This window comes from Belnapia sp. F-4-1, assembly GCF_000802185.1.
Classification (GTDB): domain Bacteria; phylum Pseudomonadota; class Alphaproteobacteria; order Acetobacterales; family Acetobacteraceae; genus Belnapia.
The window spans coordinates 1,679,637-1,789,312 of the sequence record NZ_KN676113.1 but is presented as its reverse complement, the minus strand read 5'-3'; the positions used below and the strand labels follow the sequence as shown (position 1 = coordinate 1,789,312).

The window sequence follows — 109,676 nt, the reverse complement described above, 5'->3', positions numbered from 1 at the left end:
CCACCTGCCAGCCCGAGGGCTACGCGGCCGAGAAGCGCAAGGGCCATGTCCGCCTGCTGGCCCCAGGCGAGGAAGCGCGCTTCGCCGTCCGCACCGGCTATCTCGACCGCGCCGCGACGGCGCGGATGGACAGCCTCATCGCATCCCTTTCGCAGGACCCACGGCCATGAACACCCGCATCGGCGTGGTCGGCAGCAACATGGTCGACTTGGTGACCTACACGGCGCGGATGCCGGCAGCCGGCGAGACGCTGGAAGCGCAGTCCTTCGCCATGGGCCATGGCGGCAAGGGCGCCAACCAAGCCGTCGCCGCGGCCAAGCTCGGTGCCGATGTGCTGCTGGTCAGCCGCGTCGGCGACGACCTCTTCGGCGGCAACACCATCCGCAATTTCGAGGCCCTCGGCATCGACACCCGCCATGTCCGCGCCGTGCCAGGCACGCCGAGCGGCGTCGCGCCGATCTTCGTCGATCCCTCGGGCGAGAACCGCATCCTCATCGTCAAGGGCGCCAACGACCACCTGCTCCCCGCCGATGTCGATGCCGCCGCCGAGGACCTCCGCCGCTGCGGCCTGATCCTGCTCCAGCTCGAGATTCCACTGGAGACGATCTACCACACCATCGACTGGGCCGCGCGCGAGGGCATCGAGGTGCTGCTCAACCCCGCCCCCGCGACGCCCGGCCTCGCCCTCGATCGCATCCTCCCCGCCACTTTCCTTGTCCCCAACCAGACCGAGCTCGCCATCCTCACCGGCCAGCCGACCGGCGCCCGCGCCGAGGCCGAGGCCGCCGCGCGTGGCCTCGTCGAGCGCGGGCTGAAGGCGGTGATCGTCACCCTCGGCGGCGACGGCGCGCTGCTGGTCCGCCGCGAGGGCACGGTGCATGTGCCCGCCACGCCGGTGACGCCGCTCGACACCACCGGCGCCGGCGACGCCTTCATCGGCGCCTTCGCCCAGGCCTATGCCACCAGCCGCGACATCGAGGCGGCGATGCGCCAGGGCGCCCGCTACGCCGCCGATTCCATCACCCGCCCCGGCACGCAGAAAGCCTTCGCCGATGCCGCCGGCTTCGCCGAATTCTGCCGGGGGCTGGAGGCCTAAGCCGCATCCAGCCAAGCCAGCAACGCCTCGCGGTACACGGGCAGGCTTTTGTACCGCCCCATTTCCTCCGGCAGCGCTCGCACCGCTCCGGCCAGCCGCTTGGCGACGCCCGGCAGCGCCGCCACCCGCGTCAGCGGATAGCTATGGACGCGGATGGTGAAAAGCACTGCCCCACTCTCCGGCAGCCGCCGGAAGGTCTGCCGCTCCGTCCGCAGGTGCAGCCGCTCCCCGGCATTTTCCGCAGTGAAGCTCGGGTCCCGCTCGCCCCGGTGCTTGCCTTCGAGCTGGAACAGCGCCGGGCTGTCCACCACCGACCAGTTAACGCGCATGGCAACGCGTCCCGGCTTGATCTGTTCCATGAACCGATCCACCGGCGCCCCCAGCCGCTCGCCATAAAAGGGCACGGCGGCATGCACCGCCATCAGCGGCCGGCCGACCTTCTCGGTGATGCGCCAGCGCGTCGGCGCGCAGAGCAGCCCCGCCTCCAGCACCGGCCCGCCCTCTGCGGGACGGATGATGCAGAGATCCTCCTGCACCAGCCGCGCCGCCAGCTCCAGCGGGTCGAGCCCCGGAGCCTTGAGGTCCCAGTCCTCCCCGGTCAGCTGGTTCCGCAGCCGGTGGCCGTCACGCTGGAACCAGTCCGGGAAGCGCGCCGGCAGATGCGCGGCGAGCAGCGCCAGCACCTCAGCCCGTGCTTCTTCGGAGCCGGCACAGGCGGCAAAGACATCCGCCCGCCGCGTCGCCAGCAACTCGCGCCGCTCCGCCATCTCGGCCGGGTAGCGCTCGTCGATCTCGATCCACTCGGCCTCTGAGCAGGCGACCAGCCCCATCGCCATGCGGAAGGGCCCGTCCTCGAAGGGCAGGTAGATCACTTCCCTCGGCAGTTCCGCTCCCTCCATGCCTCAACCTCCGGCGAGCACGCACCCGCCCCAACTATCGCGCTCCCTCCGCCCCCGGTATAGCCGCCGCAACCTGCCCGGAGCGCCACCCGCCCATGGACCTTGCCGCGATCCTCTCCGCCCTCGCCATGGGCGTGCTGGAGGGGCTGACTGAATTCCTGCCCATCTCCTCCACCGGCCACCTGATCCTGCTCGGCTCGCTGATCGGCTTCGAGGGCCCGCCCGGCAAGGTCTTCGAGGTCGGCATCCAGCTCGGCGCCATCTGCGCGGTGATCTGGATCTACCGCGACCTGCTGCTGCGCCTCGTCTCGGGCTTCTGGCGCCCGGGGCGTGAGCGCTACTATGCGGTCAACCTGATCCTTGCCTTCGTCCCCGCCGCCATCATCGGCGCGACGCTGCACAAGACGATCACCGAGAGCCTGTTCAACCCGTGGGTCGTCTCCGTTGCGCTGATCGTCGGCGGCATCGCCATCATCCTGATCGAGCGTGCCCGGCCCACGCCCAGCATCCATTCCGTGCCGGAGATCGGTCCCGTTTCCGCCCTGCTGGTGGGCTTCGGCCAGGCGCTGGCGATGATCCCCGGCACCTCCCGATCGGGGGCCACCATCATCACCGCGCTGCTGCTGGGCGTCGACCGCAAGGTGGCGGCGGAGTTCAGCTTCGTCCTCGCCATCCCGACCATGCTGGCGGCCAGCGCCTACAGCCTGCTGAAAGTCCGCCACGAGATCTCGGCCGATGGACTCGGCCAAGTCGGCATCGGCTTCGTGACGGCCTTCGTCGTGGCGCTGCTGACGGTGCGCTGGGTGCTCGCCGTCATCGGCCGCATCGGCTTCACGCCCTTCGGCTGGTACCGCATTGCCATCGGCACGCTGATGCTTGCCTGGCTGGCGCTACACTAGCGGCCGCTGCCCGAGGCAGGTTGCGCCGGCGCCGAGGCGCCGGTGCCGCCTGCCGCCTGCATCACCTGCTGCCGCAGCCCGGCGATGATCTGCACCGCCTTTTCCGCCGCCTGCATGCTGCCCTCGCCGCCCCCACGCTGCGCGGTGACGATGCTGGAGAGCGCTTCCCGCAGCTCGCGGTCGGCGTTCCGGTAGGCCTCGTTCCCGGCGAAGCTCGTCGGCACGCGCTGCACGCTGTCCTGCGCCGACCGCATCACCTGCATCAGCTCGATCCGGGACCCTGAGATGGCGCCGCCCTGGTGCTGGGCCGGCGCCCGGGACGCCGCCTGCTCCGCCTGCCGCAGCTTGGTCTCGGCATCCTCGAGGACGCGCGCATAGGAGGGAAGGTCCGGCGCCGCCGCCGCTCCGGGCGCCGCGGTCTGGCCCGCGGGCTGCGCCCAGGCGCCGGGCGCCGTCCCGGCCAGCATCGCCGCCACCAGCAAGATCCTCATCCGCATGCCTGCCTCCTCGCTCTTGCCGGGGCGAACGCGAGGCGCGGCGACGGGGTTGCCCCGGCACGCAAGTCCACCCGGACTTCCGGCCCCGGCGGTGACGGAGCGCCGTCCCGGCCCTACTCAGCCCGCACATTCGCGGCCCGCACCGCCTCGCCCCAGGCTTGCCGGTCGCGCGCGATGGTCCGGGAGAAGGAGGCGGCATCCTCGAAATGCGGGGTGAGGCCATTGTCGAGCAGGCGCCGGCGCAGTGCCGGATCCTCGAGGGCCTGGCGGATCGCCTCGGCCCATTTGCCGATCGCCGCCTCCGGCATGCCGCGCGGCCCGCAGATGCCGAACCAACCCGCGACCTCCAGCCCGGGCACCAGCTGCGGCAGGCGGGGCGCATCCGGGAAGTCGGGCCATCCCTCGGCATCGGCCAGGGCCAGCAGCCGCAGCTCGTCGCCCTGGATCTGGCGGATGACATCGCCCAGGTTGGTGATCAGCAGGTCGGTCCGGCCGGCGATCACATCGAGCGCGGCCGGCGCCGCGCCACGGTAGGACACGTGTAGCAGGTCGACCCCCGCCATGCGCTTCAGCCGTTCGGCCGAAAGGTGCTGGGCCGTGCCGATGCCGGCACTGCCATAGGTCAGCGCCCCCGGCCTGGCTCGCGCCGCCGCCAGGACATCCGCCATGCTGCGATACGGGCTTCGTGCGCCAACCACCACGGCATAGCTCGAGCGGGCGACATTGGCGACCGGCACGAGGTCCCGCGCGACATCGACCGGGAGGTGCATGCCGGGGATTTCCGGGCTGATGGTCATGTTGCCCATCGGGCATTGCAGCACGGCCGAGCCGTCGGCCGGGCCACGCGCCACCGTCTCCGCAGCGATGAAGCCATTGGCGCCGGTCCGGTTCTCGACCACCACCGGCTGGCCCAGCCTGGCTGACACATTCTCCGCGACAAGGCGGGCCACGATGTCGGAGGTTCCTCCCGGGGCATAGCCTGCGACGATGCGAAGGGGCCGGTCGGCGGGTTGCGCCATGGCCGGTCCGGCCAGCAGGGCGGCGCCCAGCAGCGCCGTCCCGATGAATGCCTTCATTGCTTATTCCTCCCCATGGCCGCGGCGACCGCAGCAACCGACTGACCCTCGGCCGGGGCCTCCAGGGTGCCTGGGGCGGCCTCGCCAATACAGCCGGCCAACCCAGCTCCGGAGGACGACCGCCCCGGCAACGGCAGCTAGGCGAGCACGCTTCCCGGCTCGCAATTCCCGCCGCAGACCAGGACGCCGACGCGTGCTCCCGCCGGCGCCACCCAGGCCCCGCTGAGCAGCGCGGCCAGCGCCGTCGCCCCGCCCGGCTCCGCCACCACCCGTGCCGCCTCCCACAGCAGGCGCTGCGCCTGGCGAATCGCGCCATCCGGCACCAGCACCGCCGCCACTGCTGCACGCTGCGCCAGCGGGAACATCAGCGCCCCCACCTGCCTCGCGCCGAGGCTGTCCGCCGCCACCCCGCCAACCGGCGCCGGCACCGGCCGTCCCTCGCGCAGCGCCGTCGCCAGCGTCGGGCATCCCTCCGGCTCCACGCTGACCAGCCGCGTCCCGCCGGTGCCGTACCAGCCGGCCATGCCGCCGATCAGCCCGCCGCCGCCGGTGGCGACCAGCACATGGCTGAGCCCCGGCGCATCCTCCTCGAATTCCAGGGCGACGGTCCCCTGGCCCTCCAGCACCTCCCGCTGGTCATAGGCATGGACGAGCAGCGCGCCCGTCGCCGCCGCGCCGGCCTCGCTCGCCTGGCGGGCCGCGTGATAGTCCGCGCCGCCGACCACGAGGCGGGCGCCATAGGATTCGATCAGCGCCCGCTTCGCCGCCCCGGTGATCTCGGGGACGAAAATCTCCGCCGGAACGCCGAGCGCCCGTGCCGCATAGGCTACGGCCGCCCCATGGTTGCCGCCCGAGGCCGCCACCACCCCCGCCGCCGGCACTCCGGCCGAGATCAGCGCGTTGAAGGCTCCGCGTGGCTTGAAGCTGCCGCTCGCCTGCTGCAGCTCCAGCTTCAGAATCACGTCATGCGGCAGGCCGAGGTCAGGCCCGGCCAGCCGCAGCACAGGCGTCCGGCGCAGGTATGGCGCGATGCGCCGCGCCGCCGCACGGATCGCGTCCCGGTCGATGGAAGGAGTCTCGTTCATGATGCGTTATCGGTGGCACGACCCGCTCTACGGTGCAACCGATGGTGCCCTTGGAACGATCTCGGCTTTCTGCCAATGTGGACGTTATGTTGGGTGGCGGCCATGATGCTGCTCCATGCCAGTTCCGTCGCCCGGGGAGAGGATGCCGTCCTCTTCCTCGGTCCATCGGGGTCAGGGAAGTCCGATCTGGTGCTGCGCCTGATGCAATCGGGATGGTCCCTGGTCGCCGATGACCAGGTCGCGCTCCGGGCGGAGGCGGGCGAGCTGCGTCCGGACGCCCCCGCGCCCCTCGCCGGGCTGCTGGAAGTGCGTGGCCTCGGCCTGTTCGGCCCCTTCCCCCGCGCCGCTGCCCCGGTGCTCCGCCTGGTGGCTCGGCTGCTGCCGCGTGCCGGGGTCACCCGCCTGCCGGAGCCGGAAGCCTGGTCGGCCGAGGGCGTGACCCTGCCCGCCATCCGCCTCCATGCCTTCGACGCCTCGGCTCCGGCCAAGCTAGCGCTGGCGCTGGATGCCGCCCTTGGCCGCATTGCCCAGCCGGCCGGCGCCTTCGCCAAGGGCATGAAATGATGGCCGCGCGCCCGGTTGTCCTCGTCACGGGACTGTCGGGCGCGGGCCGCGCTTCCATCCTCCGGCATTTGGAAGACCTCGGCTTCGAGACGGTGGACAACCCGCCCCTCGACCTGCTGGAGGAGCTGGTGGGCGACGGCGACCAGCCGCTGGCGGCCGGCGTCGACACCAGGAGCCGCGGCTTCGACCCGGAGGGGGTGCTCCGCACCCTCTCCCGCCTCCGCCTGCGCCCGGACATCGCCGTCACCCTGGTCTATGCCACGGCTGAGGATGCCGTGCTGCTCCGCCGCTACAGCGAAACCCGGCGGCGCCACCCGCTGGCCCCTGGCGGCTCGCTCGGCAGCCGCGTCGCCGACGGCATCGCCCGCGAGCAGGCGCTGATGGCCCCGTTGCGCGATGCCGCCGACATGGTGGTCGATACCTCGGACCTGCCCCTGCCCTCGCTGCGCCAGACGATCGAGCGCCGCTTCCGTCGCGAGGGTGCGCCCGGCCTGCTCATTCACGTCCAGTCTTTCGCCTTCCCCCGCGGCCTGCCGCGCGAGGCGGACCTCGTCTTCGACGTGCGCTTCCTGCGCAATCCGCATTACGTGCCGGCGCTGAAGCCGCAGACCGGGCGGGACGCCGCCGTCGCCGCCTATGTCGAGGCGGACCCGGACTTCGCCGGCTTCTGGAGCCGGCTCGTTGGCTTTGTCGATCCGCTCTTGCCGCGCTACGTGGCTGAGGGCAAGAAGTACCTCACGGTCGCGCTGGGCTGCACCGGGGGCCGGCATCGCTCGGTCCTTGTCGCGGAGCGCCTGGCTGACCATCTCCGCATACTGGGCTGGCGCGCGGACGTGACGCATCGAGAACTCGATGAGGCAGCACGTAATCCCGCCGCATCTGAAGCCCGCTTAGGGGGTCGGGAGGCCCTTTTACCGTCCCCATGATCGGATTGGTCCTGGTTACCCATGGCCGGCTGGCCGACGAGCTCCGCCTCGCCATGGAACATGTGGTCGGGCCGCAGCGTGCGGTCGCGACCGTCTGCATCGGCCCCGACGACGACATGGAGCGCCGCCGGCAGGATATCCGCGAGAGCATCGCGGCGGTGGAGCAGGGCGACGGCGTGGTGGTGCTGACCGACATCATGGGCGGCACCCCCTGCAACCTCGCTGTCTCGCTCGCCGATCACAGCCATGTCGAGGTCATCGCCGGGGTGAACCTTCCCCTGCTGGTGAAGCTCGCCAAGATCCGCTCGTCGGAACCCCTGGCCGAGGCGGTGGACCATGCCGCCGCCGCAGGCCGCAAATACATCGCCGCCGCCGGCGACATCCCGAACGGGATCGCGCGGGTCAATGGCAGCGCCAACGGGAATGGTGGAAACAAGCCATGAGCCAGACCAGCAGCGAAGCCGCCACCCACAGCGCGTCCGGTGGCGAGGACTTGGTGCTGCGCCAATGTCTCACCATCCGCAACAGCCGCGGCCTGCATGCCCGCGCCGCGGCGAAGCTGGTGACGCTCGCCGAGCGCTACTCCGCCTGCCTCAGCGTCTCGCGTGATGGGCAGAAGGTGCCTGCCTGCTCGATCATGGGGCTGATGATGCTCGGTGCCGGCCGGGGCAGCCAGGTGACCATCGAGGCTGAAGGCTGGGACGCGCGGGAGGCGCTGGACGCCGTCGCCGGCCTGGTCGAAGCCGGCTTCCATGAAGACTGAGCGGGGCGAGCGGTCGGAGGCGAAGCCGGCCGACATCCTCCGCAAGCCCGGCCCCCGCCGCGGCCGCGAGCACGCCATCCGCGGCATCCCGGTCTCCCCGGGCATCGCCATCGGCACCGTCTACGACACCACCGAGGTGCCGACCGAGGCACCGCGCCGCGCCATCACGCCCGACCAGGCCGAGGCCGAGAAGGCCCGCCTGGCGGAAGCCGTCAGCCTCTCCCGCAAGCAGCTGGGCAAGCTGAAGACGCGCCTCTCGGTCCTGCCCGAGGAAGCGCAGGAGGAGCTGGCGCCGCTGCTCGACGCCTATGTGCTGATGCTCGGCAACTCCCGCCTGCTGCGCGGCGCCCGCAAGCGGATCGAGACCGAGCTGCTGGCCGCCGAAACCGCCGTGCAGGACGAGGCGGAGTCGATCGCCGCCCTGATCCTCGCCGCCCGCGATGATGACAAGCCCGGCCTCCAGCGCCGGGCCGGCGAGGTGCGCGAGATTGCCCGCCGCCTGACGCGCAACCTGACCGCGACCCCCTTCCGCAGCCTGAAGGGCGTGCCCGAGGGCGCCATCCTCATCGCCGAGGAACTGACCCCGGCCGATGCCGCGCTGCTGGACCCGACCCGCATCGCCGGCGTGGCAACGGATGAGGGCGGCGCCGACGGACATACCGCCATCATGCTGCGCGCGCTCGGCATTCCCGCCATCCTCGGCGCGACCGGCCTCAGCGAGAGTGCCGAGCGCGGCGACATGGCCGTGCTCGACGGTGCCGCCGGCACCATTGTCCTTCGTCCTGGCGACAAGGCGACGGAGAAGGGCCGCGCCGCGCTGGCCGCCTTCGCCAAGGAACGGTCGAAGCTGGCGAAGCTCCGCCGCCTCCCCGCCATCACCACCGATGGCGAGCATGTGGAGCTCCAGGCCAATCTCGAGATTCCCGCCGAGCTGCCGCTGATCGCCCAGGCCGGCGCCCAAGGCATCGGCCTGCTGCGCACCGAATTCCTCTTCATGAACCGCGAGGACCTCCCCGACGAGGAGGCCCAGCTCGCCGCCTATACCGTGGTGGTGGATGCGATGGGCGGCGACCCGGTCACCATCCGCGTGCTCGACTGGGGCGGTGAGAAGGACATGCAGGCGCTCAGCGAGGGCGTGGCGCCGACCCATTCCGGGCCGAACCCGGCGCTCGGCCTGCGCGGCCTTCGCCTGTTGCTGAAGCGGCCGGAGCTGCTGGAAGCGCAATTCGCCGCCATCCTCCGCGTCGCCGAGCGCGGCAAGATCCGCATCCTGCTGCCGATGGTCACCAACCCCTCCGAGGTGCAGGCCGCGCGCGAGATCTACGAGCGCGTCGCCCGCCGCCTCCGCCGCAAGGGCGTCGCGCTGCCCGACAAGCTGCCCGAACTCGGCGTGATGATCGAGACGCCGGGCGCGGCGCTTGCCGCCGACGCCATCGCGCTCGAGGCGGATTTCTTCGCCATCGGCACCAACGACCTCGCCATGTATACCCTGGCGGTGGACCGCGCCGAGGCCGAGGTCAGCCACCTCTACGACAGCCTGCACCCGGCGGTGCTGCGCCTCATGCAATTCGCGACGGAGGCGGCGCTCCGCCTTCGCATGCCCGTCTCCGTCTGCGGCGAGATGGCCGGCAACCCGCGGCTGGTGCCGTTGCTGCTGGGCCTCGGCATCCGCTGCCTGTCGATGAACGCCAGCGCGATCCCCCGTGTGAAGCAGGCGATCCGCGCCCTCGACATCGCCGATTGCGCCCGCTTCGCCCGGCGGGTGATGGAACAGTCCGACCCCGCCCGCATCCACGAGCTGGTGCTGAATTTCGGGGCGGGGCCAGACAAGGGATAGGGGATGCTGCCCTGTTGCGTAAGTTCCGCAACAGGGCAGGTTCCTTTCGGCAAGGCGAAGCCCACGGTTCATGGCCGGGTCGTTCTTCGCCGCCGTATGCACGGACACCGCCTTCAATCCGGCATTGTGGCTCCTGCGCGGCTCTTCGTCCAAGGAGAGGCTCCGGCTTCTTCCGGAGCCAAAGCCGACGGCCCGCTTGCGCCTCCTGTCCTCTTGTCACCAAGCGAACCGAAGGCCACCCGTGATCGCCTGCGCCGTGGTGTCGTCGCGGAGCTGGGCACCGTAGTTGGCATAGGCGACCAGGCCGTTCGGCAGTTCGAGGTCCGTGCCGACAACGGCACCGTCACGGCCATTCCTGGCACTGGCCGGCCCCATGGTCGAAACGCCGCTCGATCCGCGCGCCGGCCATGCTGCGCAGGCTCGGCGTCTCGTCGCTGCGGACCGCGGAACACGCCGAGGCCACGCTCCGTCGTCACATCCGCACGGCTGACGCCGCGCTGCCCTTCAAGCTCCGAGAATGCTCAAACACGACAGGAGAGGGGATGGTGCCCAGGGGCGGAATCGAACCACCGACACTGCGATTTTCAGTCGCATGCTCTACCAACTGAGCTACCTGGGCCCAAGCAGCCCCCGCATCGGGGGCGTGGCAGAGGGCCGGGGATTTAGCGGAAGCCCGGGCGCCTGTCCACCCGTTCAGCGGCCCTCCGTGTCATCTTCCTGTCGTTCGAGATCCTCGCCCGGGATGACGTAGTCGCCAGCCAACCAGCGGCCGAGATCGACCTGCCGGCAGCGGGCCGAGCAGAAGGGCCGATGCGGCGCGGGCGGCTCCACCGGCTTGCCGCAAACGGCGCAGCGGGGTGCGGGCGGCTTATCCGCCATGGGGGGCTTCCTCGATGGTCCAGTGTGACCAGGGACGTGCCGGGTCGGGCCGGAGTTGCAGGGACTGTCCGATCGCCTCGGACGCTTCGCCGAGAGCGCCGGGGAGCGCCTCCAGGGCTGCCAGCACGGCCGGGGCGGCGGCGAGGGCCAGGCGCCGGCCCGGGCGGGAGGCGGCCTCGCGCACAGCCTGGCGCAAGGCGGCGAGGCCGGGCGTGAGCGGCCCGGCCAGCACCTCATGCAGCGGCGGGTGGATGCGCTGGCGAAGGATCTCGAACAGGCCGAGCGGGCCGAGGCCGAGTAGCCGAGCCAGCCGGTCGGGCGCCAGGGCATGAGCCAGGGGCTCGGTGAGGGCAGCGCGGCGTTTCGCCGTCATCCCGGCGAGGTCGAGCAGGATGGGGCCTGCAAGCTGGCGGAGGCGAATCTGCCGGGCAGCCTCGGCCACGGCCGCCTCGTTGACGCGGCGCTGCGCCTCCGGGTCCCGCGCACCGGCGGCGCTGCCGGCATCGACATCGAGGGCGGTCAGCGCTGGCGTCGGGTGGATGAGGATGCGGCCACCGCCGGACAGCGGCACCTCGGGACCGGCAAGTCCGTCGAACTCCGCCTCCAGCGCCTCGTCGAAAACCGGGCGGGGGGAGTAGGTGGCGCGGAGGCGGGCGGCGAGGGTGGCGCCATCGGTCACGAGCTCGGCGGCGGGATGGGCGCGGGCGAGGCGCAGCGCGGCGTCCGGGCCGCGGGCCAGGAGCAGGGGCGCGTTGCCCACTGGGGCGGCAGCGGCACGGGCTTGCTCGGCCGGGGTGAGGCGGGCGGTGACGCGGGCGCCCTTGCCGCCCTGCGGCGCACGGGTGACGCGAACGGGCAGCACCAGCCCCTCCTGTACCGAGCGGGCGATGGGCTGGCGGGTGGCGCTGGCCTCGGATTCGGGGAGGAAGCCGGTTTCGCCGCCGGCCAGCACCAGAAAGGCGCCGGCCATGGCGGGGGCCAGGGCGGTGACGCGGGCACGGTGCAGGTCGCCGACGCCATCCGGCCGGGCGGGCCGCTCAATCCAGGCCTCTTCCAACCGGTCACCGCGCAGCAGCGCCACCCGGACCTCGCCAGGGGAAACCGAGGCCAGAATCCTCACGGGCTCAGCCAGCCGACACCTCGCAGCAGTTGCGCCGTCTCGAACAGCGGCAAGCCGACGACGTTGGAGTGGGAGCCGGCAAGGAACCGCACGAAAACCTCGGCCCGGCCCTGGATGGCGTAGCCGCCCGCCTTGCCGCGCCATTCCTCGCCGGCGACGTAATCCTCGATCTGCGCCTCGGTCAGGCGCTGGAAGGCGAGGATGGTGTCGACCAGCCGGGTGCGCAGCCTGCCGTCCGGCGTGCGGAGGGCGACGCCCGTGTAGACGTGGTGCCGGCGGCCGGAAAGCAGGGCGAGGAAGCGGCGCGCCTCGGCGGCATCCGCCGGCTTGCCGAGGATGCGGCGGCCGACGCCGACCACGGTATCAGCGGCCAGCACCAGCGCCCCAGGCGCGAGCGCGCCTGCAGCCTCGGCCTTGGCGGCGGAGAGGCGAGCAGCGAGCAGACGCGGCAGCTCCGCCTTCAGCGGGTTTTCGTCGATATCGGTCGGCGCCACGCGGTCCGGGGTGATGCCGATGCGGGCCAGCAGTTCGAGCCGCCGCGGGCTGGCGGAGGCCAGCACCAGGGGCGGTTTGCCTGTGCTCAAGGGCTCTTACTTGAAGCGGAAGGTGATGCGGCCCTTGGTCAGGTCATAGGGCGTCATCTCGACATTCACCCGGTCCCCGGCGAGGACGCGGATGCGGTTCTTGCGCATCTTCCCGCTGGTATGGGCCAGGACCATGTGCTCGTTGTCGAGCTTCACCCGGAACATCGCATTCGGCAGCAGCTCCTGTACGGTGCCGCTGAACTCGATCATGTCCTCTTTTGACATCAGGAACCTTCATGCTGAAACGGCGTGCCGGGGCCGCGCCCTGTCCGGATCGGACGGCGTCAGGCCCTTGGGCACGCGCTGGGGGGGTTGACTTCGATAACCTATTTTCTTCCGGGCAAGATGATGGTCGGCAGGGGCCGGGTCAACCCAGGCGACGCGCAACGCTGAGCCCATGGGCCTGCAGCCCTTCCGCCTCGGCCAGCGCCACCGCGGCGGGGCCGATGGCTACGAGCCCTGCCTGGCTCGCCTCCACCCAGGTGGTGCGCTTCAGGAAGTCGAAGACCGAGAGGCCGGAGGCGAAGCGCGCCGTCCGCCCTGTCGGCAGGACATGGTTGGGGCCGGCCACGTAGTCGCCGAGCGCCTCCGGGCACCAGCGGCCGAGGAAGGCGGCGCCGGCATGACGGATGCCGGCGAACCAGCCGCGCGGGTCAGGCAGCATCACCTGAAGGTGCTCGGGCGCGAGGCGGTTGGTGACAGCCTGCGCCTCCGACCAGTTGCGCACCAGGATGGTGGCGCCATGCCGCCGCCAGCTCTCGCCGGCGATGGCGCCGCGGGGCAGCGTCTCAAGTTCGGCTTCGACCGCCGCGGCGACCGCCTCAACGAAGTCCGCGTCGTCGGTGATGAGGATGGCCTGCGCGCTCTCGTCATGCTCGGCCTGGGCCAGCAGGTCGATGGCGACCAGGCGCGGGTCGTTCGAGGCGTCGGCGGCTACCACCACCTCGGAGGGGCCGGCGATGGAATCGATGCCAACCCGGCCGAAGACCTGCCGCTTGGCTGCCGCGACATAGGCATTGCCCGGCCCGACGATGCGGTCGACAGGCGTGATGGAGGCGGTGCCATGGGCCAGCGCCGCGACGGCCTGGGCGCCGCCGATGCGGTAGATCTCGCTGACGCCCGCCCGCCGCGCCGCGGCCAGCACCAGCGGGTTGAGCTGCCCGCCCGGCGTTGGCACCACCATGGCGATGCGGGGCACGCCGGCGACGCGCGCCGGCAGCGCATTCATCAGCACGGAGGACGGGTAGGCCGCCTTGCCGCCCGGGACGTAGAGGCCGACCGCATCGAGCGGCGTCCAGCGCATGCCGAGAGTGAGGCCGGCGGGGTCCGGCAATTCGAGGTCCGCCGGGCGCTGGGCGGCGTGGAAACGCTCGATCCGCTCGGCGGCGAGGTCGAGGGCGGCGAGCAGCGCCGCCGGGATGCCGGCGGTCGCCGCCTCGATCTCCTCGGCGGTGACGCGCAGCGCCCCGGCATCGATCGGCGCCCAGCCATCGAAGCGGGTGGTCAGCCGCAGCAGGGCGGCATCGCCCCCGGCCCGGACCTCGGCGATGATGCCGGCGACGGCGTCGTCGACCTGCGCCGTGGTTTCCCGGGCCATGTCGAGCAGGGCGGCGAAGCCGGACTCGAAGTCCGGCGCGCTGGTGTCGAGCCGCAGCATCAGGCGAGCGCCGCGCGGAAGCGGGCGATCCAGGCGCCGATCCGCTCCGGCATGGTCTTCAGCGCCGTGCGGTTGACGATGAGGCGGGAGGTGACGTGGGCGATCACCTCCGTCTCGACCAACCCGTTCGCCTTCAGCGTGCTGCCGGTCTGCACCAGGTCGACGATGACGCGGGCGAGGCCAAGCGAGGGGGCAAGCTCCATCGCGCCGTTCAGGTGGACGACCTCGGCCTGGATGCCGCGAGCGGCATAGTGGCGCCCCGCGACATTCGGGTACTTGCTGGCCACCGCGATGCGCGACCAGCGGCTCGGGTCGTCCTGCCCGGCGGTCACGGCGGGCTCGGCCACGCTGATGCGGCAGCGGCCGATGCCGAGGTCGAGCGGGGCGTAGATCTCGGGGTAGTCGAATTCCATCAGCACGTCGGCGCCACAGATGCCGATCTGCGCCGCGCCATGGGCCACGAAGGTGGCGACGTCGAAGGGGCGGACGCGCACCACGTCGAGGCTCGGGTCGCTGGTCTCGAAGCGCAGGCGCCGGCTGTCCTCGTCCGTGTAGTCCGCCGCAGGCTGGATGCCGGCGCGGGCCAGCACCGGGCCGAGCTCCGCGAGGATGCGGCCCTTCGGCACGGCGAGGATGATGGAGGCGGCGCCGGCGGCCGTGGCGCTATTGGAGTCGGGGATCGGAAGGTCCATGCAGCTCAGCCCGGAAGCCGTTCTATATCGGCCCCGACGGCGGCGAGTTTCTGTTCCACCCGCTCATAGCCGCGGTCGAGGTGATAGACGCGGTTGACGATGGTCTCCCCCTCCGCCGCCAGCCCGGCGAGGATGAGGGAGACGGAGGCACGCAGGTCGGTTGCCATCACCGGCGCGCCGGAGAGCTTCGGCACGCCGCGGACGATGGCCGAGGCGCCGTGCGCGTTGATGCGGGCGCCCATGCGGTTCAGCTCCGGCACGTGCATGAAGCGGTTCTCGAAGATCGTCTCGGTGATCATCGAGGCGCCCTCGGCGACGGCCATCAGCGCCATGAACTGCGCCTGCATGTCGGTGGCGAAGCCGGGGAAGGGCTCCGTCATCACGTCGACCCCGTGCAGCCCGTTGAGGCGGGAGATGCGGAGCGCATCGCCCTCCGGCTCCACCGCGACGCCGGCCTCGCGCAGCGTGCGGGCGACCGAGCCGAGATGCTCGGCCCGCGCGCCCTCGAGCAGGACCGAGCCGCCGGTGATGGCCGCGGCGCAGGCATAGGTGCCGGCCTCGATCCGGTCGGGGACGATGTCATGCACGGCGCCGCCGAGGCTGCGGCGGCCCACCACATGCAGCCGGTCGGTGCCGATGCCCTCGATCTCGGCGCCCATGGCGACCAGGCAGCGGGCGAGGTCCTCGATCTCCGGCTCGCGCGCGGCGTTGACCAGCTCCGTCTCGCCATCGGCGAGGCAGGCGGCCATCAGCAGGTTCTCGGTGGCGCCGACCGAGACGACGGGGAAGATGATGCGGGCGCCCTTGAGGCCATGCGGCGCCTCCGCCTCGATATAGCCGGCGTCGAGGGTGATGGTGGCCCCCATCGCCTCCAGCCCCTTGAGGTGCAGGTCCACCGGCCGGGTGCCGATGGAGCAGCCGCCGGGCAGCGAAACGCGGGCCTTGCCATGGCGGGCGACGATCGGGCCGAGGACGAGCACCGAGGCACGCATCTTCCGCACCAGGTCGTAGGGCGCTTCGAGGCTAGCGGCCTCCCCGGCGATGCGCAGCGTCCGCGCCTCGCGGTCATGCTCCACCGTCAGGCCGTGCTGGATCAGCAGGGCACGCATGGTCGCGATGTCGGCCAGGTCGGGCGCGTTGCGCAGCACCAGCGGGCCGCTGGCGAGCAGGCCGGCGGCCATCAGCGGCAGGGTGGCGTTCTTGGCGCCGCTGATCGGGATGCTGCCCTGGAGCGGCTGGCCGCCGCGGATGCGGATGCGGTCCATGATCGCGGCTATTCCTTACGATATCGGCAAAGGGAGGCCGATTTGGTGCCCGGATTTGCCTGCCAGCTTCTTACGGCCGGCCGCCGGGCGGGGCCGACGATGCGTGGGATCCTCGAGCCTCACCCCTGTGCCGGGCCGTCCGGAGAACGGTCGGGGCGGGATACAGGGAGTTTTCCAGGGATGCAATCAGGCATCGCCGGGCAGCACCATGCCTAGCCCGGGCTTCGTTCGAAGGCCCAGCGCAGGGTGCGGGCGATGCCAAGCGTGCCGGCACGGACCAGCGGGCGGGCGCCGAATGGGCTCTCCATCCCGTGCATCCGTTGCGCCCAACCCGGCAGGAGGTCGATGCCGGCCTGCATGGTGAGGGCCTGCAAGGGCTCGGCCGCCAGGCTCGGCGCCTTCTGATTGAACAGGATCCGGGCGACCTCCGCGGTGCGCGCGTCGTAGCGCAACTGCGGCCGCATCGCCTGGAGCAGGCGCCCCGCCTCGGCCCGGCTGCGCGGGACGGGGTCGGCACCGAGCGCCCTGGCGACCTGCGCCATCTCGGCGAAGTAGCGGTCCTGGTCGGCGCCGGCCATGCGCGGCTCGACATAACGGATCCAGCCGGCGAGGAAGCTGGTTGCCTCGGTCACGTGCACCCAGGCCAGCAGGTTCGGATCACTGGCGGCATAGGGCCGGCCATCGGGCAGGACTCCCCGCACCTGCTCGTGAATCCTGCGGATGCGGGCGAGCACCGCCTCGGCCTCGGCACGCCCGCCATAGGTGGTGAGGGCGATGAAGCGCGCGGTGCGGCGCAGGCGGCCAAGCATGTCGGTGCGGAAATTCGAATGGTCCCAGACGCCCGCCAGCACGGCAGGGTGGAGCATCTGCAGCATGAGGCCGGCGATGCCGCCGACCATCATCGAGGTCACGTCGCCATGAACCCGCCAGGCGACGGCCCGAGGGCCGAAAAGCCCGTCGGGCCGCGGCACGACGGGCTTTTCGCCGCGGGCGCGGTCGTTGAAGATGGCGGCGACCTCGGCGGCGATCCGCTGCCTGATCGGACGGGCGAAAGCCTGCGGCAGCGAGACGAGCGAAGAACTGACGGAACCGGCTGGCATCGGGAATTTCACATAAGGACCCTGCTGTTATGGGGGGCATGCCAGCTTTGGGAAGGCGTGGCGGCCCCCGCGCGGCCGTGCCAGGGTGCCGCCGCACACCGATCGAGGGCCGATGCCGAGACAGCAGACCACCCCGGCAGGGGCCACCCGCCAGGGGAACCGCGCGACCTTGTCCGAGGGGCCGGTGGCGCGGAGCCTGGCCGTCGCCACCGCCCCGCTCGCCATGGCACTGGTCGTCATGTTCGGCATCCAACTGGCCGAGGCCTGGCTGACCGGCCTGCTTGGCCCGCATGCGCTGGCGGCGCTGGGCTTCGTCCTCCCCGTGGCGATGACGGTGATGAGCTTCGGCATCGGCCTCGGCGCCGGGGCGACGGCGGTGGTGGCTCGGGCGCTCGGGGCGGGGGAGGAAGCCGGGCGGCTCTCGCTGCACGCGCTGCTGCTGGCAGCCGCCGTGGCCTTCGGCCTCGCCCTGCCCTGCTGGTTCGGGGCGGAGGCCCTGCTCCGCTGGCTCGGGGCGGAGGGAGAGACGCGGCTCCTGGCGCTGGCCTACCTGCGAAGCTGGCTGCTCGGGGCGGTGCCGCTGCTGACGGGAATGGTCGCGCTCGGCATCGTCCGGGCGGCGGGCGACATGCGCTTCGGCGGTTCCGCCCTGGCGGGGGCGGGCATCCTCGGCTTCCTGCTCGACTGGCCGCTGGCCTTCGGCGTGCCGGGGGTGGTGCCGGGTCTCGGCCTGCCGGGGCTGGCGGTGGCGGCCGACCTTTCCTGGCTGGCGATGCTCCTGGTCTCCTTGCAGCGGCTGCGCCGGTTCGGCCTGCTCGGCACGGGCGGGGCCGTGATGGACGGCTTCCTTGCCTCCACGCGGCGGGTGCTGCGGGTTGGGCTGCCGGCGGCCGGGACGAATGCGATCATCCCGGTCGCCAACGGCCTCTTCACCGCCATGCTGGCGGTGCAGGGAAGCGCGGCGGTGGCAGGGTTCGGCCTCGGCTCCCGGGTCGAGAGCATGGCGATGACGGCGCTCTTCGCCCTCTCGGCCGTGGTCAATCCCTTCGCCGCGCAGAATGCCGGGGCGGGGCGGCTCGACCGGTTGCAGACGGGGATGCGGGCCTCCATGAGCTTTTGCCTGGCCTATGGGCTGGCGGTCGCGCTGCCGCTGGTGGTCGCGGCACCCTGGGTGGCGGCGGCCTTCACGGCCGACCCGGCGGTGGCGGCGTCGACCACGCTCTATCTGCGCATCCTGCCCTGGGGATATGGGGCGATCGGCGCCATCGCGGTGGCCTGCGCCGCCTTCAACGGGCTGGAACGGCCGATGTCCGCGGTGGCCATCTCGCTGGTGCGGACCTTCGTGCTCGGCGTGCCGCTGGCCTGGATCGGCGGGCGTCTCGGCGGGGAAGCAGGGACCTTCGCCGGCTTGCTGATCGGCAATCTCGGCGCCGGCCTGCTGGCCGCGGCCTGGCTGCTGCGGAAGGTGGCGCATGAGCCGGCGCGGCAGCCCCTGCCCGCCACGCCCTGACCAGTCCCGGGAAGTTGGCAAGCGGGCAGCGGAACGGCGCAGACCGCGCCACCGGGCCATGCTTTGATGGCCGTCGTCCGGGCGAGAAGAACCGAGGAGACGAGCCATGCCGAACGCCGCGCCAGCGCCTGAGGGAAGCCCCGCCGCCACGCAACGCCCGCCCTTCGACACGGCGCGGCTCGACCGGCTGCTGGCCGAGGCGGACGTCGATGCGGTGGTCACCACCTCGCGCCAGGCCTCGCACTACATGCTGGGCGGCTACAGCTTCCCCTTCTTCGACCACCGCGACGCCATCGGCCTCAGCCGCTACCTGCCGGTGATGGTCTATGTGCCGGGCAAGCCGGAGCTCACTGCCTACATCGCCCACCGGCTGGAGAAGCACGAGAAGCAGCTCGGCCGGTTCTGGGCGCCGGTGGTGGAGACCGTCTCCGGCACCTCCACCGATGCGGTCGGCCATGCAGTGCGGCACCTCCAGCGGATCGGCATCCCGCTGCGGCGGATCGGAGTGGAGCCGGCCTTCCTGCCCTCCGACGCCGCTGCCGTGCTGCGCGACGGGCTGCCCAATGCAGCGCTGGTCGACGTGGCGCAGCCGCTCGAACGGCTGCGGGCACGGAAGAGCCCGGCGGAGCTCGCCCTCCTGCGCGAGGCCTCGGAGCGCGTGGTGGCCTCCATGCTCGCCACCTTCGCCGCCTGCGAGCCGGGCGTCACCAAGGCGGAGCTGGTGGAGCGGCTCCGCCAGGAGGAGGTGCGCCGCGGCCTCACCTTCGAGTACTGCCTGATCACCGCCGGCACCGGGCTGAACCGCGCCGCATCCGACCAGCGGATCGCGCCGGGCGACATCATCTCGCTCGATTCCGGCGGGCGCTACCGCGGCTATATCGGCGATCTCTGCCGCATGGGCGTGGTCGGCGAGCCGGATGCGGAGCTGGCCGGGCTGCTGGCCGAGGTCGAGGCCATCCAGCAGGCCGCGCGCCGGCAGGTGCGGGCCGGGGTGCCCGGCGGCGAGGTTCAGGCCGCAGGCGAGCGGGCGGCGGCGGCCTCGCCGCATGCGGAGCACATCGAATTCCTCGCCCATGGCATGGGGCTGGTGCAGCACGAGGCGCCCTGGCTGACCGCGACCGGCCCCATCCCCTACCAGGCGCATGACGCGGAGCAGCCGCTGGAGGCCGACATGGTGCTCTCGGTCGAGACGACGCTGCTGCATCCCCGCCGCGGCTTCATCAAGCTCGAGGACACGGTCGCCGTCACCGCCAGCGGCTACGAGGCGATGGGTGATGCCGGGCGCGGCTGGAACCGGACCGGGGGCTGAGGCCCGGCCTCAGCGTCCCGGCAGCCGGCCGGTCGGCGCATCGGGCGTGACCAGGCCGCCGCCATCGAAGGCGCGGTCCGCCGGATCGGCCGGCATCAGCGCGAGTTGCGGCCCGCCGGCATAGGCGTCTCCCCGCAGCCCGCCGCCCGCATAGGCCCGGTCGGCCTCGGCGACCGCGCCGCTGCCGTAGGTCGGCATGCCGAGCCGCGGCGCGATGCCCGCGACGTAGCGCATCGTCTCGTCCGGCAGGATCCGCGCGCCGATGAGGAAATCGGCAACCCGCTCCGGCCCGGCATTGTAGGCGGCGAGAAAGGCCGGCGCGCCGAAGCGGTCATGCATCTCGCGCAGATAGGCCGCGCCGGCGAGGATGTTGTCGCGCGGCGCATAGGGGTCGGGGCCGAGACCGTAGCGTGGCCGCAGGATGTCGTAGGTGCGCGGCATCACCTGCATCAGCCCCATTGCCCCGACCGGCGAGGTGATCGGCAGCCCGTCCGCGCCGGTCAGCCGCCCGCCGCTCTCCTGGCGCATCACCTCGCGGATCCAGCGCTCCGGCAGGCCGAAGCGCGCCGCCGCCTCGCGGATATAGGGGCCCCAGGGGTCGCCCGGCGTGCCGGGGACGGCATAGGCCGGCGCCGCCACGGCGCGGTAGCCCCGCGCCTCGGCCCGGGAGGCGGCGATGTTGTAGCCGTAGTCGCCATTGCCATCGTAGCCGCGCCTGCCGTCCCAAACCGAAGCCTGCCGCCCGCCCGCGCAGCCGCCGAGCGCCAGCAGCAGGAGAAGCAACGCCGCCTGCCTGCCCATGCCTCCATCCTTCCCCCCTGGCGCGGACAGGATAGCCGCAAAACCGATGCAGGAGGGAGACGATAATGCGCCCGCAGAGGACCGCCCTTACCCGGGCGCCAAGGGCGAGCGCGCATAATCCGCCAGCAGCGCCGCCGGGTCGCGGTAGAGGGCGATGCAGCCGGCCTCCCTCAGCACCGCCTTGGGAAAGCCGCCGCAGAGCAGGCCGACGCAGCGCAGTCCGGCCTTGCCGGCCGCCTCGGCATCATAGGGCGAGTCGCCGACCACGATCGCCGCCGCGGCCGGCAGCGGCTTCAGCTGGTCGAGCGCGGCGTCGAAGATGTCTGGGTGGGGCTTGGAGTGCTCGGCATCGTCGGCGCTGGTGGCGCCGTCGATCAGGTCGGCGATCCCGGCGATCTCCTTGTAGCGCTCCAGTTCCTCCCCCTTCGCGGAGCTGGCGAGCAGGATGCGCTGGCCCTCCGCGCGCAGCCGCTCGAACAGCGGGCGCACGCCGGGAAAGGCCCGCGCCTGGCCGATGTAATCCTGCATGAAGAGCTTGCTGCGGGCCTCGGCGATCGCCTCGCCCTCGCGCTCGACCACCTCCGGCGGCAGGAAGAACGGCATGAGCTGGTCGCTGCCCTTGCCGATCTGGCCGCGGATCTCGGCCTCCGGCACCGCATGGCCGAAGCGACGGAAGACCTCGGCCCAGGAGGCGGCGTGGAAGTCGTTGGTGTCGACGAGCGTGCCGTCCACGTCGAAGATCACGGCCTTGGTCATGGAGGTGCGTCCCGTCCTGCTGCGGGGCAACCCGGTGGCGAGGCCGCAAGTTCCCCGCTCAGGTGCGGGGCAAGGTCACCCCCCGCTGGCCCTGGTACTTGCCCTGGCGGTCGCGGTAGGAGGTTTCGCAGACCTCGTCGGATTCCAGGAACAAAACCTGGGCGACGCCCTCATTGGCGTAGATCTTGGCCGGGAGATTCGTCGTGTTCGAGAATTCCAGCGTCACCTGCCCTTCCCATTCCGGCTCGAAGGGCGTGACGTTCACGATGATGCCGCAGCGGGCATAGGTCGATTTCGAGAGGCAGATCGTCAGCACGTTCCGCGGGATGCGGAAATACTCGACGGTCGCGGCGAGCGCGAAGGAGTTGGGCGGGATGATGCATTCATCGCCCTCGAAATCGACGAAGCTACGCGGATCGAAGTGCTTGGGATCGACCATCGCCGAATAGACATTGGTGAAGATCTTGAAGTGGCGCGAGCAACGGATGTCGTAGCCGTAGGAGGACAGGCCGTAGGAGATCACCCGGCGTCCCTCGACCTCGCGCACCTGGCCCGGCTCGAAGGGCTCGATCATCCCGTGGTCTTCGGCCATCCGGCGGATCCAGCGGTCGTTCTTGATGCTCATGCCGAGAGGTTCCACGCAGAGGTGCCGCGACGGCGGCCTGAAGGCCCTCCCTCTAGCGGAATGCGCCGGATCGGCGAAGGGCTCAGTCGGCCTCGTCCTCCGCGGCCGGCGGAGGGGCCGGCGCCTCCTCCCGGCCGCGGGCCTGGGCCTTGCGGCGGCGGAGATTGGCACGGAGGGCGGTGGCGAGCCGGGCCTCGCGCTCGGCGCGGGCCCGGTCGGCCGGGGTCTGGGGCGGGTCGGGCGGGGCATCGGCCATGGCGGGCGGAGGGTGTCCGCCACTCGCCATGGCGGTCAAGCCTCAGGCGACGGTCAGCTTGACGTCGACGTTGTTGCGGGTGGCGTTCGAGTAAGGGCAGACCTGGTGCGCCTTCTGCACCAGCGCCTCCGCCTCCGCGCGCGGCAGACCGGGGAGGGCAATGGTCAGGCCGATCTCAAGGCCGAAGCCGCCCTCGGAGCGGGGGCCGATCCCCACCTGGGCTGTGACGCTCGCATCGGCCGGCACCTTGGGGCCGCCCTGGGAGGCCACGAACTTCATCGCACCGAGGAAGCAGGCCGAGTAGCCCGCGGCAAAGAGCTGCTCGGGGTTGTTGCCCGGGCCGCCGGCGCCGCCAAGCTCCTTCGGCGTGGCGAGGCGGACATCGAGGCTGCCATCGGCCGTGGCGGCATGGCCGTCGCGGCCGCCGGTGGCGGTGGCTTGGGTGCGGTAGAGGACGTTGACGGACATCTGCGGCTCCTGTGGTCTTGGAACGGGACAAAATTTGCACGCGATTTGTTTGTGTGCGACCCGCAAACCTGCATGGCCGCCATGCAATTTATGGGTGCGCGATCCCTTGGTGCGCGATCTATTGTGCCGGGTGGAGAACCCGATGCCGGAAACCCGTCCCACCCTGAAGGATTTTGCCTGCTTCGCCGTCCATTCGGCCGGGCATGCGCTGAGCCGCGCCTACAAGCCGCTGCTGGAGCCGCTGGGCCTGACCTACCCGCAATACCTGGTCATGGTGGCGCTGTGGGAGGAAGACGGGGTGACGCTCGGCGCCCTGGGCGAGCGCCTCTTTCTTGATTCCAGTACGCTGACCCCGCTGCTGAAGCGGCTGGAGGCACAGGGCCTGCTGCACCGGCAGCGGGACCCGGCGAATGAGCGGCAGTTGCGCATCACGCTCACCGGGCAGGGCCGCGCGCTGCGCGAGCGGGCGGCAGACGTCCCAGCCTGCATGCAGGCCGCGACCGGGATGACCGAAGCGGAACTCGGCCGCCTCCGTGACGAGGTCAGCCGCTTGCGCAACGCGCTGCTGCGCGGCTGAGGCGCCCGACCGGGCCTTCGCCGCCCCCCGCGGGACCTCCCGCCGTAGCGCCGCCGGCCGGCCGAACAGGTGGGTCACCGCCGGGAAGACCACCGAGATGAAGACAGGGCTGGAGAGCGAGGCGGACCGCATTCTGTGAAGGTTCGGCATCCCCGACAGCCCGACCTCGGTCGGGATGGTGAGGTAGAAGCCCAGGCCGAGGAAGAAGACGAAGAGCAGGTGACGGGCTTCCAGATTGCCCGAGGGTTTCGCAGCAGCCGGGAGTGCCGGCTTACTCCGCAGACGCCCGCGCGCGTAGCGGCTTACCGACGCGTCATCCGGCTACAGCAGGCCGAGGGCGCGAAGCTCGGCGCGCAGGCGCTCCGGCATGGCCTCGGCCCCCTCGCCCTCGATGCCGGCGACGACATCCGCCGGGGTGGCCTCCGGCTCCAGGTAGCGCCATCCCTGGAAAGGCTTCACCGGCCGGGCGGCGACGGCGACCAGTTCCGGATCAAGCACCAGGCCGGCGCAGCGGGAGCCGTCGTCCCATTCCTCCTCGAGGATGTCGATGATGCGCTGGCGCACCTGCACGAAGCCAGCGATCACCCAGTAGATCGAGCCACCGGCGAGGATCTCCGCGGCGCGCTTCGGCATCATCCGGGTCTGGTGGCGGAGCGGCGGCTCGGCCACCGCCCGCCGGGCCTGGATGGCCCGGAGCTGCCCCACATCCTTGGGGCCGACCGAGAGCTTGATGAGATGCAGCACGCCCCCGGTGTACCGCGCCGGGGGCGGGCCGCAATGGAGGTTACCGGCTCGTATCGAGAGCCGCGGTGCGCGCCGGGGCGCTGGTCTGGCGGATCTGCGGTTCCGTACAGCCGGCGACGACGGGGCGCCAGTCCATCGTCCGGCACTGGCGGCCGGCGCGGCAATAGCCGACGATCTGGCGGCTGGCATTCACCAGCGTGCCCACGGAGCAGGGATGAGCGACGAGCGTCGGGTGGATGTTCAGCTCCTCCCAGGTGAGGGCAGGGCTGGACATGGACGCTTGGCGGACCGTGGCCAAATCCGCCTCGGCTTGGCGGTCGGCCTCGGACATGGCGCAGCCGGCGAGGACAAGCGCCGGCAACAGGAGCAGGAGACGCATCCCTTCCTCTTTCATCGAGCATCGGTGGATCGGGCCGCTCCCTGGGCAACCTGGGAGCTCGCAATCGATGATGTAGCGAAAGAGGCCGCCCGAATCCCGAAACTATTTCGTGTCGTAACGGGAGCGTGCATACCCTGACGGGACAAACGAATATTGAAGCGGATACTCTACTTCAAGTTGAAAGTTGCTGGCCGACGATATTCTCCAGCACGCCGACCCTTTCCACCTCCACCTCGATCCGGTCGCCGGGCGCCAGCCAGCGTGGTGGGGTGCGGGTGGCGCCACTGCCCTCGGGCGAGCCTGTGGCGACAACGTCGCCGGGCAGCAACGGCGTCACCGCCGAGAGATAGGCAATGATGGCGGGCACGCTGAAGAACATGCGGTCGAGGCTGGTGCGCTGCACCTCCTCGCCGTTCAGCCGCGTCACCAACGTCAGCGCGGCAGGGTCGCCCACCTCGTCGGCCGTCACCATCCAGGGGCCGAAGCCGCCGGAGCGCACGAAATTCTTGCCGGCCCAGACGCTGTGCTTCTGGAAGTCCCGCACCGAGCCATCGTTCAGGCAAGCATAGCCCGCGATGTGGGAAAGAGCCTCGCCAGGCGGAATATTGGCGCCGCCACGGCCGATGACGAAGGCCAGCTCCCCCTCGTAGTCGAATTGGCGCGAGGCGGTCGGCGCCTGCAACGACGCCTTGTGCGGCACCAGCGTCTCGGCCGGCTTCTGGAAGATGGCGGGGAATTCCGGGCCGCTGACCACGCCGCCGGTCGGGTGGATCTTCGGGTAGTTGGCGCCGACGCAGAAGATGCGGCGGGCCTCGGGGATCGGCTCGCGCCAGGCGATGTCGGCGAGTGCATGGCGCGGGCCGGGCGTGGCGAGGGCCGCTTGCGCTTCCGCCAGCGCATCCGCTTCGATCAGCGCCAGGAGGCTCGGGAAGCGCCTCCCAAGCCGCGCGGTGAGGTCGATCACCATCTCCCCTTCCACCGCGCCATACCGCGCCTCGCCGTCGATCGCGAAGCTGATGAGCTTCATCCACCGCCCCTCCCCTGGCCCATGGCGCATCATCGGCGGGGGCCAGCGGGGCCGCAAGCGGGGCTTCGGCACGGCTGCGATCAGGTCGTTGCGGGCCTACCGGGCTTGGGGCAAGCTCCCTGCCATGGGCCCGCAGAGGCCGGCAGGAGGAATACAAAATGCGTCCAGGGAAGTCGCGCGCGTGACGCCGACCGACATCAGCAATCCCGACTATTTCCATAAGGTCGTCGATTGCCAATGGGCCTGCCCGGCCCATACGCCCGTGCCCGAATACATCCGGCTGATTGCCGCCGGGCGCTATTCCGACGCCTACATGGTCAACTGGCACTCCAACGTCTTCCCCGGCGTGCTCGGCCGCACCTGCGACCGCCCCTGCGAGCCGGCCTGCCGGCGCGGGCGCGTCGAGGAGGAGCCGGTCGCCATCTGCCGCCTCAAGCGCGTCGCCGCCGACAACAAGGAGGATGTGCTGGGGCGGATGCCGCCCATCCCCGCTGTCGGCAACGGCCGCCGCCTCGCCTGCATCGGCGCCGGGCCGGCGAGCCTGACCGTCGCGCGCGACCTCGCCCCGCTCGGCTACGAGGTGCACATCTATGACGAACAGGCGAAGGGCGGCGGCTTCATCCGCAGCCAGATCCCGCGCTTCCGCCTGCCGGAGAGCGTGATCGACGAGGAGGTCGGCTACATCACCGGCCGCGGCGGCGTCGTCACCCACTATAACGAGCGGGTCGGCAGCCTGCGGGCGCTGCTCGCCGAGGGCTACAATGCCGTCTTCGTCGGCGCCGGGGCGCCGCGTGGGCGGGACCTCGACGTGCCGGGCCGGCGCGAGGCTGCGGCCAACATCCATATCGGCATCGACTGGCTCTCCTCCGTCTCCTTCGGGCATGTCGAGAAGGTCGGCCGGCGCGTGATCGTGCTCGGCGGCGGCAACACGGCCATGGATTGCTGCCGCTCCGCCCGGCGCCTCGGCGGCGAGGAGGTGACGGTCGTCGTCCGCTCCGGCTTCGAGGAGATGAAGGCGAGCCCCTGGGAGAAGGAGGATGCGCTGAAGGAGGGCATCCCCATCCGCAACTTCCTGGTGCCGAAGCAGGTGCTGCACGAGGACGGCCGCCTCACCGGCATGGTCTTTGAGGCGGTGAAGGCGGAGCGCGACGCCCGCGGCCGCCGCCAGCTCGTCCCCTCCGGCGAGCCTGACGTGACCATCGAGGCGGACGACGTGCTGGTCGCCATCGGCCAGGAGAATGCCTTCCCCTGGATCGAGCCCGATCTCGGCATCGCCTTCGACCGCTGGGGGCTGCCGCAGCTCAATGAGGAGACCCTGCAGTCGACGCTGCCGCAGGTCTTCTTCGGCGGCGACGCGGCCTTCGGGCCGAAGAACATCATCTGGGCGGTGGCGCATGGCCATCAGGCCGCCGTCTCCATCGACCTCTTCTGCCGCGGCGAGGACGTGGCGCTGCGGCCGCCACCAGATGTGGCGATGTCCAGCCAGAAGATGGGCATCCACGAGTGGAGCTACGACAGCGCGGTCTCGCTCGACCTGCGCTTCAAGGTGCCGCATGCCGAGAACGAGGTGGCGCTGCGCGACATCAAGACCGAGGTGGAACTGGGCTACGACCGGGAGCTGGCCTTCAAGGAGGCGCAGCGCTGCCTGAACTGCGACGTGCAGACCGTCTTCAGCGCCAAGCTCTGCATCGAGTGCGATGCCTGCGTCGATATCTGCCCGGTGGACTGCATCACCTTCACCGCCGATGGCGAGGAGATGGAGCTGCGCGACCGGCTGAAGATGCCGGCGCACAACCTGGAGCAGGCGATCTATGTCGCGGACGGGCTGAAGACCGGGCGCGTCATGGCGAAGGACGAGGATGTCTGCCTGCATTGCGGCATGTGCGCCGAGCGCTGCCCGACCGGCGCCTGGGACATGCAAAAATTCCTTCTCGAGAGCGCAAAGCCCAAGGCCGAAAGGGTGCACGCATGCGCAGCCCGGTGACCGCGACGAACGACTTCGTCGTCAAATTCGCCAATGTGAACGGCTCGGGCTCGGCAAGCGCCAACCAGCTCTTTGCCAAGGCGATCCTGCGCATGGGCATCCCCATCGCCTCGCGCAACATCTTTCCGAGCAACATCCAGGGCCTGCCGACCTGGTTCGAGGTGCGCGTCTCCGGCGAGGGGCATCTTGGCCGGCGCGGCGGCGTCGACCTCATGGTGGCGATGAACCCGCAGACCTGGGAGCGCGACGTCGCCGAGATCGACCCGGGCGGCTACCTCTTCTACGACAGCACGCGGCCGGTGCCGCAGAGCCGTTTCCGCGAGGATATCCATGTCATCGGCGTGCCGCTGACCGAGATGTGCAACGCGGCCTATACCGATGCGCGGCAGCGGCAGCTCTTCAAGAACATCATGTATGTCGGGGCGCTCTCCGCCCTGCTGCAGATCGACCCGGCGGTGGTGGAGACGCTGCTCTCCGAGCAGTACAAGGGCAAGGAGAAGCTGGCCAAGCCGAACCGCGATGCCTTCCAGATGGGCCGCGACTGGGCCTTAGCGAACCTCGCCTGCCCCATCGGCCTGACGCTGGAGCGCGCCGACAGGGTCGGCAACCGCATCTATGTCGACGGCAACAGTGCGGCCGGGCTCGGCGCGGTCTATGGCGGCGCGACGGTCTGCGCCTGGTACCCGATAACGCCCTCGACCTCATTGGCCGAAGGGTACGAGCGCTACGCCAAGAAATTCCGTACCGACCCGGACGGGCGCAAGCGCTACGCCATCGTCCAGGCGGAGGATGAGCTGGCCTCCATCGGCGTCGTCATCGGTGCCGCCTGGAACGGGGCGCGGGCCTTCACCGCGACCTCGGGCCCGGGCATCTCGCTGATGCAGGAATTCGTCGGCCTCTCCTACTTCGCCGAGATCCCCTCCGTGATCTTCGACGTGCAGCGGGCCGGCCCCAGCACGGGCATGCCGACCCGCACCCAGCAATCCGATGTGCTGGCGGCGGCCTATGCCAGCCATGGCGACACCAAGCACATCGTCCTCTTCCCCGAGGACCCGCATGAGTGCTTCGCCTTCGGCGCCGATGCCTTCGACCTTGCCGACCGGCTGCAGCAGCCGGTCTTCGTGCTGCTCGACCTCGATATCGGCATGAACGACTGGCTCTGCGAGCCCTTCGCCTGGGACGACAACCGGCGGATGGACCGCGGCAAGGTGATGACGGCGGAGGAGCTGGAGGCCGGGCGCGTCTTCGGCCGCTACCTCGACTCCGATGGGGATGGCATCCCCTACCGTACCTATCCGGGGACGCACCCCAGCAAGGGCGCCTTTTTCACCCGCGGCACCTCGCGCGACCGCTTCGCCAAATACACCGAGGTCGGCGCCGCCTATGTCGACAACATGCAGCGCCTGCTGCAGAAATTCGAGACAGCGAAGGGCATCGTCCCGCGCCCCGTGCTGCGCCAGGCGAAGGAGCCGACCCGCACCGGCGTGATCTACTACGGCAGCTCTTCCGCCGCCATGAAGGAGGCGCTGGCGGCGCTGGAGGCGGAGGGCATCCATGTCGATGCGCTGCGCATCCGCGCCTTCCCCTTCTACCAGGATGTGGAGGCGTTCGTCGCCGCCCACGACCAGGTCTTCGTCGTCGAGCAGAACCGCGACGCCCAGCTGCGGACCCTGCTGATGAACGAGTGCAGCATCGCCCCCCAGCAGCTCATCCCTGTGCTGCACTATGACGGGACGCCGATCACCGCGCGCTTCATCCGCGCCGCCATCGGCGACAAGGTGCTGGCCCAGATCCTTCCCTTCGCCGGAGCAGCCGCGGAATGAGCTTCCTCCCCAAACCCAGGCTGCACCACCCGAAGCTGCCGACCAACGCGCTCGGCTACACCAGGCGCGACTACGAGGGGGCGATCAGCACCCTCTGCGCCGGCTGTGGGCATGACAGCATCAGCGCCGCCATCATCCAGGCCTGCTTCGAACTCGATATCGAGCCGCACCGCGTGGCCAAGATGTCCGGCATCGGCTGCTCGTCCAAGACGCCGGACTACTTCCTCGGCGCCTCGCACGGCTTCAACTCGGTCCATGGCCGGATGCCAAGCGTGCTGACCGGCGCCAACCTCGCCAACCGGGAGCTGCTCTATCTCGGCGTCTCGGGCGATGGCGACAGCGCCTCGATCGGCTTCGGCCAGTTCGCCCACAGCATCCGCCGCGGCGTGAACATGGCCTATATCGTCGAGAACAACGGCGTCTACGGCCTCACCAAGGGGCAGTTCTCGGCGACCTCGGACAAGGGGTCGAAGGCGAAAAAGGGCACGGTCAACACCGACGAGGCGATCGACCTCATCGGCATCGCCCTCCAGCTCGGTGCCACCTACGTCGCCCGTAGCTTCTCGGGCGACAAGGACCAGCTCGTGCCCCTCATCAAGGGCGCGATGCGGCATGACGGGCCGGCCTTCATCGACTGCATCAGCCCCTGCGTCGCCTTCAACAACCATGAGGGTTCCACCAAGAGCTACGACTTCGTCCGCGAGCACAACGAGGCGATGAACCGGCTCGACGTCATCACCGGCCGCGCGCCGATCACCGCCGACTACGCGCCGGGCGAGGTGCGCGAGGTGGAGCAGCATGACGGCTCCATCCTCCGCCTGCGGAAGCTGCATGCGGAGTACGACCCGACCGACCGCGTCGCCGCGATGCACCACCTGCACGAGCGGAAGGCGGCGGGCGAGATCGTCACCGGCCTGCTCTTCATCGACCCCGATCCGCGGGACCTGCATGCCAATCTCGGCACGGTGGCGCGGCCGCTCAACCGGCTGGGCGATGCGGCGCTGGTGCCGGGGGCGGCCGCGTTGGAAGCCATCAACGCCGGCTTGCGGTAGGCGCCTCCCGTCAGCGGCGGGTGGCGCAGCCCGTCCTGACGAAGGCTTCCTCGGCGGCGGTTAGCCGCTCGCCCTGCTGGAACCGGAACAGGGCGCGGCTGCAATTCGGGTCGATGCGCGGCCTTGGCGCAGCAGCCTGGCGCAGCGGCGGCGGGGGCGGCGGCGCCGGAGGCGGCGTGGCCAAGGCGATTTCCTCGACCACCGGCTCCGGTGGCGGCGGCTTGGCCGCCGGCATCGGTGGCGGCTCCACGGGGCGCAACACCGGCAGTTCCACCCGCTCGATCGGCGGCAGGCTCTGCGCTGCCGGGGGTTCGGGCGCGGGCGGCGCCGATGGCGGCGGCAGGGCGGCCAGGACCGGCTGAGGCTCGGACGCAGGCGCAGGCGCCGCGGCCACCGGCTGCGGGCTGGGCGGCGTCGGCGCCGGGGCGGCCGGCAGCAATGCGATTCCGATGGCCAGGCAGCAGGCCAGGACCACGCCACCGCCGATCCAGCGCGTCCGGCGCCGGCGCGGTGCCGGGCCGGGCTCATCCTCCTCGGCCACATCCGGTGCGGAAGGTGGCGGCGTCGTAATGCGCGGCCGGCCAGGCACCTCCCAGGCCGGATCCCTGGCGAGTGCAGCCTGCACCGCGCCGATCCAGCCCTCAGGGCCCCCGAGGCCGAGCGGCGGCAGCGCATCGAATCCCTCAGCCACCACTTTCGGCAAGGTGCGCAGCATCAAGGGGTCCACCCGGCCATGCCAGACCGGCAGCGTGCCCGGGCATCGCTCGGGGAAGTTCGCCGCCTCCAACGCCCGGCGCAGCCTAGCCTCGGCATTCGGTGTCGCATTGGGGATGAGGTCGATCAGCGCCAGCCCCACGGCGGGATGGGCGAGAGCCATGCACCCCATCCCCACCCCGGCCGGCCCGCCAAGGCCAAGGCGGCAGCGCCCCACCGCCCGCCATCCGGGGGGCAGCGCGGCCAACAACCGCTGTTCCGGCCCGGCCCGGGAAGCCAAAGGATCCACCTGCGCCACCTGGTCCACGATCGTTCCTTTCCACCCAATCAGGAAACGACGAGAGTTGGGATCGGTTGCGCAGGCGGCGAGGGAACTGTTCCGCCTGTTGCAGATTGGTCGCTATAGATCCGCACGCCAGACCCAAAGTCCGGCCACCATCCCGGCCAGGATGGCAGGCAGCAGGGCAGCGAGCGGCCCGGCGCCCAGGTCGTAGGCCAGCGCCCCCCACAGCAGCGCCACGCCGACCCCGACCGCGATGCCGCCGACCAGCGACGCGCGGGATGTCTTGATTTGTCCGCCATCCAGCGGCGAGAGCGCGGCCATCGCCCTATTCCGCCGCCATCAACCGCGGCTTGCCGGCCCGCGGGTCATCGGTGCCATGCCGCACCCGCTTCAGGTCCGGCCGCCGATGCGTCGCGTCATAGCCGTTCACCAAGTGGCCGAGCAGCCCGCGCCGCAGGTCGCTGGTGCCGAAGAACCAGTCGGCGATCGGGTAGGTCAGGTTGAAATTCCGCTCCATCATGATGGCCGTGTCGTGGTGCGCGGCATGATGGCGGCGGATGGTGTTGATGAAGGGGATATGCCGGACGATCCGGTCGTCCTTCACATGGCAGCAGAAGTGGAAGAGCTCGTAATTGAGGTAGAGCGCCGTGTTGGTGATCAGCAGCAGCCAGCCCGCATCCGGAACGCCAAGCGCCCGCAGCAGGAAGCAGGGCACCAGCGACAGGGCGAGGAAGGTGATGAGCGCATAGGGCGGAAAGAAGACGATGCGGAAGTCGCGCGCATCGTCGATGGTGTATTCCGTCTCGGTGAAGAACTGGTGATGCGCCAGCGTGTGCCGCTTGTAGATGCCCATGAAGCCGGGCACCGGCCGGTGCATCACGTATTTGTGGATCCACCACTCGAAGAGGTTGGCGCCGAGAAAGGCCGCGGGCACCACCAGCCACTCGTACCAGGCCGGCGCCTCGACCTGCCGCGCCGCATACCAGATGGCCGCACCGCCGATCGCATAGATCAGCGCGACATGCGCCCAGCCATGATAGAGCCGCCCGATCTTTGCCCGGAAATCGGCGCGAAAGGCCTGCTGCCGTCGGGAAAGCCGCTCGCGCCGCAAGGCCGCGCCCGATGCGCCGTCCACCATGCCGTTCCTCCGCCCATTACTGATATATCAGCATGTGGCGGAGACGGCGGTCAAGGCAAGCCGGTCAAGGCTCGGGGCCGACCGTCGCCCGGGTGAAGCTCTCGATATAGTCGATCAGCGCATCGGAGGCTGCCGCCGCCTCCTCCGCCAGGCCGTCGGCGATGTTGCGGGCAAGGCGCGCATGCGCCGCCGCAGCCTCCGGCAGCCCCGCGCTTCGCCGCCAATGGATGAACCAGAAGCGCCGCGACAGCCCATGCATCAGCGCCATGGCAGCCGCGGCGAACTCGTTGTGCGCGGCATCCGGCAACAGCAGGTTCAGCTCGCGGTCGAGGCGGAGGAAGCCGGTCTCGTCCCGGGTTGCCGCCGCCGCCTCCATCGCATCGGCGATGGCGCGCAGCCGGTCACGCTGCGCGGCATCGGCACGGCGGGCCGAGGCGCGGGCGGTGAGCCGCTCGATCTCCCGCCGGACCTCCAGCAGCCGCAGCTGCTCGCGGATATCGACCGGCGCGACGACGATCCCCCGCCGGGGCAGGATGCGCACCAGGCGCTCCCGCGCCAGGCGCTGCAGGGCTTCTCGCACCGGCGTCCGCCCGAAGCCGGATTTGGCGGAGAGCTGCGCCTCGCTCACCACCTCGCCCGGTTGGAGCGCAAGTGTGACGATCGCCTCCTCGATGGCGCGGTAGGCCTGTTCGGTCATGGTCGCCGCGGCATCGGCGGCGCTGCTGCGCCTGCGGCGAAGCGAGGGGGCACGGCGGGGTGGCGTATGGTCGGGCATGGATCAGCTTCTACGCGATATGGCCGGGGGCAGAACATGCCCGGTTGACAGGAAACCGCTGCCCGGCGACACTGAATGCAAGAGATATATCAAGCCACATATCAGCGGCAGTCCACTGCCCGTCGAATGCGCCATTGATATATCCGCCCTGCGAAAAGCCGGGTTTAGGGAGGGTGGTCCAGCGGGTCGAGCGTGCGGTTGGCGGCGATGCTGCCAGTCGTGCGCTCCCTTGCCCATTGCATAGCGCCGAACTCATAGGCGCGACAGTGCCGCATCGATATCCTCGGAGGTCAGCAGCCAGGCATTGTCGAGCCCGGCCACCACCTCGCGCATGAAAGCCTCCGTCAGCGCCTGGGCGCGCTGCGGGTCGCCCAGGTGGTCCGCCAGCAGGGCAAGCGCCAGCTGGCGCGGCCCGTCGCCCTCATAGGTCCATTCGAACCCCATCGGGGAGAAGCGGCGCAGGTCGAAGCGCGGATCGAGCGGCGCACCGTCGACCGTCACCTCCGCGCCGGCCAGGCCGCGGCCGCCCTCGTAAACCTTCATCCAGTGCGGCTCCCCCCGCTGGCGCGGGCGGATGCTACGCCATGGCGGGCTGATATGTCATCCGCTGCACCGCACCAATCCATCGACGGCGAGGCAGCCCCAGTCGCCACAGATCAGCGGATTGACCTCCGCCTCCTGGATGCGCGGCCCCGCCTCCGCCACCAGCACGGAGAAGGCGGAGACGGCGCGGGCAATGGCGCCGATATCGGCGCGCGGGCTGCCGCGGAAGCCATCGAGCAGCGGGAAGCCCTTCAGGCTCCGCAGCATCTCCTCCGCCCGTTCGGGGCTGACCGGAGCGAGGTCGAGAGCCACGTCGCGCCAGAGCTCGGCCTGCACCCCGCCGGTGCCGACCAGGACGAGCGGGCCGAATTGCCCGTCCCGCCGGGCGCCGAGGATCAGCTCCATCCCGGGGCGGGACATGCGCTGGATCAGCACGCCGTCGAGCCGGGCCTCGGGCGCGTGTTGCCCGGCCGAAGCCATGATGGCAGCGAAACCCGCCTCCACCGCCGCCCGGTCGGCGAGGTTCAGCTTCACCCCTCCCACCTCGGTCTTGTGCGCGATGTCCGGGCTGTCGAGCTTCAGCACCACGGGGAAGCCGAGCCCGGCCGCCGCTTCAGCGGCCTCGGCCGCCGTTGCGGCGCGGCGCTCCTCCACCACCGGCACGCCGACCTTGGCGAACAGCGTCTTGGCTTCCGCCTCCATCAGCACCGCCTCGCCGGCAGGCAGCCCGGCCAGCGCCGCCTCCAGCCCCGCCGGCCGCGCCGCCGGCGCCATCGGCTGCCGTCCGTGATACTCCAGCCAGAGCCGAACGGCATTCATCAGCCTACGCATGGAGCGGAAAAGGATCAGCTCCGGCACCGAATCCGCGGCGACGGCGCCCGGCCCCTCGAGTTGCTCCGGAATCCAGGCGATCAGCAGCGGCTTGCCGAATTTGCGCGCATAGGGGCGGAGCTGCTCCATCCGCACCTGGGTCGAGGCATGGTGCGAATAAACCACCGGCATCACCGCGCAGCCGTATTGCGGGTCGGTCAGCATGGCCTCCATGCAGGCATCGTAGCTGGCCGGGTTGGAGGCGACCTGGGCGGTGAGGTCGCAGGGATTGCGGGGAGCACCGAAATCCGGGATGGCGGCGCGCAGCACGGCCTCGGTCTGCGGCATGGGCTGCGGCATGGCGAGGCCGAGCGCCTCCGCATGGTCGGCCGCCATGATGCCGGCGCCGCCCGAGGGGGTGATGATGGCAACGCCCGGCGCCGTCGGCGGCGGTGCCTTGGCGAACATCCCGGCCGTTTCCAGCAGCGCGTCGAAATCCTCCACCTCGACCATGCCGGCACGGCGGAAGGCGGCCGACCAGGCGGCGGCGCTGCCCGCCAGCGAGCCGGTATGCGACACGGCCGCCGCCGCCCCCGCCTCGCCGCGTCCGAGCTTCAGCACGACGATGGGCTTGCCCGCCTGCCGCGCCGCCTCGCCGAGCAGCGCCAACCGCCGCCCGTCGCGCAGGCCCTCGACCGCCAGCGCCACCGCGCGGCATTCCGGCATGGAGAGCTGGTAGGCAGCGAGGTCGCAGACATCGAGGTCCGTCGCATTCCCCGCCGTCGTCATATGGCAGACGGAGAAACCGCGCTCGGCCGCCTGCATCAGCGCATAGCCGAGCGCACCCGATTGGCTGGTGATGGCGACGCCGCCCGGCGGCGCCGTCAGCCGCGCATATTCCGGCATGAAGGTGACGCCGGCCCTCAGCACGTGGTCGACGATGCCGAGGCAGTTGACGCCGACCAGCGGCAGGCCCGCAGCGCGGCAGCGTTCGCGCAGCGCCTCCTCCTCCGCGACGCGGTCGGCAAGCCCGGTTTCGCCATAACCCGATGCGAAGGCGATGATGCCGCCCGCACCCTTCTCGATGCAGGCCTCCACCGCCGGCATGATGCCGGTGCGCGGCAGGGCGAGCAGCACGCAATCCGGTGCCTGCGGCAGGTCGGCGATGCTGCCGACGCAGGGGAAGCCGTGCAGCTCCTGCCCGGCATATTTCGGGTTCACTGCCCAGACCGGCCCATCGAAGCCGCGCATGTTGCCGATGCTGCGAGCGCCGAACCCGATCGGGTCGGCCGAGACGCCGACCACGGCGACGCTGCGGGGGGACAGCAGGCGGCGCAGGCTGGCGGGATCGCGCAAGGGTTCCGGCCCGGCCCGGCCATCCGTGACGTGGTGCTGCAAACGCTCCTCCCGCTGCTGTCCCGCCCTTCGCGGCGGTTCCTTGGACAGGCGTCAGCCTAGCCCCGGCCCTGCCCCGGTCAACCCTGGGGCAAGGGCTTCAGCGGCTCCGGCACACCCGGCGGCAGCGGCACCTGGGCGACGTTGAGGATCATCGCCACCGCCACGTAGTAGCCGCTGACGCCCAGCAGGTCGACGACGCCTTGCTCGCCGAAATGCTCCCGCGCCGCGGCATAGGTGGCATCCGAGACCTGATGGGTCGTGTGCAGCTCGGTGCAGAAGTCGTAGACGATGGACTGCTTGGCATCCATGCCCTCCGGCCGGCGCCCCTCGGCGATGGCCTCGGCGATGGCGGGCGGCAGCCCGGCCTTCATCGCCAGCAGATGGTGCGCATACCACTCGAACTGCGCCGACCAGGTGCGCGCCGTGACCAGGATCGCCAGCTCGTTCAGCGCCGTCGGGATGGAGCTGTTGAAGCGCAGATACTCGCCGACCTTCTGGAAGCGGTCGGCCAGGTCCGGGCTCCGCAGCAGGGCCGGAAAGGGCCCGCGCAGCCCGCCGCGCGGCCCGCCGGCGATGCCGCCCGCGCCCCGCCGCTGCGCCTCGGTCAGCCGCTCCTCCGGGATCGGCGGCAGCCGGCCGCTGCGGCCGTCATCGGGTGGGATTGCCGAATCGGAAGCCATTACCCTGTTTCCTCCGCTCATGGATCGGGCAGGGATCATCGCCCTCTCCCCGCAGGACGGCAACTTCCCCTATGCCGCAGCCGCGGGCATGGCTAGCTTCGGGGCAACAGGGAAACACGGGCTGGAGGACTTCTTGGCCTATGCATTGCAGCAGCTGATCAACGGGATCAGCCTGGGGATGATCTACGGCCTGATCGCCGTGGGCTACACCATGGTCTACGGCATCATCGGCATGATCAATTTCGCGCATGGCGACGTGTTCATGATCGGCGCCTTCCTGTCGCTGATCGCGGTGCTGCTGCTCTCCATGGGCGGGGTCATGGGTGGGCCCGCCGGCATCATCCTGGTGCTGCTCCTTTCCGTCGTCATCACCGGCATCTATGGCTGGGCGATCGAGCGCATCGCCTACCGGCCCTTGCGCGGCAGCTTCCGCCTGGCGCCGCTGATCTCGGCCATCGGCCTCTCCATCGTGCTGCAGAATTTCGTCCAGGTCAGCCAGGGCGCACGGGTGAAGCCGATGGAGACGCTGGTGCCCGGCGGCGTCGAGGTGATGCGCGAGGAAGGCTTCGTCGTCCAGTTCGCCTATACGCAGATGATGATCATCGGCGTGACGCTCGCCGTGCTCGCCGTCTTCACCATCCTGGTGACGCGGACGCCGCTCGGCCGCGCCATGCGGGCCTGCGAGCAGGACCGCAAGATGGCCTCGCTGCTCGGCATCGACACCGACAAGACCATCAGCCTCACCTTCGTCATCGGCGCCGCGCTCGCCTCCGTCGCCGGCACGATGTACCTGCTGCGCTACGGCGTGATCGATTTCTACATCGGCTTCCTCGCCGGGGTGAAAGCCTTCACCGCAGCGGTGCTAGGCGGCATCGGCTCGCTGCCCGGGGCGGTGCTCGGCGGGCTGCTGATCGGGCTGATCGAGACCTTCTGGTCGGCCTATTTCAGCGTGCAGTACAAGGATGTCGCCGCCTTCTCCATCCTCGTGCTGACGCTGATCTTCCTGCCCACCGGGCTGCTCGGCCGGCAGGAGGTGGAGAAGGTATGAGGCTGCAGCTGGCTCTGAAGGATGCCTCGATCGGGGCCGTCGTCGCCGCCCTGCTCTTCATCCCGCTCGTGGCGCTCCGCACCGATGTCGGCAGCGCCGGCGCGCTGGTGCTGCGCTACCGCTGGGCCGATGCGGCGATCCTCATCGGCCTCGTCTTCCTCGGCCGGCTGGCGCTGGTGCTCTGGACCGGGCGCACGGGCCTGCGCCCCAGCACCTCCGCCGGGCCATGGACGCAGCGGCTGCAACAGGCGGGGCGGCTGGCGGCGCCGGCCTTCCTCGCCTTCGCGCTGGTGCTGCCGGCGATCCCGGGCATCGACCGCTATTGGCTCGACCTCGGCATCCTGGTGCTGACCTATGTGATGCTCGGCTGGGGGCTCAACATCGTCGTCGGCCTCGCGGGGCTGCTCGACCTCGGCTATGTCGCCTTCTATGCCGTCGGGGCCTACTCCTATGCGCTGCTGGCGCAGTATTTCGGCCTTTCCTTCTGGGTCTGCCTGCCGCTGGCCGGCATCCTCGCCGCCTTCTGGGGTGTGCTGCTCGGCTTCCCGGTGCTGCGGCTGCGGGGCGACTACCTCGCCATCGTGACACTCGCCTTCGGCGAGATCATCCGCGTCGTCCTGCTCAACTGGGTCAGCCTGACCGGCGGGCCGAACGGCATCAGCGGCATCCCCCGCCCCTCCTTCTTCGGCCTGCCCTTCAGCATGGCGGGCGGCGAGGGCACCTTCGCCGGCTTCTTCGGGCTGGAGCCTTCCTCCACCCACCGCGTCATCTTCCTCTACTACCTGATCCTGGCGCTCGCCCTGCTGACCAATTGGGTGACGATCCGGCTGCGCCGCCAGCCGCTCGGCCGCGCCTGGGAAGCGCTGCGCGAGGACGAGATCGCCTGCCGTGCCCTCGGGATCAACGTCACCGTCACCAAGCTGACGGCCTTCGCGCTCGGTGCGATGTTCGGCGGCTTCGCCGGCGCCTTCTTCGCCACGCGCCAGGCCTTCATCAGCCCGGAGAGCTTCACCTTCATCGAGAGCGCCATCATCCTGGCGATCGTCGTGCTCGGCGGGCTGGGCAGCCAGATCGGCGTCGCCGTCGCGGCGCTCGTGCTGATCGGCGGGACGGAGATCTTCCGCGACCTGCAGGAGTGGCGGATGCTCGTCTTCGGCGGCGCCATGGTCGTCATCATGGTCCTGCGGCCACGCGGGCTGGTGGGGACGCGCACCCCCTCCATCGCGCTCGGCAAGCGACGGGCGATCGACGGCAAACTGGTCGGGGAGGGGCACGGATGAGCCACCCCATCCTCGAGGTGCAAGGCCTCACCATGCGCTTCGGCGGCCTCACCGCCGTCTCGGGCGTCTCCTTCGCGGCGGGGAGCGGGGAAATCACCGCGCTGATCGGACCGAACGGCGCGGGCAAGACGACGCTCTTCAACTGCGTCACCGGCTTCTACCGGCCGAGCGAGGGCATCATCCGCCTGCACAAGCGGGGCGAGCCGCCGACCGAGCTGCAACGCCTGGCCGGCCACCGCATCGCCCGCGCCGGCGTCGCCCGCACCTTCCAGAACATCCGCCTCTTCCCCGGCATGACGGCGCTGGAGAACCTGCTGATCGCCCAGCACAACCGGCTGATGGCCTCCACTGGCTGGGGCATCGGCGCGGTGCTCGGCCTTTCCGGCTATCCCAAGGCCGAGCGCCAGGCGGTGGAGCTGGCGAAGCGCTGGCTCACCGCCACCAACCTGATGGATCGCGCGGACGACCCGGCCGGCGCCCTGCCCTACGGCCAGCAGCGCCGGCTGGAGATCGCGCGGGCCATGTGCACCGGGCCCGCCCTGCTTTGCCTCGACGAGCCGGCCGCCGGCCTCAACCCGCGCGAATCCGACGAGCTGGCGCGGCTGCTGCTCGACATCCGGGCGGAGCGCACCTCCATCCTCCTCATCGAGCACGACATGGGCGTCGTCATGCGCATCAGCGACCGCGTCGTGGTGCTCGACCATGGCGTGCTGATCGCCGACGGCACGCCGGCCGAGGTGCGCGGCAACGCCAAGGTCATCGCCGCCTATCTCGGCGAGGATGAGGAGGAGGCGGCCTCCGCATGACCACCCCGCTTCTCGAAGTCGATTGCGTCTCCGCCGGCTACGGCGCGGTGCAGGCGCTCTCCGATGTCTCGCTGCAGGTCATGCCGGGCGAGATCGTGACGCTGATCGGCGCCAACGGCGCCGGCAAGTCAACGCTGCTGATGACCATCTGCGGCTCGCCCAGGCCGCGCGCCGGACGCATCATCCTCGGCGGCGAGGACATCACCGGCGAAGCGACGCACCTCACCATGCGCCGCGGCGTCGCCCAGTCGCCCGAGGGCCGGCGCATCTTCCCGCGCATGTCGGTGCAGGAGAACCTGCTGATGGGCGCCCAGGCGCTGGTCAAGGGCGACCCGACGCCGCAGCTGGAGCAGGTCTTCGCCCTCTTCCCGCGCCTCAAGGAACGCCTGGGCCAGCGCGGCGGTACGCTCTCGGGCGGCGAGCAGCAGATGCTCGCCATCGGCCGCGCGCTGATGTCGAAGCCGCGGCTGCTGCTGCTCGACGAGCCCTCGCTCGGCCTGGCGCCGCTGGTCGTGCGGCAGATCTTCGGCGCCATCCGCCAGCTCAACGAGAGCACGGGGCTGACCGTGCTGCTGGTCGAGCAGAACGCCAACCAGGCGCTCCGCCTCGCGCATCGCGGCTACGTCCTGGTCAACGGGCGCATCACCATGGAAGGCGTGGGGCATGAACTGCTGGCCCGGCCGGAGATCCGCGACGCCTATCTCGGCGGGGGCCACGGCTAGAGCATTGGAGCGGCCAGGTTCATTCGCCTAACATCGCAACCAAGCTGCCCTGACGGCAGCGGCATCAGCAGGGAAAGCAGACAATGCTCAATCGCAGGGGACTGATCGCCGGCACTGCCGGCATTGCGCTCGCCAGCCCGGCCCTGATCCGCCCGGCCTTCGCCCAGGGCGGCCCGATCCGCCTGGCCTGCGCCGGGCCGATGACCGGCTCCAACGCCGCTGCCGGCGAGCAGATGAAGACCGGCGCCCAGCAGGTCGTCGCCGACATGAACGCCAAGGGCGGCGTGCTCGGCCGCCAGCTCGCCCTCGAGATCGCCGACGATGCCTGCGACCCGCGCCAGGCGGTCTCCGTGGCCAACCAGCTCGCCGGCCGCAAGGTGGCGATGGTCGCCGGGCATTACTGCTCGGGCAGCTCCATCCCCGCCAGCAAGGTTTATGCGGAGGAGGGCGTGCTGCAGATCAGCCCGGCCAGCACCAATCCGAAATTCACCGATGACGGCGCCTGGAACACCTTCCGCGTCTGCGGCCGCGACGACCAGCAGGGCCAGATCGCCGGCGCCTACATCGCCCGCACCTACCCGGGCAAGAAGGTGGCGATCCTCCATGATAATCAGGCCTACGGGAAGGGCCTGGCCGACGAGACCAAGAAGGCGCTCAACGCCGGCGGCATCCAGGAGACCGTCTACACCGCCTACAACCCGGGCGAGCGCGACTACAACGCCCTCGTCTCACGGCTCAAGAGCTCGGGCGTCGAGGTGATCTATGTCGGCGGCTACTACACCGAGGCCGGCCTGATCCTGCGCCAGGCCAAGGAGCAGGGGATGAACGTGACGCTGATCGGCGGCGACGCCCTCGTCACCAAGGATTTCTGGCAGATCACCGGCGCGGCCGGTGAAGGCGCGCTGATGACCTTCAGCAGCGATCCGCGCCGGCGCGCCAGTGCCGCCCAGGTGGTGCAGACCTTCAAGGCGAAGAACATCGATCCCGAGGGCTACGTCCTCTACACCTACGCCGCCGTGCAGATCTGGGCCGCCGCCGTCGCCAAGGTCAACAGCGTCGATGCCAGGAAGGTGGCGGAGGCGATGAAGGCAAGCGGCCCCTGGCAGACCGTCCTCGGCGACATCGCCTTCGACAGGAAGGGCGATGTCACCGTTCCCGATTACGTCTTCTACGTCTGGCGGAATGGCGACTACGTGCAGATGTAGTGCTTGAAATGGGCCCCCTCGCGGGCCCATCTTGGCTTCAGTCGTCAACAACCGAAAGGAGGTGATCCAGTGTCTCATTGCCATACGCCGCGTGCCCTGCCTGCGGCCTGGATCATCGTCACCGCCACTGCGGAGATGGCTTCCTGAGCCCTGCCTAGGCCGGCAACGGCTGCAGCAATGGAAAGGCCCGGGTGGGAAACCGCCCGGGCCTTTCGCATGCCTGCGGGCCAGTTCGGTTTCGGTTAAGCAGCATCCAATATCACGGAGACGCGAGGTAAGCCTTTCGTTCTGGATGTCGGCGAAGTCCGCAGCCGCAACCATGAACCGAATTCGATACCGTCGTTGAGCTGGAGTTCCGTCGAATGGCCTTTTCCCGCTGGTTCGGTCCCGGTTGGCGACACGGTCTGGCGGTGGGGGCCTTGTGCGCCCTGGTCGGTCTGGTCGGCTCCGCGCTGCTGCTGCGGATCGAACGGCACCGGCTGGTTGAGGAGGATGGCAGGCGCCTTGCCGATTTCGCTGGGGTGATGGCGCAGCGCCTCGATTCCGGCCTTGCCGACTGGGCGCGTGATGTCGGCATGCTCGCCCATTTCGAGGTCTTCGAGCGCCAGCCGCCGGAACCCGCCATGGCCCGCCGCCTGCTCGAGGATCTGAGGGCCCGGTCCCCCACCTTTTCCTGGATCGGCTTCACCGGCGCCGATGGCCGCGTCATCGCCGCGACCGGCGCCCTGCTGGAAGGTGCCGACGTCTCAGCCCGCCCCTGGTTCCGCCCCGGCCTCGCCGGCCTGCATCTCGGCGACGTCCACCCGGCGGTGATGCTGGCGAAGCTCCTGCCGGAGGACCAGGGCGGCGGCGCGGATGCTTATTTCGTCGATGCCGCGGCGCCGGTGCATGCGGCGGATGGTACCCTCATTGGCGTTGTCTCCGGCCACCTCACCTGGCGCTGGGCCGAGGCGGTGCAGCGCGAGATGGCAGCGCTTGCCCCCTGGCAACCTGCCCCCATCCTCCGCGTGCTCGGTGCCGACGGACTGGTGCTGCTCGGCCCCGAGACCGAGCGCGGCAAGCCCTGGCTGGCCGAGCGCCCCACCGGCGGCTGGCGCGAGGCAAGCCCGCCCGACCGGGTGCCCGCCATCCTCGGCTATGGCCGGGCGGAGAGCGTGCCGGGCCGCCCCAATCTAGGCTGGGTGGTCGTGGCGCAGCGCGACCGCGCGGCGGTGCTCGCTCCGCTCTGGTCCTTCGGCTTCTGGCTCGGCATCGGCACGCTCGGCATCGCTTCCCTCAGCGGCGCCCTGGCCGGGCTTTATGCCGGGCGGATGGGCTCCGTCGTCCAGCGCGTGCTCGGCGGCAGCGGCGACGTGGCCCGGCAGCTCGAACAGCTCCGCGACCAGGCCTGGCGGGACCCGCTGACGGGCTTGCTCAACCGCGCCGGCTTCGCCGCCTGGCAGAAGGCGACGCCGTCCATCAACCAGGGCTGTGCCGTCGTCGCCCTCGACCTCGACGGCTTCAAGCCGGTCAACGACACCCACGGCCATGCCGCCGGCGACGCCATGCTCCGCGGCATCGGCGCCTGGTGCCTGAAGAACCTGCGCACCGAGGATGCGGCGGTGCGCCTCGGCGGCGACGAGTTCCTGTTCTGCCTCGTCGGCGCGCCCGACAAGGTCGAGGTGGCGGCGCGCGAGGTCGGCCTTCGGCTGAACTGCATGCTGCGCGAGGGCGTGCCGACCGAGACCGGGCGTCTCCGCCTCGGCTGCAGCCTGGGCGTCGCGCTGATGCCGCGCGACGCGACGGCGATGGATCAGGCCATCGCCAAGGCCGATGCGGCGCTCTACGAGGCGAAGCGGCACAAGGTGCCGGTGCCGGTGCCGGTGCCGGTCGCCGCCGCTGCGGAATAGACCTCAGCGCCGGGCCAGCACCGCCACCACCTGGGCGCGCAGCCACTCCTCCGCCGGGTCATGGTCGAGCGCGGTGCGCCAGGCCATGCGCATCACCGAATCCGGCGAATCGATGGGCAGCGGGTCTGCCGCCAGGCCGCCGCCGGCCTCGGGCGCCATCAGCGCCTCGACCAGCGCGTCGGAGACGGTGCAGAGGAGCTCCGTCCCCAGCAGCACCTGCCGGAGCAGGCCGAATTCCGGCACGCCGAGCACCACCCGCCGGCTCCGCCCCAGCCGCTCCAGCGTCGCATCGGCGAAGCCGATGAGGTCGCCGCGCGGCGTCACCAGCACATGCGGCCGCGTGCAATAGGCCTCCAGGTCGACCGGCGCCGTTTTCGCGCAGCGCAGCACCTGGAAGCTGCCGCGCCGCAGCACTCGCTGCTTCGCCAGCGCCGGCAGGTCATCCCCCATGAAGCCGAGGGCCAGGCCGATCTCCCCGCTCTCCAGCATCCCCGGGATGGTGCGGTAATTGGCCGCCCGGATCACCAGCCGGCAGTGCGGCGCCTGCTGCCAGATGCGCGCCAGCAGCGGCTTCGCCGCCATCCCTACGTCATCGGTCCAGCCGATGCGGAAGACGCGCTCATCCGTCGCTGGATCGAAGGGCACCGCCCCCGCCAGCGTCGCCGCGATCGCCTGGAGCGAGGGCGTGAGGGCAGCAAGCAGCGCCTCGGCCCGTGCCGTCGGCTCCAGCTGCTTGCCGTTGCGCACCAGGAGCTCGTCGCGGAAGACCGTGCGCAGCCGCGCCAGCGCCGCCGAGGTGGCCGGCTGGGACAGGAACAGCGCCTCTCCCGCCCGGGTCACGCTGCGCTCCCGCATCAGCGCGATGAAGACCGGCAGCAGGTTGAGGTCGAGCCGGCGGAGTTCCGTCTCCTCGGGCCTCGGCGGCATCGCCCGCTAGTCCGCGGCCTTGCCCACCGGGTGGTAGTCCCGGCCGAAATAGATCAGCCCGTGCTCGTGGTGGCTGCCGCTGCGGATGCCGGCAACCTCGGCAAAGACCACGCAATGCGTGCCCTTTTCCACGATCTCGGCGACCTGGCAGTCGAACGAGACGACGGCCCCCTGCAGCACCGGTGCCCCAGTGGCGAGGCTCGCCCAGGTGCCGGCGTCGAACCGCTCCTCCATCGTGCACTTGGTGACGCCGGCGAAAACCATCGCCACCTCCTTCTGGCCGGCGGCGACGACGTTGACGCAGACATTGCCGTTGGCCTTCAACATCGGTGCGGCCGTGGCATTGCGGTTCATGCAGACAAGCAAGGTCGGCGGCTCATCGGTCACGCTGCAGACAGCACTGGCGGTGAAGCCGCCGCGCCCGGCGGGCCCCCCGGTGGTAATCACATTCACTGCAGCGCCTAGCCGGGCCATGGCGTCGCGGAATTCCTGCTTAGTCACGGACATCAGAGCCTGCCTTGCTGAAGGCCCCGATTAAAGCACGCACGGTGCCGCAGGAAACCGGGCTACGGACAGGTTGGGCGGCGCGGGTCGAGCTGCATCACCCAACAGGCCGCATCGGTCGAGTGCGCAGCGAGGCGGGAGACGGAGGTGGAAAGAGGCGGCAGCTCCGCTTCGGCTGGCGAGAAGGAGGCGACCAGGGACAATCCGTCGATCCCGTCCATGGCTGTGCCAGTCTGCAGCGAGGCCAGCCGCGGCGCCAGGACGAGGCTAAGGCCCAGCACCAGCAGCAGCACCGGCTTCCGCCGCCCCCCCCCGGCGTTCGGCGCCGGGGACGGTACTGGGGACACCACCGGCGCAGGTGCGCGACGGTCGTAATCCTGCCAGACGCTCTCCCACTCGTCATCAGCCATCCGAGGCTGGATGCTCGCAGCCATACTGCCTGCTCCCTGAGACGCAATCTTAGGTTGTGAAGGTGATTTTAACCACTTCCATGAACGTGGTGTCACCTTCCGGGATGCGCGCCTAACGGTTTCTTTACAAGAGCGGACAGAGGTGTCGAGACATCCTCCAGGGAGCGCCCCTCCGCGGCGAAGCCGAGCCGCCACTCCGTCGCCGCCGCCACCAGCATCAGCGCCGCCGCGATCAGGTAGCCCCAAAGGATGTCGCCCCGCTCCCCGCTTGAGATCAGCCAGCCGAACAGCGTCGGACCGACCACGCCGCCGACCGCGGTGCCGATGGCGTAGAACAGCGCGATGGCCATGGCCCGCATCTCCAGCGGGAAGCTTTCGCCCACTGTCAGGTAAGCGGCCGAGGCGGCGGCGGAAGCGAAGAAGAAGATCAGCGTCCAGGCCGCCGTCTGCTCCCAGGCTGAAAGCCAGCCTTGCGCGAAGGCGAAGCCCGTCGCCGCCATGAGCAACCCGGCGAGGCCATAGGTCGCGGTGATCATCTGGCGACGACCGATGGTGTCGAAGAACCGTCCGAGCACCAGCGGGCCAGCGAGGTTGCCGAGGGCGAAGGGCAACATGAACCAGCCGACGTGATGGGCCGGGATCGCGTAGAACTTCGTCAGCACCAGGGCATAGGTGAAGAACACCGCATTGTAGCAGAAGGCTTGGCACGACATCAGCGTCAGGCCGAGGATCGCCCGGTCGCGGTGGGTCCGGAACATGGTGTGCCAGATCTCGGCGAGGCTGGCGGCGCCGCGGCGGTTGAGCACCGTCGGGCCATAGGTGGTGGGCGGCAGCGGGCCCTTCTCGGCCGCCACATCCCGCTCGATGGCCGAGACGATCTGCTCCCCTTCCTCCGGCTTGCCATGCAGCATCAGCCAGCGGGGGCTTTCCGGTAGGTGGCGGCGGAGCAGCAGCACCACCACCGACAGGGCGCCGCCGACGATGAAGGCGGCGCGCCAGCCGATCTCGGGGTCGATGATGGCAGGGTCGAGCACCACCAGGGACGTGATGGCGCCGATCGCGGCGCCGCCCCAGAAGGTGCCGTTGACGAAGAGGTCGACGCGACCGCGCAAACGGGCGGGGATGAGTTCCTGGATGGCGGAGTTGACCGCGGCGTACTCACCGCCGATCCCGGCCCCGGTCAGCATCCGGCAGAGCGCGAAGGTCCAGAAATCCCAGGCGAAGCCGGTGGCGATGCTGGCCAGCATGTAGACGATGAGGGTGATGAAGAACAGGCGGCGGCGCCCGATCCTGTCCGCCAGCCAGCCGAAGCCGAGCGCCCCGACCACCGCCCCCACCAGATAGGCCGAGGCGGTCAGCCCGATCTGCGTCTCGGTGAGCGCCAGGCTCGGGCTCTGGTGGATGGCGCCGGCCAGGCTGCCGACCAGCGTCACCTCCAGCCCGTCGAGGATCCAGGTGATGCCAAGGGCGATGACGACGCGCCAATGGAAGCCGCTCCAAGGCAGGCGATCCAGCCGTGCCGGAACGTCGGTGCTGAACTGGCCGGAATCGGGGGTGTCGCGCATGCCGCCTGGGTCTCCTCGGGCGGGGCAACGCACGGCGCGGTGTTTCGCTGCCTCATCGGCAGGGGCGGAAGCGTATCTCCTCCGCCTGCGCCTCGACCCGGCTGCCGGTATCGTCCACATCCGTGCCGATCACGATCTCTTGCAAGGGCGGCGGCTCGCCTCCGAAGGCGGCGCGCCAGTCGGCCGCCAGGTCCACCCGTTCCTCGAACCAGCGGCCCGGCGGGGTCGCGGCCGGGCGCAGCACCCGCACCATGCCGAGCCCGGCCATATGGGGGCTGGGGAAGGCGGCCGGCTCCCGCCCCGTCCCGCCCCAGACATAGAGCAGCACGCTGCGCGGCAAGGGGTGGCTGCCCGCCGCCAGCCTGGGCGAAGGCATGCTGGCTGCGCTGCCAGAAGGTGACGCGCGCTGGCCAGCCGGCGAATCCAACGGCGATGGCAAGCGCCCGGTCGTCGCCGCTGGCGCGGGTGAGGTCGGTCGGCGGTGGCCCGGCATCGACGCGCCACCGCCAGGAGAGGCATTCAGCCCCGCCCTGCACGCGGCGCCAGACGAAGCTGCCCTCGCCCCTGCCCTCCACCGCCACGCCGCCTCCGGGCAGCGGGCGGAAGCGCGCCGGGGTCACGCCATGCCATTCGGCATGGCGCCAGCCGGCGGCCTCCAGGGCATTGGGCGGCGTGGCCGGCCCGGCCCCCGCCACCAATGTCATCGCCAGGGGCATGGCAAGCCTGCGCATCTGGGCTTAGATGCCGCCGGAACCGTTTGAGACAAGGAGCAGGCCATGCCCGAGATCGAAATCACCGCAGCCGATGGCAGCGGGCGCTTCGGCGCCTACCTGGCGATGCCAAAGGCCAGCCCGGCCGGCGTCGTGGTGATGATCCAGGAGATCTTCGGCGTGAACGACGCCATGCGGCAGCTCTCCGATTGGGTCGCCGATATGGGCTTCATCGCCATCAGCCCCGACCTGTTCTGGCGCCAGGAGCCGGGCGTCACGCTCGACCCGGATGCCGGCCAGGCGCAATGGGACCGTGCCTTCGCCCTGATGAACGGCATGGACCAGGACAAGGCGGTGGAGGACCTGAAGGCCACCGTCGCGCATGCCCGCACCCTACCTGGCAGCAACGGCAAGGTGGCGACGATGGGCTTCTGCCTCGGCGGGCGGCTGGCCTACATGATGGCGGCGCGCTCGGATGCGGATGCCAATATCAGCTACTACGGCGTCGGCCTCGAAGGCCTGCTCGGCGAGGCCGGCGGCATCAAGGCGCCGCTGATCCTGCACATCGCCGAGAAGGACAAGTTCGTCCCGCCCGAGGCGCAGACGAAGATCCTGGCCGGGCTCTCGGGCCACAGCCAGGTCGCGGTGCATGTCTATCCGGGCGTCGACCACGCCTTCGCCCGCATGGGCGGTCATTCCTGGGACGCGCGGGCGGCCACCATCGCCAATGGCCGCAGCGCGGAGCTGCTGGCCAAGACGATTGGTTGAAGCTCAGCCATTCGCCTTCAGATAGGCGATCAGGTCATTGAGCTGCTGCTCGTTGCGCAAGCCGGGATAGGACATCGACCCGGCCGGCACCACCGCCTTCGGGTTGGCGAGATAGGCGCGGAGCGTGTCCTCATCCCAGGTGAGGCCGCCCCCCGCCCTCTCCCGCATGCTGGCCGAGTAGCGGAAGCCCTCGATGCTGCCGGCCTTGCGCCCTACCGCGCCATGCAGGTTGGGACCGACGCCGTTGCGGCCGCCCTGCTCGATCGTGTGGCAGGCGCGGCACTGGTTGAACACGCGCTGCCCCGCCGCCGCATCCTGTGCCGCGGCAGGCAGGATGGGGGCAAGCATCAGCGCGGCAAGCAGGGCGAAGCGAAGCATCGGGCTGTCCTTTCGATCAAGGATGGGTCGGAGGGCCAAGCGCGGCTCAGCCCCAGGGGTTGCGGCGCGGCGCGGTGCCCCATCGGTTCGCAGCCGGTTGCGGCCAGGCGGGCGCCGGCGGCGCCATCGCCAGCAGCCGGCGGATGCGCTCCTCGGTCGGCGGATGGGTGGTGAAGAGGCTGTCCATCCGCATCCCCGAGAGCGGGTTGATGATGAACATATGCGCGCTGGCCGGATGCGCCTCGGCGGTGTGGTTCACCAGCCCCTGCTTGTAGTGCTCGAGCTTCTGCAACCCGCTCGCCAGCTGGCGCGGGTCGCCGCAGATCTCGGCGCCCAGCCGGTCCGCCTCGTATTCGCGCGAGCGGCTGATCGCCATCTGCACCAGCATCGCGGCGATCGGGCCAACGATCACCAGCAGCAATGCGCCGATCGGGCCGAAGGGGTTGCGCCGCCCGTCCTCCGACCTTCCACCGAAGAGGAAGCCGAATTGCGCCAGCATGCCGATGGCGCCGGCGAGCGTCGCCGTCAGCGTCATCAGCAGCGTGTCGCGGTGCTTGATGTGCGCCAGCTCATGCGCGACGACGCCGGCCACCTCCTGCTCCGACATCAGGTTGAGCAGGCCGGTATTCACCGCGACGGCGGCATTCTCCGGATTGCGGCCGGTGGCGAAGGCGTTCGGCTGGTCCTCGTGGATGACGTAGAGCGCGGGCATCGGCAGCCCCGCCCGCTGCGCCAGCCCCTCCACCATCTGGTAAAGCCGCGGCGCGCTCTCCGGCGCGATGGGCTCGGCATTGTGCATGGAGAGCACCACGCGGTCGCTGTTCCACCAGGACCAGAGATTGGTGGCGCATGCGACAAGGAAGGCGATGACCATGCCCTGCCGCCCGCCGAGCAGGTAGCCGATGGCCAGGAACAGCGCCGTCAGCCCCGCCAGCAGGATCGCGGTGCGCAGATATCCGCCCATCGAGTGCCACCCCTCCTCTCCATCGCACGTTGGCATGCACACGGCAGGACACCAGATGAGGCTGGAGCCTGTCACGCGACAAGAAGGAGATGCCGATGTCCGACCCGACGCCGCTGCCCCCGAGCGACCCGCCCGCTCCGGTGCCGCCGAACCCCACGACGCCGCCCGGCCCCGAGATCCCGCCCCCGCCCGTCACCGACCCGACCGGCCCCGACATGCCGATCCCCGGCGACCCCACTATGCCGCCCGCCGGCGACCCGCCGCCCGAGCAGCCGCTGCGCATGAAGGAGGTCGGAGGCCCGTCCGGTCCGGAGCCGACGCGCTATGGCGACTGGGAGCGGAAGGGCCGCGTCAGCGACTTCTGATCCCGATTCGGTCCCTGACCGGAGCGGGAACGGGCTTGTGGATGTCCAAACCGACGAACCACAAGCCCTTGTGCCGAAAGACTTTCCCGCCGATCCGAGTCGCCCGTCAGCGATTCGTTCGCGCGACTCGAACCAGGGTCTTGATTCCAGGGCATCTAATTTTCGCGCCCTGGATTCAAGATTCACCAGTTGTTCCAGTGCCTAGCCGACGCGGTTCGCCACCAGCTCCTGCACCACGCCTGGGTCGGCGAGCGTCGAGGTGTCGCCGAGCGCTCCGGTCTCGTTCGCCGCGATCTTGCGGAGGATGCGCCGCATGATCTTCCCCGACCGCGTCTTCGGCAGGCCCGGCGCCCATTGGATGGCATCCGGCGAGGCGATCGGCCCGATCTCCTTCCGCACCCAGGCCACCAGCTCCTTCCGCAGCGCCTCAGAGGGCTCCTCGCCCGTCTTCAGCGTCACGTAGCAGTAGATGCCCTGGCCCTTCAGGTCGTGCGGCATGCCGACGACCGCCGCCTCGGCGACCTTCGGATGGGCGACCAGCGCGCTCTCGATCTCCGCCGTGCCCATGCGGTGGCCGGAGACGTTGATCACGTCATCGACGCGCCCGGTGATCCACCAGTAGCCGTCGGCATCCCGCCGCGCGCCGTCGCCGGTGAAGTACATGCCGGGGAAGGTGGAGAAATAGGTCTGGATGAAGCGCTCATGGTCGCCATAGACCGTGCGCGCCTGCCCCGGCCAGCTGTCGAGGATGACGAGGTTGCCCTCCGTCGCGCCCTCCAACAGCTTGCCCTCGCCATCCACCAGCGCCGGCTGCACGCCGGGCAGCGGCAGCGTCGCCGAACCCGGCTTCTGCGCCACCGCCCCCGGCAGCGGGGAGATCAGGATGCCGCCCGTCTCCGTCTGCCACCAGGTATCGACGACCGGGCAACGCTCCTCGCCGACGACGCGGTAGTACCAGAGCCAGGCCTCCGGGTTGATCGGCTCGCCGACGGAGCCCAGGACGCGGAGCGACTTGCGGCTGGTCTTCTTGACCGGCGCCTCGCCGTCGCGCATCAGGGCGCGGATGGCGGTCGGCGCGGTGTAGAAGATATTGACCTGATGCTTGTCCACCACCTCCCAGAAGCGGGAAACGGAGGGGTAGTTCGGCACGCCCTCGAACATCAGCGTCGTCGCACCGTTCGCCAGCGGGCCGTAGACGATATAGGTGTGCCCCGTCACCCAGCCGACATCGGCGGTGCACCAGTAGATCTCGCCCGGCTTGTAGTCGAAGACCAGCTCATGCGTGTAGCTGGCCCAGACGAGGTAGCCGCCCGTCGTGTGCAGCACGCCCTTCGGCTTGCCTGTGGAGCCGCTGGTGTAGAGGATGAAGAGCGGGTCCTCCGCCCCCATCGGCTCCGGCGCGCATTCGGCCGGCTGCTTCGCGGTGATCTCCTCGTACCAGTGGTCGCGCCCTTCCTGCATGGGCACGGCGGCGCCGGTGTTCCTTACCACGACGACCGAGCCGATGCTCGGGCAGGTCGCCAGCGCCTCGTCGGCATTGGTCTTCAGCGCGACGTTGCGCCCGCCGCGCCGCCCCTCATCCGCGGTGATGAGCACCGTGCACTCGCTGTCCTGGATGCGCGAGGCTAGGCTGTCCGGCGAGAAGCCGCCGAAGACGATGGAATGGACGGCGCCGACCCGCGCGCAGGCCAGCATGGCGACCGCCGCCTCGACGATCATCGGCAGGTAGATGCAGACCCGGTCGCCCTTCTTCACCCCCAGCTCGCGCAGCGCATTGCCGAGGCGGCAGACCCGCGCGTGCAAATCCTTGTAGGTGACCTTGGCATCGCTGTTGGGGTCGTCGCCTTCCCAAATGATCGCCACCTGGTCGCCGCGGCTCGCCAAGTGCCGGTCGAGGCAGGAGACGGAGGCGTTCAGCACCCCGTCCTCGAACCAGCGGATCGAGACATCGCCGGTGAAGCTGGTATTCTTGATGCGGGTCGGGGGCTTGATCCAGGCGACGCGGCCCGCCTCTCTGGCCCAGAAGCCGCCCGGGTCGGCGGCGGCCGTCCCGGTCATGGCGGCATGCTGCTCGCGCGTCACATGAGCGGCGGCGGCGACCGCCGGCTTCACCGCGATCAGTTGTTCATCGGACATGTTGGCGTCTCCCCTCGGGCGGGTCTTATGGGGCTAGTTTGGCCACGCCGCCTTGAGCCGCGTCAATCGGGCAAGCGGCGCCTTGGCGACTGCATTTCGTTTCTGGCGCGGTCGGGCGTCGCCGGCCGAAATTGCACCTGGGATGGCACGCCACAGGGCAAGCCGGAGCCAGCGCAGACGGGGCGAAGGGGGTTCGGTCCGGATGCCGCGGGTTCTGCCGAAGGGCCGCTACTCTCCGGCATCCGCCGGCACCACCAGCATCCCCTCCTCCACCCGGCATGGCACCATCTCCAGCTCCTGGCCGATGCAGGGGCCGCTGATGCAGACCCCATCCTCGATGCGGAAGCGGGCGCCATGGACGGCGCAGACGATGTGCGCCTTGCGGGTATCGAGGAAGCGGTTCGGCAGCGGCTCCAGCGGCAGGCCGATATGCGGGCAGGAGTTGACGTAGACCCGGACCTCGCCGCCCTTGCGGACGGCGAAGAGGCCGGTGAAGCGGCCGGGCAGCGCGGGGAAGCCGCGCGCTGCCCCCTCCTCGATCTCCTCGGCCGCGCAGAGCACCCGCTCGCCGGGGCCGATCACCGGGAAAGGCCCAGCCGGTCATGCCAGTCGGCGATGCTTTCCTCCGGGTAGCGCTCATGCCGGCGGTCCTTGGGGCCCGCCTCCACCGCCACCCAGGGGGCCTTGAACTCCAGCATGATATGCGTGCTCTCCGGCGGCTCGGGCAGCGGCGTATCGATGGCCGAGGCGAAGGGGTGGATCAGCTCCGGCCAGCGCGCGTCGTAGAGCCAGAGCGCAGTGCCGCAGACCCCGCAGAAATGCCGCTCGGCCGGGCTGCGATGCGCGCGGGCATCCTCCGGCTCCTTCAGCCGGGCATGGTAGACGGTGACATGCTGCCGCCCCTGGACCCGCAGCGAGGCATTGTCGCCGCCCAGGTTGATGGCATAGCCACCCCCGCCCTGGGTCTTGCGGCAGATCGAGCAGTAGCAGCGCTGATAGGGATAGGGATGCGGGCTCTCCAGCTGGAACCGCACCGCGCCGCACTGGCAGGACCCTTCGAGATGCATTCCCTCACCCCTTCTCCACGCCGCCCATGCGGCAGAGGATGGCCCAATGCGGGCCGGAGACCGGCATCACGGAAAGGCGCGACTGCCGCACCAGCGCAAGCTCCGCCAGCTCGGGCGCGGCCTTGATGGCGGCGAGCGTCACCGGCTTCGGCACCGGCTCCGCCGCCTTCATGTCGACGCAGACCCAGCGCCCGGTCTCGTCGGTCGGGTCGGGATAGGCCTCGCGGACCACCTCGACGATGCCGACGATCTCCTTGCCGATATTGGAGTGGTAAAAGAAGGCCCGGTCGCCGATGCGCATGGCGCGGAGGTTGTTGGCCGCGAGCGCGTTGCGCACACCGGTCCAGGGCTCCACGCCATGCGCCACCTGCTGGTCCCAGGAGAAAGCATCCGGCTCGCTCTTCACCAGCCAATGGGCCATGGACCTAGCCGACCGGCATGGTCTGCGCCAGCGGGGGCAGCGCCACGGCCTTGGCATACCAGGCTTCCAGCTTCGGGTGGCCCGGCCGCCAGGGCTCGTGCGGGAAGCGGAAGTCGAGATAGCCAAGCGCGCAGCCGATGGTGATCTCGCCGATCGTCGTCAGCTGGCCAAGTGAGTCGGCCTCGGCCTCCAGCACGTCGAGGGCCCGGGCCACCTTGCCCTGTTGCAACGCGATGTACTCCTGCCGCCCCTGGTCCTGCGGCAGGGCGATCTCGCGCCGGCGCGGCTGGCTCGCATCCATGATGCCGTCGCCGAGCGCCTGCTGCCGCAGCGCCACCCAGCGCGCCGGCCCGGCCTCGGGGAAGAGCTTCGGCGCATCGCCGATGCTGTCGAGGTATTCGCAGATGACCGGGCTGTCGTAGAGCGCCATCCCTTCCCCGGTGACGAGCGCGGGCACCTTGGAGAGCGGGTTCGCTGGCCAGAGGGCCGGGTCCGTGGTCGGGACCTTCCAGCGCTCGATGCTGCTGTCCAGTCCTCGGGCAATGGCGCAGGCCACGACCTTGCGGACATAGGGGCTGGCGGGCGAATAGGCGAGCTTCATGGCGATTCCCTCGGTGCAGGGCGAAATCTTCCAGAGCCGGGGGCGCCCCGCAAGCGTCCCCTCCATGCAAGGTTATGCCTGACAAACGGCGCGGATCGCGCTATCTCCCGGCGAATCGAAAGGAGTGCAGTGCGTGTCGAAGAAGTTCCTGACCGACGTCATCGTCAAGTCGACCGAGATGCCGACCATCGCGGCCAACGCCCTGGCGAGCGACATCATCGCCGCCATCAAGGGGGAGATTGTCGAGACCGGCCGGTTCACCATCCCCGATTTCGGCGCCTTCATCGTGCGCGAGACGGCGAAGCGCACCGCGCTCAACCCTCGCACCGGCGAGAAGGTGGCGGTGAAGGCGGGTGCGACCGTCCGCTTCAAGGCCAGCCCCTCGCTGAAGGATGCGGCGCTGGCCGGCATGAAAAAGGCGAAGCGCAAGGCCGCCAAGGCCTGAGGTCACGCCCCTTGCCTCGGCGCGAGGGGGCGCGCCTTATCCTCCCGCCGTCACAGGGAGGATAAGGCCGTGATCCGCTTCCACTACAACCTCGCTCCGAACCCGACCAAGGTCGCCCTCTGCCTCGAGGAGATGGGCCTGGCCTATGAGCCGATGCCGGTCGATACCCGCAAGGGTGAGCAGCACAGCCCCGAATTCCTGAAGATCAACCCGAACGCCAAGGTCCCCGCCATCGTCGATGGCGACCAGGTGGTGTTCGACAGCAACGCCATCCTGCTCTACCTGGCCGAGAAGACCGGGCAGTTCCTGCCGCCCGCCGGCGGGCGCGGCCCGATGCTCTCCTGGCTGATGTTCGTCGCCACCGGTATCGGCCCCTATTCCGGCCAGGCCGTCCACTTCACCCGCTTCGCGCCGGAGCCGAAGGAGTATGCGGTCAACCGCTATGTCTTCGAGGCGAGGCGCCATTGGGGCATCCTCGATGCCCGCCTCGCCGACCGCCGCTTCATGCTCGGCGACGACTATGGCATCGTCGACATGGCCGTCTGGGGCTGGTCGCGCCTGGTGCCCTTCGTCCTCGGCGACGACGCCTTCGCCACCCTGCCGAACGTGAAGCGCCACCTGGACGAGATCAACGCCCGCCCCGCCGCCGCCCGCGCCCTGGCGCTGAAGGAGCGGCATGCCTTCAAGGCGGAGATGGACGAGGCCGCGAAGCTGGCGATGTTCCCGCACCTGGCGCAGAAGACCGCCTAAGCCGGGATGACATCCGCCGCGGCGAGGCTCGCCGCGGCGGCCCCGCGCAGCACCACGGCATCGCCCGGCTCGTCGAGGAGGATGCTGACGCCGCCTGGCCCATCGCGCATCGCCGCCTGCACCGCCTCGAAGCTGCCGAAGCCGCTGAGCTGCAGCCGGTCGATCCCTGGCACGAAGTCGCCGATCAGGTCGCGGCCGCTGCCGGGGCCAAGCCTGAACACACCCGCCCCCGCCTCACCGAACAGCACGTCGTGGGCCCCGCCCCGTCCAGCGTGTCATCCCCGGCGCCGCTCCTGAGCCAGGTCGCCCCAACGTTGCCGACGAGAATGTCCGCCCCCGCCCCACCTCCGGGAATGGCGACCAGCATCACGTCCCGCCCGCCGCCCGGCGCCTCCATCACGCGATCCGCAGCGGTGTCGACCACATAGGTGTCGTCGCCCGCCCCGCCGACGAGCACATCGGCGTCGGCGCCGCCCTCGAGCGAGTCATTGCCATCGCCGCCGTCAAGGCTGTCATTCCCGTCAGCGCCCTGCAGCGCATCCTTGCCGGCATCGCCGCGGATGGTGTTATCCCCGCCGGCGCCGATCAGCAGGTTCTCGCCCTCGTTCCCGGTGACGGTGTTGGCCAGCGCATTGCCGATGCCGATGCTGTTGCCCGTCTTCGGCAGCAGCGTCAGCCGCTCCACCTCGCCGGGCAGGGCGAAGCTGGCCGAAGCGCGCACCTCGTCGATGCCCTCGCCCGCGTGCTCGGCCGCCTGGTCTGCGACGTCGTCGACGTAGTAGACATCGTTGCCGGCGCCGCCCTGCATCGCGTCCGGGTTGGCGCCGCCATGCAGCGTATCGCCCTCGGCACCGCCCTCGAGCGTATCCGCCCCCGCCCCGCCGAGCAGGCTGTCGCCCCCCGCATCGGCGAAGAGGAAATCGCGGCCGCCGCCGCCTTCAGCACATCGCCATCGACGCCGCCCAGCAGGCTGTCATCTCCGGCCTCGCCCAGCAGGTGGTCGTGCCCCGCCTCGCCGAAGAGCGTATCGTCGCCGAGCCCGCCAAGGATCACGTCATCCTCCACGCCGCCATGGGCGGCGTCGCTGCCGTCGCCGCCATCGAGCCTGTTCCTGCCGGCCTCGCCCAGCAGGACGTTGTCCCCCGCCTGGCCGAAGACCAGGTCGTCGCCCGTCCCGGCCTCGATCGAATCCCGCCCCTCGCCGCCGAGAGCGGTGCCGTTTCCCTCGCGGCTGCGGATGGCGTCGTCGCCGGCATGGCCGCTGGCGAGGTTGCCGTGGAAGGAGGTGGTGACGGTGTCGTGCCCGGCGAGCACCAGCGCCGCCACGCCCGCCTCGTCCCGGGCTCGGATCAGCCCGCCGAGCGCCGCGCTGGAGACGGCGATGTGGTCGATGAACAGGAAGGCGTCGCTCATCCCCGCCTGCACGCGCAGGATCCGGTGATGGTGCCGCCAGTCGGGACCGCGCCGTCGAAGGTCAGGCCCGTGCCCTTGAACTGGAGCGAAACCTTCACCTCCGCCGGCCCGCCGGGAAAGGGGTACGGGTTCGGCACCATGTTGGTGGCGACGAACTGCGTGGGACGTCCTGTGCATAGGTCGGATCGGGAAGGATGACGAACTGAGTCATAGGTCGTCAGCCTAGACGAATTCGCGCCCCGGTGGAACGGCGGCTGCGGGAACCCCGGCAGCAGGGGCGACGTTCCGCGCCCATGCGCTCACAGTTTCTCGCCCTTCTTTTCCTTGCCCTCGCCGGCTGCGGCGAGGAGGCGAGCCTGCCGGTCGGCGCAGGCACGGGCCCTGATCCGCAATTGCCCGCACCGCGGTCGAGCTGGATCCCGACCGTCAACATCGCCCCCGCCCGCGGCTGGCCCGAGGGCGCCGCGCCGACGCCGGCCGAGGGCCTGCGCGTCCAGCCCTTCGCCGCCGGGCTCGACCATCCGCGCTGGCTCTACCTCCTGCCGAACGGCGACGTGCTGGTCGCCGAAACCAATGCCCCGCCCAAGCCGGAGGATAGCGGCGGCATCCGCGGCTGGGTCATGCGCCAGGTGATGGCGCGCGCCGGCGCCGGGGTGCCGAGCGCCAACCGCATCACCCTGCTGCGCGATGCCGATGGCGACGGCGTGGCGGAGACGCGCACGGCCTTCCTGGAGGGGCTGACCTCGCCCTTCGGCATGGCGCTGGTGGGCGAGGATCTTTTCGTCGCCAATGCCGATGCGGTGGTGCGCTTTCCCTACCGCACGGGCGAGACGCGCATCGCCACGCCGGGCGAGGTGCTGGCCCCGCTCCCCGGCGGGCCGATCAATCACCATTGGACCAAGAACATCGTCGCCAGCGCCGATGGCACGAAGCTCTATGCCAGCATCGGCTCCAACAGCAACGTCGCCGAGCGCGGCCTGGAGGCGGAGACGGACCGCGCCGCCATCCTCGAGATCGACATCCGCACCGGCAGGCGCCGCGTCTTCGCCTCCGGCCTTCGCAACCCGGTCGGCATGGCCTGGGAGCCGGAGACGGGGCGCCTCTGGACCGCGGTCAACGAGCGGGACGAGATCGGCAGCGACCTGGTGCCGGACTACATGACCTCGGTGCAGGAGGGCGGCTTCTATGGCTGGCCCTACAGCTATTACGGCCAGCATGTGGATGCGCGGGTGCAGCCGCCGCGGCCGGACCTCGTGGCCCGCGCCATCGTGCCGGACTACGCCCTCGGGCCGCACACCGCCTCGCTCGGCCTCGCCTTCGCCACCGGTAGCCGCCTGCCGCCGCCCTTTCGCGAAGGCGCCTTCATCGGCCAGCACGGCTCCTGGAACCGCCGGCCGCCGAGCGGCTACAAGGTGGTCTTCGTGCCCTTCGCGGGCGGCAAGCCGAACGGGCCGCCGGTCGACGTGCTGACCGGCTTCCTCGACGCCGAGGGGCATGCGCTCGGCCGCCCGGTCGGCGTCGCCATCGACCGCCAGGGCCGGCTGCTGGTGGCCGATGACGTCGGCAACCGCATCTGGCGGGTCAGCGCCGCCCGGTAGCCCCGCGGATCAATCCTCCAGCCCTTCGAAGGTCAGTTGCGGCGCTTCCGCCGCCGGGCGCGACCGGGCGATGACCCGGGCGACCGGCAGGCGGATGCGGCATCGCATCCCGCCCGGCGGCCAGTCCCGCTCCACCGCGCCGCCCAGCTGCCCGGCGAGCGTCGCCTCGATCACCCGCGTGCCGAAGCCGCGCCGCGCCGGGGTGCCGGCCGGGGCGGGCCCGCCCTCCTCCGCCCAGTCGATGGTCAGCCAACCACCCTCCTCGCCCCAGCCCAGCCGCACCCGGCCGGCAGCGGTGGAGAGCGCGCCGTATTTCATCGCATTCGTCGCCAGCTCGTGCACCGCCATGGCGATGGGCTGCGCCGCCACCGGCGCCAGCGTCACCGGCGGGCCCTCCAGCTGCATCTGCTCCGGTCCCGCGAGGAAAGGCGCCAGCTCGCCCTGCAGCAGGACGCGCAGCTCGGCCCCGGTCCAGCCGCCCTCGGCCAGCAGCGTATGCGCCCGCGTCAGCGCGGCGACACGGCCCTCGACGCTGCGGGCGAAGGCCTCCGGATCCTCCCGCGCCGTCAGCCGCAGCGCCGCCTGCACCACGGCGAGGGCATTCTTCGCCCGATGGTCCAGCTCCCGCGTCAGCAGCGCCTGGCGCTCCTCGGCGCGGACCCGGTCGGTGATGTCGAGATTGACGCCGATCAGCCGCACCGGCCGCCCCGCCGCATCGCGGAACACCCGGCCGAGGGCCAGGATGCTGCGGGTGCTGCCGTCGCCCGCATGGCGGATGCGGAACTCCCGGCGGAAGCCGCCATCCGGCGCGCTGGACGGCGCGATCGCGTGCAGCCGGTCCTCGGCCAGGATGCGCGCCTCGAAGGCTTCGCGGCCCGGTGGCCCGGCCGCCGGGTCGAAGCCGGTCAGCCGGTACTGCTCGGCGGACCAGATGGCCTCGCCCGTCACCAGGTCCCGCTCCCAAAGGCCGATTCCTGCCGCCCCCTGCGCCAGGTGCAGCCGCTCCTCGCTCGCCCGCCGCGCCGCCTCGGCCTGCTTCAACGCGGTGACGTCGACATGCGCGCCGATCATGCGCAGCGCACGGCCTGCGGCATCGCGCTCGATCTCGGCGCGGGCGGCGATCCAGCGTAACGTGCCGTCCGGGGCGTGGATGCGGTATTCCTGCGCGTAGTCGGTGATGCCGGTCCCATCGGCCACGGCTTCGAGGAAGCGCCGCTCCGCCCGCTCCCGGTCTTCGGGATGCAGCCGTGCCACCCAATCCGCGTGGCGCTCGATCCGCGCCTCGCCGGGCAGTCCCTGGAGGGTCATGTACTCGCCGGAGCGGAGGTTGACGTCGGAGCGCAGGTCGATCTCGAAGCCGCCGACCCGGCCGATGCGCTGTGCCCGGCGCAGCTGCGCCTCGCTTGTTGCCAGCGCGGCCGAGCCGGCCTTCAGCTGCGCGTCGAGCTGGCGCATCCGCCGCGCCATGACCATCGCCGTGCCGACGAGGCCGAAGCTTGCCAGCAGCATGGCCGCACAGTACCAGCCGACGCCCCGGGTTGCGCCATCGGCCGACCAGTAAGGCATGGTCGCCACGGCGGACAGGATGACGGCGAACAGCAGCGGCAGGCACCAGATGAGGTCGGTCGGCTGCGCCGGCCTGCGCGCCGCCGGGGCGGGGTCAGGCGGCATCGGCCGGCGCGCCGTGCTGCTGGGCCTTCCGCTCGTCGGCTGCGCCGCGCTGCCGCCGCCCGATCCGGGCCCGCACATCGCCGGCATCGCCGTCGTCGAGCGTGACTGGCACACCGACATCGCCCTGCCGGTCGGCCCGACGCCGCTGCACCCGGCCCTGGCAACACTGGCGGCGGACTTTCCGGGCATGACGACGATGGTCTTCGGCTTCGGCGACCGGCGCTGGCTGCTCGACCGGGACCGCTCGCCGCTCGCGCTGCTGCGGGCCCTGCTGCCGGGGCCCGGGGCCATCCTCCTCACCGCCCTCGCCACCCCACCGGAAGTGGCCTTCGGACCCGAGCATGTCGTCCGCCTCCCCCTCACCGCAGGACAGATGAATCGCTTGCAGGAATACTTGGCAGGCAGTCTCGACCAGGGCTGGAGACGACTGCCCGGTGGCCGGTGGCAGGCCCTGGCGGAGGGCCCCTACCCCGGCAGCGTCTTCCTGGCGTCACCGATCATCTATTCGGTCGGCTATACCTGCAACACCTGGACCATCGATGCCCTGGCCGCGGCAGGCCTGCCGGTCGATCCCACCGGCGTGGCCTTCGCCGGGCAGGCCATGGCCTGGGCCCGCCAGGCGGCCGAGATGCCAGGGGCGGGCTCCGGTCGGATGGCATCGCACGGGCGGAGTAATGTGCCCCAGCCGGACGACGGGCTAAGGCGAGGTCCCTAGGCCGGTGCGAACGGAAGCCGCCCTAGTAGCGGCTGGGCACGACCACCGCGCCGGCCGGCGGCGGGTTCGGGTTGCTGCTGCTGAAGCTGAGGCAGCCGGCAAGGCTGACGGCGGCTAGGATCAACAGGACGGCTTGGCGCATCGGGTCCTCCTTCGGCCATGAAGCGGCGTCCCTACGCAGCGCGGCCGATTCGGTTCCGCCTGCCGTGCGTTACGGCCGGGAAAAAAGTTCGTGCGACGAATCGGGAGGGACAGGTGGCACGCTGGTATGTCAGGGTAGCTGCAATGCTCTGACAGGGATGCTGCCATGCGCTATTGGGTCCTGGCCTTTCTGCTGGCCGCCGCCTTGCCGGGTTGCGCCGAGAACAGCTTCGGCACCCCGCAATGGCGCGACAATGCCGAAGCGCCGGCTTGGCGCCGCCCAGGCTCGACCCTGCCGCCGCTCCAGCACATCCCCGCCCCGGCCTACAGCGCCAGGGCTTGATCCGAGGCGGCTGACTATGACGGGGTCAGCCGCAGCGCCCCGTCCAGCCGGATCGTCTCGCCGTTCAGCAGCGGGTTGGCGACGATGGCGAGAACCAGCGCCGCCACCTCCTCCGGCCGGCCCAGCCGGTTGGGGAAGAGTGGCAGGCGGCCCAGCGCCTCCCGCGCCTCCTCCGGCATGCCCGCCAGCATCGGCGTCTCGATCAGCCCCGGCGCGATGGTCATTACCCGAATGCCGAAGCGCGCCAGCTCCCGCGCCGCCGGCAGGGTGAGGCCGACGACACCCGCCTTGCTCGCCGCATAGGCGCACTGGCCGATCTGCCCTTCATAGGCGGCGATCGAGGCGGTGTTGACGATGAGGCCGCGCTCCCCCGTCGGCAGCGGCTCCAGCGAGGCCATCCGCGCCGAGGCCAGGCGCAGCAGGTTGAAGGTGCCGGTGAGGTTCACCCGCACCACCTGCTCGAACAGGCCGAGCGGATGCGGCCCCTGCCGCCCGGACACGCGCGCCGCCGGGGCGATGCCCGCGCAGCTCACGGCAAGGCGCAGCGGCCCGAGTGCCGCAGCGGCCTCCACCGCCGCCCCCACCGCCGCCTCGTCGGCGACGTCGCCGGCCGCGGCCACCCCGCCGATGCGGGCGGCGACCGCCTCCGCCGCCTCCTGCTTCAGGTCCATCACCACGACGCGGGCACCGGCCGCGGCCAGCGCCTCGGCCGTCGCCGCGCCGAGGCCGGAGCCGCCGCCGGTCACCACGGCCGCAATCCCCTTCACATCCATCGCTCGTCCCCCCGTAGGTCAGCGGCGCGCGAGCGGCCTCGCCCGCCAGCCGGGCGCCAGCACCCGATAGCCATCCGCGGTGAGGATCGCATCCCGCGCCGGGTCATGCGAGGCCTCGGCCAGCGCCAGGCTCTCCGCATCGCGGAGGATGTAGAGCGTGCCGGGCTCATAGGCGCCGGAGCGGAGGATCTCCGCCATCCTGGCCCGCAGCGCCGCGGCCCGGCCCTCGTCCACCCGGGCCATGTAGACGGAATCCGTCGGCAATCCCGCCTGCGCGGCGAAGCGGGCGATGGACTCCCAGCCCTCGCCCATATTGGTGGCCGGCACCGCCCGCACCTGCGCATAGGTGCCCGCCGCCTCGGCCCAGAAGGGGTCGAAGAGCCGCTGCGGGACCCCTGCCGGCGCCCCGGTGGCGAAGGAATGCCGCCGCTCCAGGCCCGGCTGCAGATCCACCCATTGCAGCGCCAGCAGGCCGAGCAGCAGCCAGCCCGTGCGCCGGCCGCCCCAGGCCCGCGTCACCAGGGCGATGGCGCCGAGCATCAGCGCATAGGAGAGCGGCCAGACCATCCGCTCCGCATTGCGCAGCATGCCGGCGACCGCCATCGCCCGGTCCGGCAGGGCGAAGAGCACCCCTCCTCTGCCTCCCACCGTCACATGGGGGGTGATGGCGAAGGCGAGCAGCGCGAGCAGCGCCGCTGCCAGCGGCCATAGCCGGCGCGGCAGGCCCACCGGCCGGCGCAGCAGCGCCGCCAGCCCCGCCAGCAGCAGCAGCAGCCCACCGAGGCCGAGATAGCTGCTCCCCGCTTCCCAATGGCCAGGATCGGGCAGGTCGGGCAGCAGGCCGGACCAGAGCCCGCCATCGGCATAGGCAAGGAGGTCGAAATTCCAGGTGCCGTAGCCACCGGCTCCGCTTCCCGGCCCGGTATCGTAGCCGCCGCGCAGCAGGAAGAAGCCGCCCGTCCAGAGCGCCCCCGCCACCGCCAGCGGCACGCCCACCGCCTCGGCGACCAGCACCCGGCCGCGCGCCAGCCAAGCCCGCCGCAGCCAATCCGCCGCCCAGAGCGGCATCGCCATGGCGAGCAGGTAGGAGTGGATCAGCGCCGTCACCGCCAGCAGCACCGCCCAGCGCAGGGCGTGCCACGCCCCCTGCCCTCGCCCCAGCGCCAGCAGCAGCGCCGCGAGCAGCAGCCATTGCCCGGCGAGTGGCGTATGCCCCGCCATCCGGTTGATCAGCATCGGCTGCAGGGCCAGCAGCCCCGCGCCGCAGACCCGCGCCAGCATGTTCCGCGTGGCAAGCCCGACCAGCCGCCAGCCGAGCAGCCCTTGCAGGATCCCGCAGGCCAGCAGCCAGGGACCGACATATTGCGGCACCTCCACCACCCCCCGCAGCGCCTTCAGCACCAGGGCGAGCAGCGGGATGGCATCGGCGAAGTAGATCGCCGTGCCGAGCTCCATCCCGTAATCCGGATTGGCACCCGGCGGCAGCAGCCAGGGCGCCGCGCGGAAGTAGCTCCAGCCGAGCCAGAGCTGCACCGGGTCCGGCCCCAGCGGCCCGGCCAGCAGCCAACCCTGGTTGTGCGGATTGAGCGGGCCGAGGCCGAAAACCGCCAGCATCACCGCCGCCCCCGCCAGCGCGGCGAGCGACGCCCCGAGCCAAGCCTTACCCGCCGTCATCCACCCTCCTTTTCGTGACAGGACGAAACGCCGCCGGAGCGCCATGGATGCTCTGGGCGGATGGAATGAACCGGCCCGTTTTGACCTGGCTGATCCCCGGGGCCGCCCAACCGTTGTCATGCGGCTGGACTATTGTACAGGACGGAGGCGATGCGGGTTCTGCTGATCGAGGATGATGCGCTGTTGCGTATGGTACTTTCCGACCGGTTGGCCGAGGACGGTATCGACGTGCAGGGCCTCGCCAATGCCGAGGACGCGCTGATCCTGCTGGGGGCCGGCCAGGTGCCGGATGTACTGGTGACCGATATCCGCCTCGGCGGCGGGCTGAGCGGCTTCGACCTGGCCGACGTGGCGCGGGCCAGGCACCCGGAAGTCGGCGTCATCCTGATCAGCGGCGCGCCATCGGAGGAGATGCGCGACCGGATGCAGCGGCGGGAGATCTTCCTGGCGAAACCCTTCCAGCCGGAGGCGCTGGCCGCCGCGATCCGTCAGGCGGCGGCCAAGGAATAGCCGGGACTTGGCGGGCGGCAGCGCGGGGGGCTAGCCTCCCCGGCCACACGGCCCGCCAAGGAACGAGAACAATGTCCCTCAACGCCCTGGACGGCCCCCGCATCCGCCATCTCAGCAATGCGGGCGAGCCCTATGAGACCATCCGCCTCGACCGGTTGACGCCCGTGATCGGCGCCGAGATCGAGGGCGTCGATCTTGGCCAGCCCATCGCCGCGCGGCAGATGGAGGAGATCAAGCGGGCGCTTGCGGAACACCTCGTCATCTTCTTCCGCGACCAGCGGATGACGCAGGAGCAGCACCTCGATTTCGGCCGGCAATTCGGCCCGCTCCATCTCCACCCCGCCGCGCCGCACGAGCCGGGTCACCCGGAGCTGATGGTCATCAAGGCCGATGCCAATTCCGTCCGCGCCAATGGCGAGGGCTGGCATTCCGACGTTTCCTGCGACGAGGAGCCGCCGCTGGGCTCCATCCTCTACATCAAGGAATGCCCGCCCAATGGCGGCGACACGCTCTTCGCCAGCATGTATGCCGCCTATGACGCGTTGTCGGACCGGATGAAGGCCTATCTCGAGGGCCTCACCGCCCTGCATGACGGCGAGCCGGTCTACCGCGGCATGTTCGCCAAGGACGGCGTGGCCGACAAGGCCAGCTACCCGCGGGCGGAGCACCCGGTCATCCGCACCCATCCGGTGACGGGGAAGAAGGCGCTCTACGTGAACCGCGGCTTCACCGCCCGCATCCTCGGCATCCCGCGCGACGAGAGCGAGGGCATCCTGCGCTATCTCTACGAGCACATGGAGAACCCGCTCTTCCAATGCCGCTTCCGCTGGCAGCCCAACTCCGTCGCCTTCTGGGACAACCGCTGCGCCCAGCACCGGGCGATGTGGGACTACTGGCCGCATCGCCGCTACGGCAACCGCGTCACGGTGAAGGGCGAGCGTCCTGTCTGATTCTCCCCACCGCACCGCTGCGCGGCGTTGCGGGGACCCCGATTTCGCTCAATTTCGAAGGCCTCGCACAGCCTTCCGCGGCAAAGCCGCGGGAGGACACCCTGGCAGAGGCCGATTTCGATAGGTGCCGCCGACGATGCGCCTCGCCGACCGCCGCATCCTGCTGATCGTCTCGGGCAGCATCAGCGCCTACAAGGTGCTGGAGCTGACGCGGCTGCTGCGCAAGGCGGGCGCCGCCGTCACCGGCGTGTTGACGGCAGGCGGCGCACGCTTCGTCACCAAGGAGGCGCTGGCCGGCATCACCGGGCAGCGCGTGCATGACGACCTTTGGGCGGCGGAGGCGGAGATCGGCCATATCCGCCTCGCCCGCTGGCCCGACCTCGTCGTCGTCGCCCCCGCCTCGGCCAACATGCTGGCGACGATGGCGCAGGGCCTGGCCGACGACCTGGCGGGCACCATCCTGCTGGCGACCCGCGCCCCAGTGCTGGTGGCACCGGCCATGAACACGGCGATGTGGGAGCATCCGGCGACCCGCGCCAACATGGCGGCGCTGACGGGCCGTGGCGTCCGCGTCGTCGGCCCCGGCGTGGGCGCCATGGCCGAGCCCGAGAGCGGCCCCGGCCGCCTCGCCGAGCCGGCCGAGATCCACGCCGCCATCGAGGCGATCTTCGCCCCGGAGGCCGGGCCGCTCGCCGGCCGCTACGCCCTCGTCACCTCCGGCCCGACGCATGAGCCGATCGACCCGGTCCGCTACATCGCCAACCGCAGCAGCGGCAAGCAGGGCCATGCGATCGCGGCGGCACTGGCCAGGCTCGGCGCCCGTGTCACCCTCGTCGCCGGGCCGGTGACGCTGCCCGACCCGCCCGGCGTCACGACGGTGCATGTGGAGACCGCCCGCGAGATGCTCGCCGCCTGCGAGGCCGCCTTGCCCGCCGATGTCGCCGTCATGGCCGCCGCCGTCGCCGACTGGCGCGTGGCGCGGGAGGCGACGCAGAAGCTGAAAAAGGAACCCGGGGCCGAGGCCCCTTCCCTCAGCATGGCGCTGAATCCCGACATCTTGGCCACCATCTCCCGCCATGCCCGGCGGCCCGGCCTCGTCATCGGCTTCGCCGCCGAGACCGAGCATGTGGTGGAGCACGCCATCGCCAAGCGCGCGCGGAAGGGCTGCGATTGGATTCTCGCCAACGACGTCTCTGGCGAGGTGATGGGCGGCGATGCCAACCGCATCCACCTCGTCACCGATTCTGGCGTCGAGGACTGGCCGGAGATGGCGAAGGTGGAGGTGGCCGCGCGCCTGGCGACCCGGATCGCTGCCGCGTCCGGCTGATTTTCGTCTCGCAGCCGTCTCGGAATGTCACAGATGCGGCTCAGGAAAGGAACGCGAAACACATTTCTGTGATTGTGGCTTCAGCGATGGACCCGTTTCCTTACGATAGGTGAACCCCATCGCCCCTCGCTGAACACAAGCCCGCCGGATCATCGGTCATGTTCCAGACCTTGTTCACCCGCCTCCGTCATTGGCTCACCTACCGGCCGGAGCGGCGATACATGCGGGGGCGGGCGTAGGCGGGACCTCCCTACTCGTCCAGCATGTCGCGCAGCCAAGCCTCGCCTTCCTGCGAAAGGTTGTGCCAGGCCGCATCCGCCGGGACGCGGGTGATGGTCAGCACGACATCCGGCGCATCCTCCTTCTTCAGCGCCCGCAGCAGGTGGTCGCGGAGATAGGCGGGGGAGACGCCGGTGGCGACCAGCACCGCCCGCGGCGTGATCGGCCAGTGCTCCGGCGCGATCTCGAAGATCGCCTCGAAGAACACCTTCTCGGCCGAGGCTGGGGCGGCGCCGAGGTCATGCAGGACGAGGCAGAGCGACATTGATGGAGGGTCCTTCCTCAGGCCGGGTGGAGATGCGTAACAGCGACCCCGGATGTGGCGGTGACCGCTTCCGCTACCAAGGTCCGATGACACTGCGACGGATCCGCTTCCAGGCATAGCAGGCAGACCGTTTCGCGCCGCGCTTGCTCCGTGAGCGCTCCCAGCGCCGCCTGCGCCTCCACGCCTGCCAGATGCGCGCCGAAGATCCGCCGCATCTCCCCCGGTCGCCCGGCGCGCACCGCCGCCCGCCCTTCGGCCGGGGTGCCGAGCGCCTTCACATGCCGGTAGCCGATGCCGGCCTCGGCCAGCGCCGCGGAGAGCGCCGTCTTGGCGAAGCCCGGCTTCCGGCTGTTCGCCAGCGCCCGCACATCGACCAGGGTGGTGACGCCGGCGCCGCGCAGCGCCTCGATCAGCCGCGTCGGCACCGTCTCCTCATAGCCGATGGTGAAGAGCCTCACCGGCCGATCGCGGCATGGGCGGCGAGGCAGGCCATGTCGAGCAGCTGGGTCACGCTCGCATCCATCGGCACGATCTGCACCGGGCGCGACATGCCCATCAGCAGGGGGCCGATGGTCGTGGCGCTGGTCAGGCGGGGAACGGCCTTGGTGAGGATGTGCGCGGCGTGCAGCCCCGGCATCACCAGCACATTGGCCGGCCCCGTCAGGCGGCAGAAGGGATAGAGATGCGCCCGCAGCACCGGGTCCAACGCCACGTCGGCGGCCATCTCGCCGTCATACTCGAAGTCGACCTTCCGCTCGTCGAGCAGCCGCACCGCCTCGCGGAGGCTCCCCGGGATATGGCCCTTGGGGTCGCCGAAGGTCGAGAAGGAAAGGAAGGCGACGCGCGGCTCATGCCCGAGCCGCCGCGCGGCGGCCGCCGACTGCACCGCGATCTCGGCCAGCGTCGCCGCATCCGGCCGCTCGTTGATCGCGGTGTCGGCGACGAAGACCGTGCCCGAGACGCGCGCCAGCATCAGCGTCAGGCCGAAGGTCACTTCCCCCGGCGCCGGGTCGATGGCGGCCGAGATGCCCTCCAGCGCCACCGCATAGCTGCGCGTCACGCCGGTCACCACCGCATCCGCATCCCCCAGCGCCAGCATGCAGCCGGCGAAGACGTTGCGGTCCTGGTTGACGAGGCGCTGACAGTCACGGAACAGGAAGCCCTCGCGCTGCCGCCGCGCATAGAGGAACTCGGCGTAGCGCCGGTTGCTGTCGGAGTTCCGCGCGTTGCGGATGGTGATGCCCGGCGGCAGCTGCACGCCGAGCGTCCGCAGCACATTGGCGATGCGGTCCTCCCGCCCCACCAGCACCGGCGTGCCGTAGCCGGCATTGTGGAAGGCGAGCGCGGCGCGCACCACCTTCTCCTCCTCGCCCTCGGCGAAGACGACGGTGCGCGGATTGGCGCGCACCTGCTCGGTGATGAGCTCCATCGCATTCGCCGTCGCATCGAGCCGCCCGGCCAGCGCGCGGGCATAGCGCGTGAGGTCGGTGATCGGCTTCCGCGCCACGCCGCTCTCCATCGCCGCGCGGGCGACGGCGACCGGCACGCGCGAGATCAGCCGCGGGTCGAAGGCATTGGGGATGATGTAGTCCGCCCCGAAGCGCAGCGACTTGCCGGGGCCGCCGCCTGCGGTGTTCACCTCCTCCGGCACGTCCTCCCGCGCCAGCATCGCCAGCGCCCGCGCGGCCGCGACCTTCATCGCGTCGTTGATGGTGCTCGCCCGCACATCCAGCGCGCCGCGGAAGATGAAGGGGAAGCCGAGGACGTTGTTCACCTGGTTCGGGTAGTCGCTGCGGCCCGTGGCGATGATGCAGTCCGGCCGCACCGCCTTCGCCTCCTCCGGCGTGATCTCCGGGTCGGGGTTCGCCATGGCGAAGACGATCGGCTTGTCCGCCATGCTGCGCAGCATCTCGGGCGTCACCGCGCCCTTGACCGACAGGCCAAAGAAGCAGTCGGCGCCGTCCATCGCCTGGGCCAGCGTCCGCGCCTGGGTCTCGACCGCATGGGCCGACTTCCACTGGTTCATCCCCTCGGTGCGGCCGCGATAGACCACGCCCTTGGTGTCGCAGAGGATGACGTTGCGCGGCGTGACGCCCATCGCCTTCATCAGCTCGGCGCAGGCGATCGCCGCCGCGCCGGCGCCGTTGATGACGATGGTGATGTCGCGCAGCTCCCGCCCCGTCAGGTGGACGGCATTCAGCAGGCCGGCGGCGGCGACGATGGCGGTGCCGTGCTGGTCGTCGTGGAAGACGGGGATGTCCATCACCTCGCGCAGCCGCTGCTCGATGACGAAGCACTCGGGCGCCTTGATGTCCTCGAGGTTGATCCCGCCGAAGGAGGGGCCGAGATGCTTCACGGCATCGACGAAGGCATCCACATCCTCGGTGTCGACGCAGAGGTCGATGCCGTCCACATCGGCGAAGCGCTTGAAGAGCGCGACCTTGCCCTCCATCACCGGCTTCGAGGCCAGCGCGCCGAGATTGCCGAGGCCGAGCACGGCCGTGCCGTTGGAGACGACGGCGACGAAATTGCCCTTCGAGGTGTAGTCATAAGCCAGCGCCGGGTCACGGTGGATGTGCAGGCAAGGCTCCGCCACGCCCGGGCTGTAGGCCAGGCTGAGGTCGCGCGCCGTGATCAGCGGCTTGGTCAGGCGAATCTCCAGCTTGCCAGGCCGCCCCTCGGCATGCAGCGCCAGCGCCTCCTCCGGCGTCACCCGCGCGGTGCGCACATCCGCCAGCGAAATGGGAGGCAGGCTGCCCTTGTGCCCATCATCCATGGCCGTTCTCCCTTGAACCCGTTGCGGCGGCGCATCCGCCTGCCCCCTGTGAGGATCCAGTCTTGCAGCCACGGCCGGCTTCGTGAAGTCCGCGGGTTTGCGGCTGCGAAGAGGCCGGCGCCGGTCTAGACAGGGGGGATGGACAGCCTGCCGGACCCATCCCCCCGCCCGCCGACCGCCGAGGGCGCCTCGCCTGCCATGGCGCAATGGTTCGCCGCCAAGGCGGACCACCCGGATGCCCTGCTCTTCTTCCGCATGGGCGACTTCTTCGAGCTGTTCTTCGCCGATGCCGAAGCGGCGTCGGAAGCACTCGACATCGCACTGACCTATCGCGGCGAGCACCAGGGCCAGAAGATCCCGATGTGCGGCGTGCCCGCCCATAGCCATGAGAGCTACCTGGCCCGGCTGATCCGCCGCGGCTTCCGCGTCGCCATCTGCGAGCAGATGGAAACCCCGGAGGAGGCCAAGCGCCGCAAGGCTCCGGCGGTGCGGCGCGAGGTGGTGCGACTCGTCACCCCCGGCACGGTGACCGAGGAGACGCTGCTGGAGGCCGCCCGCCCCGCCTGGCTGCTTGCCCTCGCCCCAGGCGAAGAGAAGCTCGGCGCCGCCTGGCTCGACCTCTCAACCGGCGCCTTCGAGACCGAGACGCTGGCGCCGGCCGACCTGCACGCCCTGCTGGCCCGGCTGGAGCCCTCCGAGGTCCTGGCCCCGGCCGCCCTCGCCCTCCCCGGCGCGGTGGAGACGCCGGTGCCGCGCGACGCCGCCCGCCGCGTCGCCGAGGCCTATGGGGTCGGCACGCTGGACGGGTTCGGCGAGTACCACCCAGCCGAGATCGCCGCCGCCGCCATGGCGCTCGACTACCTGAAGGCGACGCAGAAGGGCGCAAACAGCGAGGCGCTGGCGCATCTCTCCCGCCCCGTGCCGCGCGGCAACCAGGGCGCGCTGCAGATGGATGCGGCCACGCGCCGCAGCCTCGAGATCCTCCGTTCCGAGCGCGGCAGCGCGCGGGATTGCCTGCTCGGCGCCGTCGACCGCTGCGTGACGGCGGCCGGCAGCCGGCTGCTCGCCGCGCGCCTCGCCTGCCCGCTGGCCGAGGCCGGGCCGATCCGCGCGCGGCACGACGCCGTCGCCGCCCTGCTCGCCGCGCCCGCGCTGCGCGGCGCCATCCGCACGGCGCTGAAGGGCGCCCCGGACATGGCCCGCGCGCTGGCCCGCCTCTCCCTCGACCGCTTCGCCCCGCGCGACCTGGCGGCGATCCGCGATGGCCTGACGCGCGCCACCACCATCGCCGAGGCGCTGGCGGGCGCCGAGGTCCCTGCCCTGCTCGCCCGCTCCGCCGCCGCGCTGCGGCCTGAACCCGACCCGGCGCCGGAACTCGCCCGGGCGCTCGCCGAGAGCCTGCCGGCGCGGCTCGACGATGCCGGCATCGTCGCTCCCGGCTATGACGGGCAGCTCGATGCGCTGCGCCGGCTGCGCGACGATGCGCGCGGCGCCATCGCCGCCCTGCAGCTCGACCTCTGCCAGGCCTGGGGCGTCGCCGCGCTGAAGATCCGCCACCACCAGCAATTCGGCTACCTCGCCGAGTTGCCCGCCGCCGCCGGGGAGAAGCTGCTGCGCGACCCGCCGCCCAAGGCCAGCGGCGACTTCGCGCCGATCCATCGGCAGACCATGGCGAATGGCGTGCGCTTCACCTGCGCGGCGCTGGCCGGGCTCGACCGTCGCCTGTCGGAAGCGGCGGACGAGGCTTCGCGGCGCGAGCGGCTCATCACCCGTCATCTCCGCGCCTTGTGCCTCAAATCCGCCGCCGGCCTCACCCGCGCCGCCGAGGCGCTGGCCGAGATCGACATCCAGGCCGCCAGCGCCGAACTCGCCGCCGATGGCGGCTGGTGCCGGCCGGAGGTCACCGAGCGGCCGGACTTCGCCATCGCCGGCGGGCGGCACCCCGTCGTCGCCGCGGCGCTGGCGCGCAGCCGCAGCGGCGCCTTCGTCCCCAATGACTGCGACCTATCGGCCGGCGGCCGCATCTGCCTGCTGACCGGGCCGAACATGGCGGGCAAGTCCACCTTCCTCAGGCAGAACGCACTCTTCGTCGTGCTCGCCCAGGCCGGGCTCTTCATCCCGGCCGAGAGCGCGCGGATCGGGCTGACGGACCGGCTCTTCTCCCGCGTCGGCGCCTCGGACGACCTGGCCGGCGGGCGCTCCACCTTCATGGTGGAAATGGCGGAGACGGCGGTGATCCTGAACCTCGCCGGGCCGCGCTCCCTCGTCGTGCTCGACGAGGTCGGGCGCGGCACGGCGACCTGGGACGGGCTCGCCATCGCCTGGGCGGTGCTGGAGGCGCTGCACGACCGCACCCGCTGCCGCACCATCTTCGCCACCCACTTCCACGAGCTGACGGCGCTGGCCGGCAAGCTGCCGGAGTTGCAACTGGCGACGATGCGCGTGCGCGAATGGCGGGGCGAGGTTGTCTTCCTGCATAGCGTCGCACCCGGCACGGCGGAGCGAAGCTGGGGCCTGCACGTGGCGAAGCTCGCCGGCGTGCCGCGCGCCGTGCTCGCCCGCGCCGGCCAGGTGCTGGCCTCGCTGGAGGAGCGCGCGCGCGGCCTCGATCCGCTGGCCGAGGAGATGCCGCTCTTCGCCCGCCCCGCCGGCCCTGCACCGGACCATCCGGTGCTGGCGGCGCTCGCCGCCCTCGACCTGGACAGCCTCTCGCCGCGCGAGGCGCAGGAGATGGTTTATCATCTCAGAAGCCTCATGGATGGCGCTGTCAACCGCGCGTAAGTCGCGTTAGGCTGAGGGGAATGACCGAAGCGGCGACTTTCCCGGCCCGGGGGCCCTCCCCCCGGCCCTCTACCCAGGCCGATGCGCCCGGGGTTCTTCCGGACCTGATCGCCGAGCTGGTGTCGGGGCCCCTGCGGCGCGAGCAGGCCCTCGACCTGTTGCGCAGCCATCTCGGCCGCATCCAGGGCCGGGTACAGAACGCCTTCGAAAGCCATGAGCTCGACGGCCTGCCCGCCGCGCGCTGGCTGGCCGCCCTCGTCGACGGGCTGATGAGCGCCATCCACGCCTATGCGCTCGCCATGGTTCCGTCGCGCAACGCGGCGGAGGAGGCGGAGCCGCCCTTCGCCCTCGTCGCCACTGGCGGCTACGGGCGCGGCGTGCTGGCGCCCTTCTCCGACATCGACCTGCTCTTCCTCACCGATGTGCAGGCGGGGTCCCGGGCGCAGCGGGTGGTGGAGTTCATCCTCTACTTGCTCTGGGATCTCGGGCTGAAGGTCGGCCATGCGACGCGCAGCATCCGCGACTGCATGGAGGAGGCGGGGCGCGACGCGACCGTGCTCACCGCCCTCGTTGATGCCCGCTTCCTCGTCGGCGAGCGGCCGGTCTTCGAGCGCTTCGGCATCGTCTTCGACGCCGCGCGGAAGGAGCGCGGCCTCAGCCCCTTCCTCGCCGCCAAGCGGCAGGAGCGGGCCGGGCGCCATGCCCGCTACGGCGACAGCCCCTTCCTGGTCGAGCCGCACGTCAAGGAAGGGCGCGGCGGGTTGCGGGACCTGCAAACCCTGTACTGGCTGGCCCGCTATGCCTTCGGCACCCAGCGCATGCCGGAGCTGGTCGGCGAGAACAGCCCGGGCGGCGGCCTCATCACCGAGCACGAGGCGCGCGCCATCCGCCGGGCTTGGAATTTCCTCTGGACCGTCCGCTTCCACCTCCACTACGTCGCCGGGCGGGCGGAGGAGCGGCTGACCTTCGACTTCCAGCCGGTGGTCGGCGCGCGCATGGGCTACACGCCGCGCGGCCGGCAGAACGGCGTCGAGCGCTTCATGAAGCACCTGTTCCTGACGGTCAGGGACGTGCTGCGGCTGACGCGGGTGCTGGAGCCGGCGATCGAGCGCGCAGTGCTCGGGGCCCCTGCCCTCCGCCGCCAGGGCGATGCGTCGCTGGCCGAGGCCGGCCTCGCGCTGGCCGACGGCAAGCTGGTGGCGGCGCCGCCCAACCGCGACTTCTCGCGCGAGCCGGTGCTGATGCTCCGCATCGTCAAGGCGGCACGCGACCGGAAGCTGGAGATCCATCCGCTCGCCATCCGCGCATTGATCCGCAACGCGCACCACGCCGCCGTGCTGCGCGGCCAGGCGGAGGCGAATACCCTCTTCCTCGACATCCTCACCGGCCGCGATGCCGCGCTCTGGCTGCGGCTGATGAACGAGACGGGGTTCCTCTCGCGCTTCATCCCCGACTGGGCCCGCATCGTCGGGCTGATGCAGTTCGACACCTACCACGTCTTCACCGTCGACGAGCACACGATCGAGGCGATCGGCGTGCTGCAGCAGATCGAGCGCGGCGAGCTGGCGGAGGTGGCGCCCGTCGCCTCGGAGCTGATCGGGCAGCTGCAATCGCGGCGCGCGCTGTATGCCGCCTGCATGCTGCACGACATCGCCAAGGGTCGCGGCGGCGACCATTCCGAGCTAGGTGCGCGGATCGCCACGGAGATCTGCCCGAAGCTCGGCCTGACGCCGGAGGAGACGGAGACGGTCTCCTGGCTCGTGCTGCACCACCTGCTGGTCAGCCAGACCGCCTTCAAGCGCGACATCGAGGACCCGAAGACCATCCTCGACATTGCCGATCTCGTGCAGTCGCCGGAGCGGCTGCGCCTGCTGCTGGTGCTGACGGTCTGCGACATGCGCGCGGTCGGGCCCAAGGTCTGGAACGGCTGGAAGGCGACGCTGCTGCGCGAGGTCTACTGGCGCGTCGCGGAGGTGCTGGCCGGCGGCCTCTCCGTGCCGGAGCGCGACGTGCGCGTAGCCCGCGCGCGGGATGCGGCGGGTGCCATGCTGGAAGCCTGGCCGGCGGCGGAGCGGGAGCGATTCCTGTCGCTCGGCTATCCCGGCTACTGGCTTTCCTTCGACGCCGAAACCCATGCCCGCCATGCCGCGCTGATCCGCGAGGCGGAGGCGGTGCAGGCGCCGCTCACCGTGCGGACGCGGGTGATGGAGGCCCGCGCCGTGACGGAGGTCACGGTCTATGCGGCCGACCATCCGGGGCTGTTCAGCCGCATCGCGGGTGCGCTGGCCGTCGCCGGCGCCAGCATCGTCGATGCGCGCATCCACACGCTGACCAACGGCATGGCGCTCGACACCTTCTGGGTACAGGACGCGATGGGCGGGGCGTTCGATGCGCCGCACCGCCTCGCGCGGCTTTCCGTGCTGATCGAGCAGGCGCTGTCGGGGCGGCTCAGGCTGCGCGACGAGATCCGCAAGGTCCGGCGGGAGCCGGCGCGGCTGCGGGCCGTCACCGTGCCGCCGCGGGTGGTCTTCGACAACCATGCGAGCAACACCCACACCGTCATCGAGGTGAACGGGCGCGACCGGCCGGGCCTGCTGCATGACGTGACGGCGGCGATCAGCGACCAGGGGCTGCAGATCGCCTCGGCCCATATCACGACCTATGGCGTGCGGGCGGTCGATGTCTTCTACGTGAAGGATGTCTTCGGCCTGAAGGTGGAGAACGAGCGGAAGCTCGCCCCGTTGCGCCGGGCGGTGGAGGCGGCGCTGACGCCGCCGGGGAGCGAGGGCGGCGGCATGGTCGCCGTCAACCCGCGGGCGGCCGCCGACCCCGCATGATCCCGCGGGCGGCTGCTGCGTTGGCTCTTCCGAACCCAGGAAGAAGAGAGACGCCCATGCCGCCGGAACCCGATCGCCGCAGCAATATCGAGCCGCAAGAGAACCTGACCAGCAGCCATGGCCCGCAGGCGCCGCAGCGGGACAAGACCCATCAGTACAAGCCCTCGCCGGGCGAGAACAACAACCGCACCGATGCGAAGGCGCCGGGCGGGCCGGTGAACATCGGCGTCAAGGGCGGGGTGCCGGACGACAACGGCCCCGAGGGCGCCGGGCAGGAGGAAGACCGCGCGACCGGGCTCGGCAAGAAGGACAGCACGGCGGGGCTCGCCCAGGAGTAGTCAGGCGGAGGCGATGCCGCTTTCCTCGTGGCGTCGCTTCTCCACCTCTTCGCCATAGCGGCGGAGGAGGTGGGCTTCGGTCAGCAGGCCGATGACGCGGCGGCCGGGCCCGTCCACTACCGCCATCGCCTCCGCCTCGGCCGCCTCGAAGGCGGACATGGCGATGCGGGCGTTCATGCTCGGCAGCAGCACGCGGTCGGTCAGGTGCAGCAGACTCTCGAGGCTGGCCTCGGGCGAGGCGGCATGGGCCTCCGGCACCGAGACGATACCCGCGTAGCGGCCGCCCTCGCCCAGCACCACCGCCCGGCTCACCGCTCCGAGGGGGAAGCGCCCGCGGAAGGCGGCGAGTTCCATGGTCAGCGGCGCCGTTTGCACCTCGCGCCGCATCAGGCTGCCAACGGTGAGGTCGTTCACCCAGCCGATGTCGTGGGCGCTGCGGATCGTCTCGCCGCGCAGGTGGAAGCGCCAGGTGGCGAAGGAATAGCCGAAAAGCCGCCGCACGATCAGGCCGGAGACGGCGACCGCGGCCAGCACCGGGCCGGTGACGGCGAGGCTGCCGGTGGTTTCCAGCGCCAGGAAGGTCATCGCCAGCGGCGCGCCGATGACGGCGGCGCCGAAGGCGCTCATCCCGACGATGGTGAGGATCAGCGGGTCCGGGCCGGGCGGCGAAACCATCGCCAGCACGGCGGCGATGAGCTTGCCGCCCAGCGCGCCGATCAGCAGCGAGGCGAAGAACAGCCCGCCGCGGAAGCCGCTGCCGAGCGAGATGATGGAGGCCATGGCCTTCACCACCAGCAGGGCGAGGACGGGCCAGGCCGGCGCTTCGGTCATGAAGGCCATGTGCAGCGCGCCATGGCCGGCGGAGAGGGCAATGGGCGAGATCAGCGCCAGCCCGCCGACGGCGAGGCCGCCTGCCATCAGCCGCAGCGTCGGCGGGGGAATGAAGCGGGTGAGCAGGCCCTCGGTGAGGCCGACGCCGCGCATCAGCGCGATGCCGCCGAGGCCGGAAAGGGCGCCGACCAGCAGGGCGAGCGGGTAGTAGACGGGATCGACGACGCTCGGCGCCGCCGTCTCCACCACATAGGTGCCGGCCTCGAGGGCGCGGGCGACGAGGACGGCGGTGACGGCGCAAGCGACGACCGGGAAGAGGGCGGCGATGCTGTAGGTGCCGATGACGAGTTCGAAGGCGTAGAAGGCGCCGGTCAGCGGGGCGTTGAAGGCGGCGCCGATGGCGCCCGCGGTGCCGGCGCCGACCAGGATGCGCAGGTCGCCGCGGCGCAGCGAGAAGGCGCGGCCGAGGCGGGAGGCGAGGCCGCCGCCCATCTGCGTGTAGCCCGCCTCCAGCCCGACCGAGGCGCCGACGCCGTTGGAAAGCACGGTCTGCGAGCCGACCACCACGCCATCCGTCAGCGAGAGGCGACCGCCTCGGAGCGCATTGGCCTCGATCGGATCGACGGGCGCGCGGGGGCGCCAGCGGCGGATGACGCGGTTCAGCCCGGCCAGCGCCAGGCCGCCGAGGCAGGGCACCAGCAGGAGCTGCCAGGTGGACAGGCGCGTGGCGGCGGAAAGGCGGAGATGCGGCTCGAGCCCGTAGAGCAGGCGTTGCAGGCCATGGGCGGCGGCGCCCATCCCCCAGGCGACGAGGCCGACGCCGATGCCGATCAGCACGGCGAGGCCGACGACCGCGACTTCGCTGCCGCGAACCCAGCCGCGGGCTCGCGTCGCCAGTTGGGTCCAGCGGCGCAGCAGCAGCACGCGGCGGGGAAGGGCGAGCGTGGTCATGCGCAATGGTCATTGCCGCAATGAGGAGCGGCTGGCGAGGGGGGTTGTGCCGAAGGACGGCTTCAATGTCTCAAGATTCGAGGATGGACGCGGGGATGGTGTTGTCGCGGCTGGAGTTTCGTCAGTAATTTCAGGTTTTCCAGGGCCTGTCCGGCGGGGAGGATAGGCGGCGGCCGGGAAGCGGTCCTCAGGGGCTGGTCCTTGGCCCATGTCTGCTTCGCGGCCATGCCGGTCCCACTGATGGGGTTGGGCGGAAAGGAGCAGTCGCTGCTCCTCGGATCGCCACAGGGAAGGCGTGAAGGATTCGCTCTCCGGGATGCTCGACATGCCGGGGGTGCAGGGGAGGGGCTGGCCGTCAGGACCGCCTCAGCCGCCCCGGTTCTATTATCTCCCATTCAGGCAAGGCCGCCTCGAAGCGTCTTAACCTCGACTTCAGTTCGATGCGGGACAATCACGACTGCTGCCCCGAGTTGCCGTGCGCGCCAGCGCGCTTCTCGCCGACCGCAGCATTTGTACCGAAGCCAGCTCAACCCGAGCAGCCTGACATCGTATCGGAAGCGAAGATGGTATTCGTTCATCGTCTGAGTGTGCGGACCAAGCTGTTCGCAGTCTTCGGCCTCATGTTCGTGCTGATTGCCGGGATCAGCGGCTTCAGCGCCCTGCAACTCCGCGCCATGAGCCGCGACGCCCTCGCCATCGAGGAAACATGGTTGCCAGCCACTCGCGTCGTGGCCGAGATCAAGATGGCATTCAGTCGGGAGCGGACCAGGGCCGCACGGGCGCTCGGCACCGAGGACCCGAAGGAGCGCGCGACCGCCATCCGCGACGCTGCAGAAGTAGCGGTGCAGGTCCAGGCTGCCACGGCGGGCTATGATCGCCTCGCCACATCCGACGAGGCTCGGGCACTGACCAGGCGCTTCCGCGAACAGTACCGGATCTACTCGGAGAAAGTGCAGGAGATCCTCAAGGCACCCTTTGGCGACCAGGCTGCAGTGAGCACCTTCAACAACGCTTCGGCGCGCGAGTGGCGGACCGTCCTGGCCATCCTGGACGAGCTGAGCACCCTGGTCGAGCGTGGCACGGTCGAGGCCACCACGCGCTCGCGGCAGACCTACACCAACGCTCTCCGGCTCGGCCTCGCCGCCCTCGTGGTTGCTGCCATTCTGACATTTGCCTCCGCCATGTGGTTCAACCGGAGCGTGGTAGCACGGGTTGTGCGGCTGTCAGGGGTCATGCGCCAGCTGGCGCGGCACGATTATGCGTTCGACCTGCCCTGCAGGGTCCGGGCGGACGAGATTGGCGAGCTGGCCCGTGCCATGGACGAGTGCCGCAGCGGACTGCAGGCAGCCGATGCACTGGCGGCCGAGCAGGCACGCGAGCAGGCCGCCAAGGCCGAGCGCGGGGCACGCCTGGACCGGCTCACGCAGGACTTCGAAGTCCAGGCGGGGGAGTTGGCCGGAGCTTTGGCCGCAGCCGCGACCGAGCTGCAGGCAACCGCCCAGTCGATGTCACGTGGTGCCGGGCAGGCAAGCGAGCAGGCCAGCGCGGCCGTGGCCGCCGCCGAGCAGGCCGGCGCCGATGTTGACGCCGTGGCCGCAGCGGCCGAGGAACTCGCGGCATCGGTCGCCGAGGTCAGCCGCCAGGTCGTGCAGTCGTCGAAGGTCACGGCTCAGGCCGCGGCCGACGCTCGCCGCACCGACGAGACCGTCCGCGCCCTGGCCGAGGGCGCCCAGCGGATCGGCGATGTGGTGCGGCTGATCGGCGACATCGCGGGGCAGACCAACCTGCTGGCGCTGAATGCCACGATCGAGGCGGCACGGGCCGGCGAGGCGGGCAAGGGCTTTGCCGTCGTGGCCTCCGAGGTCAAGACCCTCGCCGCACAGACGGCCAGGGCGACGGAGGATATCGGCGCCCAGATCGCCGCCATCCAAGCCGCCACCGAGGACGCTGTTGCCGCCATCCAGGGCATTGCGGGCACGGTCGGTGAGGCCAGCCAGATCGCCGGCGCGATCGCGGCCGCAGTGGAGGAGCAGGGGGCCGCCACGCGCGAGATCGCCCGCAGCGCGCAACGGGCCGCGAGCGGCACCCAGGAGGTGAACCGCAACATAGGTGGCGTCGACCTGGCCAACAGGGAGGTCGGGAGCGGCGCTGGGGATGTGCTCGAGGCGGCCGGCGAACTGTCTCGCCAGTCTGAACGCCTTGGCGCCGAGGTCAGCACCTTCCTCACGGGGGTCAAGGCCGCCTGACGTGGCCATCCGGAAACCGTGTGGGGCGGCAGTGCCACCCCACACGGTCCAAGCGCAGTTGATTTCTTTCCTATGCTCTCATTCTGTAGCAGGATCAAGCAATTCCCGCCCCCGCGCCGTCGCCACTACCTGCACGCCACCCTCCGCGTCGCGGGTGAGGGCGACGAAGCCGCCATCCACCGCATCCTCCCAGACCGTCAGCCGGGGGCACGAGGTACGCCAGGCTTCCAGCACCTCGCGGTAGGGGCGGGGCGCCGCGGCGACGGAGGCGACGAGGTCGCGGATCAGCGGGGTGATGACGTCCTGCATGGGGATCACTCCGGAAGGGCGAGGAGATAGCTGCCGTAGAGGATGTGGCTGGCGGAGACGCCGGTCAGCAGTATCATCAATATCGCAACGATCCCATAAGCGAGGCTCTGGCCGGGTTGCGCGGGTCGGGGCGAGGCGAGGGCATCAGCTTCACCACGAAGGGGCGGTGCCGAGGGCGAGCGGCTGTCGGGCACCCAACCAATCAGGCTCCAAAGCAGGCCGCGCCAGAATTTGAAGGCCATCCGCGTGACGGCATGGGAGGGCCATGGCGTCGGGGAGAGGGAGCTTCGCCGCGGCGGCGGAGGAGTTGCACGTCTGCCCGGCCGCCATCAGCCGCATGGCGAAGCTGCTGGAGGTGCGGCTCGGCGTGGCGCTGTTCGAGCGGCGGGCCAACCGGCTGAGCCTCTCGGCGGCGGGGCGCGGTACCGGGCGGGGCTGTTGGACGGGCTCGCGAACCTCACCGAGGAGGTGGCGGCGATGGGACCGCGTTTTGATTTCTACGGGTATGCCTTGCAGGCGGCGGCGGGGATCCGGCCCTATATCGACGATGATCTCGCAGCCAGGCGGGGAGGGTTCCTAGTGCATCAACCCTTCCGCGCGGGGAGACGGCTTTCGACGCCTTCGCGCGATGGATCATGGGGGCCGCGCAAGCCTCGCCCCCGGCATGAATCCAGGCTACAGGGCGCGCCATGCTCAAAGGCGTCCTCACCGTTGGCGGCTGGACCATGGCCAGCCGCGTCCTCGGCTTCGCGCGGGACATGTTCATCGCGGCCCGGCTCGGCGCCGGGCCGATAGCGGATTGCTTCTTCGTCGCGCTGAAGCTGCCCAACCTGTTCCGGCGACTGTTTGGCGAGGGAGCGTTCAACGCGGCTTTCGTGCCGGCCTTCGCCGGGACGCTGGCGGTGCAGGGGCCGCGCGTCGCGCAGCAGCTGGCGGAGCGGATGGCGGCGCTGATGACGCTCTGGCTCTCGCTGCTGGTCGTCATCGGCATGATCGCCATGCCGCAGCTGATGCAGGTGCTGGCACCGGGCTTCTCGGACGATCCGGCGAAGTTCCAGCTCGCCATCGAGCTGACGCGGATCACCTTTCCCTACCTGCTGCTGATTTGCCTCACCGCGCTGGTCTCGGGCGTGCTGAACGGGCTCGACCGCTTCGCGGCGGCGGCGGCGGCGCCGATCTTCTTCAACCTGCTTTCCATGGCCTCGCTGCTGGTGCTCACGCCCTATGTGGCGACGCCGGCGCATGCGCTGGCCTGGGGCGTCACCGTCTCCGGTGCGGTGCAGCTCGCGCTCGTGCTCTGGGCCTGCGCGCGGGCGGGGATGGCGCTGCACTTCCTCCGGCTGCCGAGCCTGGCGCCGGAGGTCCGGCAGGTGCTGCGGCGGATGATCCCGGGGATCATCGGGGCGGGGGTGACGCAGCTCAACCTCGCCGTCGATGTCATCATCGCCAGCTTCCTGCCGGCGGGCGCGGTTTCCTACCTCTACTATGCCGACCGGGTGGGGCAGCTGCCGCTTGGTGTGATCGGCGCGGCGGTGGGGACGGCGATGCTGCCGCTGCTCTCGCGGCAGGTGCGGTCGGGCGAGAGCCTGTCGGCCCATCGCACCATGAACCGGGCGGCGGAGCTGTCGCTGCTGCTCTGCCTGCCGGCGGCCGTCGGGCAGGCTGTGGCGGCGGGGCCGATCGTCATCGTGCTGTTCCAGCGCGGCGTCTTCGGCTTGGCCGAGGCGGAGGCGACGGCGGCGGCGCTCGCGGCCTATGCCATCGGCCTGCCGGCCTATGTGCTGGTGAAGATCTTCGCGCCGGGCTTCTTCGCCCGCGGGGATACAGCGTCGCCGGTGAAGGTGGGGTTCGCGGCCGTCGCGCTGAATCTGGCGCTGAACCTGGTGCTGACGCAGTGGCTCAGCCATGTCGGGGTGGCGCTGGCGACGGCGCTGTCGGCCTGGTTCAACGCCGCGGCGCTGGGCGGGCTGCTGTGGCGGCGGGGGCATTTCCTGCCCGACAGGCGCCTGCGGCAAAGGGTGCCGCGGCTGCTGGCGGCCTCGGGGGTGATGGGGGCGGTGCTTTGGGGGATGGAGTGGCTGCTCTTCCCAGCCGGGCCAGGCTTCCGCTTCGCGGCGCTGGCGGTGCTGATCCTTTCCGGCTGCGTCGCCTATTTCGGGGCGGCGCACCTGCTGCGGGCGGTCAATCTCGGCGAGGTCAGGGGCATGCTGCTGCGGCGGCGGCGGAAGACGTAGGACGACCTCGCCAGGCTACCTGGCGAAACGGTGCAGCAAGGCGGGCAGCGCCAGCAGCACCGCGGCCAGGACGGCGATCAGCGAGATCGCCAGCAGCACGCCCATGCTGGCGGTGCCGGGATGGGAGGAGAAGGCCAGCGTACCGAAGGCGCAGCCCGTTGTCAGGGCGCTGAACAGCACCGCCCGCGTCACCGCCGTGGGCAGCAGGCTGCGTACCCCTGCCCGCCAGGCGACGATGAAGTAGATGTCGAAGGCGACGCCGATGCCGAAGAGCAGCGGCAGGGCAATGATGTTGGCGAGGTTCAGCGCCGGGCCGAGAGTGGCGCAGATCGCCAGCGTGACGAGCCCGGCGAGCACCAGCGGCGCGAGCGCCAGCAGGGCGAGGCGCAGGCTGCGGAGCGCCAGCAGCAGCAGCAAGCAGGTCCAGGCAAGGCCGATGGCGCCAGCCTGGAGAAAGGCCTCGCGGATCGTCGCTGAGGAGGCCTGGATGGAGATCGCCATGCCGCTCGCGCCGGGCGCCACCGCCTCCACTGCATCGGCGAAGCGGTGGAGGGCGGCGTTGTCGTCGGAAAGGTCGCGCGGCCAGACCTCGATGCGCGCCTGGCCGTCGGCGGCGACCCAGCCGCGGCGCAGTTCGGGGGGGATGCTCTCCAGCGTCACCGGGCCGGCCTGGAGCACCTCGGCGAGTTGCGCGAGGGTCGCGGTGAGGCCGGGCAGCAGGGCCGTGGCGAGGCGGGCGCGGCCCTCGGGCAGGCCGGCGGCGAGGCGGTTGAGCGCGGTGGCGAACAGCCGGGCATCGGCCGCGGCAGGGCCGTTGCCCTGGGCGGCTTTCGAGAGGCCTGCGCCCAGGTCGCGCAGCGCCGCGGCGGTGGCGGCATCGTCCGGCGGCGGCTGCACTTCGGGCGGGGCGAGGGTCAGGGCGAGCAGGTCGGCGGCATCCTGGATCAGGGCGAGCTTCGCCGGCTGGTCCTCGGGGACGAAGCTGGCCAGCGTCATCACCCGGGCGACCTCGGGCAGCGCCTCCAGCCGGGCGGCGAGGGGTTGCGCGGCCTCCAGCGAAGGGGTGAGGACGTTCAGCGTATTGGGCGTCGTCTCGGCCGAGTGCATCAGGTCGCGGAAGGTGGCCACCGCTTCGGATTGGGGGTCGCGCAGGTTCAGCGGGTTGAAGTCGAAGCTCAGCACCGGGAGGGTCGCGGCGGCGGCGAGGGCCAGCGCGGCGAGCAGGGCGACCACCCGGCGATGCGCCAGCGCGCGCTCCAGCGGGGCGAGGGCCGCCCAGCCGATCTCCCCCGGCTCGCCGGGCGGGGCAAGCAGGCGGAGCAGGGCGGGCAGCAGCGTGAGCGAAAGGACGGCGGCGACCAGCATGCCGACGCCGGCGATGGCGCCAAGCTCCGAGACGCCGCGGTAGTCGGTCGGCAGGAAGGCGAGGAAGCCGCCGGCGATGGCGAGCGCCGCCAGCAGGATGCCGGGGCCGGCGGCGGCGCCGGCGGCGGCGAGGGCGGGGGCCAGCCCGCCCGCCTCATGCCGCTGCTCGCGGAAGCGGACGGCATACTGGATGCCGAAATCGACGCCGAGGCCGATGAAGAGCACGGCGAAAGCGATGGACAGCGGGTTGAAGGGGCCGATCGCCAGGGCGCCGAAGGCGGCCGTCGCCAGCAGGCCGAGCAGCAGCGTTGCCAGCACGGGCAGGATCAGCCGCCAGGAGCGCAGCGCGAGCCAGAGCAGCAGGGCGACCAGGGCGAGGGAGAGCAGGGTGTTGCGGACGGCGCCCTCGGCGACGGAGGCGAATTCCTCATCGCCCATGGGGATTTCGCCGGTCATGCGGAAGCGCGTGCCGGGAATGTCGAGGCGGCTCGCGGCCTCGCGGATCGCCTCGGCCGCCGTCGCGCCGGGGCTGAGGGCGGAGAAGTCGAGTCGCGGGCGGACCAGGACGAAGCGGCGGAGCGCCTGCGGGTCCGGCGGGCGGCCGGTGAAGAGGGTGCCCCAGTCGGGCGGCGCGGTGCGGCCGGCGGCGGCGGCCTCGGCGGCCGGGGCGAGGGCGGCGAGGGGGGCGGCGAGATCCGCCAGCGTCGCCTCGCCGCGCTCGATCCCCTGGAGGATGAGGCCGAGGGCGGTGGCGAGGCCGCGCAGGCTCGGGTCGGCGGCGAGCGTCCCGAGCAGGGGCTGGGCGGCGATGATGCGCTCGGTGGTCTGCCGCACCTCCTCGGTGTCGAGGAAGAGCAGGCCGTTGCGGCGGAAGAAGGGGAGGGCGTCCGGCCGCTCGACGGAAAGGAAAAGGTCCTCGCGGCGGGCCAGGGCCTCGGCCAGGGCGGCGGCGGCGCGGTCGGCGGCATCGCCCGTTTCGCCATCGACCACGACGGCGACGACCTGCTCGCGCTGGGGGAAGGCGGTGGCGATGCGCTCCTCGGTCAGCCGCCAGGGAAGGTCGGCGGGGAAGAGCGCATCCGTATCGGTGTTCATCGAGAAGCGGCTGCCGACCGCGAAGGCGCTCAGCAGGGCGAGGGCCAGGGCCAGCAGCACCACGCGCCAGGGCCTGAGCGCCGCGGCCCCGGCCAGGGCCGCGCCGATCCGCGGGAGCAACACGGCGTCAGGCCTCGCGGTAGAGCAGGAGGAGGAGGCCGATGCCGATCAGGCAGGCCGGCCACAGCCAGCGGCCGACCCGCGCCAGCTCCGGCGGGCCGCGCAGCTCGGTCCAGCGGGCGCAGCCGGCGACGACGGCGAGCAGGGCCAGCGGCAGGTGCGACAGCTCGATGAGCTGCGCCTCCTTGATGTTGGAGATGGCATGGGTGTGCGCCAGCAGCAGCACGCCGCCGGCCAGCATCGCCAGCGGGAAGACGAAGCGCACCCGGCCGCGCAGCAGGCCGAGGCGAACCGACCATTCCGAGACGGCGAAGGCGACGACCAGCAGGGAGGCCAGCTTGTGCTGCACCACCTCCGGGTCGCGCAGGCTGTCCAGCAGGCCGATATCGCCGAGCGGCCAGGCCTCCGGGTCGGAGCGGATCAGCAGAAAGGCGGCGAGGCCGAGGAAGACCAGCGGCCAGTGCCGGGCGAGGGGGACGCGGCCCGTCGCATCCAGCAGGGCGGCGAGGCCGACCAGCAGGACCATGATGCCGGCCCAGTGGTGGTTGTACTCGCTCCAGGCGATGTCGGTGGCGTTGCGCGGGGGCAGCAGGCCCTCGCCCGGGGTGAAGGCCTGCGGGCGCTGGGCGGCCTGGCGCTGCTGCGCCTCGGCGTCGAGCTGGGCCTGGAGGGCGGGGATCGCCAGGTCGGCATGGTCCGGGCTGCTGAGGCGGGGCCATTCCGGCGTGAAGCGCTCGGTGATCTCGGCCCAGGTGACGCGGTCGTCGGGCAGGTCCATGGCCGGCGGCACGGAGGTGAGGGAGGCGGCGACGGCGAGCACGGCGATGCCGATCGCCATCTCCGCCTCGATGAAGCGGCGGAGGCGGAGCGTGCCGCCGGGCGAGGACGGGATGCGGTGGAGCAGGCGGTAGTTCATCGCCCCGAGCATCAGCAGCATCGCCAGCATGATGAGCTTGGAGGCGGCCATGGAGCCATAGGCGGTGCCGTAGACGGCCTCCGCCGAGCCGATGAAGCCGAACCAGAAGCCCGCACTCCCGAGCAGGATCAGCCCGACGCCGCCGGCGGCGAGGAGGGAGTAGCGCTGGCCGACCATCCGCGCCGAGGGGGGCGTCAGCCGGAGGGCGGCGAGGAGGCAGGGCAGGCCGCCGAGCCAGAAGGCGGCGCCGGCTTGATGGAGCGCGGTGGCGGCGAGGAGCATCGCCCGGCCGTCGCTGCGGGCGATGGCGTGGCTGCCGAAGGTGACGGCGAGCAGCACCAGCGCGGCGACGCCGAGCAGCGCGGCGCGGCGGCCGCGGCCAGGGGCCTCGCGCGGCAGGGCGAGGGCGAGGAGCACCAGCATCGCCAGCAGGTCGAGCCCGGTCAGCACCACGAAATCGGCGCCGAGCAGGGCGCGGGCGCCGATGTCGAGCGTCGCCTCCAGCGCGCCGAAGCTCAGCAGGCCGAGCAGGAAGGTGGAGACGAGTGAGGCGATGCCGGAGGCCAGGACGGTGCGGCGGGCGATGGCGTGCAGCCGGGTGGCGTCGCCGGGCGGCATCAGCCGGCCGAGCGGCGCGGCGAGCAGCACCCAGAAGAGCACCGAGCCAAGCAGGACGGTCCGCGCCACCAGCTCCATCGCATGGAGGATGACGCTGGCGAAGCCGTAGAGGTCGAGGAATTGCTCCACTTACGGGGCCTTCAGCGTGAAGGGGATGTCCCCGCGGGTGATATGCCCGTCGATCGCCAGCACCTGCCAGCGCAGCCGCCACTCGCCGGGGGCGATCGTGGCCGGGAGGGACGCGGCGAGCACCACCGGGTCGCTCTCCTCGGCGATGGGGAGGGGGATCTGGGCATTGTCGGCGCCGATCAGCAGCAGGCGGCTGCGGGCATGGTCGAGCCGGCTGTTGAAGCGGATCGTCACCTGGCGCGGGGCGGCGGCGAGGGCTGCGCCGGCCGCGGGCTCCGAGGTGACGACGATGGCATGGGCGGAGGCCGGCCCCGCCCCCAGCAGGGCGAGGGGGAGGGCGAGGCTGGACAGGAGCGCCGCCAGCAGGGCGCGGCGGGCCAGGGACGCAAGCTGTGACATGGCACTCTCCGGCCAGGGAGGAATCGGCGCTGTCATGCCGTGCGCTACTCCCCGGTTGCAACGCGGCGGCAAAGTGCAGCAAAACATGGGCAGCGCAAGATGCCGCGAGGTGGAACGATCGCCGCAGGCCCCAGGGGACAGCAGGGGATGCTGCCGGCAGCGATCAGGCTAGGGGGCGTTGCTGATGCGGATTGTTCTGGCGCAGCCGAGGGGTTTCTGCGCCGGTGTCGTGCGGGCGGTGGATATCGTCGAGCGGGCACTCGAGAAATATGGCGCTCCCGTCTATGTGCGGCACGAGATCGTCCACAACCGCCGGGTCGTCGAGACGCTGGAGGCCAAGGGCGCCCGCTTCGTCGAGGCACTGGAGGAGGTGCCGCCGGGGGCGGTGACCGTCTTCAGCGCCCATGGCGTCTCCCGCGCGGTCGAGCAGGAGGCGGAGGCGCGGGGGTTGCCGGTGCTGGACGCCACCTGCCCCCTCGTCTCCAAGGTCCATAGCGAGGGGCAGCGCTACATCGCACAGGGGCGGGTGCTCGTCCTCATCGGCCATGCCGGGCACCCAGAGGTGGAAGGAACCCTGGGGCAGATCCCCGGCGAGGTTCATCTGGTCGCGACGGCAGCGGAGGTGGCGGCCCTGCCGATCGCCGCGGACCGGCCGGTGGCCTTCGTCACCCAGACCACGCTCTCGGTCGATGATACGCGCGGAATCATCGAGGCGCTGAAAGCCCGCTTCACGGACCTCGTCGGTCCTGATACGCGGGACATCTGCTACGCCACCCAGAACCGGCAGACGGCGGTGCGCGAGCTGGCGCGGCGGGTGGACGTGTTGCTGGTTGTAGGAGCCGCCAACAGTTCCAACTCTAACCGCCTCCGGGAGATCGGGTCGGAGCAGGGGGTGCCCTGCTACCTGATCCCGGATGCCGGGGCGCTGCGGCCGGACTGGCTGCGCGGCGCCGAGGTTGTTGGTATCACGGCCGGGGCCTCCGCCCCGGAAAGCCTGGTGGAGGAGGTGATCGCGACGCTCGGGCGGCTTGGCCCGGTCGAGGTCTCCGCACTGCCCGGCATCGTCGAGGATGTATCGTTCAAGCTGCCGGCGGCCCTGGTCGAGCCAGAGGCCAGCGCGGCAAGCTGAGGAGCAGGTTCGCTATGGGTATCCCGCTGCGGCAGCAGATGAAGGTCGGCGCCTATGTGCTCAAGCAGCACATGCTGGGGCGCAAGCGCTATCCGCTCGTGCTCATGCTGGAGCCACTGTTCAAGTGCAACCTGGCCTGCTCGGGCTGCGGCAAGATCGACTATCCGGACCCGATCCTGAACAAGCGCCTCTCGGTCGAGGAATGCCTACAGGCCGTCGACGAGACGGGCGTGCCGGTGGTGGCCATCGCCGGGGGCGAGCCGCTGCTGCACAAGGAGATGCCGCAGATCGTCGAGGGGATCCTCGCCCGCGGCAAGGTCGTCATCCTCTGCACCAACGCGCTGCTGCTCGAGAAGCGGATCGAGCAGTACAAGCCGCACCCGAACTTCACCTGGGACATCCACCTCGACGGCGACAAGGACCAGCATGACTGGGCGGTCAGCCAGAAGGGCGTTTATGACCGGGCCGTGGCCGCGCTGAAGGATGCGAAGGCGCGCGGCTTCCGCGTCGCCATCAACGCGACGCTGTTCAACAATGCCGAGCCGGAGCGGATGGCCCGCTTCTTCGACGACGTCACGGCCATGGGCGTCGACGCCATCATGGTCTCGCCGGGCTATGCCTATGAGCGGGCGCCGGACCAGCAGCACTTCCTCAACCGGCGGAAGACGAAGGAGCTGTTCCGCGGCATCTTCGCCCGCGGCAAGGGGAAGGGGTGGAAGATGGGCAACAGCCCGCTCTTCCTCGACTTCCTGGCCGGCAACCAGACCTACAACTGCACGCCCTGGGGCAACCCGACGCGGAACATCTTCGGCTGGCAGCGGCCCTGCTACCTGCTGGGCGAGGGCTATGCGAAGAGCTTCAAGGAGCTCATGGAGACCACCGACTGGGACAAGTACGGGGTCGGCAATTACGAGAAATGCGCCGACTGCATGGTGCATTCCGGCTTCGAGGCCTCGGCGGTGATCGACTCGATCAAGCATCCGGTGAAGGCGATGGCGCGGCAGATGCGCGGGCCGAAGACCGAGGGCGAGATGGCCCCCGAGATCGACCTGACGCACCAGCGGAAGGCGGATTTCGTCTTCTCCCGGCATGTCGAGCAGACCATGGCCGAGATGAAGCATGAGCCGAAGCAGAAGCCCGTCCGCGGGGCGAAGCATGGCGGCACGCCGGCCGTCGCCGCCGAATAGGCGGCGATGGGTTGCATCTGGGGCTAAAGCCGACCACGTTAGTCCGGAATTAAGCCGAACTGGCAGGATCCGACCGATGTTCATCGAGACCGAAGGTACCCCCAACCCCGCCACCCTGAAATTCCTCCCCGGGCGGGAGGTGATGGGCGACCGGGGAACGGCCGATTTCGCGTCCGCCGATGTGGCGGCGCGCAGCCCGCTGGCCAGCCGCATCTTCGCCCTTGGCGGCGTGGCGCGGGTGTTCCTCGGCGGGGATTTCGTCACCGTCACCCAGACCGACGACGCCGATTGGGCGCAGCTGCGGCCGCAGGTGCTCGGCGCCATCATGGACCACTTCATGGCCGGGCTGCCGGTGCTCGACAGCGACGGCGATGCGGAGGCCGAGGAATACGACGAGGCCGACGCCGAGATCGTCGACCAGATCAAGGAACTGCTCGACACCCGCGTGCGGCCGGCGGTGGCGGGGGATGGCGGCGACATCGTCTTCCGCGGCTTTCGGGATGGCGTGGTGCGGCTGCATCTCCAGGGAGCCTGCTCGGGCTGCCCCTCCTCGCGTGCCACGCTGAAGCATGGCGTGGAGAATATGCTTCGGCATTATGTGCCGGAAGTCGTGGCGGTGGAGCAAGTGGAGGCCTGAGCCTCATCACCATCGGTGATGGTGGTGATGGGCCCGGCGGGATTGGCGCCGGGCCGTGGCGGGGCGATACCGGTTGGCATAGCGAAGCCTTCAGGAGCTTGCCATGGCTGACCAGACTATCGACGCCGCCGCGCTCGACACCCTCTTCCGCACCGCCCGCACCCACTACAAGTGGCAGGACCGGCCCGTGCCGGACACCAAGCTGGCCGAGCTCTACGACCTGCTCAAATTCGGCCCGACCAGCGCCAACTCCTCGCCGGCGCGCTTCGTCTTCATCCGCACCGCCGAGGGCAAGGAGAAGCTGCGGCCGGCGCTGTCCGAGGGCAATCTCGAGAAGACGATGACGGCGCCGGTCATCGCCATCGTGGCGCATGACACGCGCTTCTACGACGAGCTGCCGAAGCTCTTCCCGCATGCCGATGCGTGGTCCTGGTTCGCCGGCAACGACGCACTGGCCGAGGTCACGGCCTTCCGCAACGGCTCGCTGCAGGGGGCGTACCTGATCCTGGCCGCGCGGGCGATCGGCCTCGATGCCGGGCCGATGAGCGGTTTCGACAATGCCAGGGTGGACGAGGCCTTCTTTGCCGGGACGAGCTGGAAGTCGAACTTCCTCGTCAACCTGGGCTATGGCGACGAGAGCGGCCTGTTCCCCCGCAGCCCGCGCCTGTCCTTCGACGAGGCTGCCCGGTTCGAGTGAAGGCCGGCTATCCGGCGGCGGGGGAGCCTGCCGCCGGGTCGAGGCGGTAGCCGCCGCCTTCGGTCAGCAGGAGCCGGGCATTGGTCGGGTCCGGCTCGATCTTCTGGCGGAGGCGGTAGATATGCGTCTCCAGCGTGTGGGTCGTCACCGCGCTGTTGTAGCCCCAGACCTCGTTCAGCAGGATCTGCCGCCCCACCGGCTTGCCGCCCGCCCGGTAGAGGTATTTCAGGATCGCGCTCTCCTTCTCGGTGAGGCGGATCTTGCGGTTGCGGGCCTGCTCCATCAGCAGCTTCGCCGAGGGGCGGAAGGTGTAGGGGCCGACCAGGAAGACGGCGTCCTCGGAGTTGTCGAAGACGCGGAGCTGGGCGCGCAGCCGCGCCAGCAACTCGTTCAGCCGGAAGGGCTTGGCGATGTAGTCGTTGGCGCCGGCATCCAGTCCGCGCACCACATCGGCCTCGGCATCGGCGCCGGTCAGCATGATGACGGGGATCTTCAGCCCCTGGCGGCGCAGGCGGGTGCAAAGCTCGCGGCCATCGCCGTCGGGCAGGCCGATATCCAGCAGCACGGCGTCGAAGCGGTTCGCGGCGGAGGCGAGCATCTCCTCGGCCTCGCCGGCCGTGGCGGCCTCGGCGGGATCGAATTCGCCGTCGAGCGAAAGCTGCTCCGCCAGCGTGGCCCGAAGGGCGGCGTCGTCATCCACGATCAGCAACGGGCGGGGGCCAGCCATGCCATCTCCCAAGGAAGGATTCTTTTCAAACTAGATTAAGCCTAGTCGATGGCGAAGCTGTGGCGCAGTTGTCAAGCCATTGCACGCCAGAGAGCGGGTCGAGCGTGACCTGCAATCAATATTTCGCTCCGCCTCTCGGCCTTATGCCGTCTCGTTGCCACATTCATCAGGCGCCATCGGCTTGAACGGATCCAGATTGACGACCATGCCCTTTCCCCTTGTTTCTGACCCGCTCGGCACCGGGCCATCTGGCGTGCCTGCCTCCGCCCACACGTTGCGGACGGTGCATCGCGCCGCCGCGGAGCTGCGACGGGGTACGCCCGTGCTGCTGCGCGCCGGCGAGCAGGCGCTGGTGATGGCCGCGGCGGAAACGGTCGGGGCGGCAGGGCTCGCCGAGTTGGTGGCGCTCGCCAAGGGGCCGGCGGTGCTGCTGCTGGCGCCGAACCGGGCGGCGGAGATCGCCCCGACGCCAGCGCTGCGGCCGGTGCAGGGGGTGGAGGAGGCGGCGATCGCCCTTCGCGCCCCGCCGGGGCTGCTGGACCCGGCATTGCTACGCAGCCTGGCGGACCCGACCGCCGACCGCCTGCCGGAGGGCACTCGGACGGAGCGGGTGCCGGCGCCGCCGGCCTCCGATGCGGCGCTGGCGCTGGCGAAGCTCGGGCGGTTGCTGCCGGCGGTGGTGGCGGCACCGGCGGGTGCCGCGCGCGGCGAACTGCTGGCGGTGGAGGCGGCGGATGTGCTCGCCTATCCGCTGGAGGCTGCGACCTCCCTGCGGCGGGTGGCCGAGGCCGCGGTGCCGCTCGAGGACGCGCCGGATGCGCGGATCATCGCATTCCGCGCGGCGGATGGCGGGATCGAGCACCTCGCCATCCTGATCGGCCGCCCGGAGGAGCAGGCGGTGCCGCTGGTGCGGCTGCATTCGGAATGCTTCACCGGCGACCTGCTCGGCTCGCTCCGCTGCGATTGCGGGCCGCAGCTGCGCGGCGCCATCCGGCGGATGGGCGAGGCGGGGGCGGGGGTGCTGCTCTACCTGGCGCAGGAGGGAAGGGGGATCGGGCTGGTCAACAAGCTCCGCGCATATCGCCTGCAGGACGGCGGGCTGGACACGCTTGATGCCAACCAAGCGCTCGGCTACGGCGCGGATGAGCGTAATTTCATGGTGGCGGCGACCATGCTGCGGCAGCTCGGCATCGAGCGGGTGCGGCTGCTGACCAACAATCCGGAGAAGCTGGCCTCGCTCGCCGCCTGCGGCATCGTGGTGGAGGGGCGGGAGGCGCATGCCTTCGCCCCGAATGGGGTGAATGACGGCTATCTGGAAACCAAGGCCCGCCGCTTCGGGCATCTGCTGGCGTGACGACAGCCGTCATCGGCCCCGGGGGAGTGCTGCGGCTGGAGGCCGGCGCCTGGCGCTGCGCGCTCGGCAAGGGCGGCATCCGGCGGGACAAGCGCGAGGGGGATGGGGCGACGCCGGCCGGGCTGCTGCCGCTGCGGCGCGTGCTCTACCGGGCGGACCGGGTGGCAGCGCCGCGCTGCCGCGTTTCGGTGGAGCCGATCGCGCCCACCGATGGCTGGTGCGACGACCCCGCCCATGCCGACTACAACCGGCAGGTCCGGCTGCCGCATTCGGCGCGGCACGAGGTGCTGTGGCGGGAGGATGCGCTCTACGACATCGTCGGCGTGCTCGGCTGGAACGACGCGCCGGTGCAGCGGGGGCGGGGAAGCGCCATCTTCCTTCATCTCGCCCGGCCGGACTTGGCGCCGACGGAGGGATGCATCGCGCTTCCGGAGCCGGCCTTGCGGGCGGTGCTGGGGGCGGGGCTGAGCGCCATCCAGGTCATGGAGGAATGATGACGGCCTGGACATCTTTGCGCTGACCCTGGCACTGTCGCTGCAAAAGCAGCGGGGAAGGAGCCAAGAGTCATGGCAGGGACGTTCAGCACGGCGATGGCGCGGCCGGTGCCGGTGGTGGCGGGGCTGATGGCGCTCGGAGCGGTGCTCGCCTTTCTGGAAATGGGCACCCCGGCCGCCCTCGCCTTCATGGCGGCCGGGTTGGTGGTGATGTTCGCCTATGGGAAGAACGACCATCCGCAATAACGCCTATGGCCGGGCCGACCGGCCATCCGCTGCGGAAGCTAGCCCCTCGCGCCGAAGATGGCGCTGCCGACCCGTACATGGGTGGCGCCGCAGGCGATCGCCGCCTCGAAATCGGCGCTCATCCCCATGCTGAGCATGGGCAGGGCGTAGCGGGCGGCGAGGTCCGCCAGATGGAGGAAGTGCGGCCGAGGGTCCTCCGCCGCCGGCGGGATGCACATCAGGCCGCGCACCGGCAGATCCCATTCCTCGCGACAGGCGCGGAGGAAGGCTTCGGCTTCGGCGCGGGGGACGCCGGCTTTTTGCGGCTCGTCGCCGGTATTCACCTGGACCAGCAGGTCGGGGCGGCGGCCTTCCTTCGCCATGGCCTCGGCGATGGCGATGGCGAGCTTCGGGCGGTCCAGGCTTTCGATGACATCGGCGAGGCGGACGGCGTCGCGGACCTTGTTGGTCTGCAGGCCGCCGATGATGTGCAGGCGAAGCGCTGGCCAGTCCGGGCGGAGGGCGGGGAATTTGCCCGCGGCCTCCTGCACGCGGTTCTCGCCGAAGACCGCCTGCCCGGCGGCGAGCGCGGCGGCGACGGCTTCGGCCGGGTTGGTCTTGGAGACGGCGACGAGCGTCACCGCGCCGGCCGGGCGGTTGGCGCGGGCGGTGGCCTCGGCGATCCTGGCCTGGATGCGGGCGAGGTTTGCGGCGATGTCGGTCATGCGATGGAGAAGCTAGGGGCAGCGGCGCGGCGGCTCAAGCCATGGGCGGGGCCGCGGCTGGTGCTGGTGAGCGACCCGGTGCGGCTGCCCGACCCGCGGGCGCTGGCGGCGCGGCTGCCGCCGGGGGCGGCGGTGCTGGCTCGGGGGCTGGCGCCGGAGGTAGCCGGGGGGCTCGCTGCCATCGCCCGGCGGGGGCGGCTGCGGCTGCTGGTGGGCGGGGATGGGCGGCTGGCGCTCAGGCTCGGGGCAGGGCTGCATCTGCCGGACCGGGATGGGGTGGCGGGCGTGCTGCCCTTCCTGCGGGCGCGGCGGGGGCGGCGCCTGCTGCTGACGGCGGCGGTGCATGGGCGGCGGGGGCTGGCCCGCGCGAGGCGCCTGGCTGTGGACGCGGTGGTGGTCTCGCCGGTCTTCCCGACCCGAAGCCACCCGGGGATGCGGGGACTCGGGCCGATGCGCTGGGCAGGGCTGGCGCGGCGGGCGGGGCGGCCGGCCATCGCGCTCGGCGGGGTCGGGCCGCGGAATGCCGGGCGGGTGCCGCGCTGGGCGGTGGGCCTGGCGGCCATCGATGGTTTCCAGGCTTTGTGACGAAAATCGTACAACTTCCTGTGGCGGCGGGGCCACAGTGTCTCAGCGAAGTCGCGGTAACGCTGTGTCGCCGGTTGCCGCCCTTTATTGCGCTGGACCATAGTCCGGTGCGGACCCGGTCATGTCCGTCAACCGGCATTGGTCGGGTTTGGGTATGGCACCTGCCAAAAGCGGCGCAAGCCGCGGGGGGGCGGGTGGGTCAGACAGGGAACAGCCGGCCAGCCCGGCGACTGAGGAGGTTTAGAATGCGCAAGATACTGCTGGGCACGACCGCGGTGGTCGGCGCGGCGCTCCTGGCACCGGCTGTTGCCGAGGCACAGGAAGCCCCGACCGTCCGCATCGGCGGTTTCTTCCGGGCTTACTACGGCAACACGCAGCAGAGCGGGCGGAACAGCACCGTGCCGTCCGGCCTGGCCAATAACACGTCCCCCGCGGACGGGAATCTGCGGCAAGCGATTGTTGCCGGGACCCCGACGACGGAGACGAATGTCGGCACCAACCCCGGTCACGTCGGCCGCCTGTCGAAGAACGACTTCAGCACCGATGCCGAGGTCCATGTTTTCGTCAACGGCAAGACGGCCAACGGCCTGTCCTACGGTGCGGTGATCGAGATCGCCTTCAACCAGCAGGAAGGCCGCAACATCGTCCAGCAGCGTGCCAGCACCGGCAAGACAACGGCGAGCATCGACGAGATGTACGCCTTCGTCGCCTCGCCGATGTGGGGCCAGATCCGCTTCGGTGACGAGGATGGCCCGGTCGGCGGCCTGATGAACTCCGGCGTCATCACCAACTTCGGCACCGGCGGCATCTACGGCGACCGCGAGTCCTTCGTGTCCCGCCAGGCCAATGTGCGCACGACCACCTCCCCGGGCTCGCTCGGCGACAACACCAAGATCATCTACCTGTCGCCGCAGTTCTTCGGCTTCGACTTCGGCGCCTCCTTCGCCTTCAACTACAACGAGGGCGAGGACACGGGCTGCCCCAGCAACCAGTCCAGCGGCTGGTGCGACAGCTCCTACGCCTTCACCGGCGCCGCCAGCTTCGGCGTCGCCGCGGCCGGCCCGAACATGTCGGTTCGCCGCAACGAGTACCAGGGTGCGCTGCGCTGGCGCGGCAGCCTGGCCGGCGTCGGCCTGTCCGTCACCGGCGGCTATGTCGGCTCGGGCGCGGCGAAGGAGCTCAGCCCGCTCAACGTGCAGCGCTCGGTCTTCCAGCCGCTCGGCGTCTGGCAGGTGGGTGCGCAGGCTTCGGCCTACGGCCTGACGGTCGGTGCGCAGTATGAGCACGGCGCCTCGAACTTCTTCTGGGGCAATCTGCTCAAGGGCGACCGGCCCATGGATCAGTTCTTCGCCGGCGCCAGCTACACGGTCGGGCCGTTCACCATCGGCGGCAACTACCTGATCCAGACCGTGGAAGGCGCGAGCCGCACCACCTTCGGCTACAACGCGGCCGGCGTGCTGACGGCGACCCCGAACGCAGGCGGTGCGGCCCTGATGCGCCGCCTCGGCTACGGCATCGGCGCCAACTACCGTCTCGCTCCGGGCCTCGACATCGTTGCCGAGTACAGCAGCTACACGGTGGCGGAGCGCGGCCGCGACCTCGACCCATCCAACCCGGGCGTGCAGGACCGCAACACCGCGAAGGTGTTCATCCTGGGCACCCGTCTGGCTTTCTGATCCTTCGGGACCGGGACAGAAGGGGGCGGCAGGGTAACCTGCCGCCCCTTTTTGTTTCTCGACGCACTTGATGCTTGATTGTCCGGGCGGCGCATCTAGTGTGCGCGCATCATGAAACCTGCCCTTCTTGCTTTCGTTGCCGCCCTTTCCCTGCTTGCCGCTTGCGGCGGCGACAACCAGCGTCTGGTGGGGAATGACGAGTATGGCGATTGGCGCCAAGGCCGGGCGAGGAACCGGCCGCAGGGGGCGAGCGCCGGCATCGTCGTCTTCGGCGTGGACAAGGACCGCGAGGCGCGCGAGGCAGCGGCCAATGGCGGTGGCAGCGGGCTTAGCGTGAACGCCTATCTGTGGCGGGCAACGCTGGACACCCTCTCCTTCATGCCGCTGGCCTCGGCCGATCCCTTCGGCGGCACGATCATCACCGATTGGTATTCGCCGCCGTCTGCGAATGGCGAACGGTTCCGGGCGCAGGCCTATGTGCTCGGGCGGCAGCTTCGCTCGGACGGCGTGCGGGTGCAGGTGTTCCGGCAAACGCTCGACCATGGGCAGTGGGTGGATAGCCCGGTCTCGGCCTCGACCAATTCCGACCTCGAGGACAAGGTTCTGGCGCGGGCGCGGGAACTGCGGAGCCAGTCGGCCTCGCGGTAAGCGGACGCCGCCTCAGGCGGGCGTTGCCCCCTCGCGCCACTTGCCCAGCTCCTGCGCCGCCGTGCGGACGGCCGTCAGGATGTTCTGGTAGCCCGTGCAGCGGCAAAGGTTGGAGGAAAGGACGTGGCGCAGCCGTGCCTCGTCCACCGGCCCTGGCTGTTCGAGCATCCAGGTGGCGAGCATCAGGAAGCCGGGTGTGCAGAAGCCGCACTGCAGGCCATGATTCTCCCAGAAGGCGCGCTGGAGCGGGTTGAGGCTGCCGTCCGGGGCAGCGAGACCCTCGACGGTGCGAATGGCGTGGCCATCGGCCTGGATGGCGAAATGCAGGCAGGCGCGCACAGCCTCGCCATCGAGCAGCACGGTGCAGGCGCCGCAGACGCCGTGCTCGCAGCCGAGATGGGTGCCGGTCAGGCCGCAGTCGTCGCGGAGCGCGTCGGCGAGCGTCCGGCGGGGCTCGACGGCCACCTCGTGCGGCAGGCCGTTCACGGTGAGGCGGATCGGCGTCTTGCTCATCGGGCGTTCCGGATCAGGGCACGGATGCGGGCGGGGGTCGCGGGGAGTTCGGCAATATCGACGCCGAAGGGCGAGAGCGCGTCGCTGATGGCGTTGGCGATGGCGGCCGGGGCGCCGATGGCGCCGCCTTCGCCGAGGCCCTTGGCGCCGGTCAGCGTTTCCGGGCTTTCCGTCTCCAGGTGGATGATCTCGATCGGCGGGATCTCGGCGGCGCTTGGGGGCAGGTAGTCGGCGAGGCTGCCGGTGAGCGGGTTGCCATCCGCGGCGTAGAGCACTTCCTCCAGCAGAGCGTTGGCGATGCCCTGGGCGACGCCACCATGCACCTGTCCATCGGCGATCAGCGGGTTCAGCAGCCGGCCGGCATCCTCGACAACGAGGAAGCGGTGGACGCGGACATGGCCGGTCTCGGCATCCACCTCGACTTCCGCGATATGGCAGGCGTTTGAGAAGGTGCCACCCGGGTCGTATTGCGCGGTCTCGGCGAGGTTGAAGCCGTCGAGGTCGGAGAGCTGCTCGGAGCGCTGGTGGACGCGGCGGGCGACCTCCGTGAGGGGAATGGAGGCCTCGCCGGCCCAGGCGGCGCCGTCGCGGAGGGCGATGGCCTCCGGCTCGGCCTGGAGCAGGCGGGCGGCGGCGCGGCGGAGGCGGGCGGCGAGCTTGTCGGCGGCGAGTTGGGTGGCGCCGCCGGCGATGACGGCGCCGCGGCTGGCGAAGCTCCCCCAGCCATAGGGCGTGCGGTCCGTATCGCCGTGGATGACGCGAATCTGCGACGGTTCGAGGCCGAGGCGGTCGGCGGCAAGCTGGGCGAGGGTGGTCCGCAGGCCCTGGCCATGCGGCGAGGCGCCGATGCGGACCTCCACCTCCCCGGCCGGGGTCATGGCGATGTCGACCACCTCGTAGCCGGGGACGATGCCCATGCCGCGGGCGGCGAAGGCCGGGGTGCCGTAGCCGGTGCGCTCGTTAAAGACGGCGAGGCCGAGGCCGAGATAGCGGCCCTCGCGCCGGGCGGCTTCCTGCCGGGCGCGGAAGGCCGGGAGGTCGGCAGCGGCCACGGCACGGTCCAGCGCCTCGACATAGGAGGCCTGGTCGAGGGTGAGGCCGGTCGGCGTCACATGCGGGAAATCGGTGACGAGGTTGCGGCGGCGGAGCGCGACCGGGTCCATGCCGAGCGCGGCGGCGGCGCGGTCCATCAGCCGCTCCAGCCCGAAGGTGACGACGGGGCGGGAGACGCCGCGATAGGGCGCGGCGGGGCAGGTGTTGGTCGCCAGTGCCCGGGCGCGGGCGGCGTAGGTTGGGAGGCGGTAGGGGCCGGGGTATTCGGCCAGCGCCATCAGCGGCTCCACGCCGCAGGTGGTCGGGTAGCAGGAGAAGGCGCCAGTATTGGCGAGGATGTCGGCCTCCAGCCCCAGCAGGGTGCCATCGGCGGCGAAGGCGGCGCGCAGGTGGTGGCGCTGCTCGCGGCTATGGGCGGAAGCGATCAGGTTCTCGTTGCGGTCCTCGACCCAGCAGAAGCTGCCGCGATGGCGCCGGGCGAGCCAGACCAGCAGCGGGTATTCGGGGAAAAGGGCCATCTTCTGGCCGAAGCCTCCCCCCACATCGGGGGCAACCACTTGCAGGTCGGCCTCCGCCATGCCGAGCAGGGTGGCGATGCCGGTGCGGAGCATGTGCGGCATCTGGCAGGAGGCGGTGAGGCGGATGCGGCCGGTGGCGCGGTCATAGGCGGCGAGGCCGGCGCGCGCCTCCATCGGCGTCGCATTCTGGCGGCCGGAGCGGAGGGTGAGCTCGACGATGCAGTCGGCGCGGGCGAAGGCGGCCTCGCAGCCGGGGTGGCGGATCACGCCATCGACCACGAGATTGCCGGGGGCCTCGGGGTGGAGGGTGAGGGCGCCGGGCCGAAGGGCGTCGTCGATGGTGACGACGGGGTCCTCGGGCTCGATCTCCAGCAAGACGGCCTCGGCGATGTCCTCGGCCTCTTCGGGCGTGGCGGCGACCACGGCGGCCATGGGCTGGCCGACGAAGTGGACGCGCTCGCGCGGCAGGACGGGCTGGCTGATGGCGCGGTAGTTGAAGCGGAAGAGTTCGGGACGGATGGGGCCGACGCCCTCGAGGTCGGCGCCGGTCACCAGCAGGGCGCCGTGGGGGAGATCGGGGGCCGAGATCGAGAGGATGCGGCCGGCGGCGTAGGGGCTGCGGAGGAAGCGCACGGCGCGGGCACCGGCGGCGAGGTCGGCGGTGAAAGCGCCCTCGCCGCGGAGCAGGGCTGGGTCTTCGGTGCGGGGGAGGCGGCGGCCGGTCCAGTTCATGCGGCAAGCGACCCTTCCAGGGCACGGCGGGTCATGGCGCGGACCAGGTCGCGCCGGTAGTCGGCGGGGACCTGGGCATCCTCGGTCGGCTCGAAGCCCTCGGCGGCGAGGGCGGCGGCGGCGCGGAGGCGGTCGGGGGTGGGCGGGGCGCCCAGGAGGGAGGCAGCGGCCTCCCGGGCCAGGACCGGCGTGCCGGCGACGCCGCCGAGGGCGATGCGGGCCTCGGCGACATGGCCAGCAACATCGAGCCGAAGGGCGGTTACCGCCATGGCCAGGGCGAAGTCGCCGGCGCGGCGGTTGAACTCGGCAAAGCCGCAGCGCCAGTCGGGGCCGAGGATCGGGAGGCTGGCTTCGGCCAGCAGCTCATCGGGGCCGAGGGCGGTGGTGAAGACCGCCTGGAACCAGTCGGCGGCGGGGACCAGGCGCTCGCCGCCCTCGCGCAGCACCCGCATCTCGGCGCCCAGGGCAAGGGCGATGCAGCACCACTCCGAGGCCGGGTCGGCATGGGCGAGGCTGCCGCAGAAGGTGCCGCGGGTGCGGATCGGCGCATGGGCGATGTGCTCGGCCGCGCGGGCGAGGAGCGCGCCGGTCGGGCCAGGCACCACTGGGCGCTCGAAGCGGGCGTGGCGAGCCAGCGCGCCGATGCGGAGGCGGTTGGCCTCGGCGCGGCAGGTATCCAGCTCGGCGATGCGGTTGATGTCGATGAGGCTGGCCGGCCTCGCCAGCCGGAAGGCCATGGTCGGCACCAGGCTTTGGCCGCCGGCGAGGATCTTCCCCTCCTCCCCGTGCCGGGCCAGCAGGGCCAGGGCCTCCGCCTGGCTCCGCGGCGCGTGGTAGTCGAAGGGGGGACACTTCATGCGGGTGAAGGTAGGGGCGGAGGTTCCGCTGGCGCAAGATCGCCCTCAGCCGCCGCCGCAGGGGGTACGGCGGAGGCCACGCGGGGCGGCGGCCTCTGGGGCGTCCACCAGGGTCAGCAGGCAGGCGCCATAGAGGGTCGTGAAGCGCCAGTCGGTGCTGCCGCCATGGCCGCGGATGGGGGCGGGCTGCGGGCCGGAAGGCCAGAGGGCGAGGACGGGCGCGCGGCGGGTGCGGGAGGCGTCGTCGAGCAACTTGGCGCGGGCCTCGGGGTCCGGGTCGAAGTCGTCGCCATCGAAGACGGCGACGGCGAGGCGGGGGCCGCCTGCGGGCAGCCCGGCCAGCAGGCGGCGGAAATCCTCGAGGCCGGAGACGAGGTTGTTGGCGCGGCTCGCCTCGCCATGGGCGGCGGGGGCGGTGGCGATCACCGCATCCACCCAGTCCGGCCGGGCGCTCGCAGCCATGACGGACTGCCAGCCGCCGCGCGACTGGCCACCGAGCAGGATATGGCGGTATCCGGCGGCGCGCACGGCCTGCAACCCGTCCACCAGGCGGGGGAGGCTGGTGTAGAGGGCATCCTCCGCCGGGTTGCGGTCGAAGCGGAGCACGTCCCAGCCGGCATCGTTCAGGATGGAGACGAAGCCGGGCGTGGGCGTGCTGCGGTTGTCGCGCTCGGGGCCGCCATAGCCATGCGACCAGATGACGACGCCGCGGGCCGCCTGGGGGCCGCGGCGGAGCAGCATCGGCGCCCAGCGGAAGGGGCCAAGGCCGCCCTGGACCAGCGGCAGAGCGGGGCCGCTGGCGAGGCCGGCATCGCGGGCGAGGATGCGGCATTCGGCCTGGACCGGGCCGAGCGTGCGGCGGCAATTCTCAAGCGCCGCGGCTTCGGCAAGATCCGGACGCGCTGCGTTGCCGGCATAGCCCCAGGCGGAGCGGCCGGAGGCTTCGCGCGCCACGGCGAAGGCCGCATGGCCGATCAGGCCGCGATAGACCAGGGTGAAGCTGCTGGCGAGCCCGAGCGAAGGCCCCGGCGTGCCGAGCGCGGCGACGGAGAAGATGCTGCGGTATTGCTCCTCGAGCGGCTCGGCGCGCAGCGCAGGCGCGAGGCCAAGCATCAGGATCAGCAGCAGGCGGAAGCGCATCAGTGGTCCATGCGAAGGGGAGCGCCATCGTGTGCCGGCCGTGTCGCAGAGGCAACGGCACGAAGTGGAGCGCGCCCTTCCCTTGGCGGAAATATTCCCTCGGGGGGAGATACTTCCCTAACGGCTATAGCAAGCCTATTCCCTTTGTCCGATGAGCATCCGGTCCCCGATGAGCGACGCCAGCACCACCACGCCCCCCACCGATACCCGCTACGACTTCGCCGCAGCAGAGCCGCGCTGGCAGGAGGAGTGGAACCGGCGGCAATGCTTCGCCGTGCCGGACGTGCCGGACGGCAACAGGGCGAAGTACTACGTCCTTGAGATGTTCCCCTACCCCAGCGGCAAGATCCATATGGGGCACGTGCGGAACTACACCCTGGGCGACGTGGTGGCGCGCTACAAGCGGGCGCGCGGGCACCAGGTGATGCACCCCATGGGGTGGGATGCCTTCGGCCTGCCAGCGGAGAATGCGGCGCGCGAGCGGGGCATTCATCCGGGCAAGTGGACCTACGACAACATCGCCAACATGCGCGCCGAGCTGAAACGCATGGGGCTGTCGCTCGACTGGTCGCGGGAATTCGCCACATGCGATGTTGAATACTACGGGCAGCAGCAGGCGGTGTTCCTCGACTTCTGGAAGGCCGGGCTGGTCGAGCGGAAGGAGAGCTGGGTCAATTGGGACCCGGTGGACGGGACCGTACTCGCCAACGAGCAGGTGATCGACGGGCGCGGCTGGCGCAGCGGCGCGCTGGTCGAGAAGAAGCAGCTCAGCCAATGGTTCTTCCGCATCACGAAGTTCGCGCCTGAGCTGCTGGAGGCCTTGCAGGGGCTGGAGCGCTGGCCCGACCGCGTGAAGACCATGCAGGCCAACTGGATCGGCCGCAGCGAGGGGGCGCGGGTACGCTTCCGGCTGGCCGAGCCGCAGGCGGGCATCGACGAGGTGGAAGTCTTCACGACGCGGCCGGATACGCTGTTCGGCATGAGCTTCCTCGCAGTCGCTGCCGAGCATCCATTGGCCGCCGCGGCGGCGGCGCGGGATCCGGCGGCGGCGGAGTTCGTCGCCGAGTGCCGACGGATGGGGACAAGCGAGGCGGCCATCGAGCAGGCGGAGAAGCGAGGCTTCGATACCGGCTTCCGCGTGGCGCATCCTTTCCTTGAAGGCGTCAGCTTTCCGGTCTGGATCGCCAATTTCGTGCTGATGGAATACGGCACGGGGGCGATCTTCGGCTGCCCCGGGCACGACGAGCGGGACTTCGAATTCGCCGGCAAGTACGGGCTGGAGATCAGGCCTGTCGTGCTGCCGGCGGGAGCCGACGCCGCCAGCTTCGTGCTCGGCGATGCGGCCTATACGGGGGACGGGACGATCTTCAACTCCGGCTTCCTCGACGGGCTCGACGTACCGGCGGCAAAGCGGCGGGCGATCGAGGCGCTGGAGGTCAAGGGGCAGGGGACGGGCGTCGTCAACTGGCGGCTGCGCGACTGGGGCGTGTCGCGGCAACGCTACTGGGGCTGCCCGATCCCCGTGATCCACTGCGAGGCCTGCGGCGTGGTGCCGGTGCCGAAATCCGACCTGCCGGTGAAGCTGCCGGACGATGTCGATTTCTCGCGTCCTGGGAATCCGCTCGACCATCACCCGAGTTGGAAGCATGTCGATTGCCCGCAATGCGGCAAGGCAGCGCGCAGGGAGACGGATACCTTCGACACCTTCGTCGACAGCAGCTGGTACTTCGCGCGCTTCTGCTCGCCGCGGGCGGAAGTGCCGGTGGTGCGGAATGCGGTCGATGGCTGGCTGCCGGTGGACCAGTATATCGGCGGCATCGAGCACGCGATCCTGCACTTGCTCTACAGCCGCTTCTTCACGCGAGGGATGCGGGAGACGGGGCATCTCGAGGTGAACGAGCCTTTCGCCGGGCTCTTCACCCAGGGCATGGTCACGCATGAGAGCTACAAGTCGGCCGACGGGCGCTGGCTCTATCCGGAGGAGGTGGAGTTCTCCCTGGACGCGAACGGCACGCGCACCGCGCGGGTGAAGGACGGCAACGCGCCGGTCGTCATCGGGCGCGTCGAGGCGATGTCGAAGTCGAAGCGCAACACCGTCGATCCGGGCGCCATCATCGGCCGCTACGGGGCGGACACGGCGCGCTGGTTCATCCTCAGCGACAACCCGCCGGAGCGGGACATGGAGTGGACCGAGAGCGGCGTGGCGGGGGCCTATCGCTTCACGCAGCGGGTCTACCGGCTGGTCGCTGGGGCGCTGGGCGACCTGCCGCCGGCAGGGGCTTCCGTGGAAGGTGCCGAGGGCGCGGCGCGAAAGCTGCGGCAGGCGACGCACCGGACCATCGCCGCCATCACCGAGGCGCTGGAAGGCTTCGCCTTCAACGTCGCGGTGGCGCGCATCCATGAGTTCGCCAACGCGGTGAGCGATGCCGGGACGGTACCAGGCGCGGTGCGGCGGGAGGCGCTGGAGGCGCTGGTGCGGCTCTCCGGGCCGATGATGCCGCATCTGGCGGAGGAGCTCTGGTCGATGCTGCGGCCGGGCGAGGACGCCATGGTCGCCGACCTGCCCTGGCTGGAGGCGGACCCGACGCTGCTGAAGGCGGAGACGCTGACGTTGGCCGTGCAGGTCCTCGGCAAGTTGCGGGCGACGATCGAGGTTCCCGCCGATGCCGATGAGGCTATGATCTTCTCCCTGGCCGAGGCGGAGGAGAATGTGCAGCGTTCCATCGCCGGCCGCCCCATCCGGAAGCGCATCCATGTCCCGGGACGTGTCGTCAATTTCGTGGTCTAGGCGTGGCCTGCTCGGAGGGCTGTTCGGCCTCTCGGCCTGCGGCTTCCGCCCGCTCTACGGACCGATCACGGCCGCGGACGGCAGCGAGGCAGATCTCGAGGCGGAGCTGGCTGCGGTACGGATCGGGCCGCTCTACGAGCGCACGGGGCAGTTGCTGCGGCGCAGCCTGCAACGGCGGATGGAGGAGAGCGTGCCGGGGACGCCGGCGCGGTATCTGCTCAACGTCAGCTTCGATCTCGGCGCTGAAGTGTTGGGTTACCGGCAGGATGGCACGCCGACCCGCATCCGCTTCACCGTGACGGGCAGCTGGAACCTCAACACCCTGGCCGTGCCGTCGCAGCGACTCGCGGCATCGGGCATCCCCTACCGGACGCTCGATTCCTTCAACATCCCGGACCTGCAATTCTTTTCGGCCGATACCTCGCGCGACGCTGCGCTGGTGCGGCTGATGGACGACCTTTCCGACGAGGTTGCACGCCAGGTAGCGATGGCGCTGCGCCGGCAGAAGGAGCAGCAGGCAACGGGCTGATGGCGAAGCTCGACGCAAGGCGGGTTCCGGCCTTCCTCGCCGACCCTGGCGGGTGCCGGGTGGTGTTGCTGCATGGCGACGACCCAGGCCTGATCCGGGAGCGTGCCGAAATCCTGGTGCGGCGCGTCACCGAGGGCGATGCGCTGCGGTTGGTGGAGTTGGGGCGGGAGGCGTTGCGAAGCCCCGGCCAACTCGCCACGGAAGCCGCCAGCTCGCCACTGACGGGGGGGCGATGCCTCGTTCGTGTTCGTGACATCGGCGATGGCGCAGCGCCAGTGGCGGCGGCCAAGGCGGCGCTGGGTGGGCCGGGGCCAGGGCTCGTCGTGCTGGAGGCGCCGGAGCTGCGAACCAGCAGCGCGCTCTACAAGGCTGTCGAGGCTTCGCCACAGGGCGCGGTGGTCGCATGCTACCGGGAACGGGGGGCGGAGCTGGCCGGGTCGATCGGGCAGATCCTGCAGGAGCTTGGCGTCTCGGCAGAGCCGGCGGCCATCGAATGGATGGCGCAGCGGCTGGGCGAAGACCGGATGCTGCTGCGCCGCGAGTTGGAGAAGCTGGCGCTCTTTGTCGGAGCTGGTGGGCGGGTAACGCCGGAGGATGTACTGGCCTGCGTCGCCGAGGGCTCGGCGCTCGATCTGGAAGAGGCACTGATGGCGGCGATGACCGGGGAGACGGCGGTGGCCGACCGGGCGCTGGCCACGGCCTTCGCCGAGGGGGCGAATGCGGTGCAGGTGGTACGGGCGGCGCTCAGACATGTGCAGCGGCTGCATCTAGCCTCGCTTGCCGTAGCGGGAGGGGCGGCGGCCTCGGCGGCAGTGGATGGGCTGCGGCCACCGGTGTTCTTTCGGCACAAGCCGGCCTTCGAGCGGGCGCTGCGGTTGTGGCGGCCGGAGGCGCTGGAGGCGGCAGGGGTGGCACTGCTCGAGGCCGAGAGGCGAACGAAGACGACGGGGATGCCGAGCGAGGTGGTTGCTCGGAATGCTGTGACCGGGCTGGCGAGGCAGGCGGCGGCAAGGCGTTGAGGCCGGCGTTGCCCCCCTAAGCTCCTCCCGCCAAAGGCCGCAGGGCCTTCGGGAACCATGAGTTAGCCTTGGAGTAGGCGGATCAGGCCGTCCAACTGGTCGAGGTCGCGGTAGGCGATGGTCACCTGGCCGCCGCGGCCGGTGCTGCGGATGGCGATGCGGAGGCCGAGGCGCTCCGACAGCTCACGTTCCAGGGCAGCGACCTCGGGTTCGGCGCGGGCGGGACGCTCGGCGGGGTCACGAGGCTTGGCCGCCGCAAGCGCTTCGGCCTGACGGACGTTGAGGCCGCGGTCGACGATCTGCAGGGCGAGGCCGATGGGGTCGGGAGCGGTCAGCAAGGCGCGGGCATGGCCCGCCGTAAGGGCACCATCACGCAGCAGCTCCCGTACCCGGTCGGGCAAGGCCAGCAGGCGGAGGGTGTTGGCGACATGGCTGCGGCTCTTGCCAACGGCCTGGCCGAGCTTGTCCTGGGTAAGGCCGAATTCCTCGAGCAAGCGGCGGTAGCCCTCGGCTTCCTCGAGGGCGTTGAGATCCTGACGCTGGAGGTTTTCCACCAAGCCGGCAGCCATGGCCTCGCGGTCGCCGAGGTCGCGGATGACGACAGGGACTTCATGCAGGGGAACGAGTTGGGCGGCACGCCAACGGCGCTCGCCACCGATGATCTGGTAATGGCCAGCTTGGCCGGGCTTCTCGCGGACCAGGATCGGCTGGAGGACGCCGTGCTCCCGCATGCTTTCCGCCAGTTCTTGCAGGGCGGCAGGCTCCATGGGGCCGCGCGGCTGGAAGGGGCCGGGCTCCAGCACCGCGATGGGAAGGGTGCGAAGGGCTTCGCCGACGGCAGGGGCTGGGTTGGGAGCATCGCCGAGCAAGGCGGAAAGGCCGCGACCGAGGCGGGGGGACTTCATGCAGCGGAGCCCTCGCGTCGACGAAATTCGGCGGCAAGAGAGGCGTAGGCCTGAGCGCCGGGCGAACGGGCATCATAGAGGCTTACCGGAAGACCGTGCGAGGGCGCCTCGCTGATCCGGACATTCCGTGGGATCACGGTTTCAAACACCTTGTCCTTGAAGAAGCCGCGGACATCCTGAGCCACAAGCTCCGAAAGGTTGTTGCGGCGGTCATACATGGTCAACACGATGCCATCGAGGGCAAGGGCAGGGTTCAAGGCACGGCGCACCCGCTCGATGGTCTTCGTGATCTGGCTGACGCCTTCGAGTGCGAAGAACTCCGTCTGCAGGGGCACCAGGACGCCATGGGCGGCAACCAGGGCATTCAGCGTCAACAGCCCGAGGGACGGAGGGCAATCGAAGAAGACGTAGTCGAAGCCACGGGTGAGTTCAGGAGCGGTGGTGAGGATGTGACGGAGGCGGCGTTCCCGGTCGTCGAAGCCAACCAACTCGACCTCCGCGCCGGCTAGGTCGCCATCGGCGGGGATAAGGGAGAGGTTGGGGACGGGGGTGGGGCGCAGCACCTCGGCGAGCGGCTTATCTTCGATCATCAGCGCATAGGTGCCTGCGCCGCGGGCGCTGCGGTCTATGCCGAGTCCGGTAGAGGCATTCCCCTGTGGGTCCAGGTCGATCAGCAGCACGCGGCTTTGGGCGGCCAGCGCGGTGGCTAGGTTGATGGCGGTTGTGGTTTTGCCGACGCCACCTTTCTGGTTGGCAAAGGCGATGACGCGCGGTGTGGCGCGGTCAGGCTTGGGCGCTGACAGGGCGGATCTCACTGAGCCGGAGGATGGTGGAATCGGGGTCGGTGCGGCTTGGAAACCGCTCGGTGCGCATAGTCCAGTCCGCGGCGGCGGCCGTCAATTCCTCCGTGGCAGTCCGGCCTTTGGGGAAGAGGGCGATGCCGTGCGGGGCGAGGATGCGATAGGCATAGCCGCAGAGGATCGGAAGTGGGGCGAGAGCGCGGGCGGTGAGGATGGCGGCAGGGAGCAACGGGGCGGCTTCGATGCGAGCGGGGTGGATTGTCACCCGGGACAGGCCGAGGAGGCGAGCGGCTTCTTGTAGAAAGGCGCATTTGCGGCGGTCGGCTTCGACGAGGTGGGTTTCACGGCCGCTCAGCAGGGCGAGGACAAGACCGGGGAAGCCGGCGCCGGAACCGAGATCGACCAGAGGGCCAGACGCTTCGGGAAGAAGCGAGGCAAGCTGGGCGGAATCCAGTATGTGACGGACCCAGAGCGTCTCGGCATCGGCTCTAGCGACGAGGTTGATGCGCGTGTTCCAACGAAGGAGCAGGGCGAGGTAGTCCCGCAACAGCGCTTCCGTTTCACGTGGAACAGTCGGGAGGCCCTGTTTCACGTGAAACGTACCTCCCGCCCGGCGGAGATGGACAGCAAGCGCTGCAAGGGCCGCAGGCGTGATGCCGGGGATACGGCCGGCGCTGCCCAACGTGGCTGGGCGGGAGGCAGCGAGGCGCTGACGCATCTCGGCTGAAAGGCCAGGGATGTCGGTGAAGTTCAAAGCTGAAGGGATGGGAAGCTTCTCCTCCCGCTCCAAAATGCGGAGCTCCGCGGATTGGCGCTCCAGATAAGGAGCGTACAGTGCCTGAGCATCCAACTCGGCGCGGATCTTGGGGGACAGATCGCGGAGCCAAGAGAAGACGCGCTCGGCTGCTTCGGCGGAGACGGCAGGAAGGGCCAGGACTTCCAGAGCGGAGCGCCAGCGGCCATCTTGGTTCACGGTGATGCCGGAGGCGGCGTATTGGGCAGGAGTACGGCCGTCCTGGCAGGCCCGGGCCAAGGTCTCCGCCACATCGGATTTGAAGCGGGTGTGAAGGGCGGCGCGCTCTGGCCCAACGCAGCCCCAGGCGAGACCGCGATCAGTAAGGCGGAGGCCGGCATTGTCAGCGCGAAGGGCCAAGCGGTACTCGGAGCGGGCCGTCAGCATACGGTAGGGCTCGGTCACGCCTTGCAGCACGAGGTCGTCGATCATGACGCCGGTATAGGCCTCGCCACGGGTGAGAGTACGGTCGGGTGTACTACCGGTAGCGCGGCAGGCGGCGTTGAGGCCGGCCATCAGGCCCTGGGCGGCAGCTTCCTCATAGCCGGTGGTGCCGTTGATCTGACCAGCAAGGAAGAGGCCGGGGGTGGCACGCAACTCCAGCGTCGGCAGAAGAGAGCGCGGGTCGACGAAATCGTATTCGATGGCATAGCCGGGGCGGAGGATGCGGGCCTGCTCCAGGCCGGGCATGGTGGCGATTAGCGCGGCCTGGACATCTTCCGGCAGGCTGGTCGAGATGCCGTTGGGGTAGACGGTGTCGTCGTCCAACCCCTCCGGTTCGAGGAAGAT

Annotated in this window: 112 protein-coding genes, 1 tRNA gene and 4 pseudogenes (2 of these 117 cut by a window edge); 49 read left to right on the top strand and 68 right to left on the bottom strand. The window is 70.8% G+C overall.

Annotated features, from left to right (window positions below; translation table 11 throughout):
* Together LH62_RS08710 and rbsK are read left to right on the top strand one after the other, a co-directional pair.
* Positions 1-170, top strand: partial view of an aldose 1-epimerase family protein gene (locus LH62_RS08710; RefSeq protein ID WP_043360634.1) — the 3' portion only. 928 nt of this gene lie to the left of the window's left edge; only the last 170 of its 1,098 coding nucleotides appear in the window; the start codon falls outside the window, past its left edge; the stop codon is at positions 168-170.
* Positions 167-1,096, top strand: coding sequence for a ribokinase (rbsK, locus tag LH62_RS08705; protein ID WP_043360632.1), 930 nt, complete (start codon positions 167-169; stop codon positions 1,094-1,096). Before LH62_RS08710 ends, rbsK begins: the two co-directional genes overlap by 4 nt.
* Here the strand turns inward: rbsK and LH62_RS08700 are convergent.
* Positions 1,093-1,995, bottom strand: a complete 903-nt coding sequence (locus LH62_RS08700; RefSeq protein ID WP_043360631.1) for a DUF3445 domain-containing protein — start codon at positions 1,993-1,995, stop codon at positions 1,093-1,095. The genes rbsK and LH62_RS08700 overlap by 4 nt on opposite strands.
* A 95-nt stretch (positions 1,996-2,090) precedes the next feature.
* Here LH62_RS08700 and LH62_RS08695 point away from each other — a divergent pair, with 95 nt between their 5' ends.
* Positions 2,091-2,894, top strand: coding sequence for an undecaprenyl-diphosphate phosphatase (locus tag LH62_RS08695; RefSeq protein ID WP_043360629.1), 804 nt, complete (start codon positions 2,091-2,093; stop codon positions 2,892-2,894).
* Here the strand turns inward: LH62_RS08695 and LH62_RS08690 are convergent.
* The 3 genes from LH62_RS08690 to LH62_RS08680 all read right to left on the bottom strand — a co-directional run bounded on the left by LH62_RS08690 (position 2,891) and on the right by LH62_RS08680 (position 5,552).
* A complete protein-coding gene (locus tag LH62_RS08690; protein ID WP_043360628.1) occupies positions 2,891-3,391 on the bottom strand; it encodes a hypothetical protein in 501 nt (166 codons plus the stop codon). The genes LH62_RS08695 and LH62_RS08690 overlap by 4 nt on opposite strands.
* A gap of 113 nt (positions 3,392-3,504) precedes the next feature.
* The gene (locus LH62_RS08685) at positions 3,505-4,467 is read right to left on the bottom strand and encodes a tripartite tricarboxylate transporter substrate binding protein (protein WP_043360627.1); all 963 of its coding nucleotides are present in this window, start codon (positions 4,465-4,467) and stop codon (positions 3,505-3,507) included.
* Between the two features lie 137 nt (positions 4,468-4,604).
* Positions 4,605-5,552: a serine/threonine dehydratase gene (locus LH62_RS08680; protein ID WP_052213996.1), complete on the bottom strand. Its 948-nt coding sequence runs from the start codon at positions 5,550-5,552 to the stop codon at positions 4,605-4,607.
* 102 nt (positions 5,553-5,654) lie between these two features.
* Here LH62_RS08680 and LH62_RS08675 point away from each other — a divergent pair, with 102 nt between their 5' ends.
* Genes LH62_RS08675 through ptsP form a run of 5 tightly spaced genes read left to right on the top strand, consistent with a single transcriptional unit; the run spans position 5,655 to position 9,642 of the window.
* Positions 5,655-6,116, top strand: coding sequence for an HPr kinase/phosphorylase (locus tag LH62_RS08675; protein WP_043365416.1), 462 nt, complete (start codon positions 5,655-5,657; stop codon positions 6,114-6,116).
* Positions 6,113-7,042: an RNase adapter RapZ gene (rapZ, locus tag LH62_RS08670; RefSeq protein WP_082012432.1), complete on the top strand. Its 930-nt coding sequence runs from the start codon at positions 6,113-6,115 to the stop codon at positions 7,040-7,042. Before LH62_RS08675 ends, rapZ begins: the two co-directional genes overlap by 4 nt.
* Complete coding sequence (locus LH62_RS08665) at positions 7,039-7,485, top strand: PTS sugar transporter subunit IIA (RefSeq protein WP_052213994.1); 447 nt, start codon at positions 7,039-7,041, stop codon at positions 7,483-7,485. Before rapZ ends, LH62_RS08665 begins: the two co-directional genes overlap by 4 nt.
* Positions 7,482-7,805: an HPr family phosphocarrier protein gene (locus LH62_RS08660; protein WP_043360623.1), complete on the top strand. Its 324-nt coding sequence runs from the start codon at positions 7,482-7,484 to the stop codon at positions 7,803-7,805. The genes LH62_RS08665 and LH62_RS08660 overlap by 4 nt, the downstream gene beginning before the upstream one ends.
* Entirely contained in the window at positions 7,795-9,642 is a 1,848-nt protein-coding gene (ptsP, locus tag LH62_RS08655) for a phosphoenolpyruvate--protein phosphotransferase (protein WP_043360622.1), read from the top strand. Before LH62_RS08660 ends, ptsP begins: the two co-directional genes overlap by 11 nt.
* A 216-nt stretch (positions 9,643-9,858) precedes the next feature.
* Here the strand turns inward: ptsP and LH62_RS31080 are convergent, their stop codons facing one another.
* From LH62_RS31080 to LH62_RS08610, 10 genes are all read right to left on the bottom strand, one after another.
* The gene (locus LH62_RS31080) at positions 9,859-10,017 is read right to left on the bottom strand and encodes a hypothetical protein (protein WP_160299806.1); all 159 of its coding nucleotides are present in this window, start codon (positions 10,015-10,017) and stop codon (positions 9,859-9,861) included.
* Positions 10,018-10,185: 168 nt separating this feature from the next.
* Positions 10,186-10,261: transfer RNA gene (locus tag LH62_RS08650), tRNA-Phe, on the bottom strand.
* A gap of 74 nt (positions 10,262-10,335) precedes the next feature.
* Positions 10,336-10,521 (bottom strand): DNA gyrase inhibitor YacG, encoded by a 186-nt coding sequence (locus LH62_RS08645; RefSeq protein ID WP_043360620.1) that lies wholly within the window; start codon positions 10,519-10,521, stop codon positions 10,336-10,338.
* Positions 10,511-11,641 carry a ribonuclease E/G gene (locus LH62_RS08640; protein WP_236552510.1) on the bottom strand — a complete coding sequence of 377 codons (1,131 nt, stop codon included), beginning with the start codon at positions 11,639-11,641 and terminating at the stop codon, positions 10,511-10,513. The genes LH62_RS08645 and LH62_RS08640 overlap by 11 nt, the downstream gene beginning before the upstream one ends.
* Positions 11,638-12,225 (bottom strand): nucleoside triphosphate pyrophosphatase, encoded by a 588-nt coding sequence (locus LH62_RS08635; protein WP_043360618.1) that lies wholly within the window; start codon positions 12,223-12,225, stop codon positions 11,638-11,640. Before LH62_RS08635 ends, LH62_RS08640 begins: the two co-directional genes overlap by 4 nt.
* Positions 12,226-12,231: 6 nt before the next feature.
* Positions 12,232-12,450, bottom strand: a complete 219-nt coding sequence (gene infA, locus LH62_RS08630) for a translation initiation factor IF-1 (protein WP_043336856.1) — start codon at positions 12,448-12,450, stop codon at positions 12,232-12,234.
* Positions 12,451-12,592: 142 nt separating this feature from the next.
* Positions 12,593-13,882, bottom strand: coding sequence for a histidinol dehydrogenase (gene hisD, locus LH62_RS08625; RefSeq protein WP_043360617.1), 1,290 nt, complete (start codon positions 13,880-13,882; stop codon positions 12,593-12,595).
* Positions 13,882-14,574, bottom strand: a complete 693-nt coding sequence (gene hisG / locus LH62_RS08620; RefSeq protein ID WP_043360616.1) for an ATP phosphoribosyltransferase — start codon at positions 14,572-14,574, stop codon at positions 13,882-13,884. Before hisG ends, hisD begins: the two co-directional genes overlap by 1 nt.
* Before the next feature lie 5 nt (positions 14,575-14,579).
* Entirely contained in the window at positions 14,580-15,839 is a 1,260-nt protein-coding gene (gene murA, locus LH62_RS08615) for a UDP-N-acetylglucosamine 1-carboxyvinyltransferase (RefSeq protein ID WP_043360614.1), read from the bottom strand.
* A 212-nt stretch (positions 15,840-16,051) separates the two neighbouring features.
* Positions 16,052-16,939 (bottom strand): oxygenase MpaB family protein, encoded by an 888-nt coding sequence (locus tag LH62_RS08610; protein ID WP_043360613.1) that lies wholly within the window; start codon positions 16,937-16,939, stop codon positions 16,052-16,054.
* A gap of 169 nt (positions 16,940-17,108) precedes the next feature.
* Between LH62_RS08610 and LH62_RS08605 the strand changes: the two genes are divergently transcribed.
* Both LH62_RS08605 and LH62_RS08600 read left to right on the top strand, forming a co-directional pair.
* The gene (locus tag LH62_RS08605) at positions 17,109-18,449 is read left to right on the top strand and encodes an MATE family efflux transporter (protein WP_052213992.1); all 1,341 of its coding nucleotides are present in this window, start codon (positions 17,109-17,111) and stop codon (positions 18,447-18,449) included.
* 106 nt (positions 18,450-18,555) lie between these two features.
* Complete coding sequence (locus LH62_RS08600; protein ID WP_052213990.1) at positions 18,556-19,758, top strand: Xaa-Pro peptidase family protein; 1,203 nt, start codon at positions 18,556-18,558, stop codon at positions 19,756-19,758.
* 9 nt (positions 19,759-19,767) lie between these two features.
* On the opposite strand, the gene LH62_RS32670 is transcribed toward LH62_RS08600, so the two are convergent.
* The 5 genes from LH62_RS32670 to LH62_RS08580 form a co-directional block, all read right to left on the bottom strand.
* On the bottom strand, positions 19,768-20,559 hold the full coding sequence (locus LH62_RS32670; RefSeq protein ID WP_052213988.1) for a lytic transglycosylase domain-containing protein: 792 nt from the start codon (positions 20,557-20,559) through the stop codon (positions 19,768-19,770).
* An 87-nt stretch (positions 20,560-20,646) separates the two neighbouring features.
* Positions 20,647-21,315: an HAD family hydrolase gene (locus LH62_RS08590; protein WP_043360611.1), complete on the bottom strand. Its 669-nt coding sequence runs from the start codon at positions 21,313-21,315 to the stop codon at positions 20,647-20,649.
* A 58-nt stretch (positions 21,316-21,373) separates the two neighbouring features.
* Positions 21,374-21,940: a dCTP deaminase gene (dcd, locus tag LH62_RS08585; protein ID WP_043360610.1), complete on the bottom strand. Its 567-nt coding sequence runs from the start codon at positions 21,938-21,940 to the stop codon at positions 21,374-21,376.
* 82 nt (positions 21,941-22,022) lie between these two features.
* Positions 22,023-22,196, bottom strand: coding sequence for a hypothetical protein (locus LH62_RS31460; protein WP_201445449.1), 174 nt, complete (start codon positions 22,194-22,196; stop codon positions 22,023-22,025).
* Between the two features lie 42 nt (positions 22,197-22,238).
* Positions 22,239-22,664 carry an organic hydroperoxide resistance protein gene (locus LH62_RS08580; RefSeq protein ID WP_043360609.1) on the bottom strand — a complete coding sequence of 142 codons (426 nt, stop codon included), beginning with the start codon at positions 22,662-22,664 and terminating at the stop codon, positions 22,239-22,241.
* A 142-nt stretch (positions 22,665-22,806) separates the two neighbouring features.
* Here LH62_RS08580 and LH62_RS08575 point away from each other — a divergent pair, with 142 nt between their 5' ends.
* Positions 22,807-23,241, top strand: a complete 435-nt coding sequence (locus LH62_RS08575; protein ID WP_082012429.1) for a MarR family winged helix-turn-helix transcriptional regulator — start codon at positions 22,807-22,809, stop codon at positions 23,239-23,241.
* A 321-nt stretch (positions 23,242-23,562) separates the two neighbouring features.
* Here the strand turns inward: LH62_RS08575 and LH62_RS08570 are convergent, their stop codons facing one another.
* The 3 genes from LH62_RS08570 to LH62_RS08560 form a co-directional block, all read right to left on the bottom strand.
* Positions 23,563-23,985 carry a DUF1489 family protein gene (locus LH62_RS08570; protein WP_043360607.1) on the bottom strand — a complete coding sequence of 141 codons (423 nt, stop codon included), beginning with the start codon at positions 23,983-23,985 and terminating at the stop codon, positions 23,563-23,565.
* A 40-nt stretch (positions 23,986-24,025) separates the two neighbouring features.
* A complete protein-coding gene (locus LH62_RS31920) occupies positions 24,026-24,364 on the bottom strand; it encodes a hypothetical protein (RefSeq protein ID WP_043360605.1) in 339 nt (112 codons plus the stop codon).
* Between the two features lie 172 nt (positions 24,365-24,536).
* Positions 24,537-25,391, bottom strand: coding sequence for a fumarylacetoacetate hydrolase family protein (locus tag LH62_RS08560; RefSeq protein WP_043360604.1), 855 nt, complete (start codon positions 25,389-25,391; stop codon positions 24,537-24,539).
* 181 nt (positions 25,392-25,572) lie between these two features.
* On the opposite strand from LH62_RS08560, the gene LH62_RS08555 reads away from it, so the two are divergent.
* The 3 genes from LH62_RS08555 to LH62_RS08545 are packed head-to-tail and all read left to right on the top strand — an operon-like array spanning position 25,573 to position 30,250.
* Positions 25,573-27,375 (top strand): FAD-dependent oxidoreductase, encoded by a 1,803-nt coding sequence (locus LH62_RS08555; RefSeq protein WP_043360603.1) that lies wholly within the window; start codon positions 25,573-25,575, stop codon positions 27,373-27,375.
* Complete coding sequence (locus LH62_RS08550; protein ID WP_043360601.1) at positions 27,360-29,198, top strand: 2-oxoacid:acceptor oxidoreductase subunit alpha; 1,839 nt, start codon at positions 27,360-27,362, stop codon at positions 29,196-29,198. The genes LH62_RS08555 and LH62_RS08550 overlap by 16 nt, the downstream gene beginning before the upstream one ends.
* On the top strand, positions 29,195-30,250 hold the full coding sequence (locus LH62_RS08545) for a 2-oxoacid:ferredoxin oxidoreductase subunit beta (RefSeq protein WP_043360600.1): 1,056 nt from the start codon (positions 29,195-29,197) through the stop codon (positions 30,248-30,250). The genes LH62_RS08550 and LH62_RS08545 overlap by 4 nt, the downstream gene beginning before the upstream one ends.
* Positions 30,251-30,260: 10 nt before the next feature.
* Here LH62_RS08545 and LH62_RS28195 read toward each other — a convergent pair whose 3' ends face one another.
* From LH62_RS28195 to LH62_RS08510, 7 genes are all read right to left on the bottom strand, one after another.
* A complete protein-coding gene (locus tag LH62_RS28195) occupies positions 30,261-31,127 on the bottom strand; it encodes a hypothetical protein (protein ID WP_052213983.1) in 867 nt (288 codons plus the stop codon).
* 237 nt (positions 31,128-31,364) lie between these two features.
* Complete coding sequence (locus tag LH62_RS08535; RefSeq protein ID WP_043360599.1) at positions 31,365-31,568, bottom strand: hypothetical protein; 204 nt, start codon at positions 31,566-31,568, stop codon at positions 31,365-31,367.
* Positions 31,569-31,572: 4 nt separating this feature from the next.
* The gene (locus LH62_RS08530; protein WP_052213981.1) at positions 31,573-32,385 is read right to left on the bottom strand and encodes a sterol desaturase family protein; all 813 of its coding nucleotides are present in this window, start codon (positions 32,383-32,385) and stop codon (positions 31,573-31,575) included.
* Between the two features lie 64 nt (positions 32,386-32,449).
* Positions 32,450-33,160 (bottom strand): GntR family transcriptional regulator, encoded by a 711-nt coding sequence (locus LH62_RS08525; protein WP_043360597.1) that lies wholly within the window; start codon positions 33,158-33,160, stop codon positions 32,450-32,452.
* 252 nt (positions 33,161-33,412) lie between these two features.
* Entirely contained in the window at positions 33,413-33,703 is a 291-nt protein-coding gene (locus LH62_RS08520) for a DUF6166 domain-containing protein (RefSeq protein ID WP_043360596.1), read from the bottom strand.
* A gap of 57 nt (positions 33,704-33,760) precedes the next feature.
* Positions 33,761-35,911, bottom strand: a complete 2,151-nt coding sequence (locus LH62_RS08515) for an acetate--CoA ligase family protein (RefSeq protein WP_052213980.1) — start codon at positions 35,909-35,911, stop codon at positions 33,761-33,763.
* 77 nt (positions 35,912-35,988) lie between these two features.
* Positions 35,989-36,591, bottom strand: coding sequence for a carboxymuconolactone decarboxylase family protein (locus tag LH62_RS08510; protein ID WP_052213978.1), 603 nt, complete (start codon positions 36,589-36,591; stop codon positions 35,989-35,991).
* A gap of 133 nt (positions 36,592-36,724) precedes the next feature.
* Here LH62_RS08510 and LH62_RS08505 point away from each other — a divergent pair, with 133 nt between their 5' ends.
* From LH62_RS08505 to LH62_RS08480, 6 genes are all read left to right on the top strand, one after another.
* Positions 36,725-37,639 (top strand): ABC transporter permease subunit, encoded by a 915-nt coding sequence (locus LH62_RS08505; protein WP_043360593.1) that lies wholly within the window; start codon positions 36,725-36,727, stop codon positions 37,637-37,639.
* Positions 37,636-38,919, top strand: coding sequence for a high-affinity branched-chain amino acid ABC transporter permease LivM (gene livM / locus LH62_RS08500; RefSeq protein ID WP_043360592.1), 1,284 nt, complete (start codon positions 37,636-37,638; stop codon positions 38,917-38,919). Before LH62_RS08505 ends, livM begins: the two co-directional genes overlap by 4 nt.
* A complete protein-coding gene (locus LH62_RS08495; RefSeq protein ID WP_043360591.1) occupies positions 38,916-39,725 on the top strand; it encodes an ABC transporter ATP-binding protein in 810 nt (269 codons plus the stop codon). Before livM ends, LH62_RS08495 begins: the two co-directional genes overlap by 4 nt.
* Positions 39,722-40,447 carry an ABC transporter ATP-binding protein gene (locus tag LH62_RS08490; RefSeq protein WP_043360589.1) on the top strand — a complete coding sequence of 242 codons (726 nt, stop codon included), beginning with the start codon at positions 39,722-39,724 and terminating at the stop codon, positions 40,445-40,447. Before LH62_RS08495 ends, LH62_RS08490 begins: the two co-directional genes overlap by 4 nt.
* 83 nt (positions 40,448-40,530) lie before the next feature.
* Complete coding sequence (locus LH62_RS08485; RefSeq protein WP_043360587.1) at positions 40,531-41,652, top strand: branched-chain amino acid ABC transporter substrate-binding protein; 1,122 nt, start codon at positions 40,531-40,533, stop codon at positions 41,650-41,652.
* A 362-nt stretch (positions 41,653-42,014) separates the two neighbouring features.
* Positions 42,015-43,541 (top strand): diguanylate cyclase, encoded by a 1,527-nt coding sequence (locus LH62_RS08480; protein ID WP_082012428.1) that lies wholly within the window; start codon positions 42,015-42,017, stop codon positions 43,539-43,541.
* Positions 43,542-43,544: 3 nt separating this feature from the next.
* On the opposite strand, the gene LH62_RS08475 is transcribed toward LH62_RS08480, so the two are convergent.
* From LH62_RS08475 to LH62_RS32665, 6 genes and pseudogenes are all read right to left on the bottom strand, one after another.
* Positions 43,545-44,468, bottom strand: a complete 924-nt coding sequence (locus tag LH62_RS08475; RefSeq protein ID WP_043360584.1) for a LysR family transcriptional regulator — start codon at positions 44,466-44,468, stop codon at positions 43,545-43,547.
* Between the two features lie 6 nt (positions 44,469-44,474).
* Complete coding sequence (locus LH62_RS08470) at positions 44,475-44,942, bottom strand: flavin reductase (protein WP_236552509.1); 468 nt, start codon at positions 44,940-44,942, stop codon at positions 44,475-44,477.
* Between the two features lie 92 nt (positions 44,943-45,034).
* Positions 45,035-45,406, bottom strand: a complete 372-nt coding sequence (locus tag LH62_RS31075) for a hypothetical protein (RefSeq protein ID WP_160299805.1) — start codon at positions 45,404-45,406, stop codon at positions 45,035-45,037.
* A gap of 68 nt (positions 45,407-45,474) precedes the next feature.
* Complete coding sequence (locus tag LH62_RS08460; protein ID WP_052213975.1) at positions 45,475-46,947, bottom strand: MFS transporter; 1,473 nt, start codon at positions 46,945-46,947, stop codon at positions 45,475-45,477.
* 52 nt (positions 46,948-46,999) lie between these two features.
* A complete protein-coding gene (locus LH62_RS08455) occupies positions 47,000-47,323 on the bottom strand; it encodes a DUF3047 domain-containing protein (RefSeq protein WP_082012427.1) in 324 nt (107 codons plus the stop codon).
* A gap of 43 nt (positions 47,324-47,366) precedes the next feature.
* Positions 47,367-47,651 (bottom strand): annotated as a pseudogene (locus LH62_RS32665) (DUF3047 domain-containing protein); the annotation flags it as partial.
* A gap of 72 nt (positions 47,652-47,723) precedes the next feature.
* On the opposite strand from LH62_RS32665, the gene LH62_RS08450 reads away from it, so the two are divergent.
* Complete coding sequence (locus tag LH62_RS08450; protein WP_043360581.1) at positions 47,724-48,425, top strand: dienelactone hydrolase family protein; 702 nt, start codon at positions 47,724-47,726, stop codon at positions 48,423-48,425.
* 3 nt (positions 48,426-48,428) lie between these two features.
* Here LH62_RS08450 and LH62_RS08445 read toward each other — a convergent pair whose 3' ends face one another.
* Together LH62_RS08445 and htpX are read right to left on the bottom strand one after the other, a co-directional pair.
* Positions 48,429-48,803, bottom strand: a complete 375-nt coding sequence (locus LH62_RS08445) for a cytochrome c family protein (RefSeq protein WP_043360580.1) — start codon at positions 48,801-48,803, stop codon at positions 48,429-48,431.
* Between the two features lie 46 nt (positions 48,804-48,849).
* Positions 48,850-49,767, bottom strand: a complete 918-nt coding sequence (gene htpX, locus LH62_RS08440; RefSeq protein WP_043360578.1) for a zinc metalloprotease HtpX — start codon at positions 49,765-49,767, stop codon at positions 48,850-48,852.
* 95 nt (positions 49,768-49,862) lie between these two features.
* Between htpX and LH62_RS31915 the strand changes: the two genes are divergently transcribed.
* A complete protein-coding gene (locus LH62_RS31915) occupies positions 49,863-50,132 on the top strand; it encodes a succinate dehydrogenase assembly factor 4 (protein ID WP_043360577.1) in 270 nt (89 codons plus the stop codon).
* A gap of 201 nt (positions 50,133-50,333) precedes the next feature.
* Here the strand turns inward: LH62_RS31915 and acs are convergent, their stop codons facing one another.
* From acs to LH62_RS08410, 5 genes are all read right to left on the bottom strand, one after another.
* On the bottom strand, positions 50,334-52,268 hold the full coding sequence (gene acs / locus LH62_RS08430) for an acetate--CoA ligase (protein WP_043360576.1): 1,935 nt from the start codon (positions 52,266-52,268) through the stop codon (positions 50,334-50,336).
* A gap of 228 nt (positions 52,269-52,496) precedes the next feature.
* Positions 52,497-52,850, bottom strand: a complete 354-nt coding sequence (locus LH62_RS08425; protein ID WP_236552508.1) for a Rieske 2Fe-2S domain-containing protein — start codon at positions 52,848-52,850, stop codon at positions 52,497-52,499.
* Positions 52,847-53,335, bottom strand: coding sequence for a GFA family protein (locus tag LH62_RS08420; protein WP_043360574.1), 489 nt, complete (start codon positions 53,333-53,335; stop codon positions 52,847-52,849). Before LH62_RS08420 ends, LH62_RS08425 begins: the two co-directional genes overlap by 4 nt.
* A 4-nt stretch (positions 53,336-53,339) precedes the next feature.
* Positions 53,340-53,756, bottom strand: coding sequence for an EVE domain-containing protein (locus LH62_RS08415; RefSeq protein WP_043360573.1), 417 nt, complete (start codon positions 53,754-53,756; stop codon positions 53,340-53,342).
* Between the two features lie 4 nt (positions 53,757-53,760).
* Positions 53,761-54,423, bottom strand: coding sequence for a glutathione S-transferase family protein (locus tag LH62_RS08410; RefSeq protein WP_369796750.1), 663 nt, complete (start codon positions 54,421-54,423; stop codon positions 53,761-53,763).
* 67 nt (positions 54,424-54,490) lie between these two features.
* On the opposite strand from LH62_RS08410, the gene LH62_RS08405 reads away from it, so the two are divergent.
* Entirely contained in the window at positions 54,491-54,802 is a 312-nt protein-coding gene (locus LH62_RS08405) for an HU family DNA-binding protein (protein WP_043336775.1), read from the top strand.
* Positions 54,803-54,871: 69 nt separating this feature from the next.
* Positions 54,872-55,552 (top strand): glutathione S-transferase family protein, encoded by a 681-nt coding sequence (locus LH62_RS08400; protein WP_043360571.1) that lies wholly within the window; start codon positions 54,872-54,874, stop codon positions 55,550-55,552.
* Here LH62_RS08400 and LH62_RS08395 read toward each other — a convergent pair.
* From LH62_RS08395 to LH62_RS32655, 4 genes and pseudogenes are all read right to left on the bottom strand, one after another.
* Positions 55,549-55,773, bottom strand: a complete 225-nt coding sequence (locus LH62_RS08395) for a hypothetical protein (protein WP_043360570.1) — start codon at positions 55,771-55,773, stop codon at positions 55,549-55,551. The genes LH62_RS08400 and LH62_RS08395 overlap by 4 nt on opposite strands.
* Positions 55,737-56,273 carry a calcium-binding protein gene (locus tag LH62_RS28190; protein ID WP_052213970.1) on the bottom strand — a complete coding sequence of 179 codons (537 nt, stop codon included), beginning with the start codon at positions 56,271-56,273 and terminating at the stop codon, positions 55,737-55,739. Before LH62_RS28190 ends, LH62_RS08395 begins: the two co-directional genes overlap by 37 nt.
* An 81-nt stretch (positions 56,274-56,354) precedes the next feature.
* Positions 56,355-56,441 (bottom strand): annotated as a pseudogene (locus tag LH62_RS32660) (hypothetical protein); the annotation flags it as partial.
* A 62-nt stretch (positions 56,442-56,503) separates the two neighbouring features.
* Positions 56,504-56,965: pseudogene (locus LH62_RS32655) on the bottom strand (calcium-binding protein); the annotation flags it as partial.
* A 293-nt stretch (positions 56,966-57,258) separates the two neighbouring features.
* On the opposite strand from LH62_RS32655, the gene LH62_RS08385 reads away from it, so the two are divergent.
* A complete protein-coding gene (locus LH62_RS08385) occupies positions 57,259-58,563 on the top strand; it encodes a sorbosone dehydrogenase family protein (RefSeq protein ID WP_043360568.1) in 1,305 nt (434 codons plus the stop codon).
* 9 nt (positions 58,564-58,572) lie between these two features.
* On the opposite strand, the gene LH62_RS28180 is transcribed toward LH62_RS08385, so the two are convergent.
* The gene (locus tag LH62_RS28180) at positions 58,573-60,234 is read right to left on the bottom strand and encodes a sensor histidine kinase (protein ID WP_052213966.1); all 1,662 of its coding nucleotides are present in this window, start codon (positions 60,232-60,234) and stop codon (positions 58,573-58,575) included.
* Here LH62_RS28180 and LH62_RS08375 point away from each other — a divergent pair.
* Positions 60,179-60,949: a DUF2459 domain-containing protein gene (locus LH62_RS08375; protein ID WP_160299803.1), complete on the top strand. Its 771-nt coding sequence runs from the start codon at positions 60,179-60,181 to the stop codon at positions 60,947-60,949. The two genes, LH62_RS28180 and LH62_RS08375, sit on opposite strands and share 56 nt — an antisense overlap.
* A gap of 307 nt (positions 60,950-61,256) precedes the next feature.
* Entirely contained in the window at positions 61,257-61,433 is a 177-nt protein-coding gene (locus tag LH62_RS31070; RefSeq protein WP_160299802.1) for a hypothetical protein, read from the top strand.
* Between the two features lie 14 nt (positions 61,434-61,447).
* Here LH62_RS31070 and LH62_RS08370 read toward each other — a convergent pair whose 3' ends face one another.
* Entirely contained in the window at positions 61,448-62,206 is a 759-nt protein-coding gene (locus tag LH62_RS08370) for an SDR family NAD(P)-dependent oxidoreductase (RefSeq protein ID WP_043360567.1), read from the bottom strand.
* 18 nt (positions 62,207-62,224) lie between these two features.
* The gene (locus tag LH62_RS08365) at positions 62,225-63,880 is read right to left on the bottom strand and encodes a DUF6311 domain-containing protein (RefSeq protein WP_052213962.1); all 1,656 of its coding nucleotides are present in this window, start codon (positions 63,878-63,880) and stop codon (positions 62,225-62,227) included.
* 150 nt (positions 63,881-64,030) lie between these two features.
* Here LH62_RS08365 and LH62_RS08360 point away from each other — a divergent pair, with 150 nt between their 5' ends.
* The 3 genes from LH62_RS08360 (at position 64,031) to coaBC (ending at position 66,667) form a co-directional block, all read left to right on the top strand.
* Positions 64,031-64,390, top strand: coding sequence for a response regulator (locus LH62_RS08360; RefSeq protein WP_043360566.1), 360 nt, complete (start codon positions 64,031-64,033; stop codon positions 64,388-64,390).
* A gap of 71 nt (positions 64,391-64,461) precedes the next feature.
* Entirely contained in the window at positions 64,462-65,340 is an 879-nt protein-coding gene (locus tag LH62_RS08355) for a TauD/TfdA family dioxygenase (RefSeq protein WP_043360565.1), read from the top strand.
* Between the two features lie 136 nt (positions 65,341-65,476).
* Positions 65,477-66,667: a bifunctional phosphopantothenoylcysteine decarboxylase/phosphopantothenate--cysteine ligase CoaBC gene (gene coaBC, locus LH62_RS08350; RefSeq protein WP_043360564.1), complete on the top strand. Its 1,191-nt coding sequence runs from the start codon at positions 65,477-65,479 to the stop codon at positions 66,665-66,667.
* A 250-nt stretch (positions 66,668-66,917) separates the two neighbouring features.
* On the opposite strand, the gene LH62_RS08345 is transcribed toward coaBC, so the two are convergent.
* From LH62_RS08345 to LH62_RS08335, 3 genes are read right to left on the bottom strand one after another with little or no spacing between them, the layout of a single operon-like run.
* Positions 66,918-67,211 (bottom strand): hypothetical protein, encoded by a 294-nt coding sequence (locus LH62_RS08345; RefSeq protein WP_043360563.1) that lies wholly within the window; start codon positions 67,209-67,211, stop codon positions 66,918-66,920.
* Between the two features lie 17 nt (positions 67,212-67,228).
* A complete protein-coding gene (locus LH62_RS08340; RefSeq protein WP_043360562.1) occupies positions 67,229-67,669 on the bottom strand; it encodes a DUF488 family protein in 441 nt (146 codons plus the stop codon).
* Positions 67,666-69,987: an NADP-dependent malic enzyme gene (locus tag LH62_RS08335; RefSeq protein WP_201445447.1), complete on the bottom strand. Its 2,322-nt coding sequence runs from the start codon at positions 69,985-69,987 to the stop codon at positions 67,666-67,668. The genes LH62_RS08340 and LH62_RS08335 overlap by 4 nt, the downstream gene beginning before the upstream one ends.
* Positions 69,988-70,125: 138 nt before the next feature.
* Here LH62_RS08335 and mutS point away from each other — a divergent pair, with 138 nt between their 5' ends.
* The 3 genes from mutS to LH62_RS08320 are packed head-to-tail and all read left to right on the top strand — an operon-like array spanning position 70,126 to position 75,943.
* Complete coding sequence (gene mutS / locus LH62_RS08330) at positions 70,126-72,768, top strand: DNA mismatch repair protein MutS (protein ID WP_043360561.1); 2,643 nt, start codon at positions 70,126-70,128, stop codon at positions 72,766-72,768.
* A gap of 20 nt (positions 72,769-72,788) precedes the next feature.
* Complete coding sequence (locus tag LH62_RS08325; RefSeq protein ID WP_082012423.1) at positions 72,789-75,605, top strand: [protein-PII] uridylyltransferase; 2,817 nt, start codon at positions 72,789-72,791, stop codon at positions 75,603-75,605.
* 56 nt (positions 75,606-75,661) lie between these two features.
* Positions 75,662-75,943, top strand: coding sequence for a hypothetical protein (locus LH62_RS08320; RefSeq protein ID WP_043360560.1), 282 nt, complete (start codon positions 75,662-75,664; stop codon positions 75,941-75,943).
* On the opposite strand, the gene LH62_RS08315 is transcribed toward LH62_RS08320, so the two are convergent.
* Positions 75,944-77,725, bottom strand: coding sequence for a chloride channel protein (locus LH62_RS08315; protein WP_043360559.1), 1,782 nt, complete (start codon positions 77,723-77,725; stop codon positions 75,944-75,946).
* A 563-nt stretch (positions 77,726-78,288) separates the two neighbouring features.
* On the opposite strand from LH62_RS08315, the gene LH62_RS08310 reads away from it, so the two are divergent.
* On the top strand, positions 78,289-79,971 hold the full coding sequence (locus tag LH62_RS08310; RefSeq protein WP_043360558.1) for a methyl-accepting chemotaxis protein: 1,683 nt from the start codon (positions 78,289-78,291) through the stop codon (positions 79,969-79,971).
* A gap of 78 nt (positions 79,972-80,049) precedes the next feature.
* On the opposite strand, the gene LH62_RS08305 is transcribed toward LH62_RS08310, so the two are convergent.
* Complete coding sequence (locus LH62_RS08305) at positions 80,050-80,280, bottom strand: hypothetical protein (RefSeq protein ID WP_043360556.1); 231 nt, start codon at positions 80,278-80,280, stop codon at positions 80,050-80,052.
* 5 nt (positions 80,281-80,285) lie between these two features.
* On the bottom strand, positions 80,286-80,474 hold the full coding sequence (locus LH62_RS08300) for a hypothetical protein (protein ID WP_160299801.1): 189 nt from the start codon (positions 80,472-80,474) through the stop codon (positions 80,286-80,288).
* Between the two features lie 71 nt (positions 80,475-80,545).
* Here LH62_RS08300 and LH62_RS29145 point away from each other — a divergent pair, with 71 nt between their 5' ends.
* The gene (locus LH62_RS29145; RefSeq protein ID WP_043360554.1) at positions 80,546-80,860 is read left to right on the top strand and encodes a LysR family transcriptional regulator; all 315 of its coding nucleotides are present in this window, start codon (positions 80,546-80,548) and stop codon (positions 80,858-80,860) included.
* 109 nt (positions 80,861-80,969) lie between these two features.
* Entirely contained in the window at positions 80,970-82,514 is a 1,545-nt protein-coding gene (murJ, locus tag LH62_RS08290) for a murein biosynthesis integral membrane protein MurJ (RefSeq protein ID WP_043360552.1), read from the top strand.
* Positions 82,515-82,529: 15 nt separating this feature from the next.
* Here the strand turns inward: murJ and LH62_RS08285 are convergent, their stop codons facing one another.
* The 3 genes from LH62_RS08285 to LH62_RS08275 are packed head-to-tail and all read right to left on the bottom strand — an operon-like array spanning position 82,530 to position 87,156.
* Positions 82,530-85,097 (bottom strand): MMPL family transporter, encoded by a 2,568-nt coding sequence (locus LH62_RS08285; protein WP_144404422.1) that lies wholly within the window; start codon positions 85,095-85,097, stop codon positions 82,530-82,532.
* 4 nt (positions 85,098-85,101) lie between these two features.
* Positions 85,102-86,757, bottom strand: coding sequence for a copper resistance D family protein (locus LH62_RS08280; protein WP_043360550.1), 1,656 nt, complete (start codon positions 86,755-86,757; stop codon positions 85,102-85,104).
* Positions 86,758-87,156, bottom strand: coding sequence for a copper resistance CopC family protein (locus tag LH62_RS08275; RefSeq protein WP_043360549.1), 399 nt, complete (start codon positions 87,154-87,156; stop codon positions 86,758-86,760).
* A 184-nt stretch (positions 87,157-87,340) separates the two neighbouring features.
* Here LH62_RS08275 and ispH point away from each other — a divergent pair, with 184 nt between their 5' ends.
* The 4 genes from ispH (at position 87,341) to LH62_RS08255 (ending at position 90,806) form a co-directional block, all read left to right on the top strand.
* Positions 87,341-88,285, top strand: a complete 945-nt coding sequence (gene ispH / locus LH62_RS08270; protein WP_043365396.1) for a 4-hydroxy-3-methylbut-2-enyl diphosphate reductase — start codon at positions 87,341-87,343, stop codon at positions 88,283-88,285.
* 14 nt (positions 88,286-88,299) lie between these two features.
* Entirely contained in the window at positions 88,300-89,472 is a 1,173-nt protein-coding gene (gene hpnH, locus LH62_RS08265) for an adenosyl-hopene transferase HpnH (protein WP_043360548.1), read from the top strand.
* A 76-nt stretch (positions 89,473-89,548) separates the two neighbouring features.
* Positions 89,549-90,109, top strand: coding sequence for a NifU family protein (locus LH62_RS08260; RefSeq protein WP_043360547.1), 561 nt, complete (start codon positions 89,549-89,551; stop codon positions 90,107-90,109).
* Positions 90,110-90,212: 103 nt separating this feature from the next.
* A complete protein-coding gene (locus LH62_RS08255) occupies positions 90,213-90,806 on the top strand; it encodes a malonic semialdehyde reductase (protein ID WP_043360546.1) in 594 nt (197 codons plus the stop codon).
* 7 nt (positions 90,807-90,813) lie between these two features.
* Here the strand turns inward: LH62_RS08255 and LH62_RS08250 are convergent, their stop codons facing one another.
* Positions 90,814-91,533, bottom strand: a complete 720-nt coding sequence (locus LH62_RS08250) for a response regulator transcription factor (RefSeq protein WP_043360545.1) — start codon at positions 91,531-91,533, stop codon at positions 90,814-90,816.
* A 253-nt stretch (positions 91,534-91,786) separates the two neighbouring features.
* Here LH62_RS08250 and LH62_RS08245 point away from each other — a divergent pair, with 253 nt between their 5' ends.
* The 3 genes from LH62_RS08245 (at position 91,787) to LH62_RS31065 (ending at position 93,627) form a co-directional block, all read left to right on the top strand.
* The gene (locus LH62_RS08245; RefSeq protein ID WP_043360544.1) at positions 91,787-92,887 is read left to right on the top strand and encodes a GTP cyclohydrolase II; all 1,101 of its coding nucleotides are present in this window, start codon (positions 91,787-91,789) and stop codon (positions 92,885-92,887) included.
* On the top strand, positions 92,884-93,381 hold the full coding sequence (locus LH62_RS08240; protein ID WP_043360543.1) for a L,D-transpeptidase: 498 nt from the start codon (positions 92,884-92,886) through the stop codon (positions 93,379-93,381). Before LH62_RS08245 ends, LH62_RS08240 begins: the two co-directional genes overlap by 4 nt.
* Before the next feature lie 72 nt (positions 93,382-93,453).
* Positions 93,454-93,627, top strand: coding sequence for a hypothetical protein (locus tag LH62_RS31065; RefSeq protein WP_160299800.1), 174 nt, complete (start codon positions 93,454-93,456; stop codon positions 93,625-93,627).
* Positions 93,628-93,665: 38 nt separating this feature from the next.
* Here LH62_RS31065 and LH62_RS08235 read toward each other — a convergent pair whose 3' ends face one another.
* A complete protein-coding gene (locus LH62_RS08235; protein ID WP_043360541.1) occupies positions 93,666-94,331 on the bottom strand; it encodes a YggS family pyridoxal phosphate-dependent enzyme in 666 nt (221 codons plus the stop codon).
* Between the two features lie 3 nt (positions 94,332-94,334).
* On the opposite strand from LH62_RS08235, the gene LH62_RS08230 reads away from it, so the two are divergent.
* The 3 genes from LH62_RS08230 (at position 94,335) to LH62_RS08220 (ending at position 97,240) form a co-directional block, all read left to right on the top strand.
* Entirely contained in the window at positions 94,335-94,916 is a 582-nt protein-coding gene (locus LH62_RS08230) for a thiamine phosphate synthase (RefSeq protein ID WP_043360539.1), read from the top strand.
* A 245-nt stretch (positions 94,917-95,161) separates the two neighbouring features.
* A complete protein-coding gene (locus LH62_RS08225; RefSeq protein ID WP_043360536.1) occupies positions 95,162-96,592 on the top strand; it encodes a porin in 1,431 nt (476 codons plus the stop codon).
* A gap of 111 nt (positions 96,593-96,703) precedes the next feature.
* The gene (locus LH62_RS08220) at positions 96,704-97,240 is read left to right on the top strand and encodes a DUF3576 domain-containing protein (protein WP_043360534.1); all 537 of its coding nucleotides are present in this window, start codon (positions 96,704-96,706) and stop codon (positions 97,238-97,240) included.
* A 12-nt stretch (positions 97,241-97,252) separates the two neighbouring features.
* On the opposite strand, the gene LH62_RS08215 is transcribed toward LH62_RS08220, so the two are convergent.
* The 4 genes from LH62_RS08215 to LH62_RS08200 are packed head-to-tail and all read right to left on the bottom strand — an operon-like array spanning position 97,253 to position 102,053.
* On the bottom strand, positions 97,253-97,753 hold the full coding sequence (locus LH62_RS08215) for a (2Fe-2S)-binding protein (RefSeq protein ID WP_043360532.1): 501 nt from the start codon (positions 97,751-97,753) through the stop codon (positions 97,253-97,255).
* The gene (locus LH62_RS08210; protein WP_043360530.1) at positions 97,750-100,056 is read right to left on the bottom strand and encodes a xanthine dehydrogenase family protein molybdopterin-binding subunit; all 2,307 of its coding nucleotides are present in this window, start codon (positions 100,054-100,056) and stop codon (positions 97,750-97,752) included. Before LH62_RS08210 ends, LH62_RS08215 begins: the two co-directional genes overlap by 4 nt.
* A complete protein-coding gene (locus tag LH62_RS08205; RefSeq protein WP_043360528.1) occupies positions 100,053-100,913 on the bottom strand; it encodes a xanthine dehydrogenase family protein subunit M in 861 nt (286 codons plus the stop codon). Before LH62_RS08205 ends, LH62_RS08210 begins: the two co-directional genes overlap by 4 nt.
* Positions 100,914-100,958: 45 nt before the next feature.
* Positions 100,959-102,053, bottom strand: a complete 1,095-nt coding sequence (locus tag LH62_RS08200; protein ID WP_043360526.1) for an alpha/beta hydrolase — start codon at positions 102,051-102,053, stop codon at positions 100,959-100,961.
* A gap of 169 nt (positions 102,054-102,222) precedes the next feature.
* Here LH62_RS08200 and leuS point away from each other — a divergent pair, with 169 nt between their 5' ends.
* From leuS to holA, 3 genes are read left to right on the top strand one after another with little or no spacing between them, the layout of a single operon-like run.
* Entirely contained in the window at positions 102,223-104,841 is a 2,619-nt protein-coding gene (gene leuS / locus LH62_RS08195) for a leucine--tRNA ligase (RefSeq protein ID WP_043365395.1), read from the top strand.
* The gene (gene lptE / locus LH62_RS28175) at positions 104,807-105,370 is read left to right on the top strand and encodes an LPS assembly lipoprotein LptE (RefSeq protein ID WP_052213953.1); all 564 of its coding nucleotides are present in this window, start codon (positions 104,807-104,809) and stop codon (positions 105,368-105,370) included. The genes leuS and lptE overlap by 35 nt, the downstream gene beginning before the upstream one ends.
* On the top strand, positions 105,370-106,389 hold the full coding sequence (gene holA, locus LH62_RS08185) for a DNA polymerase III subunit delta (protein ID WP_043360525.1): 1,020 nt from the start codon (positions 105,370-105,372) through the stop codon (positions 106,387-106,389). The genes lptE and holA overlap by 1 nt, the downstream gene beginning before the upstream one ends.
* Before the next feature lie 62 nt (positions 106,390-106,451).
* Here holA and LH62_RS08180 read toward each other — a convergent pair whose 3' ends face one another.
* From LH62_RS08180 to mnmG, 4 genes and pseudogenes are all read right to left on the bottom strand, one after another.
* Positions 106,452-107,294 (bottom strand): ParB/RepB/Spo0J family partition protein, encoded by an 843-nt coding sequence (locus LH62_RS08180; protein ID WP_043360524.1) that lies wholly within the window; start codon positions 107,292-107,294, stop codon positions 106,452-106,454.
* A complete protein-coding gene (locus LH62_RS08175) occupies positions 107,291-108,109 on the bottom strand; it encodes a ParA family protein (protein ID WP_236552507.1) in 819 nt (272 codons plus the stop codon). The genes LH62_RS08180 and LH62_RS08175 overlap by 4 nt, the downstream gene beginning before the upstream one ends.
* The gene (gene rsmG, locus LH62_RS31910) at positions 108,078-108,686 is read right to left on the bottom strand and encodes a 16S rRNA (guanine(527)-N(7))-methyltransferase RsmG (RefSeq protein WP_236552644.1); all 609 of its coding nucleotides are present in this window, start codon (positions 108,684-108,686) and stop codon (positions 108,078-108,080) included. The genes LH62_RS08175 and rsmG overlap by 32 nt, the downstream gene beginning before the upstream one ends.
* Positions 108,687-108,704: 18 nt before the next feature.
* Positions 108,705-109,676 (bottom strand): annotated as a pseudogene (mnmG, locus tag LH62_RS08170) (tRNA uridine-5-carboxymethylaminomethyl(34) synthesis enzyme MnmG) (its annotated part continues 879 nt past the right edge of the window); the annotation flags it as partial.

Bases quoted from the DNA above. Each gene is read 5' to 3' on its own strand.
- leuS (WP_043365395.1), top strand. From the start codon at position 102,223: ATGAGCGACGCCAGCACCACCACGCCCCCCACCGATACCCGCTACGAC.
- LH62_RS08510 (WP_052213978.1), bottom strand. From the start codon at position 36,591: ATGGCTTCCGATTCGGCAATCCCACCCGATGACGGCCGCAGCGGCCGG.
- LH62_RS08200 (WP_043360526.1), bottom strand. From the start codon at position 102,053: ATGCGCTTCCGCCTGCTGCTGATCCTGATGCTTGGCCTCGCGCCTGCG.
- ispH (WP_043365396.1), top strand. From the start codon at position 87,341: ATGCGGATTGTTCTGGCGCAGCCGAGGGGTTTCTGCGCCGGTGTCGTG.
- LH62_RS08315 (WP_043360559.1), bottom strand. From the start codon at position 77,725: ATGACCACGCTCGCCCTTCCCCGCCGCGTGCTGCTGCTGCGCCGCTGG.
- hisG (WP_043360616.1), bottom strand. From the start codon at position 14,574: ATGGACCTTCCGATCCCCGACTCCAATAGCGCCACGGCCGCCGGCGCC.
- hisD (WP_043360617.1), bottom strand. From the start codon at position 13,882: ATGCTGCGGCTCGACACCAGCGCGCCGGACTTCGAGTCCGGCTTCGCC.
- LH62_RS08520 (WP_043360596.1), bottom strand. From the start codon at position 33,703: ATGAAGGTTTACGAGGGCGGCCGCGGCCTGGCCGGCGCGGAGGTGACG.
- LH62_RS31920 (WP_043360605.1), bottom strand. From the start codon at position 24,364: ATGCGTCTCCTGCTCCTGTTGCCGGCGCTTGTCCTCGCCGGCTGCGCC.
- LH62_RS08210 (WP_043360530.1), bottom strand. From the start codon at position 100,056: ATGAACTGGACCGGCCGCCGCCTCCCCCGCACCGAAGACCCAGCCCTG.
- LH62_RS08575 (WP_082012429.1), top strand. From the start codon at position 22,807: ATGCCGGAAACCCGTCCCACCCTGAAGGATTTTGCCTGCTTCGCCGTC.
- holA (WP_043360525.1), top strand. From the start codon at position 105,370: ATGGCGAAGCTCGACGCAAGGCGGGTTCCGGCCTTCCTCGCCGACCCT.
- LH62_RS28180 (WP_052213966.1), bottom strand. From the start codon at position 60,234: ATGCCGCCTGACCCCGCCCCGGCGGCGCGCAGGCCGGCGCAGCCGACC.
- LH62_RS28195 (WP_052213983.1), bottom strand. From the start codon at position 31,127: ATGGCTCTCGCCCATCCCGCCGTGGGGCTGGCGCTGATCGACCTCATC.
- LH62_RS08530 (WP_052213981.1), bottom strand. From the start codon at position 32,385: ATGGTGGACGGCGCATCGGGCGCGGCCTTGCGGCGCGAGCGGCTTTCC.
- LH62_RS08445 (WP_043360580.1), bottom strand. From the start codon at position 48,803: ATGCTTCGCTTCGCCCTGCTTGCCGCGCTGATGCTTGCCCCCATCCTG.
- LH62_RS08535 (WP_043360599.1), bottom strand. From the start codon at position 31,568: ATGGCCGCGCTCTCGCCGCTGGATGGCGGACAAATCAAGACATCCCGC.
- LH62_RS31065 (WP_160299800.1), top strand. From the start codon at position 93,454: ATGGCAGGGACGTTCAGCACGGCGATGGCGCGGCCGGTGCCGGTGGTG.
- LH62_RS08335 (WP_201445447.1), bottom strand. From the start codon at position 69,987: ATGGATGATGGGCACAAGGGCAGCCTGCCTCCCATTTCGCTGGCGGAT.
- LH62_RS08675 (WP_043365416.1), top strand. From the start codon at position 5,655: ATGATGCTGCTCCATGCCAGTTCCGTCGCCCGGGGAGAGGATGCCGTC.
- LH62_RS08690 (WP_043360628.1), bottom strand. From the start codon at position 3,391: ATGCGGATGAGGATCTTGCTGGTGGCGGCGATGCTGGCCGGGACGGCG.
- LH62_RS08455 (WP_082012427.1), bottom strand. From the start codon at position 47,323: ATGCCTTCGCCCAGGCTGGCGGCGGGCAGCCACCCCTTGCCGCGCAGC.
- LH62_RS08485 (WP_043360587.1), top strand. From the start codon at position 40,531: ATGCTCAATCGCAGGGGACTGATCGCCGGCACTGCCGGCATTGCGCTC.
- lptE (WP_052213953.1), top strand. From the start codon at position 104,807: ATGTCCCGGGACGTGTCGTCAATTTCGTGGTCTAGGCGTGGCCTGCTC.
- LH62_RS08360 (WP_043360566.1), top strand. From the start codon at position 64,031: ATGCGGGTTCTGCTGATCGAGGATGATGCGCTGTTGCGTATGGTACTT.
- LH62_RS08320 (WP_043360560.1), top strand. From the start codon at position 75,662: ATGCCGCCGGAACCCGATCGCCGCAGCAATATCGAGCCGCAAGAGAAC.
- LH62_RS08410 (WP_369796750.1), bottom strand. From the start codon at position 54,423: ATGGAGGGGACGCTTGCGGGGCGCCCCCGGCTCTGGAAGATTTCGCCC.
- coaBC (WP_043360564.1), top strand. From the start codon at position 65,477: ATGCGCCTCGCCGACCGCCGCATCCTGCTGATCGTCTCGGGCAGCATC.
- rapZ (WP_082012432.1), top strand. From the start codon at position 6,113: ATGATGGCCGCGCGCCCGGTTGTCCTCGTCACGGGACTGTCGGGCGCG.
- LH62_RS08415 (WP_043360573.1), bottom strand. From the start codon at position 53,756: ATGGCCCATTGGCTGGTGAAGAGCGAGCCGGATGCTTTCTCCTGGGAC.
- LH62_RS29145 (WP_043360554.1), top strand. From the start codon at position 80,546: ATGGCGTCGGGGAGAGGGAGCTTCGCCGCGGCGGCGGAGGAGTTGCAC.
- LH62_RS08645 (WP_043360620.1), bottom strand. From the start codon at position 10,521: ATGGCGGATAAGCCGCCCGCACCCCGCTGCGCCGTTTGCGGCAAGCCG.
- LH62_RS08260 (WP_043360547.1), top strand. From the start codon at position 89,549: ATGTTCATCGAGACCGAAGGTACCCCCAACCCCGCCACCCTGAAATTC.
- hpnH (WP_043360548.1), top strand. From the start codon at position 88,300: ATGGGTATCCCGCTGCGGCAGCAGATGAAGGTCGGCGCCTATGTGCTC.
- LH62_RS08310 (WP_043360558.1), top strand. From the start codon at position 78,289: ATGGTATTCGTTCATCGTCTGAGTGTGCGGACCAAGCTGTTCGCAGTC.
- LH62_RS08695 (WP_043360629.1), top strand. From the start codon at position 2,091: ATGGACCTTGCCGCGATCCTCTCCGCCCTCGCCATGGGCGTGCTGGAG.
- LH62_RS08660 (WP_043360623.1), top strand. From the start codon at position 7,482: ATGAGCCAGACCAGCAGCGAAGCCGCCACCCACAGCGCGTCCGGTGGC.
- LH62_RS08580 (WP_043360609.1), bottom strand. From the start codon at position 22,664: ATGTCCGTCAACGTCCTCTACCGCACCCAAGCCACCGCCACCGGCGGC.
- LH62_RS08305 (WP_043360556.1), bottom strand. From the start codon at position 80,280: ATGCAGGACGTCATCACCCCGCTGATCCGCGACCTCGTCGCCTCCGTC.
- dcd (WP_043360610.1), bottom strand. From the start codon at position 21,940: ATGAGCATCAAGAACGACCGCTGGATCCGCCGGATGGCCGAAGACCAC.
- LH62_RS08355 (WP_043360565.1), top strand. From the start codon at position 64,462: ATGTCCCTCAACGCCCTGGACGGCCCCCGCATCCGCCATCTCAGCAAT.
- livM (WP_043360592.1), top strand. From the start codon at position 37,636: ATGAGGCTGCAGCTGGCTCTGAAGGATGCCTCGATCGGGGCCGTCGTC.
- LH62_RS08470 (WP_236552509.1), bottom strand. From the start codon at position 44,942: ATGGCCCGGCTAGGCGCTGCAGTGAATGTGATTACCACCGGGGGGCCC.
- LH62_RS08325 (WP_082012423.1), top strand. From the start codon at position 72,789: ATGACCGAAGCGGCGACTTTCCCGGCCCGGGGGCCCTCCCCCCGGCCC.
- LH62_RS08275 (WP_043360549.1), bottom strand. From the start codon at position 87,156: ATGTCACAGCTTGCGTCCCTGGCCCGCCGCGCCCTGCTGGCGGCGCTC.
- rbsK (WP_043360632.1), top strand. From the start codon at position 167: ATGAACACCCGCATCGGCGTGGTCGGCAGCAACATGGTCGACTTGGTG.
- LH62_RS08225 (WP_043360536.1), top strand. From the start codon at position 95,162: ATGCGCAAGATACTGCTGGGCACGACCGCGGTGGTCGGCGCGGCGCTC.
- LH62_RS08685 (WP_043360627.1), bottom strand. From the start codon at position 4,467: ATGAAGGCATTCATCGGGACGGCGCTGCTGGGCGCCGCCCTGCTGGCC.
- LH62_RS08460 (WP_052213975.1), bottom strand. From the start codon at position 46,947: ATGCGCGACACCCCCGATTCCGGCCAGTTCAGCACCGACGTTCCGGCA.
- LH62_RS08480 (WP_082012428.1), top strand. From the start codon at position 42,015: ATGGCCTTTTCCCGCTGGTTCGGTCCCGGTTGGCGACACGGTCTGGCG.
- LH62_RS08365 (WP_052213962.1), bottom strand. From the start codon at position 63,880: ATGACGGCGGGTAAGGCTTGGCTCGGGGCGTCGCTCGCCGCGCTGGCG.
- LH62_RS08375 (WP_160299803.1), top strand. From the start codon at position 60,179: ATGAGGTCGGTCGGCTGCGCCGGCCTGCGCGCCGCCGGGGCGGGGTCA.
- LH62_RS08180 (WP_043360524.1), bottom strand. From the start codon at position 107,294: ATGAAGTCCCCCCGCCTCGGTCGCGGCCTTTCCGCCTTGCTCGGCGAT.
- murJ (WP_043360552.1), top strand. From the start codon at position 80,970: ATGCTCAAAGGCGTCCTCACCGTTGGCGGCTGGACCATGGCCAGCCGC.
- LH62_RS31080 (WP_160299806.1), bottom strand. From the start codon at position 10,017: ATGGGGCCGGCCAGTGCCAGGAATGGCCGTGACGGTGCCGTTGTCGGC.
- LH62_RS32670 (WP_052213988.1), bottom strand. From the start codon at position 20,559: ATGGGCAGGCAGGCGGCGTTGCTTCTCCTGCTGCTGGCGCTCGGCGGC.
- murA (WP_043360614.1), bottom strand. From the start codon at position 15,839: ATGGACCGCATCCGCATCCGCGGCGGCCAGCCGCTCCAGGGCAGCATC.
- LH62_RS08610 (WP_043360613.1), bottom strand. From the start codon at position 16,939: ATGCCAGCCGGTTCCGTCAGTTCTTCGCTCGTCTCGCTGCCGCAGGCT.
- LH62_RS08255 (WP_043360546.1), top strand. From the start codon at position 90,213: ATGGCTGACCAGACTATCGACGCCGCCGCGCTCGACACCCTCTTCCGC.
- LH62_RS08525 (WP_043360597.1), bottom strand. From the start codon at position 33,160: ATGCCCGACCATACGCCACCCCGCCGTGCCCCCTCGCTTCGCCGCAGG.
- LH62_RS08495 (WP_043360591.1), top strand. From the start codon at position 38,916: ATGAGCCACCCCATCCTCGAGGTGCAAGGCCTCACCATGCGCTTCGGC.
- LH62_RS08680 (WP_052213996.1), bottom strand. From the start codon at position 5,552: ATGAACGAGACTCCTTCCATCGACCGGGACGCGATCCGTGCGGCGGCG.
- acs (WP_043360576.1), bottom strand. From the start codon at position 52,268: ATGTCCGATGAACAACTGATCGCGGTGAAGCCGGCGGTCGCCGCCGCC.
- LH62_RS08590 (WP_043360611.1), bottom strand. From the start codon at position 21,315: ATGACCAAGGCCGTGATCTTCGACGTGGACGGCACGCTCGTCGACACC.
- LH62_RS08345 (WP_043360563.1), bottom strand. From the start codon at position 67,211: ATGTCGCTCTGCCTCGTCCTGCATGACCTCGGCGCCGCCCCAGCCTCG.
- LH62_RS08215 (WP_043360532.1), bottom strand. From the start codon at position 97,753: ATGAGCAAGACGCCGATCCGCCTCACCGTGAACGGCCTGCCGCACGAG.
- LH62_RS31070 (WP_160299802.1), top strand. From the start codon at position 61,257: ATGCGCTATTGGGTCCTGGCCTTTCTGCTGGCCGCCGCCTTGCCGGGT.
- LH62_RS08230 (WP_043360539.1), top strand. From the start codon at position 94,335: ATGGAGAAGCTAGGGGCAGCGGCGCGGCGGCTCAAGCCATGGGCGGGG.
- LH62_RS31075 (WP_160299805.1), bottom strand. From the start codon at position 45,406: ATGGCTGCGAGCATCCAGCCTCGGATGGCTGATGACGAGTGGGAGAGC.
- LH62_RS08600 (WP_052213990.1), top strand. From the start codon at position 18,556: ATGCCGAACGCCGCGCCAGCGCCTGAGGGAAGCCCCGCCGCCACGCAA.
- LH62_RS08235 (WP_043360541.1), bottom strand. From the start codon at position 94,331: ATGACCGACATCGCCGCAAACCTCGCCCGCATCCAGGCCAGGATCGCC.
- LH62_RS08665 (WP_052213994.1), top strand. From the start codon at position 7,039: ATGATCGGATTGGTCCTGGTTACCCATGGCCGGCTGGCCGACGAGCTC.
- LH62_RS31460 (WP_201445449.1), bottom strand. From the start codon at position 22,196: ATGGCCGATGCCCCGCCCGACCCGCCCCAGACCCCGGCCGACCGGGCC.
- LH62_RS08370 (WP_043360567.1), bottom strand. From the start codon at position 62,206: ATGGATGTGAAGGGGATTGCGGCCGTGGTGACCGGCGGCGGCTCCGGC.
- LH62_RS08700 (WP_043360631.1), bottom strand. From the start codon at position 1,995: ATGGAGGGAGCGGAACTGCCGAGGGAAGTGATCTACCTGCCCTTCGAG.
- LH62_RS08545 (WP_043360600.1), top strand. From the start codon at position 29,195: ATGAGCTTCCTCCCCAAACCCAGGCTGCACCACCCGAAGCTGCCGACC.
- LH62_RS08385 (WP_043360568.1), top strand. From the start codon at position 57,259: ATGCGCTCACAGTTTCTCGCCCTTCTTTTCCTTGCCCTCGCCGGCTGC.
- LH62_RS08475 (WP_043360584.1), bottom strand. From the start codon at position 44,468: ATGCCGCCGAGGCCCGAGGAGACGGAACTCCGCCGGCTCGACCTCAAC.
- LH62_RS08220 (WP_043360534.1), top strand. From the start codon at position 96,704: ATGAAACCTGCCCTTCTTGCTTTCGTTGCCGCCCTTTCCCTGCTTGCC.
- LH62_RS08560 (WP_043360604.1), bottom strand. From the start codon at position 25,391: ATGAAGCTCATCAGCTTCGCGATCGACGGCGAGGCGCGGTATGGCGCG.
- LH62_RS31915 (WP_043360577.1), top strand. From the start codon at position 49,863: ATGTCCGACCCGACGCCGCTGCCCCCGAGCGACCCGCCCGCTCCGGTG.
- htpX (WP_043360578.1), bottom strand. From the start codon at position 49,767: ATGGGCGGATATCTGCGCACCGCGATCCTGCTGGCGGGGCTGACGGCG.
- LH62_RS08550 (WP_043360601.1), top strand. From the start codon at position 27,360: ATGCGCAGCCCGGTGACCGCGACGAACGACTTCGTCGTCAAATTCGCC.
- ptsP (WP_043360622.1), top strand. From the start codon at position 7,795: ATGAAGACTGAGCGGGGCGAGCGGTCGGAGGCGAAGCCGGCCGACATC.
- LH62_RS08450 (WP_043360581.1), top strand. From the start codon at position 47,724: ATGCCCGAGATCGAAATCACCGCAGCCGATGGCAGCGGGCGCTTCGGC.
- LH62_RS08205 (WP_043360528.1), bottom strand. From the start codon at position 100,913: ATGAAGTGTCCCCCCTTCGACTACCACGCGCCGCGGAGCCAGGCGGAG.
- LH62_RS08490 (WP_043360589.1), top strand. From the start codon at position 39,722: ATGACCACCCCGCTTCTCGAAGTCGATTGCGTCTCCGCCGGCTACGGC.
- LH62_RS08420 (WP_043360574.1), bottom strand. From the start codon at position 53,335: ATGCATCTCGAAGGGTCCTGCCAGTGCGGCGCGGTGCGGTTCCAGCTG.
- mutS (WP_043360561.1), top strand. From the start codon at position 70,126: ATGGACAGCCTGCCGGACCCATCCCCCCGCCCGCCGACCGCCGAGGGC.
- LH62_RS08250 (WP_043360545.1), bottom strand. From the start codon at position 91,533: ATGGCTGGCCCCCGCCCGTTGCTGATCGTGGATGACGACGCCGCCCTT.
- infA (WP_043336856.1), bottom strand. From the start codon at position 12,450: ATGTCAAAAGAGGACATGATCGAGTTCAGCGGCACCGTACAGGAGCTG.